At 61.5% G+C, this 115,343-nt stretch carries 90 protein-coding genes, 1 tRNA gene, 3 pseudogenes and 2 riboswitches (1 of these 96 running past the window's edge); of the genes and pseudogenes, 52 read left to right on the top strand and 42 right to left on the bottom strand.

Annotated elements, in window-relative coordinates; all coding sequences use genetic code 11:
• On the top strand, nucleotides 1–1,306 hold the 3' portion of the coding sequence (locus tag C266_RS13515; RefSeq protein WP_010805907.1) for a nucleobase:cation symporter-2 family protein. The gene continues 65 nt to the left of window position 1, outside the view; 1,306 of the gene's 1,371 nt are visible here — the last part of the coding sequence; the start codon falls outside the window, past its left edge; the stop codon is at nucleotides 1,304–1,306.
• 83 nt (nucleotides 1,307–1,389) lie between these two features.
• Here C266_RS13515 and C266_RS13510 read toward each other — a convergent pair whose 3' ends face one another.
• The 3 genes from C266_RS13510 to imuA are packed head-to-tail and all read right to left on the bottom strand — an operon-like array spanning nucleotide 1,390 to nucleotide 7,035.
• Nucleotides 1,390–4,674, bottom strand: a complete 3,285-nt coding sequence (locus tag C266_RS13510; RefSeq protein WP_010805906.1) for an error-prone DNA polymerase — start codon at nucleotides 4,672–4,674, stop codon at nucleotides 1,390–1,392.
• A gap of 20 nt (nucleotides 4,675–4,694) precedes the next feature.
• On the bottom strand, nucleotides 4,695–6,236 hold the full coding sequence (locus C266_RS13505) for a DNA polymerase Y family protein (protein ID WP_010805905.1): 1,542 nt from the start codon (nucleotides 6,234–6,236) through the stop codon (nucleotides 4,695–4,697).
• Complete coding sequence (gene imuA / locus C266_RS13500) at nucleotides 6,166–7,035, bottom strand: translesion DNA synthesis-associated protein ImuA (protein WP_010805904.1); 870 nt, start codon at nucleotides 7,033–7,035, stop codon at nucleotides 6,166–6,168. Before imuA ends, C266_RS13505 begins: the two co-directional genes overlap by 71 nt.
• 147 nt (nucleotides 7,036–7,182) lie before the next feature.
• Between imuA and C266_RS13495 the strand changes: the two genes are divergently transcribed.
• Nucleotides 7,183–8,493, top strand: a complete 1,311-nt coding sequence (locus tag C266_RS13495) for an Nramp family divalent metal transporter (RefSeq protein WP_010805903.1) — start codon at nucleotides 7,183–7,185, stop codon at nucleotides 8,491–8,493.
• Between the two features lie 72 nt (nucleotides 8,494–8,565).
• Here C266_RS13495 and C266_RS13490 read toward each other — a convergent pair whose 3' ends face one another.
• Nucleotides 8,566–9,042 (bottom strand): nuclear transport factor 2 family protein, encoded by a 477-nt coding sequence (locus C266_RS13490; protein WP_010805902.1) that lies wholly within the window; start codon nucleotides 9,040–9,042, stop codon nucleotides 8,566–8,568.
• Between the two features lie 295 nt (nucleotides 9,043–9,337).
• On the opposite strand from C266_RS13490, the gene C266_RS13485 reads away from it, so the two are divergent.
• The 4 genes from C266_RS13485 (at nucleotide 9,338) to C266_RS13470 (ending at nucleotide 11,812) form a co-directional block, all read left to right on the top strand.
• Nucleotides 9,338–9,979, top strand: coding sequence for a CsgG/HfaB family protein (locus C266_RS13485; protein WP_051126317.1), 642 nt, complete (start codon nucleotides 9,338–9,340; stop codon nucleotides 9,977–9,979).
• Between the two features lie 120 nt (nucleotides 9,980–10,099).
• The gene (locus C266_RS13480; RefSeq protein ID WP_010805900.1) at nucleotides 10,100–10,471 is read left to right on the top strand and encodes a DUF4810 domain-containing protein; all 372 of its coding nucleotides are present in this window, start codon (nucleotides 10,100–10,102) and stop codon (nucleotides 10,469–10,471) included.
• Nucleotides 10,468–11,133 (top strand): DUF799 domain-containing protein, encoded by a 666-nt coding sequence (locus C266_RS13475; RefSeq protein WP_010805899.1) that lies wholly within the window; start codon nucleotides 10,468–10,470, stop codon nucleotides 11,131–11,133. Before C266_RS13480 ends, C266_RS13475 begins: the two co-directional genes overlap by 4 nt.
• 214 nt (nucleotides 11,134–11,347) lie before the next feature.
• The gene (locus C266_RS13470; RefSeq protein ID WP_010805898.1) at nucleotides 11,348–11,812 is read left to right on the top strand and encodes a DUF995 domain-containing protein; all 465 of its coding nucleotides are present in this window, start codon (nucleotides 11,348–11,350) and stop codon (nucleotides 11,810–11,812) included.
• Nucleotides 11,813–12,133: 321 nt separating this feature from the next.
• On the opposite strand, the gene C266_RS26865 is transcribed toward C266_RS13470, so the two are convergent.
• From C266_RS26865 to C266_RS13455, 4 genes and pseudogenes are all read right to left on the bottom strand, one after another.
• A complete protein-coding gene (locus C266_RS26865; RefSeq protein ID WP_010805897.1) occupies nucleotides 12,134–12,274 on the bottom strand; it encodes a DUF3563 family protein in 141 nt (46 codons plus the stop codon).
• Nucleotides 12,275–12,755: 481 nt separating this feature from the next.
• Nucleotides 12,756–13,142, bottom strand: a pseudogene (cueR, locus tag C266_RS13465) (Cu(I)-responsive transcriptional regulator); the annotation flags it as partial.
• A 7-nt stretch (nucleotides 13,143–13,149) separates the two neighbouring features.
• The gene (locus tag C266_RS13460) at nucleotides 13,150–13,956 is read right to left on the bottom strand and encodes an endonuclease/exonuclease/phosphatase family protein (RefSeq protein ID WP_081636286.1); all 807 of its coding nucleotides are present in this window, start codon (nucleotides 13,954–13,956) and stop codon (nucleotides 13,150–13,152) included.
• A gap of 175 nt (nucleotides 13,957–14,131) precedes the next feature.
• On the bottom strand, nucleotides 14,132–16,654 hold the full coding sequence (locus tag C266_RS13455; protein WP_010805894.1) for a heavy metal translocating P-type ATPase: 2,523 nt from the start codon (nucleotides 16,652–16,654) through the stop codon (nucleotides 14,132–14,134).
• Nucleotides 16,655–16,925: 271 nt separating this feature from the next.
• Here C266_RS13455 and C266_RS13450 point away from each other — a divergent pair, with 271 nt between their 5' ends.
• The 3 genes from C266_RS13450 to C266_RS13440 all read left to right on the top strand — a co-directional run bounded on the left by C266_RS13450 (nucleotide 16,926) and on the right by C266_RS13440 (nucleotide 19,059).
• On the top strand, nucleotides 16,926–17,126 hold the full coding sequence (locus C266_RS13450; RefSeq protein ID WP_010805893.1) for a heavy-metal-associated domain-containing protein: 201 nt from the start codon (nucleotides 16,926–16,928) through the stop codon (nucleotides 17,124–17,126).
• A 219-nt stretch (nucleotides 17,127–17,345) separates the two neighbouring features.
• A riboswitch (FMN riboswitch) is annotated at nucleotides 17,346–17,525 on the top strand.
• Nucleotides 17,526–17,622: 97 nt separating this feature from the next.
• Complete coding sequence (gene ribB / locus C266_RS13445) at nucleotides 17,623–18,354, top strand: 3,4-dihydroxy-2-butanone-4-phosphate synthase (RefSeq protein WP_010805892.1); 732 nt, start codon at nucleotides 17,623–17,625, stop codon at nucleotides 18,352–18,354.
• Nucleotides 18,355–18,492: 138 nt separating this feature from the next.
• Nucleotides 18,493–19,059, top strand: a complete 567-nt coding sequence (locus tag C266_RS13440; RefSeq protein WP_010805891.1) for a PaaI family thioesterase — start codon at nucleotides 18,493–18,495, stop codon at nucleotides 19,057–19,059.
• A gap of 120 nt (nucleotides 19,060–19,179) precedes the next feature.
• On the opposite strand, the gene C266_RS13435 is transcribed toward C266_RS13440, so the two are convergent.
• Complete coding sequence (locus C266_RS13435; RefSeq protein WP_010805890.1) at nucleotides 19,180–20,967, bottom strand: cation:proton antiporter; 1,788 nt, start codon at nucleotides 20,965–20,967, stop codon at nucleotides 19,180–19,182.
• Nucleotides 20,968–21,080: 113 nt separating this feature from the next.
• Between C266_RS13435 and C266_RS27470 the strand changes: the two genes are divergently transcribed.
• From C266_RS27470 to C266_RS13420, 4 genes are all read left to right on the top strand, one after another.
• Nucleotides 21,081–21,461 carry a hypothetical protein gene (locus C266_RS27470; protein WP_144265822.1) on the top strand — a complete coding sequence of 127 codons (381 nt, stop codon included), beginning with the start codon at nucleotides 21,081–21,083 and terminating at the stop codon, nucleotides 21,459–21,461.
• A 69-nt stretch (nucleotides 21,462–21,530) separates the two neighbouring features.
• The gene (locus C266_RS13430; protein WP_010805889.1) at nucleotides 21,531–22,241 is read left to right on the top strand and encodes a GntR family transcriptional regulator; all 711 of its coding nucleotides are present in this window, start codon (nucleotides 21,531–21,533) and stop codon (nucleotides 22,239–22,241) included.
• Nucleotides 22,242–22,243: 2 nt separating this feature from the next.
• Complete coding sequence (locus C266_RS13425) at nucleotides 22,244–23,629, top strand: amidase (protein ID WP_010805888.1); 1,386 nt, start codon at nucleotides 22,244–22,246, stop codon at nucleotides 23,627–23,629.
• 250 nt (nucleotides 23,630–23,879) lie between these two features.
• On the top strand, nucleotides 23,880–24,392 hold the full coding sequence (locus C266_RS13420) for a disulfide bond formation protein B (protein WP_010805887.1): 513 nt from the start codon (nucleotides 23,880–23,882) through the stop codon (nucleotides 24,390–24,392).
• A gap of 89 nt (nucleotides 24,393–24,481) precedes the next feature.
• Here C266_RS13420 and C266_RS13415 read toward each other — a convergent pair whose 3' ends face one another.
• The gene (locus tag C266_RS13415) at nucleotides 24,482–25,447 is read right to left on the bottom strand and encodes a LysR substrate-binding domain-containing protein (protein ID WP_010805886.1); all 966 of its coding nucleotides are present in this window, start codon (nucleotides 25,445–25,447) and stop codon (nucleotides 24,482–24,484) included.
• A 207-nt stretch (nucleotides 25,448–25,654) separates the two neighbouring features.
• On the opposite strand from C266_RS13415, the gene xdhA reads away from it, so the two are divergent.
• From xdhA to C266_RS13380, 7 genes are all read left to right on the top strand, one after another.
• Nucleotides 25,655–27,127, top strand: a complete 1,473-nt coding sequence (gene xdhA / locus C266_RS13410; protein WP_010805885.1) for a xanthine dehydrogenase small subunit — start codon at nucleotides 25,655–25,657, stop codon at nucleotides 27,125–27,127.
• Between the two features lie 12 nt (nucleotides 27,128–27,139).
• Nucleotides 27,140–29,488, top strand: coding sequence for a xanthine dehydrogenase molybdopterin binding subunit (xdhB, locus tag C266_RS13405; protein WP_010805884.1), 2,349 nt, complete (start codon nucleotides 27,140–27,142; stop codon nucleotides 29,486–29,488).
• The gene (gene xdhC, locus C266_RS13400; protein WP_010805883.1) at nucleotides 29,488–30,567 is read left to right on the top strand and encodes a xanthine dehydrogenase accessory protein XdhC; all 1,080 of its coding nucleotides are present in this window, start codon (nucleotides 29,488–29,490) and stop codon (nucleotides 30,565–30,567) included. The genes xdhB and xdhC overlap by 1 nt, the downstream gene beginning before the upstream one ends.
• Before the next feature lie 95 nt (nucleotides 30,568–30,662).
• Nucleotides 30,663–31,703, top strand: coding sequence for an adenosine deaminase (locus C266_RS13395; RefSeq protein WP_010805882.1), 1,041 nt, complete (start codon nucleotides 30,663–30,665; stop codon nucleotides 31,701–31,703).
• Nucleotides 31,704–31,994: 291 nt separating this feature from the next.
• Nucleotides 31,995–33,419: an NCS2 family permease gene (locus tag C266_RS13390; protein WP_010805881.1), complete on the top strand. Its 1,425-nt coding sequence runs from the start codon at nucleotides 31,995–31,997 to the stop codon at nucleotides 33,417–33,419.
• Between the two features lie 19 nt (nucleotides 33,420–33,438).
• The gene (gene guaD / locus C266_RS13385) at nucleotides 33,439–34,767 is read left to right on the top strand and encodes a guanine deaminase (RefSeq protein ID WP_010805880.1); all 1,329 of its coding nucleotides are present in this window, start codon (nucleotides 33,439–33,441) and stop codon (nucleotides 34,765–34,767) included.
• 226 nt (nucleotides 34,768–34,993) lie between these two features.
• A riboswitch (yybP-ykoY riboswitch) is annotated at nucleotides 34,994–35,177 on the top strand.
• Nucleotides 35,178–35,192: 15 nt separating this feature from the next.
• The gene (locus C266_RS13380) at nucleotides 35,193–35,750 is read left to right on the top strand and encodes a TMEM165/GDT1 family protein (RefSeq protein ID WP_010805879.1); all 558 of its coding nucleotides are present in this window, start codon (nucleotides 35,193–35,195) and stop codon (nucleotides 35,748–35,750) included.
• A 90-nt stretch (nucleotides 35,751–35,840) separates the two neighbouring features.
• On the opposite strand, the gene C266_RS13375 is transcribed toward C266_RS13380, so the two are convergent.
• Complete coding sequence (locus C266_RS13375; RefSeq protein WP_036662939.1) at nucleotides 35,841–36,449, bottom strand: DUF4136 domain-containing protein; 609 nt, start codon at nucleotides 36,447–36,449, stop codon at nucleotides 35,841–35,843.
• 200 nt (nucleotides 36,450–36,649) lie between these two features.
• Here C266_RS13375 and pepN point away from each other — a divergent pair, with 200 nt between their 5' ends.
• Complete coding sequence (gene pepN / locus C266_RS13370) at nucleotides 36,650–39,361, top strand: aminopeptidase N (RefSeq protein WP_010805877.1); 2,712 nt, start codon at nucleotides 36,650–36,652, stop codon at nucleotides 39,359–39,361.
• Nucleotides 39,362–39,467: 106 nt separating this feature from the next.
• On the opposite strand, the gene metE is transcribed toward pepN, so the two are convergent.
• Nucleotides 39,468–41,780 carry a 5-methyltetrahydropteroyltriglutamate--homocysteine S-methyltransferase gene (gene metE / locus C266_RS13365; RefSeq protein WP_010805876.1) on the bottom strand — a complete coding sequence of 771 codons (2,313 nt, stop codon included), beginning with the start codon at nucleotides 41,778–41,780 and terminating at the stop codon, nucleotides 39,468–39,470.
• A 135-nt stretch (nucleotides 41,781–41,915) separates the two neighbouring features.
• On the opposite strand from metE, the gene C266_RS13360 reads away from it, so the two are divergent.
• Nucleotides 41,916–42,839 carry a LysR family transcriptional regulator gene (locus tag C266_RS13360; protein WP_010805875.1) on the top strand — a complete coding sequence of 308 codons (924 nt, stop codon included), beginning with the start codon at nucleotides 41,916–41,918 and terminating at the stop codon, nucleotides 42,837–42,839.
• 56 nt (nucleotides 42,840–42,895) lie between these two features.
• Here C266_RS13360 and C266_RS13355 read toward each other — a convergent pair whose 3' ends face one another.
• The 3 genes from C266_RS13355 to C266_RS13345 form a co-directional block, all read right to left on the bottom strand.
• Nucleotides 42,896–43,489 carry a bifunctional 2-polyprenyl-6-hydroxyphenol methylase/3-demethylubiquinol 3-O-methyltransferase UbiG gene (locus tag C266_RS13355; RefSeq protein WP_010805874.1) on the bottom strand — a complete coding sequence of 198 codons (594 nt, stop codon included), beginning with the start codon at nucleotides 43,487–43,489 and terminating at the stop codon, nucleotides 42,896–42,898.
• Nucleotides 43,490–43,546: 57 nt separating this feature from the next.
• Nucleotides 43,547–44,965 (bottom strand): MFS transporter, encoded by a 1,419-nt coding sequence (locus tag C266_RS13350; protein WP_010805873.1) that lies wholly within the window; start codon nucleotides 44,963–44,965, stop codon nucleotides 43,547–43,549.
• A gap of 363 nt (nucleotides 44,966–45,328) precedes the next feature.
• A complete protein-coding gene (locus C266_RS13345) occupies nucleotides 45,329–47,293 on the bottom strand; it encodes an aconitase family protein (protein WP_010805872.1) in 1,965 nt (654 codons plus the stop codon).
• 425 nt (nucleotides 47,294–47,718) lie between these two features.
• On the opposite strand from C266_RS13345, the gene C266_RS13340 reads away from it, so the two are divergent.
• Both C266_RS13340 and C266_RS13335 read left to right on the top strand, forming a co-directional pair.
• Nucleotides 47,719–47,982 carry a hypothetical protein gene (locus tag C266_RS13340; RefSeq protein ID WP_010805871.1) on the top strand — a complete coding sequence of 88 codons (264 nt, stop codon included), beginning with the start codon at nucleotides 47,719–47,721 and terminating at the stop codon, nucleotides 47,980–47,982.
• A gap of 2 nt (nucleotides 47,983–47,984) precedes the next feature.
• Nucleotides 47,985–48,182 carry a hypothetical protein gene (locus tag C266_RS13335; protein WP_036662935.1) on the top strand — a complete coding sequence of 66 codons (198 nt, stop codon included), beginning with the start codon at nucleotides 47,985–47,987 and terminating at the stop codon, nucleotides 48,180–48,182.
• 104 nt (nucleotides 48,183–48,286) lie between these two features.
• Here the strand turns inward: C266_RS13335 and C266_RS13330 are convergent, their stop codons facing one another.
• Nucleotides 48,287–49,192 (bottom strand): LysR substrate-binding domain-containing protein, encoded by a 906-nt coding sequence (locus tag C266_RS13330; RefSeq protein WP_036662930.1) that lies wholly within the window; start codon nucleotides 49,190–49,192, stop codon nucleotides 48,287–48,289.
• Between the two features lie 135 nt (nucleotides 49,193–49,327).
• Between C266_RS13330 and C266_RS13325 the strand changes: the two genes are divergently transcribed.
• The 4 genes from C266_RS13325 to C266_RS28410 all read left to right on the top strand — a co-directional run bounded on the left by C266_RS13325 (nucleotide 49,328) and on the right by C266_RS28410 (nucleotide 52,584).
• On the top strand, nucleotides 49,328–50,611 hold the full coding sequence (locus C266_RS13325; protein WP_036662967.1) for an aspartate carbamoyltransferase: 1,284 nt from the start codon (nucleotides 49,328–49,330) through the stop codon (nucleotides 50,609–50,611).
• Nucleotides 50,612–50,763: 152 nt separating this feature from the next.
• Complete coding sequence (locus C266_RS13320) at nucleotides 50,764–51,777, top strand: class 1 fructose-bisphosphatase (RefSeq protein WP_010805867.1); 1,014 nt, start codon at nucleotides 50,764–50,766, stop codon at nucleotides 51,775–51,777.
• A 165-nt stretch (nucleotides 51,778–51,942) separates the two neighbouring features.
• Nucleotides 51,943–52,018 (top strand) — tRNA-Thr (locus C266_RS13315).
• Nucleotides 52,019–52,353: 335 nt separating this feature from the next.
• Nucleotides 52,354–52,584: a hypothetical protein gene (locus tag C266_RS28410; RefSeq protein WP_370855840.1), complete on the top strand. Its 231-nt coding sequence runs from the start codon at nucleotides 52,354–52,356 to the stop codon at nucleotides 52,582–52,584.
• 272 nt (nucleotides 52,585–52,856) lie between these two features.
• Here the strand turns inward: C266_RS28410 and C266_RS13310 are convergent, their stop codons facing one another.
• A complete protein-coding gene (locus C266_RS13310; protein ID WP_036662965.1) occupies nucleotides 52,857–53,636 on the bottom strand; it encodes a sulfite exporter TauE/SafE family protein in 780 nt (259 codons plus the stop codon).
• Between the two features lie 821 nt (nucleotides 53,637–54,457).
• Here C266_RS13310 and cysD point away from each other — a divergent pair.
• Both cysD and cysN read left to right on the top strand, forming a co-directional pair.
• Nucleotides 54,458–55,396 carry a sulfate adenylyltransferase subunit CysD gene (gene cysD / locus C266_RS13305; protein ID WP_210400013.1) on the top strand — a complete coding sequence of 313 codons (939 nt, stop codon included), beginning with the start codon at nucleotides 54,458–54,460 and terminating at the stop codon, nucleotides 55,394–55,396.
• An 8-nt stretch (nucleotides 55,397–55,404) separates the two neighbouring features.
• Entirely contained in the window at nucleotides 55,405–57,321 is a 1,917-nt protein-coding gene (gene cysN, locus C266_RS13300) for a sulfate adenylyltransferase subunit CysN (protein ID WP_051126312.1), read from the top strand.
• Nucleotides 57,322–57,562: 241 nt separating this feature from the next.
• On the opposite strand, the gene rffA is transcribed toward cysN, so the two are convergent.
• From rffA to C266_RS13265, 8 genes are all read right to left on the bottom strand, one after another.
• A complete protein-coding gene (rffA, locus tag C266_RS13295; protein WP_010805863.1) occupies nucleotides 57,563–58,744 on the bottom strand; it encodes a dTDP-4-amino-4,6-dideoxygalactose transaminase in 1,182 nt (393 codons plus the stop codon).
• Nucleotides 58,741–60,375: a GMC oxidoreductase gene (locus C266_RS13290; protein WP_010805862.1), complete on the bottom strand. Its 1,635-nt coding sequence runs from the start codon at nucleotides 60,373–60,375 to the stop codon at nucleotides 58,741–58,743. The genes rffA and C266_RS13290 overlap by 4 nt, the downstream gene beginning before the upstream one ends.
• A complete protein-coding gene (locus C266_RS13285; protein ID WP_168162921.1) occupies nucleotides 60,359–61,636 on the bottom strand; it encodes a DegT/DnrJ/EryC1/StrS family aminotransferase in 1,278 nt (425 codons plus the stop codon). The genes C266_RS13290 and C266_RS13285 overlap by 17 nt, the downstream gene beginning before the upstream one ends.
• Nucleotides 61,623–62,162: a hypothetical protein gene (locus tag C266_RS13280; protein WP_010805860.1), complete on the bottom strand. Its 540-nt coding sequence runs from the start codon at nucleotides 62,160–62,162 to the stop codon at nucleotides 61,623–61,625. The genes C266_RS13285 and C266_RS13280 overlap by 14 nt, the downstream gene beginning before the upstream one ends.
• A 68-nt stretch (nucleotides 62,163–62,230) precedes the next feature.
• Nucleotides 62,231–63,229 carry a lysylphosphatidylglycerol synthase transmembrane domain-containing protein gene (locus C266_RS13275; RefSeq protein ID WP_010805859.1) on the bottom strand — a complete coding sequence of 333 codons (999 nt, stop codon included), beginning with the start codon at nucleotides 63,227–63,229 and terminating at the stop codon, nucleotides 62,231–62,233.
• The gene (locus tag C266_RS13270; RefSeq protein ID WP_010805858.1) at nucleotides 63,226–64,002 is read right to left on the bottom strand and encodes a sulfotransferase; all 777 of its coding nucleotides are present in this window, start codon (nucleotides 64,000–64,002) and stop codon (nucleotides 63,226–63,228) included. The genes C266_RS13275 and C266_RS13270 overlap by 4 nt, the downstream gene beginning before the upstream one ends.
• Nucleotides 63,999–64,925 carry a glycosyltransferase family 2 protein gene (locus tag C266_RS26860; protein ID WP_010805857.1) on the bottom strand — a complete coding sequence of 309 codons (927 nt, stop codon included), beginning with the start codon at nucleotides 64,923–64,925 and terminating at the stop codon, nucleotides 63,999–64,001. Before C266_RS26860 ends, C266_RS13270 begins: the two co-directional genes overlap by 4 nt.
• Before the next feature lie 859 nt (nucleotides 64,926–65,784).
• Nucleotides 65,785–67,995, bottom strand: coding sequence for a YfhO family protein (locus tag C266_RS13265; RefSeq protein ID WP_144265821.1), 2,211 nt, complete (start codon nucleotides 67,993–67,995; stop codon nucleotides 65,785–65,787).
• A gap of 256 nt (nucleotides 67,996–68,251) precedes the next feature.
• Between C266_RS13265 and C266_RS28085 the strand changes: the two are divergent.
• A pseudogene (locus C266_RS28085) lies at nucleotides 68,252–68,902 on the top strand (transposase); the annotation flags it as partial.
• Nucleotides 68,903–69,330: 428 nt separating this feature from the next.
• On the opposite strand, the gene C266_RS13255 reads toward C266_RS28085, so the two are convergent.
• Nucleotides 69,331–69,996 carry a DUF1415 domain-containing protein gene (locus C266_RS13255; protein ID WP_051126301.1) on the bottom strand — a complete coding sequence of 222 codons (666 nt, stop codon included), beginning with the start codon at nucleotides 69,994–69,996 and terminating at the stop codon, nucleotides 69,331–69,333.
• Between the two features lie 289 nt (nucleotides 69,997–70,285).
• On the opposite strand from C266_RS13255, the gene C266_RS13250 reads away from it, so the two are divergent.
• The 3 genes from C266_RS13250 (at nucleotide 70,286) to hmpA (ending at nucleotide 74,683) form a co-directional block, all read left to right on the top strand.
• Complete coding sequence (locus C266_RS13250; protein ID WP_010805853.1) at nucleotides 70,286–71,371, top strand: ankyrin repeat domain-containing protein; 1,086 nt, start codon at nucleotides 70,286–70,288, stop codon at nucleotides 71,369–71,371.
• Between the two features lie 269 nt (nucleotides 71,372–71,640).
• A complete protein-coding gene (locus tag C266_RS13240) occupies nucleotides 71,641–73,278 on the top strand; it encodes an ankyrin repeat domain-containing protein (RefSeq protein ID WP_144265820.1) in 1,638 nt (545 codons plus the stop codon).
• A 202-nt stretch (nucleotides 73,279–73,480) separates the two neighbouring features.
• Entirely contained in the window at nucleotides 73,481–74,683 is a 1,203-nt protein-coding gene (gene hmpA, locus C266_RS13235) for an NO-inducible flavohemoprotein (RefSeq protein WP_010805851.1), read from the top strand.
• A 105-nt stretch (nucleotides 74,684–74,788) separates the two neighbouring features.
• On the opposite strand, the gene C266_RS13230 is transcribed toward hmpA, so the two are convergent.
• The 6 genes from C266_RS13230 to C266_RS13205 all read right to left on the bottom strand — a co-directional run bounded on the left by C266_RS13230 (nucleotide 74,789) and on the right by C266_RS13205 (nucleotide 80,673).
• A complete protein-coding gene (locus C266_RS13230) occupies nucleotides 74,789–75,616 on the bottom strand; it encodes a phosphodiesterase (protein ID WP_010805850.1) in 828 nt (275 codons plus the stop codon).
• Between the two features lie 7 nt (nucleotides 75,617–75,623).
• On the bottom strand, nucleotides 75,624–76,667 hold the full coding sequence (locus C266_RS13225; RefSeq protein WP_010805849.1) for an ABC transporter ATP-binding protein: 1,044 nt from the start codon (nucleotides 76,665–76,667) through the stop codon (nucleotides 75,624–75,626).
• A gap of 45 nt (nucleotides 76,668–76,712) precedes the next feature.
• Complete coding sequence (locus C266_RS13220) at nucleotides 76,713–77,516, bottom strand: ABC transporter permease (protein ID WP_010805848.1); 804 nt, start codon at nucleotides 77,514–77,516, stop codon at nucleotides 76,713–76,715.
• A gap of 5 nt (nucleotides 77,517–77,521) precedes the next feature.
• On the bottom strand, nucleotides 77,522–78,346 hold the full coding sequence (locus C266_RS13215) for an ABC transporter permease (protein ID WP_010805847.1): 825 nt from the start codon (nucleotides 78,344–78,346) through the stop codon (nucleotides 77,522–77,524).
• Between the two features lie 40 nt (nucleotides 78,347–78,386).
• A complete protein-coding gene (locus tag C266_RS13210; protein WP_010805846.1) occupies nucleotides 78,387–79,400 on the bottom strand; it encodes an extracellular solute-binding protein in 1,014 nt (337 codons plus the stop codon).
• A gap of 211 nt (nucleotides 79,401–79,611) precedes the next feature.
• Nucleotides 79,612–80,673 (bottom strand): LacI family DNA-binding transcriptional regulator, encoded by a 1,062-nt coding sequence (locus C266_RS13205; protein WP_010805845.1) that lies wholly within the window; start codon nucleotides 80,671–80,673, stop codon nucleotides 79,612–79,614.
• A 299-nt stretch (nucleotides 80,674–80,972) separates the two neighbouring features.
• Between C266_RS13205 and C266_RS13200 the strand changes: the two genes are divergently transcribed.
• The 12 genes from C266_RS13200 (at nucleotide 80,973) to C266_RS26220 (ending at nucleotide 91,789) form a co-directional block, all read left to right on the top strand.
• Nucleotides 80,973–81,539: an SRPBCC family protein gene (locus tag C266_RS13200; protein WP_010805844.1), complete on the top strand. Its 567-nt coding sequence runs from the start codon at nucleotides 80,973–80,975 to the stop codon at nucleotides 81,537–81,539.
• Nucleotides 81,540–81,694: 155 nt separating this feature from the next.
• A complete protein-coding gene (locus tag C266_RS13195; protein ID WP_010805843.1) occupies nucleotides 81,695–83,167 on the top strand; it encodes a 2-hydroxymuconic semialdehyde dehydrogenase in 1,473 nt (490 codons plus the stop codon).
• Between the two features lie 86 nt (nucleotides 83,168–83,253).
• On the top strand, nucleotides 83,254–83,688 hold the full coding sequence (locus C266_RS13190; RefSeq protein WP_010805842.1) for a RidA family protein: 435 nt from the start codon (nucleotides 83,254–83,256) through the stop codon (nucleotides 83,686–83,688).
• 51 nt (nucleotides 83,689–83,739) lie between these two features.
• A complete protein-coding gene (locus C266_RS13185; RefSeq protein WP_010805841.1) occupies nucleotides 83,740–84,294 on the top strand; it encodes a 3-hydroxyanthranilate 3,4-dioxygenase in 555 nt (184 codons plus the stop codon).
• A 37-nt stretch (nucleotides 84,295–84,331) separates the two neighbouring features.
• Nucleotides 84,332–85,327, top strand: coding sequence for an amidohydrolase family protein (locus C266_RS13180; protein WP_010805840.1), 996 nt, complete (start codon nucleotides 84,332–84,334; stop codon nucleotides 85,325–85,327).
• Nucleotides 85,328–85,548: 221 nt separating this feature from the next.
• Nucleotides 85,549–86,742, top strand: a complete 1,194-nt coding sequence (locus C266_RS13175) for an ABC transporter substrate-binding protein (protein WP_010805839.1) — start codon at nucleotides 85,549–85,551, stop codon at nucleotides 86,740–86,742.
• A 232-nt stretch (nucleotides 86,743–86,974) separates the two neighbouring features.
• Nucleotides 86,975–87,847 (top strand): alpha/beta hydrolase, encoded by an 873-nt coding sequence (locus C266_RS13170; protein WP_010805838.1) that lies wholly within the window; start codon nucleotides 86,975–86,977, stop codon nucleotides 87,845–87,847.
• Complete coding sequence (locus tag C266_RS13165) at nucleotides 87,844–88,764, top strand: branched-chain amino acid ABC transporter permease (RefSeq protein ID WP_010805837.1); 921 nt, start codon at nucleotides 87,844–87,846, stop codon at nucleotides 88,762–88,764. The genes C266_RS13170 and C266_RS13165 overlap by 4 nt, the downstream gene beginning before the upstream one ends.
• An 8-nt stretch (nucleotides 88,765–88,772) precedes the next feature.
• The gene (locus C266_RS13160) at nucleotides 88,773–89,747 is read left to right on the top strand and encodes a branched-chain amino acid ABC transporter permease (protein WP_036662957.1); all 975 of its coding nucleotides are present in this window, start codon (nucleotides 88,773–88,775) and stop codon (nucleotides 89,745–89,747) included.
• Complete coding sequence (locus tag C266_RS13155; protein ID WP_010805835.1) at nucleotides 89,744–90,514, top strand: ABC transporter ATP-binding protein; 771 nt, start codon at nucleotides 89,744–89,746, stop codon at nucleotides 90,512–90,514. The genes C266_RS13160 and C266_RS13155 overlap by 4 nt, the downstream gene beginning before the upstream one ends.
• A complete protein-coding gene (locus C266_RS13150) occupies nucleotides 90,511–91,221 on the top strand; it encodes an ABC transporter ATP-binding protein (protein ID WP_010805834.1) in 711 nt (236 codons plus the stop codon). The genes C266_RS13155 and C266_RS13150 overlap by 4 nt, the downstream gene beginning before the upstream one ends.
• 208 nt (nucleotides 91,222–91,429) lie before the next feature.
• Nucleotides 91,430–91,789, top strand: coding sequence for a DNA-binding transcriptional regulator (locus C266_RS26220; protein WP_010805833.1), 360 nt, complete (start codon nucleotides 91,430–91,432; stop codon nucleotides 91,787–91,789).
• An 84-nt stretch (nucleotides 91,790–91,873) separates the two neighbouring features.
• Here the strand turns inward: C266_RS26220 and C266_RS13140 are convergent, their stop codons facing one another.
• Nucleotides 91,874–92,830: a LysR family transcriptional regulator gene (locus tag C266_RS13140; protein WP_010805832.1), complete on the bottom strand. Its 957-nt coding sequence runs from the start codon at nucleotides 92,828–92,830 to the stop codon at nucleotides 91,874–91,876.
• An 11-nt stretch (nucleotides 92,831–92,841) separates the two neighbouring features.
• Entirely contained in the window at nucleotides 92,842–93,489 is a 648-nt protein-coding gene (locus C266_RS26215; RefSeq protein ID WP_010805831.1) for a TetR/AcrR family transcriptional regulator, read from the bottom strand.
• A 629-nt stretch (nucleotides 93,490–94,118) separates the two neighbouring features.
• Between C266_RS26215 and C266_RS13130 the strand changes: the two genes are divergently transcribed.
• The 3 genes from C266_RS13130 to C266_RS26210 all read left to right on the top strand — a co-directional run bounded on the left by C266_RS13130 (nucleotide 94,119) and on the right by C266_RS26210 (nucleotide 95,651).
• Nucleotides 94,119–94,550, top strand: coding sequence for a hypothetical protein (locus C266_RS13130; RefSeq protein ID WP_010805830.1), 432 nt, complete (start codon nucleotides 94,119–94,121; stop codon nucleotides 94,548–94,550).
• 148 nt (nucleotides 94,551–94,698) lie between these two features.
• The gene (locus C266_RS13125; protein ID WP_010805829.1) at nucleotides 94,699–94,968 is read left to right on the top strand and encodes a glycine zipper 2TM domain-containing protein; all 270 of its coding nucleotides are present in this window, start codon (nucleotides 94,699–94,701) and stop codon (nucleotides 94,966–94,968) included.
• A gap of 119 nt (nucleotides 94,969–95,087) precedes the next feature.
• A complete protein-coding gene (locus C266_RS26210; RefSeq protein WP_010805828.1) occupies nucleotides 95,088–95,651 on the top strand; it encodes an EF-hand domain-containing protein in 564 nt (187 codons plus the stop codon).
• Nucleotides 95,652–95,755: 104 nt separating this feature from the next.
• Here the strand turns inward: C266_RS26210 and C266_RS13115 are convergent, their stop codons facing one another.
• From C266_RS13115 to C266_RS13100, 4 genes and pseudogenes are all read right to left on the bottom strand, one after another.
• A complete protein-coding gene (locus C266_RS13115; protein ID WP_010805827.1) occupies nucleotides 95,756–97,123 on the bottom strand; it encodes a DUF3100 domain-containing protein in 1,368 nt (455 codons plus the stop codon).
• A 396-nt stretch (nucleotides 97,124–97,519) separates the two neighbouring features.
• Nucleotides 97,520–99,034: an aldehyde dehydrogenase family protein gene (locus tag C266_RS13110; RefSeq protein ID WP_010805826.1), complete on the bottom strand. Its 1,515-nt coding sequence runs from the start codon at nucleotides 99,032–99,034 to the stop codon at nucleotides 97,520–97,522.
• A 102-nt stretch (nucleotides 99,035–99,136) separates the two neighbouring features.
• Nucleotides 99,137–100,060, bottom strand: a pseudogene (locus C266_RS13105) (NAD(P)-dependent oxidoreductase); the annotation flags it as partial.
• Between the two features lie 63 nt (nucleotides 100,061–100,123).
• Nucleotides 100,124–101,029 (bottom strand): VOC family protein, encoded by a 906-nt coding sequence (locus C266_RS13100; RefSeq protein ID WP_010805824.1) that lies wholly within the window; start codon nucleotides 101,027–101,029, stop codon nucleotides 100,124–100,126.
• A 241-nt stretch (nucleotides 101,030–101,270) separates the two neighbouring features.
• On the opposite strand from C266_RS13100, the gene C266_RS13095 reads away from it, so the two are divergent.
• Nucleotides 101,271–102,200: a LysR family transcriptional regulator gene (locus C266_RS13095; RefSeq protein ID WP_010805823.1), complete on the top strand. Its 930-nt coding sequence runs from the start codon at nucleotides 101,271–101,273 to the stop codon at nucleotides 102,198–102,200.
• Nucleotides 102,201–102,715: 515 nt separating this feature from the next.
• A complete protein-coding gene (locus C266_RS13090; protein WP_010805822.1) occupies nucleotides 102,716–103,780 on the top strand; it encodes a porin in 1,065 nt (354 codons plus the stop codon).
• Nucleotides 103,781–103,922: 142 nt separating this feature from the next.
• Here C266_RS13090 and C266_RS13085 read toward each other — a convergent pair whose 3' ends face one another.
• Nucleotides 103,923–105,737, bottom strand: coding sequence for an autotransporter outer membrane beta-barrel domain-containing protein (locus tag C266_RS13085; RefSeq protein WP_010805821.1), 1,815 nt, complete (start codon nucleotides 105,735–105,737; stop codon nucleotides 103,923–103,925).
• Nucleotides 105,738–106,299: 562 nt separating this feature from the next.
• Complete coding sequence (locus tag C266_RS13080; protein WP_168162920.1) at nucleotides 106,300–108,939, bottom strand: autotransporter outer membrane beta-barrel domain-containing protein; 2,640 nt, start codon at nucleotides 108,937–108,939, stop codon at nucleotides 106,300–106,302.
• Between C266_RS13080 and C266_RS27775 the strand changes: the two genes are divergently transcribed.
• Nucleotides 108,922–109,749, top strand: coding sequence for a hypothetical protein (locus tag C266_RS27775; RefSeq protein ID WP_168162919.1), 828 nt, complete (start codon nucleotides 108,922–108,924; stop codon nucleotides 109,747–109,749). The genes C266_RS13080 and C266_RS27775 overlap by 18 nt on opposite strands.
• 969 nt (nucleotides 109,750–110,718) lie before the next feature.
• Here the strand turns inward: C266_RS27775 and C266_RS13075 are convergent.
• Both C266_RS13075 and C266_RS13070 read right to left on the bottom strand, forming a co-directional pair.
• Nucleotides 110,719–114,057 (bottom strand): autotransporter outer membrane beta-barrel domain-containing protein, encoded by a 3,339-nt coding sequence (locus C266_RS13075; RefSeq protein ID WP_168162918.1) that lies wholly within the window; start codon nucleotides 114,055–114,057, stop codon nucleotides 110,719–110,721.
• Nucleotides 114,058–114,515: 458 nt separating this feature from the next.
• On the bottom strand, nucleotides 114,516–115,343 hold an 828-nt coding region (locus C266_RS13070), incomplete at its 5' end, for an autotransporter outer membrane beta-barrel domain-containing protein (protein ID WP_010805817.1).

Raw genomic sequence — 115,343 nt, 5'->3', positions numbered from 1 at the left:
CACGCTGGGATTGCAGCACGTGCTGGTGATGTATGCGGGGGCGGTAGCCGTACCGCTGATCGTCGGGGGCGCGCTCAAGATGTCGGTCGATCAGATCGCCTTTCTGATCAACGCCGATCTGTTTGCCTGCGGTATTGCCACCCTGATCCAGACGCTCGGCCTCTGGATCTTCGGCCTGCGTCTGCCGATCATGATGGGGGTGACGTTCACGGCCGTCACGCCGATGATCGCCATCGGCACGAACCCCGATCTCGGGCTGCTCGATATCTATGGCGCGACCATCGCGGCCGGTCTGATCGGCATTCTGATCGCCCCATTCATCGGGAAGCTGCTCCGGCTCTTCCCGCCGGTGGTCACCGGCACCGTCATCACGGTGATCGGCATCTCGCTCATGGGCGTGGGGATCAACTGGGCGGCAGGCGGCTTCGGCAATCCCGACTACGGCAACCCGCTTTATCTGGGCGTGTCGTTCGCGGTACTGCTGTGCATTCTGTTCGTCACCAAGTACGTGCGCGGCTTCTTCTCCAACATCGCGGTGCTGCTGGGCATTCTGTTCGGGACGATCGTGGCGATTGCGCTGGGCAAAGTGTCGTTTGCGAGCGTGTCGGAAGCGCCGTGGTTCGGCCTCATCATGCCGTTCCATTTCGGCATGCCGCGCTTCGATCCGATTGCCATTGCGACGATGACGCTGGTGATGCTCGTGACGTTCATCGAGTCGACCGGCATGTTCCTCGCGGTGGGCGACATCGTCGGCCGTCCTGTGGATCAGAAGACACTGGTGCGCGGCTTGCGCGTCGACGGGCTGGGCACGATGATCGGCGGCATCTTCAATACGTTCCCGTACACGTCGTTCTCGCAGAACGTGGGACTGGTCGGCGTGACCGGCGTCAAGAGCCGCTGGGTGTGTGCGATGGGCGGTTTGATCCTGATCGTGCTGGGCATGTTTCCGAAAGTGGCCCACGTGGTGGCGTCGGTACCGCAGTTCGTGCTGGGCGGCGCGGGCATCGTGATGTTCGGTATGGTCACGGCCACCGGGGTGAAAATTCTCTCGACGGTGGATCTCTCGAAGAATCGCTACAACCTTTACATCATCGCGATCAGCATTGGCGTGGGGATGATTCCGGTGGCGTCGGACAAGTTCTTCATGAAGCTGCCGCACGCCCTGGCGCCGTTCTTCCACAGTGGCATTCTGCTCGCCTCGATCAGCGCGGTGCTGCTCAACGCCCACTTCAACGGCTTGCGTAGCGAGGAAGAAGCGAGCGCACTGGCGCAGGAAGCGGGTAAGCAGGCAGACGCCGCGCATTGATGCCGCGGCGGCACGTCGGCCGGGGGCAATGGCCCGGCTGACGTGCTGTGCGCCCGCGATCACGCCATCCTATCGACATCCCTTCAGTGAAAGTTCCGACTCGAGATGGCGAGTTCGCCTAGCATCGACGAGAGATCGACCAGGCGATGGGCGACCAGATGGGTCACACGCTCCTCGCGTTGCCAGACACCTTCCACGCCCAACAAGGACGACGCCAGCAACGCCTTGCGTTGCGTCTCGACCAGATCGGGCCAGACGATCACGTTGATGACGCCCGTCTCGTCTTCCAGCGATACGAAGACCGTGCCATTGGCCGTGCCCGGCCGCTGCCGTCCCGTCACGATGCCTACCGTGCGTACCCGGTGTCCGTTCACGCCCTCGGCCTGCAATTCCCTTGCCGTTCGTACCCGCATCCTCGTGAGCTTCTCCCGCAACAACAGCAGTGGGTGACGGCGCAGCGTCAGTCCCGTACTCGCGTAATCGGCCACGATGTCCTGCCCCTCGGGCATCGGCGGCAATGTCACCTGCTCATCGCGACTGCCCGGCACTGCGTCGCGCAGTGCCGTCGCCCCCAGCAGCGGCGTGGGCGGCTGCCATGCCGCAACCGTCCATCGCGCCTGACGCCGCCCGCCCAGCAATGCCGACAGCGCATCGGCGGCAGCGAGCGCGTCGAGATCCCGCCGCGACAATGCCGCCCGTGCCGTCAGATCGTCGATGTCGGTGAACGGCTGCTGCCGGCGCGCGCGCTCGATTGCCTTCGCGCCTTCGTCAGACAAGCCCCTGACCAACGACAGCCCCAGTCGCACCGCCGGCCTGCGGGCATCGCCGTACCGTCCGATGCGCGCCTCGGGACGCGACTCCACATCGCTCACGCAAACGTCGATTGCACGCACCTCGACGCGATGCCGCCGCGCATCCTGCACCAATTGCGACGCCGAATAGAACCCCATCGGCAAACTGTTGAGCAACCCGCACAGGAACATCTCCGGCGCATGGCATTTGAGCCATGCACTCGCGTAGGCGAGCAACGCGAAGCTCGCCGCATGACTCTCGGGAAAGCCGTACTCGCCAAAGCCCTCGATCTGCCGGCAGATCGCCTCGGCAAACTCACGCGGATAACCGTTCTTCAGCATCCCGCTGATGATGCGAGTCTGGAATTTCTCCAGCCCGCCCTTGCGCTTCCATGCGGCCATCGACCGGCGCAACTGATCGGCATCGCCCGGCGTGAAATCGGCGGCGATCATCGCGATCTGCATCACCTGCTCCTGAAAGATCGGCACGCCCAGCGTGCGCTCAAGCGCCTCCTTGATTTCCTCACGCGGATAAATCACATCCTCTTTGCCCTGCTTGCGACGCAGATACGGGTGCACCATGCCCCCCTGAATCGGCCCCGGCCGCACAATCGCCACTTCGATCACCAGATCGTAGAACTTGTCCGGCTTCAGGCGCGGCAACATGCTCATCTGCGCACGCGACTCGATCTGGAACACACCCACCGTGTCGGCGCGACGAATCATTCCGTACGTCGCCGGATCGTCTCGCGGAATGTCGGCCAGTTCCATCGGCACACCGCGCCATTCGCCAAGCAGATCGAGCGTACGGCGCAAGGCGCTCAGCATGCCGAGCGCCAGCACATCGACCTTGAGCAGCTTGAGCGTCTCGATATCGTCCTTGTCCCATTGAATGACGTAACGATCCTGCATCGCCGCCGGGGCGATCGGCACGAGCCGCGAGAGCCTGTCGCGCGAGATCACGAAGCCACCGACGTGCTGCGACAAATGCCGGGGAAAACCGATCAGCCGCGCCACCAGATCGGCCCATAACCGGGTAGTCGGCGCGTCGGGCGACAATCCCTGCGCCGCCATGCGCGCGAGCAGATTCTCACGGCCATCCCACCACTGCTGGCTCTGCGCAACCTGCTCGACGATCGACAGATCGATGCCCAGCGCTCTGCCCGTGTCGCGCACCGCACTGCGCATGCGGTACGAGATCACCGTCGCGGCAAGCGCCGCCCGGTCGGTGCCGTACTTCTTGTAGATGTACTGAATCACCTCTTCGCGCCGCTGATGCTCGAAGTCGACGTCGATATCGGGCGGCTCGTTGCGCTCCTTCGACAGGAAACGTCCGAACAGCAACTGCACTTCGTCGGGGTTGACCGCCGTAATGCCCAGGCAATAGCACACCGCTGAATTCGCCGCCGACCCGCGCCCCTGGCACAGAATGTTCTGGCTGCGCGCGTAACGCACAATATCGTAGACCGTCAGGAAATACGGCTCGTACTCGAGATCGCCAATGAGTGTGAGTTCGTCCTCGATGAGATTGCGCACCTTCAGCGGCAACCCATTCGGATAGCGTCGCTTCGCCCCCGCCTCGACTTCCTGACGCAGATACGTCACCGGTGTATGACCGGCAGGCACCAACTCCTCCGGATACTCGTAACGCAGACTGCGCAGCTCGAAATGGCACCGCGAGGCGATGGCCACCGTCTCGGCCAGCGTATCGGGGGGATACAACCACGCGAGCCGCAGCCGCGTGCGCAGATGCTGCTCGGCATTGGCCGCAAGCGAAAGCCCGCAAGCCTGCACCGGTCTGCCCAGCCCGATGGCGGTCAGCGTGTCCTGCAACGGTTTGCGCGAGCGCACATGCATGAGGACATGGCCGGTGGCGACAAGCGGCACACCGCACTCGGCGGAGATCGCGCGCAGACGCGCCAGATGCGCGTCTTCGTCGGCACGGTGACGGCGCTCCAGCGCCAGCCATACCCGTCCTTCGCCAAAGGTTTGCGCCGCCCAACGGGCCTGCGCCAGCGTGCGCTCGGGACTCGCATCGGCGTCCGGCACCAGAATCATCAGACACCCCGGCAGCCCCTGCAGGTGCGCTTGCCCGGTCGCCGGCGCGCTGAAGTCTCGTGCATGCAGACGATAACTGCGCTTCGGGCCGCGCATGCGACCGAGCGTAATCATCTCGGAGAGATTACCGTAGCCTTCGCGATGCTGCGCCAGCGCGACCAGATGGACAGTGCCGAGGGCATCCGGCGTGCTCTCCGGCGTCAGACGAAACTCACTGCCCACGATCAACGACACCGAGGGATGCTTCATCACCTCAGCCAGTGCGCGAACCACGCCGGCAAGCGAGCACTCGTCGGTAATCGCCAGCGCGGTGTAGCCCAGGTGCGCCGCGCGCGCGACCAACTCCTCCGCGTGCGACGCGCCGCGTTGAAACGAGAAATTCGACAGACAGTGCAGTTCGGCATACGCGGGCAGGCTGCCGTCGTCGGCCGCGCGCGAGTCCGCCGCATCGGCACTGTCGTCGTTGGCGGCCAGCCCTTCGGTCGGGCCTTGCCATGGCAGGAAATCGTCGGCATTCATAAGACAGGGGCTCCGTGGACTCAGCCGAACAAACCATGCAAATACCACGCGGCATCCGCCCCTTTCACGGGACGCTCACGAAACACCCACAGCAATGCCCCCTGGGTATCGGCCGCAATGAAGTAGTCGCGCGTAACAGTGCCCGGCTCCCACCAGCCCGCTTCGATACGCTCCGGGCCGCTCACCAGTTGCAACGGCCCCTGCCGCCACGGACGCTCCTGCTGCACGCTGAGCCGCTGCGGCGCATCGAGCAGCCACGCCGGACGCGGTGGCAACGGCCTCTCGCCATCCGGCAGATGACGGCTCGTACCGGACGTCGCACCATCGGCAGCAGGCGCCGCACGTACCGGCGCCCCGTACGGCACACTGACGAACGCCGCCTCGGGCCGATGATCGCCGCGCACCTGCAAACGCCTCACATGCTCGTCGCCTAGACGGGCCGCCACGCGTTCCATCAGTTGCACAAAATCCTGCCGGGCACGTCCTGGCTCGGGCAATAACGAGCCGCTTTGCGGCACATGCGGCGCCGTTTGCGTGATGTCGAGCCGCAAGGTCAGCACCGGGGCGATCAATGGCGAGCGGGCGAGCCGCTCCTTGCACAATGACAACAAATGCGCAGGCGCGGCACTCGCTTCGGCGAGACGGATATCGAAACGCGTCGGCGCCAGCGTTTGCCGCCCTAGCGGCTCATGCTCGAGCACCAATGTGAGTGCGCGCGTGGCCAGTTGTCCGGCGCAAAGCCACCCCGTGAGTTGCGCCAGCAGTCGGCGCAGGCCGAAGAGCAGCACGTCGATGTCATGGGTCAGCGATGGCAGCGGCAGCACCGCCTCGAAATGGGGCGGCGCGCGATACCAGTTCGGCGACTCCGGCGTTTCGCCATAGGCCCGGCAAAGCGCGGCAGGCAGATCGGCGCCACAACGGCGGCGCACGCCCGCCGAGGGCAACGCGCGTAATTCGCCCAACGTCGCACAACCGATTTGCGCGAGCCAGTCGAGCCACGGCTGCGCCTCGGCCAGTAACGTCACCGAAAGCGAATCGAGTTGTTGCGGGAGATCCGTCGAGGCAGGGGGCAACATCTGCCTCAGCAGCATTGGCATGACCGGCTCGCCGGACAACGCAAGAAGCGCCGCCGCGCTGGCCGTAGCGGCAATCCCCATCGACGCACGATGACCCAGCGCCTCGGCACTCTCGAGCACCTGCGCCGCCAGCGATGGCAAACCGCCGAACAAACGCAGACTTGGCGCCACGTCGATCAGCACGCATTGCGGCGAAGCGATGGCGACATCCGGACCGAAACGCAGCAATGCCAGCGCCAACGCTTCGAGCGCCACGGTCTCGGCCGCCTCGTCGCGATCGTGAAACCGCGCTTGCGGCAACAGCGCCAACACGCCCCCACGGCGCATGCCGGGTTGTACCCCCGCAGCCTGCGCCGCTTCACTCGCCTGCCAGACACGCGACTGTGCGAGCACGACCGTCGTGTCGGCCTGCGCGTCAGCCCGTGTGAGCAGAGAGGCGATCTCGAGCGCCAGACAGGGCAGATGCAGGGCGATCCAGCAAGCCATGCGAGACTCCGGAAGCAGAAACCAAAGACACCGTAGACGGTGCAAGCGAAGGGGCCCGATCGGGCCTGACGGGCATCGGCCTGTCGTCGTCGGCGCCCCCCGTGACCGGTTGCGGGGCACGGGTATAAGGTGCAGGCAACGTCAGCCAGAGCGGTTCGGTACGAGGCGGCCCGCGGCGCTTGTGAAACTGCACGCCGAGACGGCTCCCCTCAGCGACGGTAAGCCCCAGCCTCAGCGGTGCCGCCGAGGCCGTCGCGATGGCGGCCGGTCCGCGCATCACCCAGGCGAGCGTCTCGCCACCACCGGCCGCGACCTGAAGCCGCCGGATCTGCTCGGGCGTCGCCGCCGGAAGCCAGGTCAGCACAGCACCGCAGCACGCGCTTTTGAGCGCCTGCTCGGCGCACCAGAGCATGTCCCGATCCTCGGTCTTCATGCCTCGCCCGCCACGTGCCCCCGTCATCGGACGCGTCTGACGCGCCGGACGCATCACGACACTAAGCCAGCGCAGATCAATCCCCCACCCGGCCAGCGCCGGAGCATACGGCAGCATCGGCGGCGCAATCACCATCACCGGCTGCCCCGCCTGCGTGAGATCGCGCAACGCCGGTGCCAGCAGCCGCCATTCACCGATACCCGGACGCTCGCTCAACAATTCCGTCACCGCGCCATGCGGCCAGCCAGCGCCGGGCAATTCGGCGTCAAGCGCAGCAAAGCCAGTGGTGTGGCCAGCCCGGTGGCAACGCGCCAGCTCACTGGCACGCCACAGCCCGGCAGGCAAGGAGGAAAGCGGCAGGGTCATCTCGCACCCAAATACTGTATGAACGTACAGTATAGCAGTTCATACGCTATTTACGGGCTATCCGTGCCTCGCCTGCTGTCATGATCCGGCTTGCGATGGAGCGCCGCCCCGGCTAACGTTGACACCATTGGACGAATTCCCTCCCTCATGCCTCTGCCAACTACAGCCACTGCGCCTTTCTGTCCCTCCGAGGTCAAAGGCAGCATCGTCATCGACGCGCGCGAATCGCGCTGGATCAAACTCAAACGCTTCGCCGGCCCCGGACTACTCGTTGCGATCGGCTACATGGACCCTGGCAACTGGACGACGGATATCCAGGCCGGGTCGCAATTCGGTTACTCGTTACTCTGGGTGGTCGCACTCTCCAGCCTCTCGGCCATCTTTTTGCAGATGCTTGCCGCCCGGCTGGGGCTGGTCGCCGGACGCGACCTCGCGCAAGCCAGCTATGACCGCTACGGCCGCGCAGGACGCCTCGTGCAGTGGATCACCGCCGAGATCTCGATCATTGCCTGCGATATTGCCGAAGTCCTCGGCTGTGCGCTCGCATTCAAGTTGCTGCTGGGTGTGCCTATCGCCTGGGGCATTGTGCTCACCGCGCTCGACACGATGATCGTGCTCGGTCTGCAAGGCAAAGGCTTTCGTCAGATCGAGGCCATCGTCTTCGGGTTGATCGGCACGATGGCGTTCTGCTTCGTCGCGCAGGTGGCAATGGTGCCGCCCGACTGGCATGCCGTGGCGGCAGGCCTCGTGCCCGGCGCTCCCAGCCACGACCGGCGCGACGCCATCGTGCTCGCGCTCGGCATCGTCGGCGCCACGATCATGCCGCACAACCTGTACCTGCACTCCAGCGTCGTACAAACCCGGCGCGTGGTCGGCGGCAAACGCGGCGATGTGCGCGACACCCTCGCGATGGTCCGCATCGACACCTGGGTCTCGCTCGTGATCGCGATGGGCGTGAATGCGGCCATTCTGATGCTTGCCGGTGCGGCATTTCATGCCAGCGGCCAGACCAATGTCACCGATATCGAGCAGGCGTATCGGCTCATTACGCCGATTGCGGGCAGTGCGGCGGCGTTCCTGTTCGGCATCGCCCTGCTCGCGTCGGGGCAAAGCTCGACGCTCACCGGGACCATCGCCGGGCAGGTCATCATGGACGGTTTTCTGAAAATGAAGATCCCCTGCTATCAGCGCCGCCTGATAACCCGCGGGCTTGCGCTCGTGCCCGCGCTGATCGGCGTGCTGTGGCTTGGCGACGGCGCCGTCGGCAAGTTGCTCGTGTGGAGTCAGGTGCTGCTCAGCCTGCAACTGCCGTTCGCCATGTGGCCGCTCATCCGCTCGGTCAGCGACCCGCGCGTGATGAACGGCAACACCATCGGACGCCCCACGCAAGTGTTCGCGTGGGGCCTCTTCGCAGTCATTACCGCCACCAACCTGCTGTTGATCTTCGGACTGGATTGAGGCGACCGGTCTGGGCCGGGCGCACGGCGACACGACGTGCACGACGCCTGGCGGCCGCCGTCACGGTTCGTTCTACAAACCGAGATCGCTCAACCCCGGATGATCGTCGGGGCGGCGCCCCTGCGGCCAGAGAAACAGACGCTCGCCCTCGGTGATGCGCGAGTCGTTGATGCTAGCGTGGCGCTCGGCCATGAGTCCTTGCGCGTCGAACGCCCAGTTCTCGTTGCCATACGAACGGAACCAATTGCCCGAGTCGTCGCGCCATTCGTAAGCGAATCGCACCGCAATACGGTTCTCGGTGAACGCCCACAGTTCCTTGATGAGCCGATAGTCGAGTTCGCGTTGCCATTTGCGCGTCAGGAATTCGACGATCTGGTCGCGACCGCGCGGAAACTCGGCACGATTGCGCCAGCGGCTGTCGACGGTATAGGCCAACGCAACCCGCGCAGGATCGCGCGAATTCCAACCGTCTTCGGCCATGCGAACTTTCTGAATTGCAGTCTCACGCGTGAATGGCGGAAACGGCGGGCGAGCTTCATTGTCGGCCATGACAACTCCTGTCAAAAACATGAGGGGAACGCCGGTCGAGTGTATCGCCAAGCGCCCCGCGCTGCTTATCGCAGAGAGCGTACGCACCGTGTTTCGGTGTGCCAACACGCCAAAAACGCGTGCTAATATCAGCCCCCCTTACCCGAAATTACAAGAGCAAAGCATCGCAAATCGGTAAGGGATCAGATGCCCGCGACAAGTCGACGTCACCACGCGTCGCCTGCCGGGTCAAAACACATACAGGGGTATCACCGTGCAGAAAAGCAAGTCCAGCATTGCGCTGCTCAGCGCCGCCATGGTCGCCGTCGGCGTGCTTGGCGGTTGCGCCACCGAAAGCTCGCGCACCATGCAAGTCGCCAAGGTGGAAAGTGCCAGCCGTCCGTACGTGGGTGTACGCACGCCTATCGCTGTCGGCAAATTCGATAACCGTTCCGCTTACATGCGTGGCGTTTTTTCCGATAACGTCGACCGACTTGGCAGCCAGGCCAAAACGATCCTGATCACCCATCTGCAACAAACCAATCGCTTCAACGTGCTCGACCGCGACAACATGGCCGAGATCCGTCAGGAAGCCGATATCAAGAAGACTCAGCAGACGCTCAAGGGCGCCGACTACGTGATCACCGGCGACGTCGTCGAGTTCGGCCGCAAGGAAGTGGGCGACAAGCAACTCTTCGGCATTCTGGGCCGTGGCCGCGAGCAGATCGCTTATGCCAAGGTCAATCTGAACGTGGTCGATATCGCCACGTCGGAAGTCGTCTACTCGAGCGGTGGTGCGGGCGAGTTCGCCCTGTCGAATCGCGAAGTGATCGGCTTCGGCGGCACCGCTGGCTACGACTCGACGCTCAACGGCAAGGTCCTCGACCTCGCGATGCGCGAAGCCGTCAACAATCTGGTCGCCGGTATCGAAAGCGGTGCCTGGAAGCCGGGCAAGTAAGCCAGCCAACTCACTTTTTCAGCATGCCGCAGGTGCGTCGCGCGTAATGCGCTTTGCCTCGCACATCAGTGCAGGCTTGCGCTCGCCCGCCGCGACATGCGTGTCAGGATCTCTATCGCCATGAATCGCAAGTTCTCATCCGGCCGCGCCGCCGTGGCGGCCATCATCGGTGGTGCACTGCTCACGGGCTGCGCCACCCCGCCCAAGCCCCTGTACGACTGGGAAAGCTACCAGCCGCAAGTCTACGAATACTTCAAGGGCGAATCGAAGGAGGCCCAGATCATCGTGCTCGAGCGCGACCTCGAGAAAATCAAGGCCGCCAATAACGCCGCGCCCCCTGGCTTTCATGCTCACCTCGGTCTGCTCTACGCCTCTGTGGGCAAGTCCGACAAGATGGTCGAGGAATTCCAGACCGAGAAGCAGTTGTTCCCCGAATCGGCCGGTTACATCGACTTTCTTCTCAAGAACAAGACCCCGGAGGCCAAGCAATGATCGCGCGACTCTGTAAATGGATGACGGTAGCGGCACTGGCCGCCGTGATGACGGGTTGCGCGGTGCATCAAGCCAAACCGTACGACTACACCGCGTTCAAGGAAAGCAAGCCGAAGTCGATTCTGGTGCTGCCGCCGCTGAACGAATCGCCTGACATCGATGCGACCTACAGCGTGCTGTCGCAGGTTACGGTGCCGCTGGGCGAAGCTGGCTACTACGTGATGCCGGTAGCATTGGTCGATGAGTCGTTCCGTCAGAACGGCCTGACCGTCGCCGGCGACATCCATCAGGTGAGCCCGGCCAAGCTGCGCGAAATCTTCGGCGCCGACGCTGCGCTCTATCTCAAGATCACGCAGTACGGCACGAAGTACATGGTGCTCGACAGCGCTACGGTGGTGACCGTCTCGGCCGAACTCATCGATCTTCGCAACGGCGCCAAGTTGTGGAGCGGCGCGGCCAGCGCGTCGAACAACGAAGGCAACAACAATAGCGGTGGCGGCCTGATCGGCATGCTGGTCACGGCGGCGGTCAAGCAGATCGTCAACAGCGTGTCGAACGCCGGCTACACAGTCGCCGGCACGGCCAATGCGCGCCTGCTGTCAGCGGGTCGCGCCAACGGCCTGCTCTACGGCCCGCGCTCGCCGAAGTACGGCACCGACTGAGGTCGGTTCCCATACCCCGGACATGCGGTCGTCGCTTGATCGTGTGTCCGGGGTGCGCCGACTGTGCAGACCGCGGCACGTCGCCTATAGTGGTAACGCATCACGAAGCAAAACCCGGACCGATAGCTACACCGTGCCCCGAGCACGGGACGATAACGCCTGACGACGCATGCGCACGCGTCGGGCGTCAATCAAGCTACGTCCAGGAGTCATCATGTTTCCCCGCTTTGCTTCCCCCATCATCGCCTTCGTCGCCAGCGGCCTGCTCGCCCTGTCGACATTCGTATACGCCGACCCGATGCGTCTGTCCGACCTCAAGGACGCCAACGGCCAGCAACTCAGCGTTGACGACTTGCGTTTGCTGATGCCCGGCGCACATATCACCAACGTCATCAACAACGGCAGTACGCGCAAGTGGATCAACGAGACCAATGGCACGCTCAATGCCACGAGTGATAACAAGGGCAATCTCGGATCGGGGGGACGCCTGGTCCAGGTCGCCCACGCCACCGGCACCTGGTCGGTCAACGACAATGGATCGTATTGCGTGAACCTGGAATGGCGGGCGCTCACCGAGAATTGGTGCCGCTTCATGTTCAAGGTTGCTGACAAGTACTACGGCGTGACGTCGCTCGCCAACGGGGCCGCGATCGCCACCGAGTTCACCATTGAGAAGTAAACAGTGGCCCCGCCGATGAAAAACGCCCCGGTACGGCAGTCAGACCGGGGCGCGACCGCCGACTTCGTTTTCCGTCGTCATCGTCAAGAGGGATGCTTGGCGTTGCATTCGCCCCCATGTGCCGCGTAAACGACAAAGCCCGCCAAAATGGCGGGCTTACGCGAGCCAATCCTTGGAAACCGCAGGGATTGGCATCCGGACTTACGGTTGGGCGCCGTCGCACGTCATCACATCGATGACGGGAATCGCCCAGTGTGACGATCGACTTGCCTGATTGCGCCAGCGACGACCGTTCGTCCGGAACGACTTGCTACAGACAGCTTAGAAACCGGCGGTTTCCAGCGTGCGGATACGTTGTTCCAACTCAATGATGTCCTTCGACTCAGCCAGGAACGCTTCACGACGACGGCGTTCAGCAGTTTCGAACCAAGTATTCACGACTTCAAACAGGGCGGCAAACATGGTGTTTCTCCAATTTATTTAGTGTGCTGCATCGCAGCAGTGCTTCGCATTATATAGGGTTTTCCATTTAAGGGTTATACCCTATATAGAAAAATCACGAAAAATCTGCTAGAAGCATGTTTCGAATGCAGTTAATTCCAAATAAATTTCATAAAAATCAATAACTTAAACAACATTCAGCGCAACACAACACCTCGCTGCGGCGCACTGTCGCAGGGACAGAAAAAAATACGGAAAATAAAAAAGCGCCGCTACCGCGGCGCGTCATGCTGGATTCTGGACGCCAGTGAATGGCAGCCCATGCCATTTATCCCTGAGGAATCTGACGGGCCTGAGCGTCGCCGTCACCGACCGGGCTATCCGTTGGGGCAGCGGGTTCGACGGCCGCAGCCTTCGATGCAGTGGCTTTCTGCGCAGGACTACAGGACGTCATCGGACTAGCGGAACACTCTGTCTTGGCGCCCGGATTGCCGGGAAGCGCCGCGGCAGCAATGCCTTCCAGTATCGGGCAATCGGGGCGGTCATCGCCGTGGCAATGCATAGCGAGATGCGAAAGTGTGTCTCGCATGGCCACCAGTTCGCCAATGCGCTGGTTGAGTTCGTCGACATGAGATTGGGCAAGCGCTTTCACCTGCGCGCTGGAACGGCCGCGATCCTGCCAAAGTGCCAGCAACTGGCGGATCTGGTCAATCCCGAAACCCAATCGTCTCGACTGGCGAATGAACCGAAGCAGATGAAGATCCTGCTCGCCGTATCGCCGGTAACCTGCCTCGGAGCGAGGGCTCGGAGGCATCAGGCCGATACTCTCGTAGTACCGGATCATCTTGGCCGTCACGCCGCTGGCCTGTGCCGCTTGTCCGATGTTCATGACTGCCTCACTGGGGGGAACGAGGGTTGAACGACGGGGTGGAGGAACCGTTCATCGCCTTGTCGTCACCTGACAGCACAAGCCGGGCGCTGATAGGCGCGTGATCGGAAATCCGTGACCAGGGACGCCCGCGCAAGACCTGCGCCCCTTCGATATGAAAGCCGCGTGCATAAATGCGGTCAAGTCGCAAAAGCGGCAATCCACTCGGAAAACTACGTGCAGGACGCCCCACACTGTTCTGAAACACCTCGGTCAGCGCCAGCTTTTCCGCCAGCAACCGATCCGCCTGATTGCTCCAATCGTTGAAGTCGCCCGCGATAATCAACGGCGCATCGGCGGGAATGGCATCGGCAACGCGCTCCGCGAGCATCTCGAACTGGCGTCGGCGGCCGCGACCTGCCAGCGACAAATGCACACACAGGCAATGCAGCGGCTGCTTCAGCCCCGGCACGGCAATCTCGCAATGAAGCATGCCGCGCTTCTCAAAACTATAGGTCGTGATGTCGTGGTTGTCCGATCGGACGATCGGATAACGACTCAGAATCGCGTTGCCATGATGCCCGTGCTCGTAGACGACATTGCGTCCATAAGCGTGATCGAGCCACATACCTTGCGCCAGAAACTCGTGTTGCGGCTGTACCGGCCAATTACTGTGGCGCACGGCATGCCGCTGGTGCATACCCTGCACCTCCTGAAGAAAAACAAGATCCGGTGCAAGCCCCTCCAACCCTGCGCGCAATTCGTGAACACGCAAACGGTTGAATACGGAAAACCCCTTGTGGATGTTGTAACTCGCGATATGCAGACTATTCATATTCGGCAGCATTAACCCCGCGCCAAAAGACAGACGATATCAGCTAGATGATGTCGCTTTCGACGATTTTCAAGCCAGATGGAAATCCGGGCGAAACGCCGGCAGAACCTTCTCCGCGCCTCACCCATGATCGTTTCATTATGCGCCGTTCACCTTGTGCCGGGGCAAACCACCCTCAGGCGCCAGCGCGACGGGCCTCGCCAATACCCCTGACAGCGCTCGCATTGACCTCTTGCACCACTGGGCGCCACCGGCGCAGCAGCAGCGCATTGCTCACCACACTGAAACTGCTGAGCGCCATCGCCGCACCGGCGATCACCGGATTCAACAGACCGAAGGCCGCCAGCGGAATGCCGATCACGTTGTACGCGAAGGCCCAGAACAGGTTCTGACGGATCTTCGACCACGTACGACGGGAGACATCGATAGCATCGGCAACTCGCAGCGGATCGCCGCGCATCAGCGTGATGCCCGCCGTCTGCATCGCGACATCGGTACCAGACCCCATCGCGATTCCAACATCGGCTGCGGCGAGTGCCGGGGCGTCGTTGATGCCGTCGCCAACCATGGCTACGACCACACCGTTGCGCTTGAGTTGCGCAATCACCTCCGCTTTGCGCTCCGGCAGCACGTCTGCATGAACCTCATCGAGTCCCAACGCCTCGGCCACGGCCTTGGCACTCCCCGCGTTGTCTCCCGTGATCATCACGCAGCGCACCCCCAGGGCGTGCAATCGGTCGATGGCCGGGCGCGCCGTAACTTTGATCGTATCGCCAAACGCGAGCAGCCCGAGCAACCGCGCCGCACCGGCGTTAGTGCTCTCGTCGCCGGTCTCCACCAGCCACGAGACGGTACGCCCCTCTGCCGCCAGACGCTTGGCCTCCCCGGCCAGCGCTGCCTGCGAGATGCCCAGTTCGTCGAGCAACCGGGCATTGCCCAATTGCAGCCGATGGACACCGCGCAGTTCGCCCACCCCACTCACGTCGCCCGCGTCCTCGACACGCGCGCGCATCCCTCTGCCAGGCAACGCGGCAATCTCGGAAGCCACTGGTATTGCCGAGGTCAGCCCGGCCTCCTCTGCCGCCGTCATCACCGCCTTCGCCAGCGGATGCGAACTCCCCGACTGCACCGCAGCGGCCCAGCGCAACAACGTCTCGGCGCTCGTGCCCGGCGCAGGCAGATGGGCCACCAGTCGCGGTTTGCCTTCGGTCAGCGTCCCTGTCTTGTCGAAAGCAACGACACCGATACGGTGTGCCAGTTCGAGCGCTTCGGCATCCTTGATGAGAATGCCATGCCGCGCTGCCGCGCCCGTGCCCACCATGATCGCGGCAGGCGTTGCCAGCCCCAGCGCGCACGGGCAAGCGATGACCAGCACCGCCACCGCATTGAGTAGCGCCGCCTCGAGGCCGATACCCAGCATCCAGCCAACGACGACCGTGGCAATCGCAATAAGCACGACCACCGGTACAAAGACCGCAGCCACCCGGTCAACGGCACGTTGAATCGGTGCCTTGCCGGCCTGCGCATCTTCGACCATGCGAATGATACGGGCCAGTGCCGTATCGGCGCCGACAGCCGTCGTCTCCACCCGCAGCGTCCCGGCCCCATTGATCGAGCCACCGACAACTTTGTCACCGGCCGCTTTGTCGATGGGCAACGGCTCGCCGGTCAGCAACGATTCGTCGAGTTGGCTGGCGCCGTCACGAATCTCGCCGTCCACCGGCACACGCTCACCGGCACGCACCACGACCCAGTCACCCACTTTCACTTGCCCCAACGGCACCGTGACCTCATTCGCCGCACCGTGCGGGTCTCGCAGCACCTGCGCCGTCTCCGGACGCAACGCCGCAAGCGCGCGAATCGCTTCCACGGTACGGCGCTTTGCCCGCGCTTCGAGCCACTTGCCGAGCAGCACCAGCGTAATGACAACAGCCGCTGCTTCGAAATACAGATGCGGCATGCCGCCCGCAGGCGCGCGCCACCATTCGTACAAGCTCAGACCGTAGGCCGCAGACGTGCCCAAGGCCACCAGCAAATCCATATTGCCGCTACCCGCGCGCACCGCCTTGTAACCTGCCCGATAGAACCGCGCACCGAGCCAGAACTGCACCGGGGTGGCGAGCAGCCACTGCAGCCACGCCGGTGGCATCAGATGAATGCCGAACGGCTCGAGCAACATCGGCAACAGCAACGGCAGCGATAGCACCGCCGCCACGGCCACCGGCCACCACGCTGGGCCTTCCTTCGACGTCGCAGCCTGCGCCGGGTCCGTCACCTGCGATGCTTCGTATCCTGCCTTCTCGACGGCCGCAGTGAGCGCAGCTACGTCGACAACCCCGCGAACGCCGCGCACAGCAGCGCGTTCCGTCGCCAGATTGACGTTGGCTTCGACTACGCCCGGCACGTTCCGAAGCGCTTTTTCCACACGCCCCGCGCACGAGGCACAGGTCATGCCGCCAATCGCAAACTCGAAGGATTGCTCTGCAATTTGATACCCCGCGTCGCTCACGGCCGTCTCGACCGCACCGAGCAACGCCGCCGGGGTTACGTCGGGCGCGGCCTCCACGGCCGCCGTCTCGGTCGCAAGATTCACGTTGGCACGGGCCACGCCCGGCGCACGCCGCAACGCCTTCTCGACCCGGGTCACACACGAAGCACAGGTCATGCCCTCAATACCGACCAACCAGTTCTGATTCATCTCAGGATCTCCAGGAAGACTGTCATCATGTGTCACACCATAATCCTTGCCATGACAGGAAGGTCAAGTGGCTCGCGTCAACATGTCGCAGCCTTCACCATGACAGCCTCGCTAACCCTCACGATAGCGCGCCCGGAGCCGCCCAGGTTTGGGCAGCGTCTGAGCGATCGCCCGAATCCCCTGAAAAAAGCGCTTGAGCTTCCCGCTGTAGGAAGGTCTATCATCGATTTGTCTGATCAGTGCCACCCAAACCTCTTTCAAGGAGTCGAACATGCAAGTGCAAGTCGAAGGTATGAGCTGCGGTCATTGCGTCAAAACCGTCACGCGGGCAATCACCGAGCGCGACGCTGCGGCCAAGGTCAACGTAGATCTGAGCGCGGGTCGCGTGGACGTCGAAAGCCGCCTCTCGCCGGCTGAAGTCAGCGCCGCCATCACCGACGCAGGTTACACGGTGAAAGGCACCGCGGCCTGAGCGTCGTCCGGCAGGTCAGATGCCGCAAACCTCACTCGACGTTGCGGCATCTGGCGCCCCCACTGCCAGCGAATCGTCCGGTCCTGCCCCGTTCCACAATCCCACGCGCGCCGCGTAGTCTTCCCTGCAAACCCGCGACACCTTGTGCTACGCTCTTTCTCGCCGAATACGCTCGGACGCCACGCGATAAGTCACCGCGCGGCGCTGCGCGTGCGGCATACACGTCTTCAGGGCGGGGTGAAAATCCCCACCGGCGGTATGTGACACCGCGCAGCGGAAGCTGCGTTCGTCATGAGCCCGCGAGCGCTTGCCACCGTCGCTTTCGTGACACCGGCAGGGTCAGCAGATCTGGTGCGAAGCCAGAGCCGACGGTCATAGTCCGGATGAGAGAAGATGCGTCGATACCCGCGTGCCATGGGATGCGATTCCATGGCGACGTCCGTTCGCATGCCCCGAAAACGTTTTTCGCCCGATTGACTTACGCGAGGAGCGTTTCATGTCCGTTACCACCAGTACGACCCAAGCTGCACCGCAAGACACCGTATCGGCCCCTACGCCAGGCACAGCCGACGATCTGCATGCCTACCCGGCATTCACCCACCTGCCGCCCGTCGAAGTCCGTCTGGCCGCCTCGCTCCAGGCGATGCGCGAAGGCCGCCCAGTCATTCTGATGGACGATCTCGACCGAGAGAACGAGGCCGACCTGATCGTCGCCGCCGAGAAAATCACCCCGGCCACCATGGCCATGCTGATTCGCGAGTGCAGCGGCATCGTCTGTCTGTGTCTGCCTGACGAGACCCTGCGTCGTCTTGATCTGCCGCCAATGGTCGAGCAAAACCAGAGCCGTTACGGCACGGCGTTCACTGTGACCATCGAGGCTCGCCAAGGCGTGAGCACAGGCGTGTCCGCCGCCGACCGCGTGACCACGATTCGTGCCGCGATTGCCGATGACGCCCAGCCCTCCGACCTGTCTCGCCCAGGCCACGTCTTCCCGCTGCGTGCGCAGCCGGGCGGTGTGCTCACACGCCGGGGCCATACGGAAGGCTCAGTCGATCTGGCGATTCTCGCCGGTCTGAAACCCGCCGCCGTGCTGTGCGAGTTGATGAATCCGGACGGGACGATGACGCGTGGTGCAGACATCGAACGCTTCGCCGAGCAACACGGTCTGCCGATCCTGACCATCGACGAGTTGGCCAACTATCGCCTCAGCCACGCGCAAGCGGCCTGAGCCTGTCTGAGCCAGCGTGGAGGGCGCTCCGGCGCCCTCGCCTCGACGCTTCCCTCTAACGCGGAATGCCCCAACGCCCCCCGCGACTTCTATAATCGGGCATATCGCTAGCATTATAAAAGTAACGAGGAAGACACCATGAATACCCGAGCGGATGCTGCCACCGTACTGGCGCAGTGGGAAGCCGACGAAGCCGCCGTGCGTGAACGGATCGCCCGCAATGGCCCCTTGCGTTACGGTGTGGCAACGCCGTCCGACGTGATCGGTCTGACCGGTCAGGAAATGTTTCAGGCGATGTTCGACGGCAAGCTGCCGATGCCGCCGATCAGCGAGACGCTCGGCTTCATCGCCATTGAGGTCGCGAGCGGCCGCGCCGTCTTTCAAGGCCGCCCGGCGTTGCCGTATTACAACCCGCTCGGCTCCGTCCACGGCGGCTGGTACGCCACCCTGCTGGATTCCGCCGTCGCTTGCGCAGTGCATTCGACGCTACCCGCCGGACGCAGCTACACCACGCTCGAACTCAAAACCAACATGGTTCGCGCGCTCACGCGCGACGTCCCCTGCGTGCGTGCCGAAGGCAACATCGTTCAGGTCGGACGCCAGGTCGGTATCGCCGAAGGCCGCATCGTCGGCCCGGACGGCACACTGTACGCACACGCCACGACCACCTGTCTGATCTTCGATTTTCCGCCCCGCAAGACCTAGGCAAGCGCAGCGCGGTCAAATAAAAAAGCCCGCCGGGGGTAATCCCGGCGGGCTTTTCATTGCACTTGCCCCGCGCTTGCCCCACACCCGACACGCTATCGCGGCGAGCGTGGGCCCCAATCAATGCGACGACGGACCGCCACCTTGCTGCTCACTGTCGGGCTGGTGTTCGAGCGTCTCTTTGAGGGCGATCTGGAGCTTGGCGTGCATGCGCACGAACCAACTGCGCATCACGATGGCCAGCACCACCGTGCCCGCGACGATCAACGCGATCATTTCCGTCGACGGCAAAATGCTTGCCGACAAAGCCGCTACCAGCAGGATCACCCCAACCATGGCGGCAATCGGCAGGATCTCGGCCACCACGCGGCGCACCTGAAGCGTATACCGGCCGGTCAGGCTCGGCGGCACCGACAACTCGACGAGCAACAGCGAGAGCGACTTGAGCTTGCGGTACACCGCAATCAGGAACGGCAGCGACAGCACCAGCGCCGCCCCCCACACCACGGCACTTTGCAGGCTCGGGTCGCGCACCCAGGGCGACATCAGGTCGGCCAGCCGACGGTAGAAGAACGCGCCACCGAGGAAGATCGTGACGACCAGCGCCAGATTGATGGCAACGCTCACCACGATACGCCGCACGATCGTGACGAGCGCAGCACTGTCACCGGTCAGTTGAATGCTCTGCAGCCACTGCGTGTACTGCCCCAACACGTAGGACAGACGTCCCGGCATCGCCCGGCCAAGCCATCCCGTCACCGGATCGGCGCTCTTGATCAGATACGGCGTGAGCAGCGTCGTGATGACCGACACGGCCACGGCAATCGGATAAAGGAAGTCGCTCGTCACCTTGAGCGAAAGTCCGAGCGACGCGATGATGAACGAGAACTCTCCGATTTGCGACAGGCCCATGCCCACACGCATCGACGTACGCCCATCCTGCCCGGAGAGGTACGCTCCCAGACCGCACGACACGATCTTGCCGATCACCACCGCCAGGGTGATGACCAGAATCGGCCAAATGTATGTGACGAGGACATGCGGGTCGAGCAACAGGCCGATGGTGACGAAGAACACGGCGCTGAACATGTCGCGCAGCGGTGCAACCAGCCGCTCGATCGTATGCAGCTCACGCGCCTCGGCCATGATGGCGCCGATCAGGAACGCACCGAGCGCCACGCTGTAACCCATCTGGATGACCAGCAGGCAGAAGCCGAAGCACAGACCCAGCACGACGATCAACAGCATTTCGTCGCTCTTGAACTTCGCCACGTACGCGAGAATGCGCGGCACGAGCAGAATGCCCACGACGAGTGACACCACCATGAACAGCAGCAGCTTGCCCAGCGTAAAGGTGGCTTCACCGGCATCGACCGAGCCGCTGATGGCAATGCCCGAGAGCAGCGCGATCATGCCGATGGCGAGCACGTCTTCCACGATGAGCACGCCGAAGATGAGCTGGGCGAAACGCTCGCGCTTCATGCCGAGTTCGTCGAGCGCCTTCACGATGATGGTGGTCGACGAGACGGCGAGCATCGCGCCGAGGAAGATCGAGTCCATCGCCTTCCAGCCGAAGAATCGTCCGATCTCGTAGCCCAGCCAGAGCATCAGTACGATCTCGGTGATCGCGGCCACGAATGCCGTCACGCCAACCCGCGCGAGCTTGCGCAAGCTGAACTCCAGCCCCAGCGAGAACATCAGGAACACAACACCGAGTTCGGCCAGGATGCCGATGGTCTTCTCATCATGTATCAATGCGAACGGCGGCGTATACGGGCCGATGATCACACCCGCCACGATATAGCCGAGCACGACCGGCTGCCGGAACCGGTTGAAGATGACTGTCACGATGCCCGCCAGCAGCATGATGACGGCCAGATCCTGAATGAAGTCGATGGCGTGATGCATCCGATACGTTCTCCCCGCGGCGTTTTACGCCGATATTGCTGTTCTTGACTCCACGCCGGTCGCACGCCGCGCCCCTGCCGGGCCGCAGCGATTAACACAAGACGTGATGCTTGATGAAGGTGGGAAGCCGGCCGCTTGCAGCCGGCTTGATAGACGTTGCGTTCGTTCGCCCGGTCGCCCATGGCGAACCCGCCGCCGGGGGCGCTGGCCTGCGCATCCCCGAAAGGGCTCCGGCACGACGGCCGAATTGGCAATACCAGACGAAATACCGGCCGAAAACTGGCGCCAAATCAATATACGCGATGGGCGAACACGCGCGCAACCCAAGATTGACGGGGCTTTTCATAAAAAATTCCCGTTTTTTGCCACTTGCGACGAAATTTTTCTTCTTGCTTTTTGTCTCGTCGACCTGTGAAATATCACAACAATATCAATCGAGTGTCACGGAGATTGCCGGCTATGCGTTTTTATCCGTCCTTCAGAGGGAACCGTGACGGCATCGATACGACCGTCGATGCGGCCATCGCCACGCAGCCCATCACCGGCTGACGCCTCCCCAACAGATGCCCAACGACACGCCCTTCGAACCCGGCCACGCCACAACGGCAACGACCAGCCTCGCCGATTCGCCGGCGATCGCTGACGGGCGCAGCCTGACGCAGCGCGCTTACGAAGCCATCAAGCACGACATCATCACGTTGCGTCTGCGCCCCGGCGAAACGCTCAACGAAGCACAGTTGATGCAGTCGACGGGACTGGGGCGCACCCCTGTGCATCAGGCGATGCACCGGCTCGCGCTTGAGGGGCTACTGGTCATCCTGCCGCGCAAGGGCGCGATGGTCGCGCCCGTCTCGCTCAACGACGCACTCGAGATCATCGACGTTCGCATGATCAACGAAACGTACTGCGTGGAATTGGCTGCGCGCGCCGCCACGCCCGACGACCTGGCGACCATCGAAGCGGTGCTGGCTCGCTCGCGCGAGGCGATTGCCATGCGCGATGTCGCGGCGACGATGTGTATCGACCGCGACTTCCATCTGGCGATCTCGCGCGCTTCGCGTAATCAGACGCTCGCTGAGCTGTTACGCGGACTGCACGAGCGCTCGCTGCGCTTCTGGTTTCTCGCACTGTCGACGCCGAGCCATCTGGAAGGCGTGTACGAGGAACATCTCGAACTGTTCGAAGCACTCGCCGCGCACGACGCCGAACGCGCCCGCCGCGCGATCACCCGTCATATCGAAGAATTCCGTACCCACATCCTGAAAGCGATCTGACCATGAGCACCGACGCCATCGATCTGCAACGCCCCCTGTCCGAACTCGCCGCCGCGCTCGACGCCGGGCGCACCACCAGCCGTGCATTGACCGAGCAAGCGCTCGCCCGTATCGCCGATCCCGCCGGTCAGGGCAACGTCGTCTTCACGCAATTCGACGCCCAGGCCGCGCGTCACGCCGCCGACGGCCTCGACGCCCTGCGCCGTGCAGGCGCGCGCCTGTCGCCGTTGATGGGCATTCCCGTGTCGGTGAAGGATTTGTTCGACGTGGCCGGGCAAATCACGCGCGCGGGCTCCAAAGTCCTGTCCGGCGCCGCCCCGGCCAAGCACGACGCCCTCGCCGTGGCACGGCTGCGCCAAGCGGGTGCAGTGATCGTCGGCCGCACCAACATGACCGAATTCGCTTTCTCGGGTCTGGGCCTGAACCCGCACTACGGCACGCCGCGCTCGCCGTGGCAGCGCGAGGCGGGTCATATTGCGGGAGGTTCGTCGTCGGGGGCGGCCGCATCGGTGGCCGACGGCATGGCTGCTGTCGGACTCGGCACCGATACGGGAGGCTCGATTCGCATTCCGTCGGCATTCTGCGGTCTGACGGGATTCAAGCCGACGGCCGCGCGCACGCCACGCGACGGCGCGCTGCCTCTCTCGACGTCGCTGGACTCGGTCGGCCCCATCGGCCGCTCGGTCGACTGCTGCGCCTGGGTTGACGCCATCCTCAGCGGCAACACCATCGACGAGACCCCGGCCGCACCGCGTGACGTGCGCGGCATGCGCTTCGGCATCTTGACGAACTTCGTGCTGGATGGCGCAGAGCCCGCTGCCATCGCGATCTACCAGCGGGCACTCGCCGCGCTCGCCAAGGCAGGCGCCACGCTCGTGGAATTCAGGTTCTCGCCGTTCGACGGCCTGCCCGCAATGAACCGCTTCGGCTTTTCGCCCATCGAGGCTTATGCATGGCACCGCACGCTGCTCGCCGAACGCGCGCAGGATTACGATCCGCGCGTGCTGGTGCGTATTCGCAAAGGTGAGCCGGCCAGCGCCGCCGATTACATCGACCTGCTGAACGCGCGCGCCGCGCTCGTCGCAGCCGCAACCCCCGTTTGGCAAAGCTTCGACGCCGTGCTGTGCCCGACGGTGCCGCTCACGCCGCCGGCCATCGCGCCGCTCGAAGCGAGCGACGACACGTTCACGGCGACCAACGCCTTGGTTCTGCGTAACCCCACGGCCATCAACATGATCGACGGCTGCGCGTTTTCGCTGCCGTGTCAGGGCGCAGGCGAAGCCCCCATCGGCCTGATGGTCAGTGCAGCGGCGGGCGACGACGCGCGCCTGTTCCCGGTCGGACGCGCCATCGAGCACGCCCTGCGCTCGGCACATCTTGGCGGTTGATGCCACGCGTATCACGCGTTTAGGCACCGGCCACGCGCGCGCGCGCGGCTGCACCGCCTGCGCGCTCGCGCAGAATGGTGGTTTGCGCTTCCCCCCACCGCACGAAAGCGTCTGATTTTCGAGCAAAAAGTTCCGTAATTTTTCGACTCACGCACGAATCGGGCAGGGGTTACAATGCCAGCCCAAGTGCCTGCCGCCCAGCGTCATGCGGGTTTTGCGGGATTCGTGATCGCCCACCGCCCGAAGTGAAATGAACGCTCAAATCGACCCGGCCCTGCGCCGCGAACGCCGGCTGTACCTCCTGCTCACCGTGGTCAGCCTCGCCCTGCTGGGCGGCGCGCTGTATTTCCAGTACGTACGTCACGAAGACCCATGCCCGCTGTGCATTCTGGCGCGTTACGCACTCGTGCTGATCGCGATCTTCGGTCTGGTCGGCGCAGCCTCGCGCAGTTGGGCTGGCATTCAGTTCGCACGCGTGCTTGCTGCTTTGTCGGCCATCGGCGGCATGGCCGCTTCAGGCTACCTGATCTACGTGCAAGCCAATCCGCTGGTGAGCTGCGGATATGACGTGGTCGAAGCCTTCGTCGATGCCTTACCGACATCGCGCATGCTGCCGCAGTTATTCCAGGTGCAGGGAATGTGTCAGACGGTGTACCCGCCGATCCTCGGCCTCACGCTGCCGATGTGGTCGCTTGCCGCGTTTGTCGTGATTTTCCTGTCGCTGGCGCTGCGTCGTCCGCGTCGCGTGATTTCGTTGCGCTAAGTCGTTGCGCTAAGACTTCGCCGAGCATGACTCGTGTCACCGGCCGTCTGCCTCCGGGCGACGGTCGCGTCCCTCCCGCCTGCGTTCCCTCAGGGCCGCGCCAGTGCAGGCGCTTCCGCCCCGCCACCGTTCGCAACGTCCAGCTCCGTCGCCACATCCGCCACTCGCCTGCGCAACCACGTCACCTCCGGCGCGGCATGCGTGCGCTCGTGCCATAGCTGATAGAAGCGCATCGGCGGAAAGGCAAAAGGGGACGGCAACACACGAATCGGCAAATACCGTGCGTAGTGCTGCGCGAACTGCCGCCCCGTCGTAAACACCAGATCGGTGCGCATCAGTACATACGGCACGAGTCCGAAGTACGGCATCGTCATCTGGATATTGCGACGCAGCCCCTGCTCCGCCAGACATCCGTCGATAAAGCTCTGACGCTCGGCCACGTAAGGCGTGGGCGCCAGATGCGGCAATTCCAGATAATGCTTAAGCGAAATGCCCTTGCTCGCGAGGGGATGCTGCGCGCCGAGCATGCAGACCACTTCATCGTCGAACAGACGCGACATGTGCAGTTGCGGCGGCGGCTCCAGCCAGTTACCGATGACCACGTCGAGCGAGCCGTTTTCCAGTGCGCCGGCATAGTCGAAGCCCGCGTTGATCGGCTGCACGTGCAGCCGTGCCGAGGGCGCGTCGCGACGCAGCACTTCAGCGATGTTGGGCAGGAAGACGGCGTCGAGATAGTCGGGCGCGCCAAGGCGAAACGCCCGCGTGGTGGTCTGTGGCGCGAATTCCGTGGTGGGATGCGTAATGCGTTCGATGGCGGCCAGCGCATCGGTCGCGTAGCCCAGCAGCTCCCGGCCGCGCTCGGTGGCCACCATACCGCTCTTGCCACGCACCAGAATGGCGTCGCCGGTGATCTCGCGCAGGCGGCGCAGCGAATTGCTGATGGCTGGCTGCGACTGGCCGAGCTTGAGCGCCGCACGTGAAACGCTTTGTTCGGTCAGCAGCGTATGAAGTACCCGCAGCAAGTAGGCGTCGATCTGTTCGCGGGGTCTTTGCATGGGTTGGGACGCTCTGGAGGCATGTTGAACGCCAGATGACGGCGGATTGAGCCGTAGTTTATGACAATGCCGGGTCATCGGGGCGCCCGAATAGGCATCATCATGGCCCCGAAATATTTACCTCCCCGGCCGGTGCTATCTTCGGCTCATCCCCACGCCGGCCAAGACCCGGCGCGCCTGCAATCCCACTGCACTACACTGAGAACCATGGAGACACAAGCCATCCGCTTCTATTACCGCGGCAAGGTGCACGAGGTCACTGGCGAGGCCACGACCCGCACCGTGCTTCAGTACACGCGCGAAGACCTGCATTGCACCGGTACCAAGGAAGGGTGCGCCGAAGGCGATTGCGGCGCCTGTACGGTCGTGATCGGCGAGTTGGCCGACGATGGCAACGTGGCCCTGCGGGCAGTCAACGCCTGCATCCAGTTCCTTCCCACGCTCGACGGTAAAGCCCTTTTCACCGTCGAAGACCTGCGTGCGCAGGATGGCACCCTGCATCCGGTGCAACAGGCGCTCGTGGACTGTCACGCCTCGCAATGCGGCTTCTGCACGCCGGGTTTCGTGATGTCGCTGTGGGCCATGTATCTGAATCGTCCGGCAAATACCGGCTGCCCGAGCCGCCGTGAGATCGACGACGTACTGTCCGGCAACCTGTGCCGCTGCACGGGCTATCGGCCTATCGTCGACGCTGCCCAGAAAATGTTCGACCTGCCGCGCCAGGCATTCGACCGCGCGTCGCTGGCGAAGCAGCTTCAGGCGTTGCAGCGCGGCGACACTCTGACGTACGAGCACGACGGCCACGTTTTCCATGCCCCGCGCACGCTGGCCGAAATGGGCCGCCTGCGCGCCGCCTACCCAGACGCGCGCATCCTTGCCGGCAGCACCGACGTCGGCCTGTGGGTCACCAAGCAGTTCCGCGAACTGAAGCACCTGATCTATCTCGGACAGGTGGCGGAACTACGCGAGATTTCCGAAGGTCCGAACGGCATCGATATCGGTGCGGGCGCCCTGCTGGGCGATGCTTTCGATGCGCTCGTCAAACACTATCCGGAACTGGCGGAGATGCGTCAGCGCTTTGCCTCGTTCCCGATCCGCAACGCCGGAACGCTTGGCGGCAACGTTGCGAACGGCTCGCCCATCGGCGACTCGATGCCGGGGCTGATCGTGCTCGGCGCCCGCATCGTGCTGCATCGCGAAGGCGTTGTCCGCGACATGCCACTGGAGGACTTCTACCTGGCGTATCAGAAGACAGCGCTCCAGGCAGGCGAATTCGTTCAAGGCATCCGCGTGCCGCTGCCGGGGGCAGCACAGCGTTTTCGCACATATAAGCTGGCCAAGCGCTTCGATCAGGACATCTCGGCAGTGTGCGCCGCGTTCGCGGTCGAACTCGATGGCGATACCGTGCGTTCGGCCCGCGTGGCCTTCGGCGGTATGGCCGCCACGCCGAAGCGCGGTAGCGCCGTCGAAGCGGCGCTAGTCGGACAGCCCTGGACCGAAGCCACCGTGCGTGCAGCGATGGCAGCGTTGCCCGCCGACTATCAACCGCTCTCGGACATGCGCGCGACCAGCGCCTACCGGCTCGCGGGCGCGCAGAATCTGCTGTATCGTTTTTTCCTGGAAACGCGCACCGATGCGCCGCTGGCGGCACACGAAGTCAACGCGTTCGCCAACGTCTAACCGGAGTTGCCCATGAACAAGCAAGTTGAAGACTTCATGACGCAGACCGGTGCCGCGAGCACGGCCGGTGCTCAGGTTGGCCGCTCGCGTCCGCACGAGTCGGCCGAACTCCACGTGGCCGGCGAAGCCACCTACACCGACGACATCCCCGAACTGCAAGGCACGCTGCACTGCGCCCTCGGGGCTTCGCCCAAGGCGCACGCCCGCATCCTCTCACTCGATCTCGACGCCGTGCGTCGCGCACCGGGCGTGGTCGCCGTGCTGACTGCGGCCGACATTCCCGGTGTCAACGATTGCGGTCCGGTCGTTCACGACGACCCGATTCTCGCCGATGGCGTTGTCCAGTACATCGGTCAACCGATGTTCGCCGTGGTGGCCGAGTCGCATGACGCAGCGCGGCGCGCGGCGCGTCTGGCCAAGGGCGAGTACGAGGACCTGCCCGCGATCCTCACGCCGCAAGCGGCCAAGGCCGCAGGGGCCGGCGTGCTGCCGCCGTATCACCTGCACCGCGGCGACGCCGATGCCGCACTGCAAGCCTCACCGCACCGGTTGACCGGCACGTTCGAATGCAACGGGCAGGAGCAGTTCTATCTCGAGGGGCAGATCTCATACGCGATTCCGAAGGAAAACGACGGCATCCACGTCTATTGCTCGACGCAGCACCCAACCGAAATGCAGGCCTTGGTCTCGCACGCACTCGGCTGGCACAGCCATCAGGTGCTGGTCGAATGCCGTCGCATGGGCGGTGGCTTCGGTGGCAAAGAATCGCAATCGGGCTTGTTCGCCTGCGTTGCGGCGCTGTGCGCGACACGTCTGAAGCGTCCGGTGAAGCTGCGTCTCGATCGCGACGACGACTTCATGATGACCGGCAAGCGTCACGGTTTTTACTTCGAGTACGACATCGGCTTCGACGACGATGGCCGAATTCAGGGCGCGAAGGTCGACATGACGCTGCGCGCAGGTTTCTCGGCCGACCTGTCGGGGCCGGTTGCCACGCGTGCCATCTGCCACTTCGATAACGCCTACTTCGTACCCGACGTCGACCTGCGTGCGCTGTGCGGCAAGACGAACACACAGTCGAACACGGCGTTTCGCGGCTTTGGCGGCCCGCAGGGCGCCCTCATCATGGAAGTCGTGCAAGACGCCATTGCCCGTCGTCTGGGCAAGGACGCCCTCGATGTACGCCGCGCGAATTTCTACGGCAAAACCGAGCGCAACGTCACGCCGTACGGGCAAGTGGTCAAGGACAACGTAATCCACGAACTCGTTGCCGAGCTGGAACAGTCGAGCGACTACCGTGCCCGGCGCGAGGCCGTAAAGGCGTTCAACCGCATGAGTCCGGTGTTGCGCCGCGGCCTGGCGCTCACGCCGCTCAAGTTCGGCATTTCGTTCAACGTGCAAGCCTTCAATCAGGCGGGTGCGCTGGTACACATCTATCGCGACGGTTCGATGCTCGTGAATCACGGCGGCACGGAGATGGGTCAGGGTCTGAACACGAAGGTCGCGCAGGTGGTGGCGCACGAGTTGGGCGTCGATCTCTCGCATGTGCGCGTGACGGCGACCGACACCAGCAAGGTGGCGAACACATCGGCCACGGCGGCATCGACCGGTGCCGACCTGAACGGCAAAGCGGCGCAAAACGCCGCCTGGCAGATTCGCCAGCGTTTGGCCGCGTTCGCCGCGCAGAAGTACGGCGGCTCGGCCGACGATGTGCGCTTCGCCAACGACATCGTCAGCGCGAACGGCCATGACATCGCCTTCCCCGATCTGGTGGAAGCGGCCTACTGGGCGCGCGTGCAACTATGGTCTGACGGCTTCTACGCCACGCCGGGCCTGTCGTGGGATGCCGCGACGATGAAAGGCAATCCGTTCTACTACTTCGCTTATGGCGCTGCCGTCTCGGAAGTGGTGCTCGACACGCTCACCGGCGAATGGCGCCTGCTGCGCGCCGACGTGCTTCACGATGCTGGCAAATCGATCAACCCCGCGCTGGACATCGGGCAGGTCGAAGGCGCCTTCATCCAGGGGATGGGCTGGCTGACGACGGAAGAGTTGTGGTGGAACAAGGACGGCAAGCTCATGACGCACGCCCCTTCCACGTACAAGATCCCTGCCATCAGCGATTGTCCGGCGGACTTCCGCGTGGCGCTGTTCGAGAATGCGAACGTCTCGGACTCGATCCATCGCTCGAAGGCCGTGGGCGAGCCGCCGTTGCTGCTGCCATTCTCGGTGTTCAATGCCTTGCGCGACGCGGTGGCGAGCGTGAACGACTATCGCGACGAGCCGGTGCTCAATGCACCGGCAACCTCCGAAGCGCTGCTCATGGCGATCACCGAACTGCGCACACGGAGCGCCACCTGATGCATCGCTGGGTCGACGCCGCCCACAAGCTGCTGGTCCGCGGCGAGGCCGCGGTATTGGTGACGATCGCACGCGTGGAAGGCTCTGCGCCGCGCGAAGCTGGCACGCATTTGCTCGTGACGCGTGAGCATGTGTGGGAGACCATCGGCGGCGGGCATCTCGAATGGCGGGCGATGGACGTCGCCCGCCAGTTGCTGCGCCAGTATGGGCAGCAAGGCGCACGGCACGTCGAGCGTTTCGCGCTGGGCCCGAGTCTCGGCCAGTGCTGCGGCGGCGTGGTGACCCTCGCCTTCGAAGTGCTCACGCTGACCGATCTCGCGTGGGTGAGCGCACTGCACAAGCGGCTCGCGGCAGGCGAAGCGAGTCTGCGCAGCGTGGCATTCGGGGCGCCGGGAGCCGACGCGGCAGCCAGTCAGCACCAGGGCGGCCCCGTCCTGCTGACCGAACTCGGCCCGAACGAAGCGCTGGCGCACCCGCACACCCTGACCCGCGATGCCGACGACGCCGCCTGCTCGTTCTGGCAAGGCGGCGATGGCTGGCTCTGGCTCAGTGAGCGCCTGGCACCCAGCGACTTCCATATCGTGTTGTTCGGCGCCGGACACGTCGGGCAAGCCCTCATACAAGTGCTGGCCACGCTGCCGTGCCGTGTGACGTGGGCTGACGAGCGCACCGAGACCTTCCCGGAAACCGTGCCGCCGAACACGATGGTGGAATCGACGGACACGCCCGAGGCCATCGTCGCCGAAGCACCGCCGAGTACGTATTTCCTTGTCATGACGCATAACCACGCGCTGGATCAGCGGCTATGCGAAGCCATCTTCAAACGCGACGACTTCGCATACTTCGGCCTGATCGGGTCGATGACGAAACGCCGTCAGTTCGAGCACCGCTTACGTGATCGCGGGGTGCCGCCCGAACGTTTCGAACAGATGATCTGCCCCATCGGGGTCGCAGGTATCACCGGCAAGGCGCCTGCCACGATCGCCATTGCGGTCGCGGCGCAACTGCTGCGCGTGCGCGAGCAGCAGGTGCGCCAAAGCGCACCGGTATCGCCGCAGGCCACCGGTCTACCCGTCTGAAAACGGCGCGGCGGGCGGGCGCATGCGCTCGCGCGTGACCGGCATTCGCTCACAACGGTAGAATCCCGCCCATTCCCCCACGACAAGACCTATCCATGCCACTCACGCCCGAACTCGCCAAGACCCTTTGCGCCATGCCCAAGGCCGAGTTGCATCTGCACATCGAAGGCACGCTGGAGCCCGAACTGATCTTCCGGCTCGCGCAGCGAAATCGCGTCACGCTGCCGTATCCGAGCGTGGAAGCGCTGCGCGACGCCTACGCCTTCACCGATCTACAGTCGTTCCTGGATATTTATTACGCGGGCGCGAGCGTATTGCTCACGGAAGACGACTTCTACGACATGACGCGTGCCTATCTCGAGCGCGCGGCGGCCGACAACATCCGTCACACCGAGATCTTCTTCGATCCGCAGACGCACACGGTGCGCGGCGTATCGATGGAGACCGTCGTCAACGGCATCGAGCGAGCGCTGGCCGAAGCCGAGGCGCAACATGGCATCACCAGTCGCCTGATTCTGTGCTTCCTGCGTCACTTGCCCGAAGAAGACGCCCTGCTGACACTGGAAACCGCCCTGCCGTATTTCAACAGCCACGGACACCGCCTCGTGGGCGTGGGGCTCGACTCCTCCGAACAAGGGCACCCGCCCGCCAAATTCGCACGCGTGTTCGAGCGATGCCGGGCGCTGGGGCTGCGCATCGTGGCGCACGCCGGCGAAGAAGGTCCGCCCGAGTACATTCACGAAGCGTTGGACATGCTGCACGTCGAGCGTGTGGATCACGGCGTGCGGGCGATTGAAGACGAAGCGCTGCTGGAACGTCTGGCCCGCGAGAAGATCGCGTTGACGGTGTGCCCGCTATCGAACGTGCGTCTCAAGGTGTTCGACGACATGGGGCAGCACACCCTGCACCAGTTGCTCAAACGCGGCCTCGCCGTGACGATCAATTCGGACGACCCGGCCTATTTCGGCGGCTATCTGAACGAGAACTTCCTCGCAACGTTCGATGCGCTGGATATGACGCTCGACGACGCTTACACCCTGGCGCGGAACAGTTTCGAAGCCTCGTTCATCGACGACAGTGAGAAACGCCGTCTGGTCGGCGAACTGGAGCGTTTTCGCGCTGCGCAAGCGGCGTAGCCCCCCGTAATTCCTGCAAATACCGGCAAGCCCCGCCTTCGCCCGGCAACACGCAAAACGCCCGAGATCTTTCGGGCGTTTTTTCAGCGAACGGCCGCCGACGAGAACGGGGCGAACATCCCCCCATCGCGCCACATTACCTCGCGATGATGTGGAACATTCCGCATGGGGAATATTTTCACCGGGACCCGATGCTATTTTTTGTGCGTGCCCGAATAGGCGTCATGTGGTGCCCCCACACCTGCGGCGGCGAGCGCACAAAACACCTTAGAACATCGGAGACAACACCCCATGGACTCATCGCTCAGCCCCCCGGCGGGTACTGCCGCACCCGACGCGGCTCACGACAGCACGCGCGTGGCGGGCGCGCAACCTGTCTCGACGCTCGACCGGTATTTCGGCATCACGGCGCTCGGATCGACGTTCCGTACGGAAGTCATTGCGGGTATCACGACATTCCTCGCGGCGATGTACATCATCGTCGTCAACCCGGCCATCTTGTCGAAGACCGGCATGGCGTTCCCGGCGGCACTCACCGCCACGGTGCTCATCAGCTTCTTCGGCAGTTGTGCGATGGGGCTCTACGCCCGCAATCCGGTGCTGGTCGCGCCGGGCATGGGGCTCAACGCGCTGTTCGCGTTCACGATGGTGCATGGCGTCGGCATGCCGTGGCAAACGGCATTGGGCTGCGTGTTCTGGTCGGGCATTCTCTTCGCGTTGCTCGCCGCACTCAACGTCCGGCGCTTCGTCGTCGAGGCTATTCCGGCGAACCTGCGTTATGCCATCTCATGCGGCATCGGCCTGTTCATCACGGTGATCGGCCTGGTCAATGCCAAACTGGTGATCGGCGATCCGGTCACCGTCGTGCGTCTGGCGCACTTGTCGCCGCCGACCGTCACGTTCCTCATCGGTCTGGCGCTCACGACCGTGCTTGTCGCACGCCGCGTGAACGGTGCGTTGATGATCGGCATCGTGCTCACCACGCTCATGGCCATCCCCATCGGCCGCTTGTGGGGCGACGGCACGGCGTATTTCCCCAAGGAGATCGCCACCGCTACGCTGGTGAACTTCCACGGCTTCTTCGCCGCGCCCGATTTCTCGGGTATCGGCCAGCTCGACCTGCTGGGCGCGCTGAAGGTGGCTTACCTGCCGTTCATCTTCGTGATGCTCTTCACGGCGTTCTTTGATACGCTCTCGACCTTCATGAGCATTGCCGAAGCCGGTAACATGAAGGATCGCGACGGTAATCCGCGCAACATGCGTCAGGCCATGATCGTCGATTCGTTCTCGGTGCTGATTTCCGGCCCGCTCGGCACGAGCCCGGCGAACGCCTATATCGAATCGGCCGCCGGCATCGCACAAGGCGGACGCACCGGACTGACCGCACTGGTCTGCGCACTGTTGTTCCTGCCGTTCCTGTTTCTGTCGCCGATGCTCTCGCTGGTACCTGCCATCGCGACGGCCCCGGCGCTGATTCTGGTCGGTGTGTTTATGATGGAATCCGTAGCGCGTATCGAATGGCACCGCCTGGACGAAGCCATCCCGAGCTTCATTGCAGTGGTGATGATTCCGATTTCGTACTCGATCACCGACGGTATCGCCTACAGCTTCCTCGCGTTCGTCGTGCTCAAGCTGTTCACCGGGCGTGTGAAAGAGATCAAGCCCGCGATGTGGATCGTCGCCGCGCTGGCAGTGCTGCTGCTCACGCAAATGTAACGATAGAAGGCCCCTGCACATGTCCATCACAAACCAAGCCCTGCGTGCCGTACGCGCGCAACTGGTCTACTTCACGCACGATCCCGCGCGGGCCTATCTCGACGGCGCGCCCGGCACCGTGCACCATACCGACGGCATTGTCGCCTTCGAGAACGGCCGCATCGCCGCCGTGGGCGACTACGCCAAGGTAGCCCCCACGCTGCCCGCCGGCACGCCTATCGAAGACTTACGCGACAAGCTCGTCACGCCCGGCTTCATCGACACGCACATCCACTATCCGCAGACGGACATGATCGCGTCGCCCGCTCCGGGGCTGCTGCCATGGCTCGAGAAGTACACCTTCCCGACCGAGCGGCGTTTCGAGAATCCGGAGTACGCGGCCGATGTCGCCCAGTTCTTCCTCGACGAACTGCTGCGCAGCGGCACCACGAGCGCGCTGGTGTACTGCACGGTGCATCCGGGCTCGGTCGACGCCTTCTTCAAGGCGAGCGACGCGCGCGACCTGCGCATGATCGCGGGCAAGGTGATGATGGATCGCAACTGCCCGGCATTCCTGCGCGACACGGCCGAGAGCGGTGCGCGCGACAGCGAGGCGCTGATTCAGCGCTGGCACAACAAGGGGCGCCAGCTCTACGCGCTCACGCCGCGTTTCGCGCCGACATCGACCGAAGCGCAACTGGGCGTATGCGGCGAACTCGCCGGGCAATATCAGGACGTGTTCATTCAAAGCCACGTGGCCGAGAACACCGACGAAGTCGAATGGGTGCGCTCGCTGTTCCCAGGCCATCGCAGCTATCTCGATGTGTACGACCACTACAAGCTGCTGCGCAAGCGTGCCGTGTATGGCCACTGCATCTGGCTCGACGAGCATGACCGCCGCCGCATGTTCGAAACGGGCAGCGTCGCCGCGCACTGCCCGACGTCGAATCAATTCCTGGGCAGCGGCCTGTTCGACTTTGCCGCCGCCGAAGCGAGCCGCATGCCGGTCACGCTCGCGACCGACGTCGGTGGCGGCTCGACCTTCTCAATGTTGCAAACGATGAACGAAGCGCACAAGGTCGCGCGTCTGTCGGGCTATCACCTCTCGGCCGAACGCATGTTCTATCTGGCCACCGAAGGCGCTGCACACGCCCTCGATCTGCACGGCACCATCGGCACGCTGGCCGTGGGAGCCGAGGCCGATTTCGTGGTGCTCGACCCGAAGGCCACGCCGCTGCTCGCACGCCGCACGGCACTGGCCGAATCGCTCGAAGAACTCTTGTTCGCGTTCGCCATGCTTGGCGATGATCGCGCCATCGCCACCACTTACGCCGCAGGCAAGCCGGTGCATCGCCGCGCGGCACACTAAGTGATCAGCACATTGACCTGCTGTCTCAGCGCGGCAACGTGAGGCATTGCTTTCGCGGGGAAATGGGTGCCGTCGCTCCGGCACGGCGCACATTCTCTCGCGGTCACCGGCCGTGCGCAAGGGACATGCGGCCGGAGATCTCCTTGGGCGGCCTGCCGGCTGCCCTTTTTTGCCAGACCGCCCCCACGAGCCCACTTCATTTCCAAACGGCGAATATGCTATGATCCGTTTCCTCATTGGGGAGTAGCCGCCCTGTCATAGACATCAGTCTTCGGCAGGGGCGTACGTCAACAGACTTGGCCGGTTCCGGCTATGGCGTGCGCAGCCTTCAGGCCTGGCGAGACCGATGACGATGCTTCCGCCAACCGGGCCGGGATGCATTGTCATTGGTTCGCATCGACACGGCCCGGCGGAGAAATCACAAGGTGTCCCCATTCCTCATCTCGACCGGCGTCGTCGGTCTTGCCGAAATCGGCGACAAAACCCAACTGCTGGCCCTCGTACTCGCTGCGCGCTTCAAGAAGCCCGTGCCGATCATTCTTGGCATTCTCGTCGCCACGCTGGTCAATCATGGCTTTGCCGGGGCACTCGGTGAATGGCTGTCCACTGCCATCAGCCCGGCAATCATGAAGTGGGCCATCGTCACGTCGTTCCTCGGCATGGCGATCTGGATTCTGATCCCCGACAAGGTCGACGACGAAGACACCACCACGAAGCGCAAACTTGGCGTGTTCGCCACCACGGTGCTCACGTTCTTCATTGCCGAGATGGGCGACAAGACGCAGATCGCCACGGTCATGCTCGCCGCGCGCTATCAGGACTTGTTCGGTGTGGTGGCAGGCACAACGCTCGGCATGATGCTCGCCAACGTGCCGGCCGTGCTCGTGGGCCACAAGTTCGCCGGCCGTCTGCCGACGAAGGCCGTGCATGCGGCCGCCGCCATCATCTTCGCCATCCTCGGCATCGTCACGCTGATGCAGTAAACGAAAAACGCCGGAGCGAAGCGCGCGTCCCGTTGACGCACCGCTTCGCTCCGGCGTGGCGCGACGGCCGGCCGCGACTTGCCGTCCGCCCTACTGTCCGACCTTCTGTTGCACGTTGACCGTGCGTCCGCTCGGGAACGGCAACTGCTTGAGCGCGGCGTCGATCAGGAACGGCATGGCCGAGGCGAGCGACGTGCCGCCGTCACTGGTATTGGCCTGCACGCGGTATACCTCCTTGCCGCTCGCGCGGTCCGTGAAGCGCAACTGCAAGCCGGCGAGCGCATACGGATAATCGCGCTCGATGTAGGCCGGCGGCGCGCCGTACGGATAACCGTACCAGCCCCACGGCCGTCCCCACGGCCCCCATGGGCCCGGTGCGAACATCGGGTCATACGCCGGTTCCGCCACCCGCATCATCTGCTGGGTGATGCCGTAACTCATGCCGATCAGGTAGTGCGCGCTCGACGGGCTCTGCTCGCTGAAACCGTCTCCGGCCAGACGCGTGCGCAGCCATCGCTCGTAAGTCGCGTGTTCCTGATTGTTCTGCTGCTCGGCAGTGCGCGTGAGCGCATAGGTTCGCGGGCCTTCAAAGCCCGGCGAATCTCCGAACGCGGTCACCTGACTCGTAACCGTGCTGGCACAACCTGCCAGCAAGACGCTGGCGACGGCCAACGTCGCCATTGCCCATCGTTTCCACATGATTGACTGCTCCCGAGAAAGGCTCGGCGCGCCGATGCGCACCGCTCGCGCCGATTTAAGCATAGGAGGGTGCTTCGCGCACCTCCAACAGATTTGACGGACGCGTTGAGGCAAAATTCAGCAAATTTCTCGCAAGAACGCGAAGGTGCCGCCACTCCGTTACAATTTAGAGATTCTTGGCCGTCCGCAAAATACCGTCCATGCTCAGAACCGACCTCGCAGGTGTCATCCAACGCTCCGACTATACGCCTCCGGCGTATCTGATCGACACCGTCCAACTCGACTTCGACCTCGCCCCCGATGTCACCACGGTCACCAGCCGGTTGCGTGTACGCCGCAACCCGGCCGGCCCCGGCGGCGACCTCGAACTGGTGGGTCAGGGTCTGCAACTGGTGAGCCTCGAACTCGACGGCAAACCCTGGGCCGGCTACCGCACGGGCGAGGAATCGCTCACCGTCGAAGCCCCGCCCGACGCCTTCGAACTCACGCTCGTCACCCGCTGTCGTCCGCAGGAGAACACGTCGCTCATGGGGCTATACGTCTCGGGTGGCAACTTCTTCACGCAGTGCGAAGCCGAGGGGTTTCGCAAGATCACCTACTTCCTCGACCGTCCGGACGTGATGGCCACATACACCGTTACGCTGCGCGCCGACCGCGAAGCGTATCCGGTGCTGCTGGCCAACGGCAACCTGATCGACAAGGGCAACCTGCCCGATGGCCGTCACTTCGCCATCTGGGACGACCCGTTCAAGAAGCCCAGCTATCTGTTCGCGCTGGTCGCCGGCCGTCTGGTGTGCCGTGAGGAACGCCTCGTTGCCGGCGACGGCCGCGAGAAACTCCTTCAGGTCTGGGTACAGCCCCAGGATCTGGACAAGACCGAACACGCCATGCACTCGCTCGTCAACTCGATCCGCTGGGACGAGGAGCGCTTCGGACGCGTGCTCGATCTCGACCGTTTCATGATCGTGGCCGTGAGCGACTTCAACATGGGCGCCATGGAGAACAAGGGCCTGAACATCTTCAACACGAAGTATGTGCTGGCCGACGCCGCCACTGCCACCGACGACGACTTCGGCAACATCGAAGCCGTAGTGGGCCACGAGTACTTCCACAACTGGACGGGCAATCGCGTGACCTGCCGCGACTGGTTCCAGTTGAGTCTGAAGGAAGGCCTGACCGTGTTCCGCGATCAGGAATTCTCTGCCGACATGATGGGCTCCGAGTCGGGCCGTGCGGTCAAACGCATCGACGACGTGCGCGTGCTGCGTCAGGCGCAGTTCCCCGAAGACGCCGGCCCGATGGCGCATCCGGTGCGCCCCGAGAGCTACGTCGAAATCAACAACTTCTACACGGTCACCGTCTACGAGAAAGGCGCCGAAGTCGTGCGCATGTATCAGACGCTGCTTGGGCGCGAGGGCTTCCGCCGCGGCATGGACCTGTACTTCGAGCGCCACGACGGTCAGGCAGTGACGTGCGACGACTTCCGTGCCGCCATGGCCGATGCCAATCGTCGCGACCTGACGCAGTTCGGCCGCTGGTACAGCCAGGCCGGCACGCCGCGCGTGACGGTCGACGCCGCCTACGACGAAGCCGCACGCACCTACACCCTGACGCTCACGCAGCGCTGCCCGAAGGTCGGCGTCGAGTTGCAGGACAACCAACTCGTCAAACAACCGTTCCATATCCCGTTCGCCGTCGGCCTGCTCGATCGCGACGGCCGCGATCTGGCGCTGCATCTGGCGGGGGAAGCCAGCGATGCGCCCGGCGCCACCACGCGGGTACTCGACTTCACGCAAGAACGTCAGCGCTTCACGTTCGTGGACGTGCCGCACAACCCGATGCCGTCGCTGTTGCGCGGTTTCTCGGCACCGGTAATCGTCGAGCACGAGTACACCATCGACGAACTCGCCTTCCTGATGGCGCACGACAGCGACCCGTTCAACCGCTGGGAAGCCGGTCAGCGTCTGGCCACGCGCCAGTTGCTCGCGCTCGTCGAGTCCATTCAGATGGGCCAGTTGCCGAGCGTGGACAGCTACGTGCTCGAAGCCTTCCGGCAAGTGCTGCGTGACGAAACGCTCGACCCGGCATTCCGCGCGCAAGCGCTCACGTTGCCGGCCGAATCGTATCTCGGCGAGCAGATGGCGGAAATCGATCCGGCGGCCATCCACGCCGCGCGTCAGTATCTGCGCCAGCGTCTGGCAGCCGCGTTGCATACCGAGTGGCTTGCGGCGTATCACAATCATCGCGTGCCGGGTGCGTACCGCCCGGACGCCGCCTCCGCAGGCGAGCGCGCGCTGAAAAACCTTGCGCTGTCGTATCTCATGGAACTGTCGGACGCCGGCGCGGCGCAAACCGCCCGCACGCAGTACGACGCGGCCGACAACATGACGGATCGTTTCGCCGCGCTCACCGCGCTCGTGCAACGCGGCGGCGCCGCCCGCGAGGGCGACACGGCGCACGGGCAGAACCACGCGGCCGAAGCGCTTGAGGACTTCTATCAACGCTTCGAGCACGAGCCGCTGGCCATCGACAAGTGGTTCGCGCTGCAAGCCATGCAACGCGGCGACGGCAGCCATTGCGTGATCGACGCCGTGCGTGCGCTCATGCGTCATCCCGCCTTCACGCTGAAGAACCCGAACCGCGCGCGCTCGCTGATTTTCAGCTTCTGTGGCGGCAACCCTGCGCAGTTCCACGCAACCGATGGCTCCGGCTACCGGTTCTGGGCCGAACAGGTGCTCGCGCTCGACGCGCTCAACCCGCAGGTCGCCGCGCGTCTGGCTCGCGTGCTCGATCGCTGGCGCAAGTACACGCCGTCCTTGCGTGAGCACATGCACAGCGCTTTGCAGAGCGTGGCGGAACACAAGGCGCTGTCGAAGGACGTTCGCGAGATCGTCGAAAAAGCACTCGCCTGAGCGATCTTTCGCCGACCCGCGAAAACAAAACGCCGCCGATGCACAAAAGCATCGGCGGCGTTTTTCCGTGGGCGCCTATGTACGCCGACGCACCCGCATGCGGATGTCAGGCAGCCCGCGCCTGCACTCGCACGTGAGTGCCCGCGAGACGCTCACGCACGGCATTGGCGGCAGCGACCATGTTGGTCAACGCGCCGTCGACCTGCGCCCAGTCGCGCGTCTTCAACCCGCAGTCCGGGTTGACCCACAAACGCTCGGCCGGAATGCGCGCGAGCGCGGCCTCGATCAGATGTTCCATCTCTGCCTGCGACGGCACGCGCGGCGAATGAATGTCGTACACCCCCGGGCCGATCTCGTTCGGATACTCGAAGGCTTCGAAGGCGCCCAGCAATTCCATGTCGGAGCGCGTGGTCTCGATCGAGATCACGTCGGCGTCGAGTGCGGCAATCGACGGCAGAATGTCGTGGAACGCCGAATAGCACATATGCGTGTGGATCTGCGTATCGTCTGCCACCCCCGATGAGCACACACGGAACGCGTGCACCGCCCAATCGAGATACGACGGCCAATCGCCCTCGCGCAACGGCAGCCCCTCACGCAGCGCAGGTTCGTCGATCTGAATCACCCGCACGCCCGCCTTCTCCAGCGCCGCCACTTCCTCGCGCAACGCCAGCGCAATCTGCAACGCCGTGCGTTCGCGCGGCTGATCGTCGCGCACGAACGACCATTGCAGCATCGTCACCGGGCCGGTCAGCATGCCCTTGACCGGCTTGTCGGTCAGTTGCTGCGCGTAGGCGCTCCATGTGACGGTCATCGGCTCGGGCAGATACACGTCGCCATAAATCACGGGCGGCTTCACGCAACGCGAGCCGTAGCTCTGCACCCAGCCATGCTCGGTAATCATGAAGCCCCAGAGCAGATCGCCGAAGTACTCGACCATATCATTGCGCTCGGCCTCGCCATGCACCAGCACGTCGAGCCCATAGGCTTCCTGCTTTTCGATAGCCAGACGTATCTGTGCACGCATCGTCTCCAGATAGTCCAGATGCGACATGGTGCGGCGCTTGAAGTCGGCGCGTGCCGTGCGAATGGCCGCCGTCTGGGGGAACGATCCGATGGTCGTGGTCGGCAGCGCAGGCAGCTTGAGCCACGCACGCTGGGCGCTGGCACGCGCCGGATACTCGGACGCACGGCGTGCGTCGGCTTCGGTGAGCGCCGCCAGACGCTTCTGCACTACGCGGTTATGAATGCGCGGCGACGCACGGCGCGCGGCTTGTGCAGCGCCATCGGCAGCGAAGGCGGCCTGCACGTCGGCCGTGGCGAACGCGGCGGCGTCGAGCGAACGGCGAAGCAGCGCCACCTCGCCCAGCTTTTGCACGGCAAACGCGAGCCAGGTGCGCACTTCCTTGTCCGGCCGCGCCTCACTTGCGAGATCGACCGGGCAATGCATCAGCGAGCAGCTCGACGCCACCCACAGCCGGTCGCCAAGCGTCTGCGCCAGCGGCATGAGCAACGCGCGGGCGCGCGTCAGGTCGCAGCGCCAGACGTTGCGCCCATCGACTACGCCGGCAGACAGCACCTTGTCCTGCGGCCATTGCGCCGCGAACGCGTCGAGTTGCTGCGGCGCACGCACACCGTCGACATGCACCCCGGCCACGGGCAACGCCGCCAACAGGGCCGCGTGCTCGCTGACGTCGCCAAAGTACGTGGCCAGCAGCACCGACGGTGCAACGGGCGCGAGACGCCGGTAGACAGGCGTGAAGGCGTCGCGCCACCGCTCGGGCAGGTCGAGCGCGAGAATCGGTTCGTCGATCTGCACCCACGTCACGCCCTGCGCCCTCAGCCGCGCCAGCACGCGCTCATATTGGGCGAGCAGTTCGGGCAGCAACGAGAGACGGTCGGCGAGCCCCCCCTTCTCCTTGCCGAGATACAGCAGCGAGAGCGGCCCGAGCAACACCGGCTTGACCTTCACGCCCTCTGCCAGCGCTTGCGCAACGTCTTCGAACAACCATTGCGTGCCCGTGCCGAAGCGCGTCTGCGGCGAGTATTCCGGCACGAGATAGTGGTAGTTCGTGTCGAACCACTTCGTCATTTCCATCGCGCCTTGCTGCGCATTGCCACGCGCGGCGGCAAAGTAGTCCGCGAGCGTGAGTGCAGCGGGCGCCGCGCAGAAGCGTTCCGGCAGCGCCCCCACAAGTGCCAGCGTGGAAAGCACTTGATCGTACCAATGGAAGTCACCGACGGTGATCCAGTCGAGCCCTGCCTCGCGCTGAGCGAGGCGGTTGGCCGCACGAATGCGCTGGCCAGTGTCCTGTAATGCCTGCTCGCTCATTTCACCGCGCCAGAAGGCCTCGACGGCGAATTTGAGTTCACGTTGCGCGCCAATGCGCGGCAATCCGAGTACGTGGGCCTGAGCCATGAGCGTTGTCCTTTCGGGAGCTTGCGTAACTGCAAAGTCGGTGTCTGCGGACAATGTCCGCCCAGGCTGGCAGTATCCCGGCCGCACGTGTATTATTCAAACGAAAGTTTTTGCTAATTATTATTAATTTTATTCATGCAACGCACGCCTATCGAACTCCGCCATCTGCAAACGTTGCTCGCGCTGCGCGACACCGGCAGCGTTTCGCGCGCGGCGTTGTGGCTGCATTTGACGCAGTCCGCTCTGTCGCATCAGATCAAGGCGCTGGAAGATTTCTATGGCCTGCCGTTGTTCGTGCGCAAGTCGTCGCCGCTGGTCTTCACTCCTGCGGGCAAGCGTTTGCTCGCGTTAGCCGAGGAAGTCGTGCCGGCGGTCGACGAAGCCGGCCGCGACCTCACACGGCTCGCGCAAGGCACGCAGGGCACGCTGCGCATCGCGGTGGAATGTCACACGTGCTTCGACTGGCTGATGCCGGCGATGGACGCCTTTCGCATCCGTTGGCCGGAAGTCGAACTCGATATCGTGTCGGGCTTTCACGCCGACCCCATCGGGCTATTGCATCAGGACCGTGCCGATCTGGCGATCATTTCCGAACATGAGGAAGGCGAAGCGGTCGACTTCCATCCGCTGTTCCGCTTCCAGATGATGGCGCTCATGGCCAACGATCATCCGCTCGCCGGCAAGCCTTATCTCGACGCCGAGGACTTCCGTGACGAAACGCTCATCACCTATCCCGTGCCCGACGACATGCTCGATATCGTGCGTCAGGTGCTGCGCCCCGCCGGGATCGAACCGACGCGCCGCACCACCGAGTTGACGGTGGCGATTCTGCAACTGGTCGCCAGCCGCCGCGGGCTGGCTGCCCTGCCGCTGTGGGCCGTCACGGGGTATCTCGAGCGACGCTATGTGAGCGCGCGCCCGATCACGCCGCAGGGGCTCACCGCCGAACTCTGGGCGGCGACGTTGCCGGCGATCACGGCGCGTCCCTATATCGGCGAATTCGTCTCGCTCATGCGCGAGACGAGCCTGCTCACGCTACCGGAAATCGAATTGCTCTGAGACCCGGCTGCCCCGGCTGACCCGGGGCATTGGGCGGTCAACGGCCACGCCCGGTGTCAGGCCGGGCGGCGCACGATCAGGCGGCACACTCGCTTACCGGAACTGGCGCTGGTCACGTCCTCCTCGTGCAGGACAACGCCATCGTGAAGCGCAGCGCGCACCACATCGGGCGAGAAAGCGCTGTAGAGGCGCCCGTCCTTATGGCGAAGATCGTCACCCTCGGTGACACGCCACGAGACGTAAAGCACGCCCCCCGGACGCACGAGCGTCCAGAGCCGGTCGGCCGCCTGCGGCACTTCGTCTGCGGGCAGATGCATCAGCACGGTCTCGCAAACCACGTTATCGAACTGCGCCGTCACGCCTTCCAGTGCCGGGAGGCGGCCGACGTGAAACGTCACCCACGGGAACGATTGACGCGCCAGTTCGACAAGTGCGGGCGAACTGTCGTAGCCGATCACATCGAAACCTTGCTGCGCGAGCCAGGCGGCATCGCGTCCGTTGCCGCAGCCCACATCGATCGTGCGCCCGCCGGTGACGAAATGGCGCATCAGCAGTGCGTACATGTCGTCCGGCGGCGGCTGGTTGCGCCAGTCCTCGTTGTAGCGAACGGCGTTGGCCTCGTAGGCCGCTTCGGTTTGCAGATCCGTCATGATCAGAGTCTCCGGAAGAACGCGGGGAATGACCGCGCCGGCGCGCGGCCCTATGCCTTACTGCGAGATCTTCTCCAGCGCGATGTCACGCGTGCGCGGGCCCATCAGGCCAATGGCGAGCATGACGACCAGCATGGCGCACGAGATGAATGCGAACACGCCGGTCACCCCGAAATTGCGCAGCACCGACGCGATCAGGAACGCCGTGAAGATCGCCGAGAAACGACTCCACGAATAGACGAAACCGACGGCGCGTGCCCGAATGCCGGTGGGGAACAGCTCTGTCTGATACGCGTGATAGCTGTACGACATGATGTTGTTCGCAAGGGTGAGGCCAATGCCCATGGCGACGAGCAGGAACGACGACGTGACCTGCGAGAACACCAGCCCGCACACGATACCGACACCGGCCGTCCACACGATAGCGTGCTTGCGCTCAACCTTGTCGGCCATCCACAGACCGATGAGCGGGCCGACGGGCGCCGCGAGCGCGATCACACTGGAGTAGGCGAGGCTCGTGGTCACGGTAACGCCCTGCTTGATGAGCAGCGTCGGCACCCAGTTGGCGAAGCCATAGAAGCCGACCGTCTGGAAGACGTTGAACAGAATCATCATGATCGCGCGCTTGCGATATGGCGGCACCCACATCTCGCGAAACGCACGCTTCGGCACCAACGGCTCCGGCTCACCCGGCGGCGGCAGCGGTTTGCCGTATTCGCGCGCAACCTTCGCCTCCAGTTCGCGCAGCACACGATCCGCCTCGTCGAGACGCCCCTTCTGGGCGAGCCAGCGCGGACTCTCAGGGAGTGCACGGCGAATCCACCAGACGAACACTGCGCCATGCGCGCCAATGAGCACCACCCAGCGCCAGCCCTCCAGACCGAGGAATTCGCGCGGCACAAGCCAGTAGGCAAGCAATGCGACGACCGGCACGGCGGTGAAACCGACCGCCTGCTCACACGCGAACGCCCGGCCGCGAATCTGTTTGGGCACGAGTTCGGCGATATAGGTGCCGATCGTCACCAGCTCCACGCCGATGCCGAGCCCCACCACGAAGCGCCAGAAGTTCACGCCCGTGGCCGTCTCCTGAAACGCCATGATGACGTTCGCCACCGTGTACCAGAGCAACGAGCCGGTGAACACGGCACGGCGGCCGAACCGGTCGGCAAGAAAGCCGCAAGCGATGGTGCCGACGAACAGCCCGGCGAACAACGCTGCAATGAAGCTCGCCACACCGGTCGTGCCGAACAGGCCCGGCGTCGTTGGCGTCAGAATGCCGCTCTTCACCAGCCCCGGTGCGATATATCCCGTGTAGAGCAGATCGTAGAGTTCGAAGAAGAAGCCGAGACTAAGGAGTACGACCAGTTTCCAGACAGTGCGGGTTGGCGGCAATCGGTCGAGACGGGCGGAAATGTCGCCGGCGCTCAGGCGGGTTGCCGTAGCGCGGGCCTGGGTGGCCTGACTTGGGGAAGGCATGGAAGGCATTGAAACGTCGGGGGATGGCATGGAAATCGTCTCCGGGCCGGTTCGGTCATGGCCGAACTGGTCATTTGCCGACGTCTCTCAAACCACCTGCCAGCATTTGCCATGCATTTGCCAGCGGTGGCGGGATACGCCGGGTACACCATGAATCGACAGGCTCGGGGCCGAAATTGTGCCACGAATGGCGCCGCACCTGCCACCTTTGCCACGCACTACGAGAAATTGCGATATTCATCAATGACGGCACGGCGCCACTGCGAAACGTGTGCACCACAGCATGACGCGCCGCACAGCTTGCGCCTGCCGGCATCTCCATTTCCCGCGAACATTGCCCGCCAACCCCGGCGAGTCCGCGAATTACCGCCCCCCGGCCGCGACAGACGCGCGTAACTCGTCAAAGCCGGCGATGCGCCCCGCCAGTGCGCTCGCGGCCACTGTGTACGGACTCGCGAGCCACACGCTGCCCGGCCCGGAACGTCCGGGGAAATTGCGGTTGATCGCACTGATCGTGACCTGTTCGGCTGACGTCGACTGGCCCGGCCCGCAGTTCGCGCACGCGCCGCAGCCCGGCATGACGAGTGTCGCGCCCGCCGCTTCGAACGTCTCGAGATAACCCTTCTCTTCGCAATAGGCACGCACATCCATCGTGCCGAACTGCAAGAACAGCGAGCGGCCCTGCGCGACGCGCAGGCCGTGCGCAACGCCCCAGGCAAGCACGTCGTGATAGGCGTCGAAGTCATCGCGTTTGCCCGCGGTGCATGAGCCGCCATAGGCGATATCGATGGCGACGGGACACGCCAGGTCCGCAAGCGCCACGCCGTTGCCAGGGTCGCCGGGGCGCGCCAGCATCGGTGTGAGCAAGCCCGCATCGATGCGGATCACGTCGCGATAATGCGCCCCCCCGTCGCTCGTCATCCAGGGTTCGACGACGAAGTCGACACCGCGGCGCGTCTTCAGGAACGCCACGGTTTTCTCGTCCGGCGCCACGATGCCGGTGAAGCCACCGAGTTCGGCGACCATGTTGGTGAGCGTTGCGCGTTCGTCGACCGACATCGCCCGCACCGCGCTGCCCGCATATTCGAAGACGAGACCGATGGCGTCGCCCCGGCGAATCGTGTCGAGCCGCAGCAGGTGGAGCACGACGTCCTTGGCCGTCACGCCGGGGGCGAGCGCCCCCTCGATCTCGATGCGCAGCGTCTGCGGCACCTTGCAGCGGACATAGCCGGTCACCCAACTGTTTGCGATGTCGGTCGCGCCTGCGCCGAACGCCAGGCAACCGAGTGCGCCCGCGTGCGGCGTGTGCGAGTCGGTGCCGATCACGATTTGCCCTGGCAACGCGTAACGTTCGGCCATCAGCGCGTGGCAGATGCCGTCCGCACCCTCGTCGTCCGTCGCCAGTTCGCCGTGGGCGAGCACAGGATAACGCGACACGAAATCGCGATGTCCGGTCGTCAGATGAGCCACACCGGGCAGCAGCCCCTGCAAGACGTGCGGGTGGCTCTGCGCGGCGAGCACCAGATGATCCTGAAACGCGATGATGCGCGCCGGGTCGTACAGCGCCGCCGGTTCGCCAAACGCGCGATGCATCAGATGCGCGCACATGCCCGTGAAGTAATCGTGCGAGAAGCGCCAGTCGACGCGCACGAACACGCCATCGCCGTGCTCGACGCCGGGCGTCGCCGGATGCAGGCGCCGCGCCATGATCTTCTCGACCAGCGTGCGCGGCGGCGTGCCGGTGGCATTCGACACGCCGGCTTGCGCCACGGGCACCGGCCAATCGGCGAACTTGCTGAACGCGAGCAGACCGCCGCTGCGGATGATTTGCTGCGTGAGGGCGTCGCGTCCCTTGAGGAATTCCGTGATCGGGATGGCTTCCCCGGCTTGAATGCGCCCGAGCACGCCGAAGTCGGTGGTCGTCAGAATGCCGATGTTGTCGCAGTTCTGCTGATAGATGCGCTCGAAGCTCTCGGCGACGATCAGGCGGATGCCGGCAGAGAGTTCCGCGAGCGGGCTCGACTCGCGCGACGACCCTTTGCCGTAGCGCTTGCCTGCCACCGTGATCTGAAAACCGCCACGCCGCACGTCGTGCTCGCCGATAGGCGTTTCGTTTCCCGCTTTGAAACCGACGTAGGGATAGCGCCCGAGCCGCTCGTCGTAGGTGAGCATGACGGTGACGGGCGTGATTTCGTCAGTCGAAACGTTATCGCGCAACGCGCCGGCCTCGGCGCGGGTGACGGGCTCGCCTGCCAACTGACGGCGCACGATGGCCGGGTCTTCGGACAGGAACAACATGCGGCCGTCGAAGCGAATGGTGTCTTCCATGCGAGGGAACCTCCTCGCGAAAAGCATAGCCGTGGACACCCCGCCCCGTCGTGCCGTCTGAGCAAGGTCGCCGTGACAGATTGCGATGTCTGCGGCGACCTGATCCACGCCCGCCTGTTGTGCGCCCCGATCTAACGCACCCAACGTACTTTGGGAAAATTCCGAAATATCAGTGTTACAAATCGCGCGGATGCGTATGCCACCGGGAGACGGCCATACGCTCCGCAACAGGGCACGTTGGGACAACTAAATTGCAAGGACGTCACTGGTGAGGGCAATTGCATACCGATGACGTACGTGCGACATGCGGACCACCCACCGACCACGGGGGTCACAGGTTCGTATTGCGTGCGTGGTTGCTTCCATCTTGGCGCGTACGCGGCCCGCTAGCAGCGATTGCGCGTCATTTTCAGAGGAGAAGTGCCATGGCGTTCAACAATGTAGGACCGCTGACCTTCCTAAACCCCAACCAGTCTGCCTACTGGTGGTATGTCCGCAGCGGCGGTGAAGACTTCGGCACGCAATTTGCAAGCGCCGATGTCAAAACGCCGAATTCCGGGGGTGTTCATCGCGCCGACAATCAGCGCAAGGAGAAGGACAACAACGGCCATACGACGTACTACGTCACTATCACGAATCTTGGGCCGGGCGGTGCCTGGCATAACTTGCAAGGTGGGGGGGTGGTATGAAAATGATCGTCATCGTCAACAAGCAAGGTGAGCTTGTCGCCGCGCAGCAAAGTGACGGCGGCATACGCGGGCAAATGGCCGGGATCGCTGCCGGCCCCGATCAGCAGGCACACATCGTCGACGTACCGGATGACGTGATCAAACTGGCCGATCCCGAGGCGTTCGCTGCACGCATCAGATCGCTCGTGCCACGCGTTTGAAGCGGTGCCGCTAACGGCAACGCCTTGCCGCTCCTCGAGTATCGGGCAGCTTTTTCGGGGAGCGGCAGGTCGCAGGTAGGCGAACCGGGCATTTCATCGCCGGATCATTCCTTCTGCGCGAGGAAATTCACGACGGCCGACGCCGTGGCGCTCAATTGCTCACGTGACGGGAACACGAGCCAGAGCTGGCGATGCGCCCATTCGTCCGTCAGCGGGCGCACAACCACGTCCAGCTTGCCCACATATAACTGGCCGACTTGCTCGGGCGCGATGGCAATGCCGAGGCCCGCGTGCGCCATGCGGCACAACGCGTCGAGACTGGACACGCGAATCTTGATCCGCAGCGACGCCCCCACCGCACTCGCCTGCTGGCGCAGCAACTGCGTAAGCGCGCTGTTCCCCTGAAGGCCCACCAGCGTCTCGCCGGCACATGCCGAGAACGGAATCTCGCCCGTGCGCGCCGCCAGCGGATGACCGACGGGCAGAATTACGGCGAGCCGGTCGCGCCGGTACGGCACCATTGTGAAGGCCTCGATCCCCTCGACGGCGTTACAGATCCCCACATCCACCGCTCGCTCGCTCACGCGCTGCAGCACTTCGTTGCTGTGCTGTTCGTCGAGTTCAACGTCCACGGCGGAAAACACGCGGCCAAAGGCGGCGAGATCCTCCGGCAGGAACTGGACAATGGCCGACAGGTTCGCCGCGATGCGCACGCTGCCGCGCGCGCCTTCGTGGAACTGAGACAGCTCTGCGCCCAACGATTCGATGGTGCCGAGAATGCGCTCGGCATAGCGACGCACCGTCTCGCCGACCGGCGTAACGGTAATACCGCGCTGATGACGCTGAATGAGGGGGAGTCCGACGATCGCCTCGATGTCGGCAATGCGCCGGCTGATGGCCGAGGGCGCGATGAATTCACGCTCGGCGGCACGCGCCATGCTCCGCTCCTGGCACACGGCCACGAAAAGGCGCAAAGACGTGAGATCTAGCTTGCGGAGAAGGTTTTCCATACCCGTACGGCAATACACCGGAAATGCCGGAAACGCCCGGCTGGCGCGGCCCCACGCGGGGCACGTCTTTTGCTGGACAAACAGCGAATCGACGCCTATTATACGCATCGCGTACACAGCCCTGCCGACCCGACCATGAGTGCACAGCAGACATTCCTGCGCGACGCGATGCGCCGCCTGAACATGACCCGCGACAGCTTCGCCGAGCGCATCGGCGTTCGCCGGCGCGCCCTTGACACCTGGCTGTTGCCTGAGGATTCGAGCGAATATCGCACGATGCCGAGCATCGTGGAGAAATTCGTCGGCGAAATCCTCGGCCGCGAAGCACCGTCCGCAGAATCTACGCAAAGCGCACACAAACCCTTGCGTGAACGCATGGGCCTCGACGGCAAGCCGCACCTGATCTCGGTCGACCAGTTCTCGCGCGACTCGCTCGAAGAGCTGTTCCACGTCGCCGATATCATGCAACCGATTGCGCGCCGCCAGAAGATCTCGCGCGTGCTCGAAGGTGCCGTGCTCGGCAATCTGTTCTTCGAAGCCAGTACCCGAACCCGTGTGAGCTTCGGCGCCGCCTTCTGCCGTCTTGGCGGCTCGGTGTGCGACACCACTGGCTTCACGTTCTCGTCGATGGCCAAGGGCGAATCGATCTACGACACGAGCCGTGTCATGAGCGGTTACGTCGACGCGCTCGTCGTGCGTCACCCGGAAAAGGGCTCTGTCGCGGAATTCGCGCGCGCCACGAACATTCCCGTCATCAACGGCGGCGACGGTCCGGGCGAGCACCCGAGCCAGGCAATTCTCGACCTGTACACCATCGGCCGCGAGTTCTCCCGGCTGGGCAAACTGGTCGACGGCGCCCACGTCGCGATGGTCGGCGATCTGCGCTACGGCCGCACGGTGCACTCGCTCATCAAGTTGCTGGCGCTGTATCGCGGCCTGAAGTTCACGCTGATCTCGCCGCCGTCGCTGGAAATGCCGACGTACATTCTCGACCAGATCTCGCAGAACGGTCATGTGATCGTGCAGAGCAACTCGCTCGCCGATCTGGCCGGTGCGGATGTGGTCTACGCCACGCGCATCCAAAAAGAGCGCTTTGCCGACGAAGCCATCGAAGGTTATACGCCGGACTTCCAGATCAACGAAGCGCTCATCAACCAGTATTGCGACGCGCGCACGATCATCATGCATCCGCTGCCGCGAGACAGCCGGCCGGGCGCCAACGATCTGTCGACGGATCTGAACCACGACCCGCGACTGGCCATCTTCCGCCAGACGGACAATGGCATTCCGGTGCGCATGGCGATCTTCTCGATTCTGCTGGGCGTGGACAAGCAGGTGCAGCACAGTATGCGCGACGCCACCTGGCGCGCACCGTCGCACATCGGTCCGGATGACGCGCTGTTCGACGGCCTCGACTGACCGGCTGTGTCTCGGAAAACACCGAGACCTACCTCAGCCACCCCTGAAATTGCGCTGCCCCCAAGGATTTTTCGCGGGGGCAGCGTGCCTTTACGAGTAAAATTGCGACCAAATCGAATCGGTACGCTTTTTTTGCTTTCCCGGAGGCCCACATGCGGCGCAAGACCCTTACCCAATATCTCATCGAACAGCAGCGGGAGTTCAACAACATTCCTGCCGAGCTGCGACTGCTGATCGAAGTTGTTGCGCGCGCGTGCAAGACGATCAGCCATGCTGTGTCCAAGGGGGCGCTGGGTGGCGTGCTGGGCAGCGCGGGCAGTGAAAACGTGCAAGGGGAAGTCCAGAAGAAGCTAGACGTGATCTCCAACGAGATCATGCTCGAAGCGAACGAATGGGGCGGCCATCTGGCGGCCATGGCGTCGGAAGAAATGGAAGACGTCTTCCACATTCCGAACCGCTATCCGCAGGGCGAATATCTGTTGATGTTCGATCCGCTCGACGGCTCGTCGAACATTGACGTGAATGTGTCGATCGGCACGATCTTCTCGGTACTGCGTTGCCCGGAAGGCGTAACGGACCCCACGGAGAAGGACTTCCTGCAACCGGGCACGCAACAGGTCGCGGCCGGTTATGCGGTGTATGGTCCGCAAACGGTGCTGGTGCTCACGACGGGGCATGGCGTGAACTGCTTCACGCTCGATCGCGAAATGGGTTCGTGGGTGCTCACGCAGGAAGGCATGCGCATCCCGGAGGACACGAAGGAGTTCGCGATCAACATGTCGAATGAGCGGCATTGGTATCCGCCGGTGCAGCGCTACGTCAGCGAACTGCTGCAAGGCAAGGAAGGCGTGCGCGGCAAGGACTTCAACATGCGCTGGATCGCCTCGATGGTGGCGGACGTGCATCGCATTCTCACGCGCGGCGGCGTGTTCATGTACCCGGCCGACAAGCGCGATCCGGACAAGCCGGGCAAGCTGCGCATCATGTATGAAGCCAACCCGATGAGCCTTCTGGTGGAACAGGCGGGCGGCGCGGCAACGAACGGCATGCAGCGCATTCTGGATGTCCAGCCGCAGAAGCTGCACGAGCGGGTGGCCGTGTTCCTCGGCTCGAAGAACGAAGTCGACCGTGTGACGGCCTATCACAAAGAAGACAGCGCGAAGTAAGGTCACAAGAACGTCGTCGCGCCAGTGAATACGTCGCGACGACGAAAGCGCAGGATTTCTGCAATTTCAAGGATTTACGCGTAACTTACGCAGAGACAGCAAAAAATCTTTGAAAAAAGTCGTGACAAACGTAGAAAATCTGCTATTATCTCACTTCTTCGCAGCGCCGGAGTAGCTCAGTCGGTAGAGCAGCTCATTCGTAATGAGAAGGTCGGGGGTTCGATTCCTCTCTCCGGCACCAGCGACTTAAATCGTTGGGTATGACGAAGTCCTAAAAACCCGCATAAGCATTAGCTTTGCGGGTTTTTTGTTTTCTCGCGAGGTACCATGCAATGCCCCCTAATCTCGACCAATCTGGGGCATTTTGGGGGGGCATAACTGAGCCTCCCGCGACCGATAACCCCAACAGCATGGCGTCGCAATCATGGCACTTACAGACGCCGAAGCTCGCACAGCAAAACCAGCACATAAAACGTATCGACTTGCCGATGGCATTGATCCGGGTGAAGCAAGGAAAGCGGAGAAACGCACTGCCTGCCGGAACTCCGGGAATTGCTTCGAAGTCGTGGCGCGTGAATGCATGCAAGATTCGCGTCGAACTGGACAGACGGCTACGCGCAAAAAATCCCACGCCACTTGTCGCCTTATGCTTTCCCGCGGATTGGTGGCCAGCCGATCGCCGAGCTGGAAGGGTTGGAGGTGTTGGATGCTTTGCGCCGCGTAGAGAGGCAAGCTGGAAACCGCGCATTGACTTCGCGTCAACATCGGTCAGGTGATGCGCTACCCCGTCGCTACAGCACGAGCTAAGCGGGCCGTTACCGTAGACCTACGCGGCGCTTTGTCACCAATCAAGACAAAGCACTTCGCCGCCATCACGGATCGGACTGAGCTTGGCCACCTGCTCCGAGCCATATACGCCCCCCTCGTCCTGACGACCGCGCGCCGGGCAGATCGCACTATTTTTCGCGCTGACCGCTCGCCACAACGCGCATTTGCAACAATCCCACTGCGGAGTCGAATTACGGAGATCAGGAGAAAGCAGCGCCGACGCACGCCAAATCCCAATAGACGACTCAGACTCAGATCAGCACTTTGAGCCCCGTGGATAGCAACACCAATGCAAGGGCCACCTGCAGCCATCGGCCCGACACCCTTCCCGCCAACTGACTGCCAATAATAACCGCCGGAATCGAGCCAACCAGCAGACTGGCGAGCATCTGCCAATCCACAGCACCGGCAAACAAATATCCCATTCCGGCGACGACCGCCAGTGGAATGGCATGAACGAGGTCCGTGGCGACCAAACGATGCGGCGTCATGCGGAGCGGATATAGATTCATCATCATGACGGTGCCCAAAGCACCAGCTCCGACGGAAGTAAGCGCAACGCACACACCCAGCGTCGCGCCGACCAGCACCGTCAGACCGGGCTGCATCGCCTTGAACCGATCAGGATTGCTCAGTCGTCGACCACGCGCGGCCGCGGATAGGCGAGGTGCGAAAATCAGGCCAAAGGCAGTCAGCATCACCACCCCAACAACAATGTTGGTGAGCCATTCCGCCTTGGCAACCACACCACCTGCGCTCACCAGCAAGACCACGCCAAGGGAAACGGGCAAACTGCCTGCCCACAATCGCCTCACCACCTGCCAATCAACCTGACCCGCACGGTAATGAATCCGGGCACCAAACAACTTTGTGATGGCCGCGAACCAAAGGTCTGTCGCAATTGCCGTGGTCGGAGCGATGCCAAAGACGAAGAGCAGGATGGGAGTCATGAGCGCCCCGCCACCAACCCCGGTCAGCCCCACAACGAAGCCTGTAACTGCCCCCGCCAGGACGAAAGTCGAGTCGATCACAGGCACCTCAAATCCGAGAGCGGGACGGAAGCCGCAACCGGCGAGATGAAACGGGGGGGCAACTCAAACATCGTCGGAGGATACGCATCTGCATTTGGCTCCATGAGCTCATGACTCAGACGAGCAGCTTCGTCAATCGAGAGCGCAGAAGACCCCGACGGCACTCCTGCCCCAGCCAACCTGACAATTTGAATCAGACGTCCCGCCATGATCTGGGTTGCTCGTCGCATTATGTTCAATCGATGGATTATACTCACCAAGAAGTACTGAATAAGAAAAAAACACCGTGAAATTCCATCAATTTGAATATTGAGACAACGCGCATGACGACTTCTGTCATCTTTGGCCTTGATGCAGACCGGGTCTGGGACACCGAAACAGCCTTCCAGCATCTGCAATCACTGGGCGAGGTCAGTACCAAGCGCACAGCGGAACGACGCCTGCGTGACTTGCGTGTTCTCGCCGGGGAGCTTGGGGAGGATTCGTTGGAAGACGAACTGGGGCGGCCGGCAAACAACCTCGTGCTTGCCTGGGCGTTGGACAAATCCCGAAGCAAGCGCAAGCTCCCCCTCTTCGCGCAACTGCACGAAATGCCTAACGGCGTCACCAGCCTGCAAGCCAATGACGCACGTGGCGCCGTTTACTGGCTTCCTATCGATGCGCCCCTCGGCACCGCGATATTGCTTGCTGCCTTACAACGCATTCAGCAGCACGTGGGCAAAGAGATTGCAGTTTTCCCTCACGGCGAACTTGTCCGCTGGCTTCGCGAAGCGACCTCTACGCAATTGGTCACGCTCACGCCCAACGCATACCCGCCGATTGTGGCACCACTCCAGAGCGCAGTAGCGCCAAGGCGCTTCGCAGCAACACCGCACCTTAAGCGCCTGGAGGCTGAGAGCATTCATATTATTCGCGAGGCTGTCGCAGAAGCAGACAACCCCGCGATGCTTTACTCCATCGGCAAAGACAGCTCGGTTATGCTGCATCTTGCTCGCAAGGCCTTCTTTCCGGCGCCGCCGCCATTTCCGCTCCTGCATGTCGACACGAGATGGAAATTCCAGGAAATGTACTTGTTCCGTGATCGTCTGGCCGAAGTCAGTCGTCAGGATCTGCTGGTATATGTCAACCCCGAGGCCATCGCCAAAGACATTAATCCATTTGATCACGGGTCTGCACTTCACACGAATGTCACAAAGACAGAAGGGCTTAAACAAGCGTTGGACAAATACAAGTTCGATGTTGTTTTCGGCGGCGCACGACGCGACGAGGAAAAGTCTCGAGCCAAAGAGCGCATTTTTTCGTTTCGTACACAAACGCATCGTTGGGACCCAAAGCACCAACGCCCCGAGCTATGGAATTTGTACAACACCCAAAAGAGCCGAGGCGAAAGCATCCGTGCCTTCCCGCTGTCAAATTGGACTGAGCTCGATATCTGGCAATACATCCTCCAGGAAGATATCCCAATCGTGCCGCTGTATTTCGCGAAAGTACGCCCCGTGGTGGTGCGCGACGCCGCCATCCTTCTCGTCGACGACAATCGCTTCCGCCTGCTGCCCGGCGAAGAGATTTCAGAGAAAATGGTCCGCTTCCGCACACTCGGCTGCTATCCACTCACCGGGGCGATCGAATCGGATGCCACGTCGGTACCTGAAATCATTCTGGAACTAATTAATACACGCACTTCCGAGCGGCAAGGTCGGGCGATCGACAGTGACGGTAACGCCAGCATGGAAAAGAAAAAGCAAGAGGGGTACTTCTGATGAGCCGCATGCCAAACAAAACTCAGGACAAGTTGCGCCGGCCAAGGCAAGCCGAACAAGTCGGCACCATCGAAGCCTTTCTTGAAAAACAGCGCGACCAGGATCTGCTTCGGTTTATAACCTGCGGCAGTGTAGACGACGGGAAGAGTACGCTGATCGGCCGACTGCTATGGGAGGCACAGCAACTCTTCGACGACCAGATCGTCACATTGCGCTCAGAATCCAAGAAATATGGAACACAAGGTGACGAGGTCGATTTTGCCTTACTGGTCGACGGCTTGGCGGCCGAACGGGAACAGGGAATCACAATCGATGTGGCCTACCGCTTCTTTGCCACCAGCAAGCGAAAATTTATCGTGGCCGACACCCCTGGGCACGAGCAATATACTCGCAATATGGTCACCGGCGCATCCAATGCCGATGTAGCAATATTATTGGTGGATGCAAGAAGCGGCCTGCTCACACAGACACGACGTCACGCGTTCCTCGCATCTTTATTGGGGATCCGCCACGTGGCCTTGGCCATCAATAAAATGGACCTGGTCGGATTCAAGGCGGAAACCTTCCATGAGATCCGAGAAGCCTTCGATGCCTTCGCCAACCCGCTTGGCTTTGCGTCGATTTCTGCAATCCCCCTGAGCGCGCTGAGGGGCGACAACATCACCGAGCGGTCCTCGCAAACACCTTGGTACAATGGCCCCACCTTGCTGGGATATCTGGAAAGCATCACGGTATTACCGCGGCATTCGGATCGTTTCGCATTTCCGGTGCAGTGGGTCAACCGGCCAGATTCAAATTTCAGAGGCTTTTGCGGCACGATCGCCGGAGGGAGCGTGCGGGTCGGTGAAGAAATTCGCGTGACCGCATCCGGGCATAAGGCAATCGTCTCCGAAATCTTATCCATGGATGGCTCGCTTGACGCGGCGACAAGCGGCGACGCGGTGACACTTCGACTCGATCGGGAAATCGACGCTTCGCGTGGCGACGTGATCTCATCGAGCCAGTCGCCCTTGGAGACCACAGACCAATTCGAAGCCACGCTGGTCTGGATGCATGAGGATGCAGGCCTCACCGGTCGCAGTTACGATATTAAATTGTCTACCCAATCGGCATCGGCATCGATTACGACAATCAAGCATCGCATCGACATCAATACCGCATCCCACCAAGCCAGCAAGACGCTTGCGCTCAACGATATCTCGACGTGCAATATCGCAACGAGCAAACCACTGGTCTTTGACACCTACGATAACTGCCCCACTCTCGGCAGCTTCATTCTCATCGACCGCTTTAGTCACACCACCGTCGCAGCAGGGATGATTCGTCATAGCCTGCGCCGGGCGGAAAACGTCCATAGGCAACCGCTTTCGATTACGCGCGTTGATCGAGAGAGACTCAATGGACACGAAGGCAGGGTCATCTGGTTTACCGGCCTGTCCGGTTCCGGCAAATCAACGCTCGCTAACGCGCTGGAAATTGCACTCCATCAACGAGGGATGCGGACATACCTCCTGGACGGGGACAACATTCGGCAAGGGCTGAACAAGGACCTGGGCTTCACGCAAGGTGACCGCGTAGAGAACATTCGACGTATTGCCGAAGTCGCAAAGTTAATGATGGACGCCGGCATGATCGTGATGACCGCGTTCATCTCGCCGTTTAAACGCGAACGTGAAATGGCTCGCGACCTAATTGGCGCGGAGAATTTTCTTGAGGTATACGTAAACACTCCGCTCTCGGTATGCGAAGCGAGAGATCCGAAGGGTTTGTACAAGAAGGCTCGTGCGGGTCAAATCCCCAACATGACCGGGATCAATAGCCCCTATGAACCTCCGGAGCACCCGCAGCTCATCGTGGAAGGTCAGGATCACCCCACCGAATACGCGGTCGAAACGATTATAAAAACGCTCCTCGAACCCGCCTAATTGCAGGCCGTCTTCGTGTCTCAGGCATTCCCCCCCCGAGTCGACTCACTCAGTGCAAATGCCGGCACAATCAAGACCGCCAGCAGTTGTCATCGGTGAGCGCAGTGCCGTTCGGGTTCGCCTCGAAAAGCTGGAACACTCAAGTCGCGTGATCGCCGACCAAGTCCATCCCAGCAACCCTCTTCGGCGCCCCCGAACGCCGAAGAGCCCCCCCCGGCCAAGGCATTCGCCTTTAGCCGTGTTATTTCTGGCAAGCGCCAGAAACGGGGAAATGTCCGCGTGAGTTGGATGTCATCAGGAGTGCAAGCGTCTTTTCCGCAATCTCAACGACCTCCGATTCGCGCAGATCGGGGTAAAGAGGCAATCGCACCAATCTTGCTGACAGACTATCGGTAACTTGCATGCCCGAACCCAAGCGCCCGAACCGCCTTCCGGCGTCAGACGAGTGAAGCGGAACATAGTGAAAGACGGCGCTAATCCCGCTCGCTTTTAGACCTGCAAGTACCCGCTCCTGCTCATCAGGATCGCGTGTTATGAGGTGGAACAAGTGAGCGTTATGGGTAATGCCCTCGGCAACAGAGGGGAGTCTGATCGATTCATCAAGCCCCAAACCCTCACGAAACATCTCATGGTATCGATTCCAGATCGCCATACGACGATTGTTTATCTCATCAACGCTCTGGAGTTGAGCATACAAAAAGGCGGCCACGAGTTCGCTGGGCAGGTATGACGAGCCAATATCGACCCAAGTGTACTTATCAACTTCGCCGCGAAAGAACCGGGAGCGGTTCGTGCCTTTTTCACGGATGATTTCCGCGCGCTCCATGAATCTTGGATTATTGATGACAAGCGCACCACCTTCCCCAGAGACGATATTCTTGGTCTCGTGAAAACTGAATGCAGCCAAATCGCCAATCGTTCCGAGTTTCCGTCCATGGTAATCGCTGCCCAAGGCTTGCGCCGAATCCTCGATAACCATCAAACCATGGCGCTTCGCAATGTCCATGATCACGCCCATCTCACAAGCGACACCCGCGTAATGCACGGGAACGATAGCCTTGGTCCTCGGCGTAATCGCAGACTCGATCAAATTTTCATCGATATTAAGCGTATCCTCGCGAATATCAACGAAAACCGGAATCCCACCACGCAAAACGAAGGCATTCGCGGTCGAAACGAAGGTGTACGAGGGCATGATGACCTCGTCACCGGGCTGGATATCCGCAAGCAACGCGGCCATTTCCAATGCCGCAGTGCAGGAATGGGTTAGCAGAACTCCGGCAGCCCCCCCCAGGTAATTGAGGAGAAATTCAGAGCATCTCTTCGTGTACTCCCCATCTCCGGCAAGACGCCCCCGCTCAAGCACATCCTGCAAATACTTCAGTTCCGAACCTGCCAGGCAAGGAAAATTGAAACGAATCATTCTGACGCCCCGATATCCTTGGACCACTGAATATTATCGACAATCCGGTAAGCATTCGCCATCGCGAGCAAGCCTATCGTCGTCCCAGGTAAAGACGGGAACACCGACGTATCTACTATATGAACGCGCTTCCAAGCGTGAATCCTACCCAACGTATCAGTCTCCAAGCTGTCAACCGCCTCCGATCTCATAGGAAGCGTACCCCCGACATGATAGGCACCGCTATTCAGTTTTGCGAACGGAAATAGCGGCAAGCAACCAATTCGCCCAAACACCTTTAGCAGGCTAATGGCAGATGCCCACATCACCTTCGCCTGCGGGAATGATTTCCGCTGAACCGAATAAAGCGGGTTGGCAATCTCCGGATCTGCAGCGGCCGCAACGCTCAACTCGTAAGTCCCCGCATGGTCTGAATGATAGTTTACCAACAGCAGAAAAGTGTGTTCCGCGATAAAGCGCTTGACGCGGCTGACGAAGCCTTTCGTCTCCGCCGACACACCGAGCTTCTGCATCAGCAGTTCATTCTCAGTTGAGATTTGCACGTGCGCCCAGTGCTCAAGCCCCTTGCCTTTTAGTTCGAGGAAAAGACCTGGCTGAGTATTACAGTGTGGCCAGTTTATCGGCAATCGTCGCAAGCTAAACACCGGCAGTACAAAGCCGCCGCGGCTCTTGAGTTGCACTTTCCTATTGAACTCGCCCAACGAGTTGAGGACAATCCTGGCGCTGTTCACAGCCCCCGCCGCGACAAACACGCGATCGAACGCTTGCCTACGCAGTTCCCCGTTCCCATCGAAATAGCACACCGAAACATGCTCCCCCTCCTCGGCAAGCCCGTCGACCAGACACCCCGGGACGTAATCGATCTCCCCCCTATCACGCAGAGCCAGGATGTCGTGTGCAGCCTTGTAAATGGAACCGTAGACGCAACCAGACATACATTGACCACAATACCTGCAGCCCGCCCCTGCGCTGCCAGTTCCGGCGTCCACCAGTAGCCTAGCCTGCCCAAAGATAGTCTCCCCCTCCTTGAGCACCTTGGCCTTATGTAGCGCCGTCAGCAGTTTCTCTGAAGCCCGGCTAAGTTGAAGCGGTACGGCACTGCGCGATGACAGCGGGAAATTCAAACTCAGAGCGTCATCCGCAGCGGAATATGGCAGGTCCGCAAGGACTATTTCACAGTACCTTTGCAACTCATCCGCGCCTACCGGCCAGTCAGACAGGTCGCAGGACTGAGGAGGAAGCGCTGCAGCCCCCCATCCGCTACTGAGTCCTCCGAGCGCGTAACTGAACGGAGGCACGTTCCCTGTCGCCTTGACAGGGGCTTCAACTCGCGACGCCCCATAAAAATAGTCTGAACCGAATACGAGCTTTTTAGGGATCGAAGAGCCATCCCTCAGGGTATGGTTCTGATTCAGCCACTTCCTATCCGATGGAGTCCACGCCACGGGGGACGTAGCCGCCAATGCCTCGACCTTCTTTTCGCTGTCCTGATCCAGCCCTTCGCCCCAATCGAACACAGTCGGCCGAATACCCAGATTCCTCAATGCCTTTATCGCACCGACCGCCGCAAGGCCGCTGCCGATGATCGCGACACTCATGGTGTCAAGATCGCGGTTAGCCTTCTTTTGCATGCCCACGCTCTTGAAAATAGCCGTTTACAGCCATAACAATCCGCTGCATATCCGACTGACTGAGGTGTGGGAAACATGGGATGAATATCCCATTTCTATAAATACGTTGCGCTGTTTGCAAGTCGGCGCGGTTCGGATAGTCTTTCAACGCGCAAACCAATTCCAAGCTTGAAGTCGCGCTGTCAATACCTCGCTTTGCAAAGTAAGCTTGGGCTTCAAGCGCATTGGAAACTGGAAGAATCAACTGCCAGTAAACATTACGCGACTCCTGAGTAGTCTTTGGGAAATCATCAATTTCGCAATACGTTTTCAGGAACTCGACGTTTGCCACTCTCGCGGCGTCTTGAGCGATAACGCCCTTGATCTGCTCAATGCCGATCTGCGCTTGTACCGATGTATACCGACAAAACCATAGAAGCGGAAGCGTCGCAAGCCGTCCTTTGTCGCGATGCCCGGTCTGCTTGAGAGCAGCCTCCGGATCTCGCTGGCGAACGAGTTGCAGTGCCGGAAATGTCAGCAAGGAGAACACCGGCTCGCTTGTGGCGACATTACGCACGAGATTGACCCAGGCCTTCTTGATCAACGCCGTCCTGCGTGCAGGCATCAATCCAGCCTGCGCGTTCCTCAGTCTGTCGTGAATTACTTGGTCATCCGTGATCGCAAGCCCGCCTCCCAGTGTATCCAGGGTCTTGATCGACGAAGCGCTGTAAATCCCAACATCACCAAAAGTCCCAACGCGCCTGTTGTCGTATCGACCGTTCAAGCATTGCGAAAAATCCTCGATAACGAAAACACCATTCGCCTTGAGCAGAGCCACCATAGCGGATACGTCGGGCACCAAGCCGAACAGCGGCGTGATGATGGCTACCTTGACGTTTGGATTGAGCTTCTCGCGCAGTTGATCCAGTCGGAAATTGATCGTGTCAGCATCCAAATCCACATATACGGGCGTGAGACCGAGATCCACGACAACATCGACAATTCCCTTGATCGTGATCGGAGGAAGAATAACTTCAGCTCCCTTCGGCAAATCCAGGGCCTTCAGAACAAAATAAATTGCAGTTCTTGCAAACGGAAACGCAATGCAGTGCTTACGCTCACAATAACTGGCAAAGATGTTCTCAAACTCTATGACTTTCTCCTTCTTGTGAAGTGGAGCAAGCATAGAAGCAAGCAGATAACGAACGCTATCCGTTACCTTGTGATAAATAACACCTCTGGGAATTTTCTTTAAGAATGATTTCATTTCATCTTTTTTCATCAAAAGATTCTGGTTTTTTTTCATTCAAGACCAACAGAAAAACATCCGTGAGTCCAAAGATACTCTTTTTTCGGACAATCGAACCATATCTCATCAGCAATCCGATTTCGGCCTGCGGGGAAATTTTCGTTGCCGAATGCGCATTTGGTCGACCAAGAAGATATTTTCCTATTTTATTCATCCACCCCTGCCGGCTTATCCCAACAACCATTTTTATCTTTCTATTTAGATTGATTAATTCAATCAATAGATTCTCGAGACTCACCTCATCAAAACTATAAAATACCTGATTCGCCACAAGCACATCAAACTCAACACCCCGCCAATCGGAGACGTCGCTTAAATCTGGAATGATGTCGTAGCCCACCACCCCATCCTTCAGCAAGCGCTTCAACTCTCCGTTCCCGCAGCCGAAATCCAATATTACCAGACCTGGCTGCCTTAACTCGCCGATGCGGACGATCTGGTTTAACAAGTAACGAAAATAGAATCCGGCGACTCCGGAGTAACTTGTCACCCCTTTCATCTCACACCTCTTTTTACAATTAATAATTTTCCGGGCTTCATAAGATCCGATTCATCGACAATCTGAAATTACCGTCGACCATCTTCTTCAGTTCGCCCCCTGACGATTTTGCGTAGAAACGCACTCACGCGCTCCGTACTTGCTGCATCAATTGCGTAACTTATCGGCCCGCAAAGCACAATCGATACACTTAAAGCCAAGTACGCCATCATCGCGATCACATAGGAATTTTCGTGGCTATATCCCCAATACCCCAATAGATACGCAAACACCCCTTCGCGCAGGCCGACCCCTTGAACGGTAACGGGTATGAGACGGATCAGTTCCACCAACGTGGCTACCGCGGCCAACTGAGCCCACGAAACGGAAAAGCCGAATCCGTGGGCAATCACTTGGATGGTAGCTATCCATGAGAATATGCCAAGAAAGGTAATCCCCAGCATTGGCAACGCGCCTGTTGTGGTCAGCAGACCAAAGACAACCGAAATCCACCGCTCGAAGGCAATGAATCGCCGCCCGCCTTTAAAACTATGCAAAATAGTGATCGTACAATGCAACAAAGGCTTGGCAACAATGGGCAGTCCGAGAGCAACGATTGCGATCATGGCTCCATAAACGTACGGATTCTCGACCCACGCTGTACGAAATCCGGATTGGACCAGCAAGTAGGTATAGGCGATCGAAAAAACCAATATGTATCCGTAGAATCCAATAATCCGTTCGCGCAATAACAGTTTCACCAAATCCGCACTCGAAAGAGAAGGCCGCCTCAATTTCACCAGGCGATAAGCATCTCCTCCGAGGTTAGCGGGCGTGAATGTGTTCAAAAAATTGGCCCTGAAATAGATGGCGAGTTGCGACTGGAATGAAAGGCGCACCTGGGCAACTGACAATCTATGCCAACGGAACCCAAGAATAACGACGGTAAAAATATTGATGCAAATCGCGATCACGAAGCTCGCCAACGACCCTTCTTTGAGAGTTCGAAGCATCGAGTGAAAATCCAAAAGCGACACAGCAAAAACGACAAGTGCGACGCTAACTAAAAATTTCAGCGCCTGCTTCATATCGACTCGTTACACTCAATTCTTTTGTGATGCTCTCGCCAAACATCTATATCTCGCTGAAGAAACTTCTCCAATCGCAAGATGCTATCCTGATAGCCCGTCACCAAATCCCGAAAAGCCCGACCTTCATTTCCCTTCGGCACAGTGGCCGAATTGAATACTCTATGCAGCGCCTCGGGTACAACCGTGTCGTCCAATTCGAGCCAACGGTACAGCAACTGCACCTCCTGTAGATTACCTACGATCTCTTCGAAAATGACGACGCGAATCTGCTTGGCGTCAAACACCTTCAGATAGCTCTCGATATAATCAATATAATTTCCGCGCCGGCGGTAGGCGAACGGCGTCACTGAGGTGGAGAACTTTGCGCCCCTCAACCGCTCGGGCTCGGCAGCTAGAGCAGCACTGAAAGAAAGATCTTCTATTTTGTGCTCGACACTAAATCGATAATTCGAATAAGCCCTCGACACGGGATCACGCAAAATCATCAAAATTCTGGCGTCAGAATAAAACTGTTTTATCTTTCTTGCGACGTCATCTCTCTCGATATACGAGGTACTTTTTTCGCCCAGATAAATTGTTCTTGCATCACGATCCTTGAAGTATTCGCGCTCGTAATACTCCCGCCCCTTCAATACCAACTCGTCATTCAGGAAGAATTTTGGTTCTGGGCGAACCGGATGCGCCATACTCACACCCGGATGTTCGTCCAACAACTGATACAAGTAGGTAGATCCCGAACGCTGTGCGCCGACGATAAACAGATTTTTCATTGACGCACGGTCTCCCTGACCTCATAGCTACGCTGCGCGCCTAATTCACGCAGAATCCGGCCAAGATACTCTCCCATAACACTCAACAGGAGAATTAAAATTCCATTAAAGAAAGAAAGCAGAACTGCTAACGAGGCCCACCCCGGAGCTCTTGTCCCGTTAGCTATTGCCTGGATCAGAAAATAAAAACCAAGCGCGAAACCAACGGCGGAAATAACAAACCCCAATGCAGCGCAACAACGCAACGGGAGCACCGAATGATTAAATAGGATCGACGCAACCAATCGCAAAATTCGTCTCACCGTATAGTTGCTTTTACCTTCGGCTCTTGGTTGATGGCGAACCAATACATTACACCGACGTCCAGAGTACTTGAGAACGAGCCCAGGAATGTACGGTGCATATGAATTGTCTCGACAAACACGGTCGACCACGTCCCTTCTAATGATTCTGAAATTTGTCAAAATCAAATCATCGCTTACGTCGAACACCTTTCGATTAAGCCACCCGACGAACTGACTACCTATTCGGCGCACAATCGAATGCCGTTTGGCCTCAAACTTCCCAATTACGAGGTCATATTCGTCGCGCGCGGCATCGATGAGTTTCCCGATTTCACCCGGCGGATTCTGCAGGTCATCGTCCATCGTAATGACGTAATCCCCCTTTGATTCTCGAAAACCACACAGATTCGCGCTATGTTGCCCGTAATTCTTCAGCAAGTTTATTGAAACAATTTCGCTATATTTACGAGCGAGGTCACATATTACAGGCCAACTATTGTCCTTACTACCGTCGTTCACAAGAATGATCTCGAACGACCTTCCCGCAGTCAAAAAATACTCACGGACTTGCCTTACGGTTTCGGCGACAATGCCGGAACTGTTATAAACCGGTATGACAACGCTATATAACTCACTCATATTTCATCATCATTCATTATTGTAAAAACTGATGAATCCAACCTCCCGACCCACCGCAGCAACGCACTACAAATCAATTAAAAAATAGCGCCATTGCCAACAGAATTTTCCACAAACGGATATCCAGATAAATCACCAAATCGAATTCAATTCGCAAAGTTTCAGCGTCCCGCACAAACCCGGTCGTCGCGCGACACGACGATGTTCGCGCGCAATGATTGTGGATAGGGTGCGTTTGAATCTTTACGGCGAAGGCAAATGGAAGGCGCCGGCGACATGCTTGACGCCGGGCGTATCTGGAAAGGACGTGAAATCGGCTCGGGCGTGAGCGGCACTGAATGACACATCAAGACGTAGGCAGTGTCGACGGTGTGTACGGCACGAAATAGCACAGTACAACGATTACCGTGCGTCACACCCAACCGGCAATTCAGCCGCGCAAAGGGGCGGTGCCGTGACCTGACGAGACGCCCGGCGCGAGTTGGCGCTACGGGACCATCACCATCGTTGCTCGAAGCGGCCGACGGGGAAAGAAGGAGCGTAGCGACTGCTGTCGGCACTCGCTGGGCAGGAGTCTCACGTATCGGCTCACCGGCAACCGAGCGGCGATCCGCACCAGGGAACTGACCCACCTGACGACTCCCGCACGGCCCCTGCCCGTCCGTATCGCTCGAATCACAGATCACAAGCCCCCCCCTATCGTCAAACTCGATTTATGCAGCAATGTGCGGCCATTGTATCAAGCCTCATTTCGTTACGACACAACGAGGCCAACAAATGGCCGCAGCCGCTTAGGCGCGCCGCAGCTGGCGGCTTCCTCATTTCCCCCCCCCGGACGCCCCACAAGCGCTACGCTGATTCAGGCTCCCACGCCAACTCTACTCAGACGCACGTCCAGCACACGCCGCCTCAAAAAAAACAACGCGCACAGGAACAGCACAAAATAAGGCGAGGCCAACATGAAAATCGTGAAATAAGGCCTAAAAACAAACTCAACCGTATGCGTACCTCCCTCGGGAATCCGGACCCCCTGGAAAATCAAATTCGCCGAAATCAATTCTGCTGGCTTTCCATCTAAGTAAGCGCGCCACCCTGCGTAACTTACATTATTAAACACCAGCAACGCCGGGGAGCTCGTCACCACGGTAATTTTTGCCGAATTAGGAAAAATGCTGATTCTATCTATTCTCCCGGACACGGCATCGGCATATGCAGCGCCCTGGTAATTCTCGGGCCCCACAATCGGATGAAGCGGGGAATCCGATATCTGTCGAGCGAGCGCTTCCGCGTATGCGTTATCGCTCGAAAAATCGCGTCGACTTAATATTTTATCGACCCGCTCACCTTGCGCCAAAAACGCAATCTTAGCCAAAAACGCGTCATTCTTTACGTACCAGTAAATCGGATTACTCAGGTGATTATAACCATGCGCAAACGGCACTTTATTCAGCAACCAGTCCTCATCATCAAAGACATAGTCGTGCGCGGTTGAAAGTTTACGGAAATTTTCAGTAATTTCAACATTCACCTTTCGCCCCCCCATTTTCTCGAAATATCCAGATAAATCCGGAATTTTCGAGTACTTATAGTTCGGCATCGATTTAGGAATCTCGTGAAACGAAAATGCACTCACGCAAACCAAGCTCATCAGCAATACGTTTCTTAACAAACGATCGGACACTACGTTTAGCAGCCAGAAAAGCAAAGCAATTTCAGCCACAACGTGGTACTGCTCAATCGGCGTGTCGAGCGCAATGAAAATGAAAGCAACTGGAACCAACACCAGGCAAATCCGCGAGGTCGCTTGGCGGAGAGTAATACTTGATGACAGCGCATTCAACTTCAAAACTGCAAGCATGCAGAGTGCTATCGAACAGTAGTACCCACCCGCAAACCACCAGCGATTTGCTTTAAGTACAGGAATGTGCTCGATAATTTTATTAATGCCGTATCGATTACCGGTTGAATAAAGCAATGCAACGAAAAGCAAAATCAACCAAAAACTCTGACTTGAGAACACCTTCTTTTTCCAAGGCGTCGCCAACACGACAATCCACAAGACCCAGCCGGCACCATAGGGCCAGGCGGCCCGCATATCGGCCGACCAAATCGGATCATTCGCTGCAATGCGGGGATCGATCGCAGCCGCCACTGCATGAAAAATTGAGTTATATGAAAAATTCTCTGCGGGCAACAGACTGCGCAACCTCGGATCAGGCGAAACAAAATCGCCGTAGAATTTTCCATAATAACTACTAAGATTGATAATGCCAGGCAATATCAATCCAGCATACAGAACTCCAATTACTAAAAAGAACAATCCGAGGGTCAATGCCACCCTCCGCAAAACCATCCGCTGCTCGATGCTCGCCGCCCTCATGCGCGATAGATACATGCCCCCCGAAAACAAAAACGCGATAATCAAGTTGACAACGTTCAGCCACAGATATCCCGAAGCGATATACAAAACAAAAAACGCCGCCTGACAAACAACAACGTATGGGCGACGCGAGTTTCCGCGAATAATATTCAAACAAACGAGCAACAACCAGGGCAACGAACTGAATGAAAAAACGAAGACCATTTGCCCGGTAATGGGCAACTGAACGGCGAGATCGAACGCGACAGCGCCGAATAACGCCACCATTCGCCCTGCACCTTGCGCTCGAAACAAAGAATATGCCCCCAGGACACCGACAAGCATTGCGGCCTGGATCATGAACTCGTAGGATTGCAGGGGATTAATCACCCACGCAAGCACTATAAATATCAACTGAAACGGCGTATATAAACCCACATTATTGAAGCTTGGGAAAAAATTCCCAGATTGAATAAAATGAGTCCATAGCGGAACACTTCCACTCCTGAGCGCATCACTAAAATACGTGAAATTCACGAAGCTCCAGTCGTGCGTATCCCATCCCGTATAACTTTTTCCAAATAAATTCTCATAGAAAAATGAGAAATGCAAAAGCAAGAAAAATATTGCGATCGCAATATTTTTATAGCCCGAAGAATTGCAACTTTTCCAGTTGCAAGAGCTCTGGTATTTAGAAATTTTCATCTCCATATTTAAGCGAATCTTGTAAATCTAGCGTGAAGATCGTTTTTTATCTGCGATTAGCAGCGATACTTATGAACTGCGCCTTGGCGAGAGTCGTCATGCGTCCCGGCACCCTGACGGGGTTCGCCACTCGGTTGCCTGTGAGCCGATAGGTGAGATTCTCGCCCAGCGAGCGCCGAAAGTAGCCGCTACGCCTCCTCCATTCCCGTTGGCCGCTTGAAGCAATGGTGACTGCGGTCTCATTGCGCCCAATCGCGCTGAGCAAGCGTGGGCAGGACACGAGCGTCTCGCGCCCAAAGCCAAGTCGGACGGCGAAACGCCACCTGACAAACCGGAGACGCCCAACGAGGACTCGCGCGGCCAGAAACGCAGCAACGCCACGCAAGAATCGACGACCGATGACCGGGCGCGTCTGTTTCGCAAGCGCAAGGGGACCGGCGCCGTACTTTGCAATACGGGCGATGTGCTGAGCGATAACCGGCAAGAACCGGTGGCCAATGCGCAGGTCACATTGGCGGCGCACGGGACCGCTGAGCGCGATGCGGCGATCGAGACGCTTGCCGATGCCGCCCCCGCAGTATCGACGCCCATCGTGGTCGGCGCCGGCAAGAACCATGGCAAGACAGGCTTCGTGGCGGCCGGTCGCGCCCACCGTATAACGCCGCATGAGGCGCGGAACCACGCGCGTCGGGGCGCCTCGGCCATTGATGGCCGGACGACACGTTGGCCCGGCTAGGAGATAAACCAACGGAAACGCAAACGCATCGAATAAGTGTTTGGATAGCGCAGAACGGACGGTCGCATTCGGCAGGCGATGCATCGCGGCCACAAGCGGGTCGAACAGCGGTTTCCGCTTGCGCAGGCGGCGTACAACTTGACGCGCATGCGAACGCTGGCCTGCGCTACTGCGTAGCGGCAGAATCCAGGTCGACGGTGACATTACCTTTTGTCTCCGAATGAAAAGAATGGAGCGTCCATCGCTCGCGAAACCTCGACGAACGTCAGTCACGTTCGAAAGACGGCGCTATGACGACGCCTAATATGTCACTGGCCTGGTAGGCGACGTATAGTGTCCTTCAACCACGCTTCACACGCCCGCGCATCGCCATTGCGAGTCCTCCGCAGCGTGTTAGCGGCCGGGCTGGCGAGCTAAGCTCGCAATTGTACTTTCAATTCGCGAGGCGTCGCCCCGCCGCGCCTCGCCGCCGACCGCGAGGTGCTGCGTCATCAAGTATCCGCGCTCGGATCGCGTGGAAATGTGTTCGCCCCCAAAGGTTAGACGGGTGTCCGACTTTTTGGGTGCAGTTCACGCGACACCGCGCCCGCGGGTACCCCCGCCGTTCAGCGCTTCTCTTGGGCGCCATCAATCGCGCCGCCGATCGCATTATCGTTCGCCCCGTCTTCGTCCTCCGCCGTCTGCGCCATCCACGCGTGATAGCCCTTCACGCCCATCTGCCGCATCAGCGCTTCGTTGCGCGCAAAGATCGTCTCGGCCTCCGGAAACGCCTCCACCGCGCGATCGATACTCGACTCACGCAGCAAATGCAGAATCGGGTAGGGCGAGCGGTTCGTGTAGTTCTCCACGTCGTCTGGCGCCGTGCCTTCAAATTGATATTCCGGGTGAAAGCTCGCAATCTGCAACTCACCCTCGAGATGCAACTGCTTGAGCATGCGCTCTGCGAAAAACAGGGCGTCGTTGTACTCGTGAAAATCGAGCAACGCATGCGGCAAGATCAGCAATGTGGTGTCGACGGCTTGCGGGTCGGCCTCGGCCAGCCGCTGCAACTCGTGCTCCAGATCAAGCAGCGCGCCTTCCCTATCGCGGGCCGGGCTCACGGCATAGCGAATCTGATCCTTGACGTGCACCGCCTTCGCGAACGGGCAGAGATTCAGCCCGATCACCGCGCGCGTGAGCCAATGGCGCGTCGCCGCAATCACGGCCTCATGCTCCTGACGCGTCAACGATTGAGGCGTGGCATCGGTCACTGGGAAGGTTTTCTCCGGCATACGAAATGGGGCGGTAACTCATGAATACTGCATTGTAATTCCCCCTCGGCCCGCACCGGCATGCCCGCCATCGATAGCCTCGATGTGCGAATGCCAAAACCGGCTCGAAGTATCTGGGTAACCATGCGCCTTCCCTACCGCAATGCACCCGACACCACCAACGCCTATGCTCGGCTCAACCCCCGCCCTGTCTCCCGTAGCAAGTACCTCCGAGCGCCTCTCGCCCTCCCCCTCCGGGGCGGACCTGGGTCGCCGCGCCTACCGCACGCACCCCCCACCTTTGGACGCGATGTCGCGGCCCCAATTGCTCGATGCCCAGAGTTCCCGCCGCTATCGCCCGCAAGATATCTGGCATGCACTGGTCAATGCGCAGACCTATGCCAGCCGCGAGCTGCGAGCGATCTGCGAGCGCGCCTCGCCAAACGGGCCGCTGTTCGGTGAAATGGTGACGCTGCTCACGACAAGGGAAGAAGATCGTTCGTTGGACCGGTTGGCCGATGCCGGCATCTTTCTGGCCTCAACGCGCGCCCATCCGTTGCCCGCCGAAGACGCCGCGCTATTGCGAAGCAACGAAGGGCTGAAACTCTGGCTAGAGTACGCGGCAGCACCCGCGAGCTATCTGAACGTGTTCGACGGATCGGATGTGTTCAGCGAAACCGTCGCGGAAGACCGTTCACGCATCGACAGAATCCTCCGCGTGCTGGTCGCGTGCGGCCGCGACCGAACGGACGCGTCACCATTGCATCCCAGCGACACGATGCCCCGAAATCCACTGGCGCATCTGTGCAGTCAGATCGCACCGCAATGGCTGCGCCGATTGCTCGAACTCGGCGCCAAACCGGAGCAGACCAATAGCCGTGGCATGCCATTGACGGTCGTCGCCATGAGAGCGCAAGCGCTTCGCCTTTACATAGCCGGTCACGATCCGCTGGCCCCGCACGACTCGCTACGTCAGCTCGCGCAACTGCTCAAGCGGCGAGGCGCAGACCTGATGCAACCGGACCGAGAAGGCATGCCGTCCGTCACCTTGCTCACGCTTCACGGTCTTTGTGGCGCGGCCGAAGCCCTGCTGGCGACAGGGGCCGACCCGAACACGCCCGATCGGGGCGGCAACACACTCATGCACCACCTCGCCTACATCGTGCATTTGCGCAACGCCCCGGCAAAGGCCGATCGCGCCCACCTCGCGTACCTCGCCCATTACGTTCTCATCATTGCTTCACGCTATGGCGGCGACGTGACCCGGGTCAACCATGCAGGGCAATCCCCTCGCGCATGGCTGCCAGAGCCCTTCACCCTGGCCCCGCAAATCAGTCAGGCGTTCCTCGACACGGTTCGCAAGACGGCACTTCGGCGAATTCGATCACTCGTGTGACGGCAAGGTTGCATGGCACACGCCACCGGCCAGTGGGGCGCATACCGCTCGCTATCGCTCGATATATGACCCGACAGCGATCATACCGTCCGCCTGCGCCATTTCACACGCACACGTGAATTTCCCTTTCTCGCTTCCCCATGCTCCACTCCCCTATCACTGCACAACCCGCGCGCTCAAGCGCCGCCTCCCCGGTCCAGTCCGCGCCGGCCTCCGGGCCGGAGATCCCTCCCCACGCGTCTGCCGCCAGTCTGCCCCCTCTGTCCGGCATGACGATCAGCCAGTTGCTCCTGGCAAAACGAGACGGGCAATGCGCTTCGAAAGACGTCTGGGAAATGCTGATAAGCCTGAACACAACGGCAGGCCGCGAGCTACTCGACAGTTGCCGGATGGCGGCCGAAACCCATCACGAAGCCATGGCGTTTACCATGGCCACCCTGTTCTGCTCACCGGCGCAAGAGAGAACCCTCGCCGGACTGGACGAGGCAGGCATCTTCATCGACCCGGCGCGAAGGGAACATCTGCGCCCGTCAGACGCCGCCCTCCTCATGAGCGACGAAGGATTGCAGCTTTGGCTTCGCTTCGCGGCCTCACCCTCGGCCTATCGCAGCGTCTTTGTCGACTCGATTCTGAACGAGACGTCTTCCGCAGAACCGGAAGACTCGCTCGCGTCAGCCCTCAAGGTGCTGGTCATCAGCGGTCGCGACAAGACCAACGATGTGGCCGTATCGGAAATCCCGGGGAATTTTCATCTCCCGCTTTCTCATTTGTGCTGCCGGGTCGCGCCACAATGGCTGCCTTCACTGCTCGAATTCGGCACTGACCCCAACCAACTCACCGCAAACGGTGTTCCGCTGGTGGCAACCGCAATGGCCGCGCAAGCCGAACGTCTGCGTTTGACCGGCCACGATTTGCTGACCCCGCACGCGTCGCTCTATCAACTCGCCTCAATGCTCCGATCCCATGGCGCCCGCCTCTCACTACGCAGTCGCACAGGGGCACCGCCGGTCATGTTACTCGCGCTCAATGGCTATTGTGCGGCAGCAGAAGCGCTTCTCTCGGCCGGTGCCGACTGTAATGCCACGGCAGACAACGTGAACGGCAACACACTCATGCACTCTCTCGCCGCAGCGACGCATCTCGGGCCTCACTCCTTCTCCGCGTTCTTCCTGCTCACGCTGGCGCTGCGCTACGGCGGTGATTTCGACCAGCCGAACCACGATGGTGTCGCCGCACGCGCACTGGTCTCCGAAAGTCTCGCGCAGTACCTACGGGTCAGCCAAACGATGGTCGCGTCGACGCGCGAACGGGCGCGATGCTGCATATCCACCGCGCCGACACGCCATTCACGCAACGCCGGCAGCCACGTCCCCTCTTTCATCACCACCTTTGCAGCGGAAGCCAGCCGGCTGTGCGCGCGCGGCCACGACCCGCTGCTTCCCCACGAATCGCTGTTTCGATTGGGGATATCGCTCCAACGCAACGGTGCGGATCTCGGGCAACGGCATGCAGACGGCACGCCTCCGGTGTTGTGGCTGACCCGACGCGGATATTGCGGGGCCGCTGAGGTCCTGCTGGCGCTATGTCCGAATGCCAATGTCCCCGGACGAGAAGGCCATACGCTGATGCACGCGCTTGCCGCCGCGACGCGCGCGCCGGACGGTGCCACGCTCGCCGACTACATGCTGACAACCGCACTACGCTACGGCGGCGACCCAACCCTGACCAATCGGTCCGGGATAACCGCCCTGTCGTTCTTGTCCGCCGATCAAAGCCGCTTTGTGCGTGCGGGCTTCGCTCTGATCACCGCCACCCGCAAAAGCGCGCACGAAACCGTCTCCCGCCGCCACCCGCCCATCGTCCAGCCAGCCGACGAACCCATGCGACATTCCGCCGCATCCCTATAATATGCATTTAATTTACATCTTATAATCACCTCGCCGGTTCCCCGAAGTTGTAGTCGTGTTGTGAGCCCCATGGGGAACCGGCGACCGAATGCCACACCGCGAACCTCCGTACACGGAGATCACGCGGTGTCCACGAAATACCCAACAAGTGCGCCCAAAAAGATGCATTTAATTTGCATCTTATAAATTCAGGAGTCTTGCCATGCTTTCCGCCGCTTCCCGCCCCTACATCGACGCGAGCGTTCCTGTTCTGCGCGAACACGGTCTTGCGATCACGCGTCACTTCTACGCGAGCATGTTCGAAGCGCATCCTGAGTTGCGCAATCTCTTCAATATGGGGAACCAGGCCAGCGGTGCCCAGCAACAATCGCTCGCTTCGGCCGTGTTCGCGTATGCCGCGAACATCGACAACGCTGCGGCGCTCGGGCCGGTGCTCGAGCGTATCGTGCACAAGCACGTCTCGGTCGGCATCACGCCGTCGCACTATCCGATCGTCGGCCGCCATCTGTTGCGCGCCATCAAGGACGTGCTGGGCGACGCCGCCACGCCTGAACTGATCGCGGCATGGGATGAAGCGTATTGGTTGCTCGCCGGCGAACTGATTGCCGCAGAAGCGCGTCTGTCCGAACGCACGCACGCGCCGCTGGGGTCGCTGCGTGAACTGATCGTGGCCGACGTCGACCGCGAAACCGAGCACATCGTCTCGTACTACCTGCGCACGCCCGAGGGCGGGTCGCCCGGTGAATTCGCGCCCGGACAATACGTGAGCGTGTCGGTCACGCTGCCCGACGGTCTGGAACAACGCCGTCAATACAGCTTGTCCGACGCGCCCGACGCACCGCACTGGCGCATTACGGTCAAGCGTGAAGACGCGGCCGATGCCAAGCCCGCCGGTCAGATCTCGAACTGGCTGCATGCCAACCTGAAGGCCGGCGATCGCATTCTCGTGAGCCCGCCCTACGGTGAGTTCACGACCACGCTCGATGCAGCACGCCCACTCGTGCTGCTTAGCGCAGGCGTCGGCATCACACCGATGATGTCGATGCTCGCCGCGCTGGCCGCCAAGGGCTCGCGCCGCGAGATCCTGTTCGCGCACGCTGCCCGCGACGGCTCACACGTCGCGCTACGCCGCCATCTGGCTCATGCCACCACGCAGTTGCCGCACCTGCGTGTGGCGACATTCCTCGAAACGCCGAAAGGCACCGAACGCGAAGGCACCGGCGACACGTTCGCCGGCCGGATGGATATTTCGCGTCTGACACTGCCTGCCGACGCCGATTACCTGCTGTGCGGCCCCGTGCCGTTCATGCAGACCCAATGGCGTGCCCTGCGCGACGCCGGTGTGCCCGCCGAGCGCCTGCACCGTGAAGTCTTCGGCCCGGACGCGCTCGATCACCTGCTCTAATCTACCGCCCGAGCGGTAAACAACACGAGGCCCCCAATTGGGGGCCTCGTCGCTTCTCGATGTCTGGATGTCTTGATGCGGCACCAGCGCCGCAACACGAACGCCTCAGTCGATCAAGGTGCCCGCAGCGTCATAGAACGGGTGAGCGCCACCTGCATCGTCCACGAACGCGAGATGCGAGACGAGGCCTGTCTTCGGCGTGAACCGGTGCAGTTGAAACGACGGCGGATCGAGCACCCATGCCGACGGTCCGCCCTCACGCAAATCCAGGGCCACCTGATGCGCCGGTGACGGACACACGCTCGCGACAGTACCGGCAAAGCGCGTATGAATGGGCCGGTGCACATGCCCGCAAATCACTCGCTCGATGTTCTCGAAACGACGCACGACGGCCGCGAGCTTCGCAGCATCGTTGGCGTCGAGCGCCTGAATGTCCATGTGCTCGATACCGCAGGCAAACGGCGGATGATGCATGGCGATGACGGTCGGCGTCGCAGTATCGCTCGCGAGCGTCGCCTCCAGCCATTCGAGACGTTCGTCGCACAGCTTGCCGCCGCCATTGGGGGGGTCTTGCGTATCGAGCGCCACGAGCCGCAGCGCGCCGAACATTGCTGTGTACTGCACGAATCCGCCCGGTTTGCCGAGATACGTGTGCTCCGGAAACACGTCGCGCAGTGCATCGCGCCCGTCGTGATTGCCGATCACGAGGTAGTACGGCATTTGCAGCGGCGTGAGCAACCGGCGCAGGTGTTCATATTCCTCGCGTGCGCCGAAGTCGACGAGATCGCCCGTCAGGACAACGAAGTCGGGACGCGGCACCAGCGTATTCAGACGCGCCACGCAGCGCTCGAGATAGGCGGCGGTATCCACGCGCCGATAGGCCAGCTTGCCGGGCCGTTTGATGTGAAGGTCGCTGATTTGCGCGAACAGCATGAGCGAATTATCCGTGAAGCGAAAAGATATGGGCGGCGGGCAGCGACAGACCCACCTGATCGCCGACGCGACACTCGCGACGGCTGGAGACTTCGACCAGCACCGGGCCTGCGACGGACACGCCGCTGAGCGTCAGGCGCGTGCGGTCGCCGAGAAACTGCACTTCGTCGACACGGCCGACGAGCGGCGCGTCGCCTGCGGGCACCACGATGGCATCTTCCGGGCGGAAGTACAGCTCTTGCACGTCGGCACGCACCTCCGGGCAGGCAACGCGACCGCCCTCGAGATGGAAATGACCGTCGCGCCACACGCCTGCCAGGCGATTGAGCGTGCCGACGAAATTCGCTACATGGCGCGAAGCCGGTTGGTAGTAGATGTCGCGCGGCGCACCGATCTGCTCGATGCGGCCCGCGCTCATCACCACGATGCGGTCGCCCAGTGCCATCGCTTCGTCCTGATCGTGGGTGACGTACACCGTCGTCACCCCGAGCCCGCGCAGCAGACGATCCATATCTGCGCGCACCGTCTCGCGCAGCTTGGCGTCGAGCGCGGTGAGCGGCTCGTCGAGCAACAACACACGCGGCTCCGGCGCGAGCGCGCGTGCCAATGCCACGCGCTGCTTCTGACCGCCCGAGAGTTGTGCAATGGCACGATCGGCGAAAGGCGTGAGTTGCACGAGATCGAGCAGTTCGTTCACGCGCTTGTCGATCTGCGCCGATGGCAGTCCACGCAGCTTCAGGCCGTACGCGACGTTGCCGCGCACGGTGAAGTTCGGAAACAGGGCGTAGTTCTGGAACACCATGCCCACACGGCGCTTTTCGATGGGCAGGCGCGTGACGTCCTCGTCGCCGAAGTGCACACGCCCCCCCGCGTCGGGGCGTTCGAGGCCTGCGATCATGCGCAGGGTTGTGGTTTTGCCGCAACCGGACGGGCCGAGCAGCACTAGCGTCTCGCCCGCACCGATCGTCAGATCGAGCGGTTGCAGTACGGTGTTGCCGTGAAACGTCTTGGCACAGCGTTCGAGATGAATCGGGATGGAAGTCAGTTTCATCGTCATATCCTTGGCATTCGGTAGGCGTGCAATGCAGCCACTTGATCAGGTACGGCCTTTGGCATTGCGCACCTTCGCCCGCTGGGCCGTCATCTGCATGACGATGAGCAGCGGCACGATCAACACGAAAAACACCGCCGTGTACGCGCTGCCGATCTCCAGACGCAGCGACGCGTAGGCGTCCGCCAGCCCCACGGGCAGCGTCTTGGTATCGGGCGTGTGCAACATCCACGTCAGGTTGAATTCGCCGAGCGAGAGCGTTACCACGATGAGCGCGGCCGCCACGATCTCGCTGCGGATGTTGGGCAGCACCACGGTCGTGAAGCGTCGCAGGAAGCTCGCGCCGAGGCTCGCAGCGCCCTCTTCCATCAGCTTGATACGCGAGTCGGCGCACGCGGCCGCGACGGCACGCACCATGAACGGCAGCGTGAAAATCACATGCCCGACCACGATGAACGCCAAGCTTTCGCGAAAGCCGCGCATGCCCCCGTACACGCTGATCAGCGCGAGCGCACTCGCCAGCCCCGGCAGCGCGATGGGCAACGTCAGCAGCTCTTCGATCCAGCGCGCCATGCGGCTCTGCCAGCGCGCGAGCACGTAACCGGCCGGCACGCCGAGCAGCGTGACCACCACCAGCGTGGCACCGCCGACATACAGCGAATTCAGAATGGCGTCGTGATAGTCCTGCCAGACCTGAATCACCCACTTGAAGGTGAGGCCGGCCGACGGACCACGGAAATAGTTCACCGACAACCCCGCGAGAACCGACATGCCCACGGGGATCAGCATGAACGCACACATCAGCAGCGTAAGCAGCAGTTGCAGCGTGAATAGGGTTTTCTTGAGCATGCGAATCAACCTCCGGCAGCGACGCCCTGCCCCGTGAAATTGCGGGCGAGCATGAGCACCGCCCACGTCACGATGCCGAGAATCACCGAGAGGGCCGCCGCCGTCGCCACATTGGCGTTGAGCGTGAACTCGGTGTAGATGGTCATCGGCAAAACATCGATGTCGGTAGCCAGCGTGAAGGCCGTGCCGAACGCACCGACCGAGGTCGCGAAACACATCGCGCCCGAAGCGATCAGCGCGGGAGCCAGCGCCGGCAACGTCACGTCACGGGCAATGGCGAACGGCCCCGCGCCGAGCGACGCCGCCGCTTCCGTGAGCGAATGATCGAGCGATTCCGCTGCCGCCATCACGGCGAGGATCACACGCGGAATCGAGAAATACAGGTAGCCGAGGAACAGGCCCGCGAGCGAATACGCGAACACGAGCTTGTGGCCAATGAGCTTGGTCGACAAGTCGCCAATCAGGCCCTGACGTCCCGCGAGCATGATGACCATGAAACCGACCACCACGCCGGGGAACGCCAGCGGCAGGGTGAGCATCGACACGAGGATCGATTTACCCGGAAAGTCGTGACGGGTGAGGAAGAGGCCCGCCACAAGCGACAACGCCAGGGTGGCAAGGGTGACCAGCGCCGAGAGCACGACGGTCTGCCACAGGCTATCGAGATAACGTGCATTGGTGAGAATGGCGCGATAGGTCTCGAACGCGTGACCGTCGCCGCTCACTTGCACAAGGGCGGCCATCGGCAATAGCCAGAACGCCAGAAAAACCGCCAGCGCCGGTAGCAGAAGTGCCACGCGCCAGCCGCGCGGCAGGGTCAGGTCACGCATCGCTTGCTTTGCTCCTCTTCCTCGTTGGACATGACCGTGCTTAGCGCACGTTCTTCAGATACTGCTGACCGAACGCGTCCTGCTGTGCGGCCAGCTTCTGCAGATCGACCGGCTTCACACGGGCATAGTCGGACGCGGGCAGGAATTTGGCTGCCACGTCGGCCGGCATCGTGCTCGCACGCACCGGACGCAGGAAGGCTTGCGCCCAATGCGCCTGGCCCTTGTCGGACAGCGTGTAGTCGATCACCTTCTTGCCGTTGTCGGCGTGCGGCGCGTTCTTCACGAGCGCGATCACGTACGGCAGCGACACCGAGCCTTCCATCGGGATCACGAACTGCACGTTTGCGCGGTCCTTGTAGATGGCGCGGTACGCATTGAAGTCGAAGTCGATCAGGATGGGAATCTCACCCGAGAGCACGCGGGCATACGCCGTTTGCTTGGGCACGATCGGCGCGTTGGCCTTGAGCTTCTGGAAGTAGCCGATGGCCGGGCCGAAGTTGTCCATCGAACCGCCGAGGGCCTGATTGGCGGCAATCGCGGCGGCATAGCCGGCGAACGCGCTGCTCGGGTCCAGATACCCCACCATGCCGCGGTATTCCGGCTTGAGCAGATCGGCCCACGAACGCGGCACCGGCTTGCCTTCCAGGGCGTCGCGGTTCACGAAGAAGCCGACCGTGCCCGAGTGGATCGTCGTCCACATGCCGTTCGGATCCTTCATGGTGGCCGGCACCTGGTCCCAGTTCGCCGGTTTGTACGGGGCGAGCAGGCCCTTCTTGGCGGCTTCGATGGCCGAGGTAATGCCGAGATACACGATGTCGGCCACCGGCGCCTTCTGTTCCGCGATCATCTGCGCGACAGCCTGGCCGGAGTTCTTGTTATCGAGCGGCACGCGAATGCCGGTGTCCTGTGCAATGGCCTTGACCTGACCGGCCCAGTCCGCCCATTCCGGCGGGCAGTTGTAACAGATGGCGGTCTGCTGGGCGTGCGCGGCGCCAGCGCCGAGCAAGGTGAAAAGCGCCAGCGTGCGGGCGGCGCGGGTGATCCAAAGCTTCATTTCTGTGGGCTCCTGAATGTCTGAGCATTGGCGGCACGATGTGCTGCCGGATAAGTGCGGGCCTCGCGCCCGGATGCCTGATTGCCTCGGCCGACGCTGCACTCTCTTTTTCGGAGCCAGTCGTCAGCCAGTTTCCTTGCTATTGCTATTGCTATTGCTATTGCTATTGCTATTGCTACTGCTTTTCCTTCAAATTCGTTTCGATACCGCGTCAATGCCGATCTTTCTTTCGCGGCGGTGCCGCCACCGTGCCACCGCGACGAATCTCGTGCGGCAGGATCAAGGCATGGCCGAGCGATGCGTCGGCCGGCGCGGTCGCAGCACCGGTACGCCCATCGCGACCATCGATCTGTGCAAGCAGACGCTGCGCCGCGTGCCGGCCGATCTCCACGCTAGGCTGTACGACAGTGGCGAGCGTCGGCGAGAGCAACTCGCCCACGGCCAGCCCGTCGAAGCCGAGCACCGACATGTCGTCCGGCACGCGCAAACCGGCTTCGCGCAGCGCGCGCATCACGCCAAGGGCCAGCAGATCGTTGGAGCAGAACAGGGCCGTGGGACGTGCGCCGTCGCGCTCGCGCTGCGCCAGCCATTCACGCACTCGCTCGCCGCGTGCCCCGCTGTTGAAGTCGATTTCGAAAGCCGGCAGTGGCGTCAGGCCGGCCGCCTGCATGGCGTCGCAATAGCCGAGATAGCGGCGCTTGGCGCGGTCGGACGCGTGTAGCGCCCCGGTCACCATGACGATGTCCCGGTGCCCCGCCTCGATCAGCATCGCCACGCCCTGCGCGGCGGCAGCCCGGTTGTCCACCGACACGCAGGGACGCTGCGGCGCATCGTTATAGACAAGCTGGCACGCCACTCCCTCGGCCGCGAGATCGTCGACGAGCGCACTGTGCTCGGCGTCGGCCAGTGTCAGCAGCAGGCCGTCCACACGCTGTTGCAGCAAGGTCTCGATGGCGTTGCGCTCACGCTCCGGGTCGTACTGTGTGGTGACAAGCAGCAGGCGGCGTCCCGTGCCGTCGATGGCGGCTTCGATCCCCTCGAGACAATCGGCAAAGACCGGGTTGCCCAGCGTCGGCAGCATCACGCCGATCAGACCCGTGCGCTCTCCGCGCAACTGACGGCCCAGCGCATTGGGACGGAATTTCAGCTCGGCGGCGGCCGCCTGCACGCGAGCAAGCGTCTCGGGGCGCACCAGTTGCGGCGAATTGAGTGCGCGCGACACCGTCGCAATCGAGCACCCCGCGCGCTGTGCCACGTCCCGTATGTCTGCCACGCCCCTCTCCTTGTTATGAGCCGTCAAAATTCGAAGTTGACGGATTTTACGCAAATGTAAACGTTTACGAAAACGTTTTCACTCCGGGATTCTATGGAGGCATTGTGATGAATTCATGACAGCGCAGAAAGTCCGGCCAATTCGCTATCCGATTCATCGGCAGCGTTAGCGAAAGTCGCCGCACCGTGCCCAGGTGTTCGGTGAGCGCCGAAGGCCGGTATGCCGCCTATACTGGAATTCCCCCTCGCGCCGGGGCATGACGGCACCCCTTCCTCGACTACCGACAACCGGGATCGGCCATGAACGAATATCACTTCCTCACCTTGTGGCGGCTCACTGCACCGCTGGACGAAGTCTGGGACACGATTCGCGACGTCGACCATTGGGCACGCTGGTGGCCATGCGTGCGCAACGTGCGCACCCTGGAACCGGGCAACGCCGATGGCGTGGGCACCGTGCGCGAACTGACCTGGCATGGTGCGTTGCCCTACTCGCTCACGTTCGAGACGCGCATCACGCACATCGATCCGATGCGTGAGGTGCGCGGCGTGGCGACGGGCGAGGTGGAGGGCACCGGCGTTTGGTGCTTCGACACGGAAGGCTCGATCACCGTCGTGCGCTACGCCTGGGATGTGCACATGAAGCGCGGCTGGATGAACAAACTCTCCCCCATCGCCGAACCGCTGTTCCGCTGGAATCACAACTACGTCATGCGACGCGGCGGCGAAGGCCTGGCGGCAGTGCTCAACGCCCATCTGGTCGAGTGCCTCGATACCGACCTGCCGCCAGCAGCCATCGGTGAGGAGCGCAATCCGCGCGACCTGCGCGAAGCCCGCTCGCGCATGAGTCACCACTCCCATCACTGACCGCCCCAGCTATTCCATTCGGGAATAGATAACCCAATAAATTTCATTATTTTTTATGAAGCCGGATGCCTAGACTCGAAGGCATCCGGTGGTAGGCCCGTGGCTTTCCAACGACCGCCGCCACCCCGCAGAACATACTGCTCCAGGAGACCCTCTTGAGCCTTGCGACTCCGCCGCTGTTGCGGCACTACGTGGACGGTGCATTCGTCGCCACCGATCGCCAGTTCGATAACGTGAGCCCCGTCGACGGACGGCTTGTCGCAAAAGTCTGCGAAGCCGACGCGGCGACGGTCGACCGGGCGGTGAGCGCCGCCCGTCGCGCCCTGCGCGATGGCCCGTGGGGCAAGACCACGCCCGCCGAGCGCGCCGCGGTGTTGCACCGCATTGCCGATGACATTCAGGCGCGCTTCGACGAGTTCGTCGCCGCCGAAGTCGCCGACACCGGTCGTCCCACCGAGCAGGCCCGCACGCTGGACATTGCGCGCGGCATCGCCAACTTCCGCATGTTCGCCGACCTCATCAAGACGGCGGGCAGCGAAATGTACGAAATGCGCGCGGCCGACGGCGGCGACGTGATGAACTACGTGACGCGCAAACCCCTCGGGGTGATCGGCATCATCTCGCCGTGGAACCTGCCGTTGCTGTTGTTCACGTGGAAGGTGGCGCCCGCGCTGGCCATGGGCAACTGCGTGGTCGCCAAGCCATCGGAAGAAACGCCCTCGTCCGCGACGCTGCTCGCCGACGTGATGGACGCCGCCGGCGTGCCGCCTGGCGTCTTCAACCTGATACACGGCTTCGGCCCCGACTCGGCGGGGGAATTCCTGACGAAGCATCCTGACGTGGCCGCGGTCACCTTTACGGGCGAGTCGCGCACCGGCAGCGCCATCATGAAAGCCGTGGCCGACGGCGTGAAGGAAATCTCGTTCGAACTTGGCGGCAAGAATGCCGCCGTGGTGTTCGCCGACGCCGACTTCGACAAGGCGCTCGACGGCGTGGTGCGCTCGTCGTTCACCAACGCCGGTCAAGTGTGCCTGTGCTCGGAGCGTGTCTACGTCGAGCGGCCGATTTTCGAGCGCTTCGTCGCCGCACTGGCCGAACGCGCCGCCGCGCTGCGCATCGACGCCCCCGACGCTCCCGGCGTACAGATGGGTCCGCTCGTGTCGCGCAAGCATCGCGAGAAGGTGCTCTCGTACTATCGGCTGGCGGTCGAAGAAGGCGCGACGGTTGTCACCGGCGGTGGTGTGCCCGCCTTCGGCGACGCGCGTGACGATGGGGCCTTCGTGCAACCGACGGTCTGGACCGGCCTGCCCGACACGGCACGCTGCGTGCGCGAGGAAATCTTCGGCCCGGTGTGTCACGTCGCCCCGTTCGACGGCGAAGACGAAGTGATCCGCCGCGTGAACGATAGCGACTATGGCCTCGCCGGCTGTGTCTGGACGACGAACCTGTCGCGCGCGCATCGCGTCGCACGTCAGTTCCAGACCGGGCTCGTATGGGTGAACACCTGGTTCCTGAGAGACCTGCGCACACCGTTCGGCGGCGTGAAACTCTCCGGGCTGGGCCGCGAAGGCGGACGCCATTCGCTCGACTTCTATTCCGAAATCACCAACATCTGCATCAAACTGTGAGGCGGCGGTGCGGCAATATCGATGGGGGTCGAGACGGCCGCACCCGTGCGCCATCCCATCAAAATAACAACGGAGACTGACGACACATGAGCGCATCGCAAGACACGCAGGCCCGCGTGGTGGCCGGCAAGGCCAAACCGCGCGGCAAGTTCCCGCACATCAAACGCGCCGGCGACTTCCTGTTCGTCTCGGGCACCAGTTCGCGCCGTCCGGACAACACGTACGCGGGTGCGCAAGCCGATGCGCTGGGCGTGACGCAACTCGACATTCGCGAACAGACGCGCGCCGTCATCGAGAATATCCGCGACATTCTCGCGAGCGAGGGCGCCACGCTGGCCGACTTGGTCGAAGTCGGCACGTTCCTCGTGAACATGAACGACTTCGGCGGCTACAACGAGGTGTACGGCGAGTACTTCGACGAGAACGGTCCGACACGCACGACGGTGGCAGTGCACCAGTTGCCGCATCCGCTGTTGCTTATCGAAATCAAGTGTGTGGCCTACGCGCCGCGTTCGCGCTGAAGACCGAGACCTCACCTGACGCGGCTGACGCTGCATGCCCCGGGAGACAGCATGTTGACATATGGCAAGCCTTTCAATTTCCAGCGCTGGACCGACGATCACGCGCATCTGCTCAAGCCGCCTGTCGGCAACCAGCAGATCTGGCAGGACAGCGATTTCATCGTGACGGTCGTGGGCGGACCGAACCACCGCACCGACTATCACGACGATCCGCTCGAGGAGTTCTTCTATCAGTTCAAGGGCAACGCGTGGATCAATCTCTGGATCGACGGCCGCGCCGAGCGCATCGACCTCAGGGAAGGCGACATCTTTCTGCTGCCGCCCCACGTACGTCACTCGCCGCAGCGGCCCGAAGCCGGGAGCCTGTGTCTCGTCGTCGAACGCCAGCGCCCGCCCGGTCTGCTCGACGGCTTCGAGTGGTATTGCCTCAAATGCGGCTCGCAGGTGCACCGCGTGGAAGTGCAACTCAAGAGCATCGTGACGGACCTGCCGCCGCTGTTCGAGGCGTTTTACGGTGCCGAATCGCTGCGCCGGTGTCCGAGTTGCGGCGAGATCCACCCGGGCCGCGCGGCGCAAGTCAAGACCACCGCATCGGCGTCTGCCTGACCCGCGACACCGCCCCCAGAACATCACACGTCACGCCATGAAGAAAATCGACATGCACGCCCACTTCTTCCCGCGCATCTCGCAGGAGGAAGCGGCCCGTCTCGACCCCGCCACCGCGCCGTGGCTGCGCATCGACGCAGGCGGCGAGACCGGCAACATCATGCTCGACAACCGCGCCTTCCGTCCCGTCTACCGCGCGCTGTGGGACCCCGTGCTGCGTGTCGAAGAACTCGACCGTCATGGCATCGACCTGCAAGTGGTTTGCGCCACGCCGATCATGTTCGGCTACCGCTACGACGGGCATGCGGTCATGGACTGGGTCCGGCGCATGAACGATCTGGCACTGGCGCATTGCGCCTACGCCCCGACCCGGCTCAAGCCCATGGCGCAGGTACCGCTGCAGGACCTCGATCTGGCCTGTGCGGAAGCGTCGCGCGCCAGGGCCAGCGGTCATATCGGCGTGCAGATCGGCAATCACCTCGGCGACAAGGATCTGGACGACGAACAGCTCGTGGCGTTTTTGCGGCACTGCGGCAACGAACATATCCCCGTGCTCGTGCATCCGTGGGACATGATGACCGACGGCCGCATGAAGAAGTGGATGATGCCGTGGCTCGTGGCCATGCCCGCCGAGACGCAGCTCTCGATTCTCTCGCTGATCCTCTCGGGCGCATTCGAGCGCCTGCCCCGCTCGCTCAAGCTGTGCTTCGCGCACGGCGGCGGCGCCTTTCCGTATCTGCTGGGCCGCGCCGAGAACGCGTGGCATTGCCGCGACATCGTGCGCGCCGATAGCCCGCACCCGCCGTCCCATTATCTGGACCGTTTCTACGTGGACAGCGCCGTGTTCGACCCGCGCGCCTTGCGCCTGCTGGTCGACACCATGGGCGTAGAGCGCGTCATGCTCGGCTCGGACCACCCGTTCCCGCTCGGCGAGCAGGACATCGGCCGTCTGGTGGCCGAACAACCGGGGCTGGACGACGCCGCCCGGCACCGCATTCTGGCAGCGAACGCCCTCAGGTTCTTCGGCCTCTGACTGGTGCTTTCCCGAGGTGTTTTTGAAATTGCTTGCCTACGCAAAAGGCGTCGTTTAGGCTGGGCACTGAAATATTTGACGCTTAAACAATTTAACTAGCCTGACGCGTCTGGCCTGCCTTTGCTGCCTGCGGACGACTTGAAAGAGCGGTCAAGTATTCCGGCGCGAGTCCTTCGGCTGACAACGCTTACCAGTACCGCCAACCTAGTTTGGAGACCATGATGACGGGAACGAAGACCATGCAACGTAAAGCCATCGCTGTGCTGGGCGCCGTCGCTGCGGCGGCGGCGATGTTCGCATCGGGCGGTGCGCACGCCCAGGTGAAGATCGGCTTCATCGGCACACTCTCTGGCCCCGGCGGCGCGCTCGGCCAGGATCAGTACGACGCCTTCATGCTCGCCATCGAGCAAAAGGGCGGCAAGCTGGGCGGCGTGCCCGTGCAGGTCATCAAGGAGGACGATCAGCTCAAGCCCGACGTGGGCGTGCAGGCTGCCCAAAAGCTGGTGGAGCGCGACAAGGTGTCGCTCATCACCGGCGTGACGTTCTCGAACGTGATGATGGCCATCCACAAGAACGTGACCAACGCCGGGGTGGTAATGGTCGGCTCGAACGCCGGTCCGACCCCGATTGCCGGGGCGCAGTGCTCGCCGAACTTCTTCTCCACTTCGTGGGATAACGACGAACTGCACGAAGCCGGCGGTCAGCTCTCGACCGATCTGGGCTACAAGAAGATGTATGTCATGGCCCCGAACTATCAGGCCGGGCGCGACGCCGTGAACGGTTTCAAGCGCGACTACAAAGGCCAGATCGTCGACGAGGTCTACACGCAGGTCAACCAGCCCGATTACTCGGCTGAAATCGCCCAGTTGCAGGCCGCCAAACCCGATGCCGTCTACGTCTTCTATCCGGGCGGCATGGGCGTGAACTTCGTCAAGCAATACCGTCAGGCCGGGCTGCTCGGCAAGATTCCGCTGATCTCCGTGTCGACCATCGACGGCTCGACCCTGCCCGCGCTCAAGGAGTTGGCCGTCGGCGCCATCACCAGCGCGCCGTACTCGCCGGATCTCGACAACGCACAGAACAAGCAATTCGTCGCGGCCTTCCAGAAGAAATACAACCGTATGCCGTCGATGTATGCCGCCCAGTCGTACGACGCCGCCAACCTGATCGACTCGGCGCTCACGAAGACCAAGGGCAGCGTGGCGGATCGTGAAGCCCTGCGCGCCGCCCTCAAGGCCGCCGACTTCTCGTCCGTGCGCGGGCCGTTCAAGTTCGCCAGCAACCAGTTTCCCGTGGCGCAGTTCTATCGCGTGGATGTCGTGAAAGACGCCAACGGCGCGGCGTTCGCGACCAAGGGGAAAATTCAGATCAAGACGCGTGCCGATCTGGCCGCGCAGTGCAAGATCAAATCGTAACCTGACGCGCATTACGCCCATACGCCCATAAAGCCCGTAATTCGCGTAATGCATGTCATGCCCCGGCATCGCGGCGCTCCCGCGATGCCGATGGACCGATTTGCTGCACGCCGCACACGCGCGCGAGGTCTCGCGTGTGCGCTGCCCGCTGTTGCTGACGTGCGCCGGTGTCCCGCACCGGCGGCACTGCCATTGCACGACCCGAGCCGTACCTGAGCACTATCGAGGGTTTATGAAGCGCTACCGCAATTTCGACGAAGCCGAGCTGGACGTTCAGTACAACGCTCGCGCCACCACACCCAATGTTCTCGACATCCTGACGCAGTACGCCGCCGAGAGCGCGCACGCTCGCGCGACCACGCCCTGCGTGCTCGATGTCGCCTACGGGGACCACCCCGACGAAACGCTGGACATCTTCCCCGCCGCCGCGCCCGGCGCGCCCGTTTTCTTCTTCGTGCACGGCGGCTACTGGCGTGCGCTCAGCAAGAACGATTCGAGCAACATGGCGCCCGCCTTCACGCGCGCCGGCGCCACGGTCGTCACTATTAACTATTCGCTCGCGCCCGGCGCCTCGCTCGATACCATCGTCGATCAAACACGCCGCGCGCTGGCCTGGGTGCATCGCCACATCGGCGAGCACCAGGGCGACGCGCGCCGCATTCATGTGTGCGGAAGCTCCGCCGGCGGCCACCTCGTGGGCATGCTGCTGGCGCAGGGCTGGCACGCCCGATACGGTGTGCCGGAAGACGTCGTCGCCGGCGCCGCGCCGCTCTCCGGCCTGTTCGATCTCACGCCGATTCCATTCACACACATCAACGAATGGATGAAGCTGTCCGAGGACGACGCGCGCCGCAACAGTCCTCAATTCCATCTGCCCGCGCGCGGCTGCCCGATCGTGGCGTCGTACGGCGAGACCGAGACGGCCGAGTTCAAGCGGCAGACCGACGACTACCTCGCCGCGTGGCGCGCGCGGGGCTTCGCGGGTGAGTACGTGCCGATGCCCGGCACCAATCACTTCGACATCGTGCTCACGCTCAACGACGCCACCAGCCCGCTCACGCAAGCCATCTTCCGCCAGATGGGTCTGGCCCGGGAGGCCGCATGAGCCTGACGCTCTTCATCATGCAGTGCCTGAACGGGCTGCAACTCGGGGTGCTGTTGTTCCTGATGGCGGCCGGCCTCACGCTGGTGTTCGGCATCATGAACTTCGTCAACCTCGCCCACGGCTCGCTCTACATGATGGGGGCGTTCATCGCCGCCACCGTGTACAACCACACGGGATCGTTCGCCCTCGCGGCGATTGCCATCGTTCCCGCGATGCTGCTGCTCGGTCTGATCGTCGAGTTCGTCGCGCTCAAGACGCTCTACGACCGCGACCACCTCGATCAGGTACTGGCGACCTTCGGTCTGATCCTGTTCTTCAACGAACTGGCGCGCATGATCTGGGGGCCCTCGCCGTACTACATGGAAGTCCCCGAGTGGCTTTCCGGCACAGTGGACCTGTTCGGGCTGGCGTACCCCGCCTATCGCTTCCTCATCATCGTGGTGGGGCTCGCGGTGGCGCTAGGCTGCTACCTGCTCATCCACCGCACGCGCATCGGCATGTTGATTCGCGCCGGGGCGACACACCGTCAGATGGTCGGCGCGCTCGGCGTGAATATCGTGCTGCTCAACTCGCTGCTGTTCGGTCTCGGCGCGATTCTCGCGGGGATTGCCGGGCTCATGGCCGGCCCCATCCTCTCGGTGCAGCCGGGCATGGGGGAACCGATCCTGATTCTGACGATGGTCGTGATCGTGATCGGCGGTATCGGCTCGGTGCGCGGCGCATTTCTCGCCGCACTGATCGTCGGTGTGGTCGACACGGTGGGACGCACCGCGTTGCCCACGCTGCTGCGCAGTCTGCTCGAGCGCAGCACCGCCGACACCGCCGGGCCTGCCCTCGCGTCGATGCTTATCTACCTTGTCATGGCCGCAGTGCTTGCTGTGCGCCCGCAAGGCCTCTTCCCGGTCAAACACGGTTGACGATGGAAATGAAACTCAATCTTCGCACCGCCGTGCCGTTGCTGGTGCTGGCCGCGCTGGCTCTGGTGCCCCTTTACGCGACGTTTGCCCAGCAACCGTTCTTTCTCACCCTGTTCGGACGCATCGTGGTGTTCGCCATCGCGGCCGTCTCGCTCGATCTGATTCTCGGCTACGGCGGCATGGTCAGCTTCGGCCACGCGCTGTATCTGGGTCTCGGCGCGTATGTCGTCGGCATTCTCAGCTATCACGGCGTGGATAACGGCTTCGTGCATCTGGGCGCGACACTGCTGCTGTGCGCCATCGTCGGCGCCGTCACCGGCCTGCTCTCGCTGCGCACGACAGGTATCGCCTTCATCATGATTACGCTGGCGTTCGCCCAGATGTTCTACTTCCTCGCCGTCAGTCTGAAGCAATACGGCGGCGACGACGGCCTGCCGGTGTCTGCCGGCAGCCGTTTCGGCAGCGTAACGCTCGACGACCCGGCCGTGCTGTACTACGCGGCGTTCGCAGTGCTGTGCCTGTGCGTATGGGCAGGCCGCCGGCTGGTCGACGCCCGCTTCGGCATGGTGATTCGCGGCGCGCGTCAGAACGACCGCCGCATGCGCGCGCTCGGCTACCCGACACTGCGCTACAAGCTCGTGGCCTACATCATCAGCGCCATGACCTGCGGCGTAGCGGGCATGCTCTATGCCAATCTCACGCACTTCGTCTCTCCGGCGTATATGGCGTGGACGGCTTCGGGCGAACTGATCGTGATGGTCGTGCTCGGCGGGCTGGGATCGTTCTTCGGCCCGGTGCTGGGCAGCGCCGCCATGCTGCTGATCGAGGAATGGCTCAAGGGCATGACTGAGCACTGGATGATCATCTTCGGGCCGCTCGTCGTCGTTGCGGTTCTCGTCTCCCGCCGCGGCCTGTACGGCCTGCTCGGCGACCTGCAAGTGCGGCTCTCCCGCCGCGCCCGCACCGCGGAGGGCAAAGCATGAGCCTGCTCCTGGTCGACCAACTGGTCAAACGCTATGGCGGCCTGACCGCCACCGATCACTTCTGTCTCGATGTCGCGCCCGGCGAGCTGCATGCCATCATCGGCCCGAACGGCGCGGGCAAGAGCACGCTCATCGGTCAACTGGCAGGCGAGCTGCGTGCCGACGAGGGCAGCATTCATTTCGACGGCCGCGACATCACGGCCGTACCGATCGAACAGCGCGCCCGCGCAGGGCTCGCACGCTCTTACCAGATCACATCCGTGTTCCGCGAATTCACCGCGCTGGAAAACGTGCTCGTGGCCGTGCAGGCGATGCAGGGGCATAGCTTCGGCTTCTGGCGGCCGGCCATTCGCGAGGCGGCGCTGGTCGAACCGGCACGCGAAATTCTGGCACGCACCGGTCTGGCCGCACGCATGAACGTGCCCGCCAGCGCTCTCGCCCACGGCGAACACCGTCAGCTCGAACTGGCCATGGCGCTCGCGGGCCGTCCGAAGCTGCTGCTGCTCGACGAACCGATGGCCGGCATGTCGCAAGCCGAGTCCGAACAAATGACGCATCTGCTCGCCGACCTCAAGGGCGACTACGCCATCGTGCTCGTGGAACATGACATGGACGCCGTCTTTGCACTCGCCGACCGCATTACCGTGTTGGTCTATGGGCGCGCCATCGCCTGTGGCGACGCCGACACCATCCGAAACGACGCGGGGGTGCGCGAAGCCTATCTCGGGGACGAAACCCGCAACGAAATGCTGGGAGCCACCGCATGAGCCCCTTGTTGTCTTTGTCTGGTGTCGAGTCGTACTACGGCGCGAGCCAGGCGCTGTTCGGGATGCAGATGGAGATCGAGCGCGGTGCGTTCGTCACGCTGCTCGGCCGCAACGGCATGGGCAAGTCGACCACCGTCAAGTCGATGACCGGTCTCATGCACCCGGCGCGCGGTGAGATCGTGTTCGACGGACAACCGGTGCATGCCAGTCCGTCACATCGCATTGCACGCGCCGGCATGGGACTTGTTCCCGAGGGACGTCAGATATTTCCCACGCTGACGGTGCGCGAGAACCTCGTGGCCACCGCAAGCAACCGTCATGGCGCCCGTTCACCGTGGACGCTCGAGCGCATCTACGAACTGTTTCCGCGTTTGCGTGAACGGGAGAAAAATCTCGGAAGTCACCTCTCCGGCGGCGAACAACAGATGCTTGCGATCGGCCGCGCACTGATGACGAATCCGAAATTACTCATTCTTGACGAAGCGACCGAGGGGTTGGCGCCACTCATTCGCGGTGAAATCTGGCGGTGCCTGAAGCAACTCAAAGGCAGCGGTTTGTCGATCCTCTGCATCGACAAGAACCTGGCCCCGATGCTCGAACTCGGCGACCGTCACTACATCGTCGATAAAGGCCGTGTGGCTTGGCAGGGCGACTCGCCGAGCCTGCGCCGGGCGCTGCCGGAATTGCAGACTTATCTGGGCGTTTAAGGCGTACGGCACACTGCGTACCTCACGTTGCTGCGTACACTCTACGGCACCTCTGACCATGAGGTGCGTAGTACTCGATAGGTGTCAGACGCGAAAATCCGGTGTGTTTTGTGAAAGCACCCAGTGGAACTATGTGGTGCAATCGATTCCGCTTGATCGACTTCGCAAGCGCCTTCTTCTCACCACTTATCGACACCCGGGTAGGACTATGGCTTACTCCAATACGCCTTCGAATCCCTTCCGCTGGCTGCTATCGCAGGACACCGGTGCGCCGCAGCCCACCGAGCCGGCACACGTCAAGAACGGCCTTCCCGCGGATCTTCCGCTCAACATCAAGGAGCTACCTCGCACGCCGCTCCCCAAACTGGAAATATTTCCTGATGAGTTGCTGGCGTTGCGCAAGCATCTGGGCATGTCGCGCAACGTCTTTGCGCATTACCTTCGTACCAATCCGCGTACGCTCGAGAACTGGGAACAGGGACGCGCGCGTCCCAACGCTCAGGCTGCCTGCCTGATTCGGCTCGTGCAACAGAACCCAGGGCTCGTCTCATCACTCGCCCGCCTCTGAAACCCACAACAAAGGGCGGCTTGCCAATACATCGGCATGCCGCCCTGATTGCATTCCGGATCGCGTGAAAGCGTGGATAGCGGGTTACGGCTTGAGGCCGCAGACCTCGCGAAGACAGGCAACGAAACGCTCACACGCCGGACTCGGTTGCTTGTCGGTACGCAGTGAATACCCAACGTCGCCAAAGCTGCCCGGCATGGTATCGGCCAACACTCGCAGCAGTCCTGCCTCCACAAACGGCGTAGCAGCGACACGCGGCATCAGCGCAACACGCGGCGTTTCCAGCATCAGCCCGATATTGGTGAGTACGGAGAGCGATTCGACCACGTCTTCGGGCAACGCGAGCCCCGCGTCGTGGAACAGACGCTCGGCAGCCAGCCGCGACGGCGACTCGGGCACCGGCAGAATCCATGACCCCTCACGTAACTCCGCAAGCGGCACGCGCTCGGGGAGCTGCGTCCAGTGACGCCTGCCGCCGACCACGCACAGCGATTCGTTGAAGAGAATTTCGTGAGTCAGCGCAAAGGCCTTGGCGACTGGCAGCGCACGCTCGGGCAAACGGCCCACGACGATATCCAGGTCTCCGCTGGCCAGCGCCGGAAAGAGTTGCGCAGTGGTCGCTTCTCGCACCGTGACAAGCACACCAGGGGCTTGTGCCTTCAGCAACGCAATCGTGCGAGGCAGCAGATCAGCCGCAGCCGAAATGAGCGTGCCCACAATCACGTGTCCGCTGGTGCCTGCGCTGAACGCATTCACTTCGTCCGTCAGATAACGCAACTCCGCCATCAGCGATTTCACGCGATGGCCAAGCAGTTCGCCCAGCTCCGTGGGCTGCACACCGCGATTGCTGCGCACGAAGAGCGGCCCTTCAAAGCAGGCTTCCATCTCATGCACGATCTTGCTCACGGCCGGTTGCGTGAGGCCGGTCTCGTTGGCGGCGCGCACGAGCGAACCCGTCTCGAGCACGCGATCAAACACCTGAAGTTGATGGAACTTGAGCTTTCGCCCGAGATTGAGGGCTGTCCAGGGAAGTGAGCGCATCGGCGTCCTGTTCAGGCCGCCGCCGCAGAGCCGGACGGTATGGCCGGCTCCGCTCCCTGCGGCATGACTGCCGAGTCCGCCGGTTCCCCCGAGAGGAAGGCCGCAACGTATTCTTCGAGCATGGCGGCATCCGGCAGCGACGCCGGATTGACATGGTGATTGACGAGGCACCCGTCGAACGTCAGCACGAGGATGTCCACCAGACGCGCGCGCCGCACGCCGTCACGCGCGAGGCTGGGCGCACAGGCCGCCAGCATGCTCGAGAGGCGTTCGCGAAACCACTGCAGCAGTGACGAATCGTAAGGATCGCCAGGGGCAACGGTGGCCAGCGCCTGCACCAGATTGTGCGAAAAGCCGTTGTCGAGTCTCGGCGTCTGAACCCAAAGACCGCCAAGCAGCGTGCGCATGCGCTCATGCGCACCATGGGCTGCCATCACCTCGGATTCCAGCACCGTAATGCGCGCCTTGAACCACTTCTCGTAGACGCAAAAGAAGACCTGCAGCTTCGCGGTGAAGTAGCTGTAGATGTTCGCATGCGAAATACCTGCGCGCTTGGCGATCTGCACCATCGTCGTGTCGACGTAGCCCTTTTCCAGAAACAGGGCGTGCGACGCTTCGAGGATGGCCAGACGAATGTCTTCTTTCTTAACTTGTGGCATGTGTAAGCCTGCGCGGATAGGCCGAGCACCTCAATCGAATTTTCTCAACGTCCGCTGAATCCAATACCGAACATCAGCGGGCACAGTATGCCAGCGCAAACGCAGCTTGCGGCGAAAACTAAGCGCAAACACTCCCCCGGACTTTCCCGATATTTCAACGCATTCAACGTGGATTGCGATGACAGACATCGCGTAATGCGCCGCGTTGTCGCGCAATAGGCGCACAAGTCTCCGAACGATGTGACGCCGTGCATGACGCGCCGGATATTTCAAAAATGAACAATTTCGATGTCATGTTTTCAAGGCGCGGGATGTGACAGGCGTTGCAGATGAAGTCATATATGAACGCGAATACGAGAACGCATACGAATGCCGTCAGGAGATGACGCATTTTGCGTACACAATGTCAGCGCATTCCTACATTGCTTTGGACTACGTTATATACGTGTTCATTGATGTGCACCGCTGATGTGCGCCGCAATAGCCACGTGAGATCCCCACCAGCACGCGCTGCCTTGGCGGATTACAAAGTCTTACAAGATCCGGCGATCCAATTCCCACAATTTGCGTCGAACCTAAGTCGAGCCATGACGACGAGCGGGGGTAAACACCGCTCTCACAAGGAGGTCATGTTGAGAACGAATGCTACGGACCGTACATCGGCAAGTCTCGTGAAGGCGCACACCGCCAGGGCAGCCGCTGCAACCGGCTTGGCCGCCGCGCTGCTGACGCTGGCCGGATGTGCCTATGAGGCGCCGCCGCAACCGCGTCTGCCGTACCGAGGCGACGAAACGACGAATCCAGCCTATCAGCCGAACTGCGGGCCGCCGCCCTATGCGGCCGGTACGCCATGCAGTCCGTACGCGGCGCCGCCGTCTCCGGCACCGGCGACAGATGCCTATGGGCGCCCCTACCCGCCAACTGACGGCTACGGGCGGCCGTACCCGTCCGACGCGCAGGGCCGGCCGTATCCGCCTGCGCCGCTTCCTCCGGCGTATCAGGAGACGTATCCGGCCAATGGCACTGGTGCACCGACACCGGGCGCCGAAACCGCCCATTAGTGCGTATGCATCGCGCCTTGCCCCGAACCGGCGGCACCGCGCGCCAGTCCCGAAAGCCGCTGCTTTTGTCGAATAGCCGGCTGAGTCTCGATGCCCGGCCTGCGCATCCCTTGGGGCTTAACGCCCCCCGTTGAAGGAGCCATACGTCATGAAAAGCACACAACGATGGATCTCGCCCATCTCACATCTCCCACGTTCGGTCGCCCCGATTCTCGTAGGCGCGGCGCTGATCGGCACGCTGGCGGGCTGCGGCGGCATGACGCCCCGCGAATCGCGTAATACGGCAGTCGGCGCCGGTGTCGGCGCGCTCGGCGGTGCCCTCATCTCCGGTGGCGACCTCGGCGCGACCGTTGGCGGCGCCGTTGTCGGCGGCGTGATCGGTAACGTCATTACCGACGACCGCGGCCGCCGCCGCTGATCGCGGCGAATCGCCCCGTCGTCCTCAGTATCGTTTTCGGGCGGCATGCGCCTCGCGTGGCATTGCGCACTCGGAACACGTGCCGCCGTCATTGCTCAAGGAATCAGGAGAAGCGCGATATGACACCCCAAGACACACTCCGCGAACGGACGCTTCGAACCCTCACGACACGACGCCTCGGACGCCAGGCTCTCGCCGCCGCCGCACTTTGTGCCGGTGCGGCTGTGTTGTCGCTCGTCGCCGCCACCGGCCATGCGCAGGGCAACCCGGCAAATGACGCCATGCGCTCCACGCCGACAGCCCCTGCATCGTCGGCAGGTCCCGACTACGGCGACGCCGCCGACCAGAACGCAGCGCTGGGCCTCTATCTGCAACGCTCGTTCGATGCCATCGACACCAATCACGACGGCAAGATCGACCGTGACGAATGGGCGGCCTATCAGCGCAGCCAGTTGCAGGCGCGCCGTGCAACGTTCGAGCGCCATTTCAAGGCGGCCGACAAGGATGGCGACGGCTATCTGAGCCGCGACGAAGTGGCCGCCGCCGAGCCGTTCCTCTATCAGCATTTCGACGAGATCGACGTCAATCACGACGGCAAGCTCTCGCCAGCCGAAATTCGCGCCTACTTCCGTCGCTACCATCAGGAACGCGCACGGGCCGACGCCGCGGCCACCAAGCCCTGATTGACGGATTCGGCCGCACAAACAAATACGCCACGGCATGCCGTGGCGTATTTGTTTTCCGAGCCAGCGCGCCGCGTGTCACCGCCACGCGCACCGGGCACGCATTACACGTGGAAGAACTCGGCGATGATCGCGGCACCGAGGAACGTACCGGCGTTCGCGAGGAACGACACGATCACAATGCGCCAGCCGAGGCGGCGGAAGGCAGGCACGTCCTTGGCGACCGACAGACCCGCGTAGGTCAGCATCGGCGTGACCAGCGCGAGGAAGTTGATCTTGCCCGTGAACTGCTCGATGACCGGTGCGAACGGGAAGGCCGGCGACGTCAGGAACATGGCGATCAGCGATACCCAGCACACCGCCGGCACCTTGCGACGCGTGACGAAGTACAGCGCTTCGCCGACGAGCACGGCGCCGATGATGATGAGCATGCCCGGTACACCGTCGAGGAACGGCGTCTTGAAGGCCAGGCTGTTACCGATAAGCGCCAACGTACCCGAGAACACCCAGGCGAACAGACGCGCGCCGAAATTCATTTCGACCGTGTGCGCCTTGCTGGCTTGCTTCAGTTCCTTGGCAGCTTCGGCATCGGCCACGGCAGCGGCTTCCGCGTTGGCGCGGCCGCGGCGGCTCATGCGGCCGAGCACCGGCTCCATCACGCGATAGCCCCACACGGCGAGCGGCAGCGAGATGAACAGCGTGAAGTACGTGCCGATAGTCGTCGTGATCAGGTTCGATGCCGCCGCGAACGTGGCGACTTCCTTGGCGACTTCCGGCGTTTGCTGTGCCGCGATGGCGCCTGCTGCCGCGGCCATCATCGAGCCCGAGCCCACGCCGGCGCCCATGGCGAGCGAATGCGGATGGAACAGGTTAAGGCTGGCGACGAAACCGGCAAACAGCGAAATGAACACCGCACCGAAGATCGTGCCCGTCAGGTACTCGGCAAGCACGCCGCGGCCTTCCGGAGAGTCGAAGCCGTACTTTTCGCCGATGATGGCGAGGCTCGGCTCACGGCCGACCGAGAAGGTCGCGCCGATGGCTTCGCGCTTGATGCCGAGCATCAGCGCTACCGGCAGACCCAGGATGATCGTGCCCACGAAGTGGCCGAATTCCTGGAACACAAGCGCCCAACCCGCAGCGACGAGCTTGGGCAGCGAGCCGCCCACGAGCAGGCCCAGCTTTGCCACGAAGAGCAGCAGCGCCGGTTGCAGAATGGCGGCAGCGCGGTGCTGCATCGGCAGGTCGATCTGCGCGAAACGCGGCAAACGCGACTGCGACAAGCCCAGCGCCGCGCCGAGCAGCAACGCCCAGACCATCGGCAACAACACGATCTTGCCGTGACCGGCCTTGATGCTGATCGCCCCGATCAGCTCCGCGATCACGAGAATCACGATCGCCCAAACATACAGGCGCACGCCATCACTGAAGGCGCCCCCTTGCGGCTTGGCCGCGTTTTGTTCCATGACTGCCATCTGGGTCTCCACTGCACTTGCTATTGAACCGGTCCGGTGCCCTCCGGTGACCCGGAAGAGACGCGAACATTTCGGTGGTTAAGGAAATTCGGCGCGTTGTCCACCCGGTCGCAAAACCCGCGGACTCCTCTCCTCGTGACGCCCGAACGAGCACCACGTTGACACGCCTCGGTGACAGCAACAGCTTTGCGCGCCGAACCACCCGAGGGCGGCATTATACGCGGTCAAAATTGCCGTTCCGGCCCCAGATCTCGCAGGCTGGAACGGTTGCCTGCCGGACGGGGTCTCACGACCTTCGTCCGGCACACAATTCACACGATTACGTCACGCTCCCGACAACAGAACGCTCGATGGCAGCACATTCGCGCGGATGGCTTCGTCCGCCTCGCCGCGCGATCAGACGTAGCCGAACGGCGTGGCCGGATTCGCTGCGGTCTCGACCCACACACTCTTCGTCTGCGTGTACTCGTAGAGCGCTTCCACGCCGCTGGAGCGGCCGTAACCGCTGTGGTTGTACCCCCCGAACGGCGACGCCACGTTAATCGTCTTGTAACCGTTGATCCAGAACGTTCCGGCGTTGACCTGCGCGGCCACACGGTGAGCGCGCGCGACATCCTGCGTCCACACGGCGCCCGCCAGACCGAATTCGCTGTCGTTGGCGATCGCCAGCGCTTCCTCTTCCGTGTCGAAGGGAATTGCCACGACGACCGGGCCGAAGATTTCGGTGCGAGCCACGCCCATCGTGTTGTTCGCGTCGGCCAGCACGGTCGGACGCACGAAGAAGCCGCCGTCGCTGCGCTGCTGCGTGCCGGCCGCCAGACGCGCGCCGCCTTGCACACCTGCGTCGATCATGTTCATCACGTGCTGATACTGCGTGCGGTTGCAGATCGGGCCGACTTCGGTGGTGTCGTCCAGCGGCGCGCCAACGCGAATCTTCTCCGCGCCGCGTGCCAGCATCTCGATCATCTGATCGTACACGCCGCGCTGAACCAGCAGACGCGAGCCCGCCACGCAGCTTTGGCCTGCGCTCGAGAAGATGGCGGCCTGGGCGCCAAGGCAGGCGCGCTTCAGATCGGCATCATTGAACACGATATTGGCGGACTTGCCGCCCAATTCGAGCACGCTCGGCAGCAGACGCTGTGCGGCGGCCGTGGCGATCTTGCTGCCCGTGGCCGGCGAGCCGACGAACACCACCTTCTTGATGACCGGATGCGAGATCGCTGCCTGACCGGTGGTGTGACCGAAGCCGGCGAGCACGTTGATGAGACCGCGCGGCACGCCCGCCTGCTCGGCAAGCGCGGCCACCACGAGCGAGCTGGCCGGCGTGAGTTCCGACGGCTTGAGCAGCACGCCGTTACCCATCGCGATGGCCGGGGCGAGTTGCCAGCCGCAGGTGAACACCGGGGCGTTCCAGGGCGTGATCTGCAACACCACGCCCATCGCTTCGCGACGCGTGTAATTCAGGTGCGTGCTCGGCACCGGGATCACGTCGCCGAAGAACTTGTCGGTCCAGCCGGCGTAGTACTCGAACATTTCCGCCACCTTGCCGACTTCACCACGGCAATCGCGGATCGGTTTGCCTGCGCCGATCGATTCGAGTTGCGCGAGCGCTTCGGCATTTTCACGGATCTTGCTGCCAACGGCCTGCATCACCCGGCCGCGCGCCGCGTGGGTCAGCGCCCACCAGGTTTTCTGCGCCGCTTGCGCGGCTTCGGCGGCCTGCGCCACGACGGCGGCACCCGCATCGCGGTAAGTCAGCACCGTCTGGCCAGTGGCCGGATTGACGATATCGATGGTCGCCTCACCCGCGCCTTCGACCAGTTCGCCATTCACGAACGAGCCGATCGTGGTGGCGTTGGGGAAGAACTTTGCGAATGCGCCGAGCAAGGCGGCGGCTTGTTGATCTGCCATGAGAAAACTCCGTGCGATGCGCCGTCCGGGGCACATCCTGTCGTCAAACAAAAAAGAAATATCGAACGCGAACGCGTGGGGCCAGCGGCCGCCCGGCAACGATTACGCGCGGCCCGGTTCGATGAACTGCACGATGCGGTTGAAATCCTCGTCGTCGCCCACCGTTGCGGCGCTCGCCGCCCACAGACGGCCAACTTCGGCCGAGAGCGGTCCCGTGGCCAGCGTGCCGGTCTGCTCCGCGAGCGCCATCGCCAGGCGCACGTCCTTGCGCATGAGCTTCATCGTGAAGCCCGAGTCGAACGCGTCGTTCAGAATCCATGTCGGGTAATTGGTCTGCGTCACGCCACTGCGGCCCGAACCGGCATTCAGGCCCTCGAGCACTTGCTCGGGCGCCACGCCGGCGGCTTTCGCCAGACGCATCGCTTCGCCCGCCACGACCAGATGGGCCGCGCACATCAGGTTGTTGATGAGCTTGGTCACGTGACCCGCGCCCACGTCGCCGATGTGCACGCGCTTGGCCGACATGGCAGCAAGCACCGGCTCGACACGGGCGATGTCGTCTGCGGAACCGCCCAGCACCATCGTGAGTGCACCGTTCAGTGCACCTTTCGGGCCGCCGGAGACCGGTGCGTCGACCAGTGCGATGCCTTTCTCGCGCAGCGTGGCTGCGAGGGCGCGCGTGCTTTCCGGGTCGGCCGTCGACGTGTCGACGACGATCAACCCCTCGCGGCCGTTCGCGGCAATGCCGTCGGCGCCGTTCACCACGGCCTCGACCACTTGCGACGTCGGCAGCGACAGCACCAGGGCGTCGGCTTCGCGGGCGAGTTCGGCGACCGAAGCCCGCAGGCCGATGCCGGCCTCGGCCAGGGCGCTACCGGCAGCCGGCGACGGATCGAACCCAAGCACTGTGAAACCGCCGCGCTGCAACGACAGCGCCATGCCGCGTCCCATATTGCCCAGTCCGACCACTCCGATGATTTTCATGTTGACTCCAGATTGACTGCGAGGATGACGCCGCCGCCACGAGCGACGCCGCGTTGCTCCGCCGGCCGGATCGTCCGGCCGCCGTTTGGAAAATTCAGGGGCACGTCAGTGCGGGTAGTTGACGAACTCCAGCACGACGTTGCCCGCAAACTCGGGCTCCACCACCAGCCCGTGCTCGTTGTAGCCGTAGGGCACGCCGTGTTCGCGCCACAGCGCCTCGACGTGAGCCAGATCCGGGGCCAGCAGCGTGATCGCCACGGCATGCGTACGCGCGGCATGCGCCATCGGCAAACCGACCGCCGCATAACGCGCTTCGGCACGCTGCGGCGAGAGCGCCCACAAGTGGCCGCAGCCGGTGTCGGCCACGGCTCCGCCGTCATAGTGATCGACGTGACGCTCGCCATATATCTGCTGCCAGCGCGTGGCGAGCGTGCGCAGGGAAAGGGGATCCGGCGTCACGTAAGTCACGCCGATGATGTTGCTCACGCCGTTCGCATGCGTCTGCCACTCGGGCACCCAGATCAGCTCGGGCCGATGTTGCTGGCAGATGAAATTCGACGCATCACCCAACGAGTCGTCGATGAACAGGCCAAGCGAGACGACGGCCTGGTCGGGCGAGCCGTCCGGTTTGCGCATCGTCCGGCGAAAATCGATGATGCCTTGTGTCTCGAGACCGGCCTGCACGAGGCGGGCGTGATCGGCGCGTGCGTCCTTGCTGTGAAGGGCAATCAGCGAAACGCCTTCTTCGCGCGCCAGAAAACTGCCGAGATAACGTCCGAAACAAAAGTCTCCGATCGCATGCGTGCCGAACTTGCGGGCGTCGTCCACGCCGATCAATTCGATGAAGTTGTCGCCGAACATCATGAGCGCGGTGACCGTGCCCCACGGGTGATACGACACCGGCGACGGGGAAAAGCCCATGCGCTCGTAGTGCGTCAGGCGCCGCGGGTGGTCATGCACCGTGACCAGCGGATGATCGACGCCAAATCGCGTGTTGCGCGGAGGAATCATCTGGTGTCTCCGATGTGACCCGGCGCCGATCCTGGCGGCCCGAGGACGCTCGCCCCCGTTATCCCTGTGCGGGCCGGCGGCTCTGAAACTGGCGCGGAATCGGACCACCTCCACCAGGCCTCGCCTGGGTTCGTTGCCCAGCAGAGGGGCCGATCCGCATGTTTCGCAGTGTGAATTGAAAAAAAACGACGCTCAATGACAACGCTTGAAGATTTTTGTTCTAAAAATTAGTCTTTAGGGTATGACACCTGCCATCACCGAAAGCCGTCTGGCGTATCTGTTCGAAGCCGTCCAATGCGGCACCGTGCGCGCCGCCGCCGACAGGCTCGACATCGCCCCCTCTGCCGTCAGCCGCCAGATCGCATTACTGGAAGCCGAACTGGCGCTGCCGCTCATCGAACGCCACAAGCGCGGCGTCCACCTGACGCAGGCCGGACGGCTGCTCATGGAGTACTACCGGGAGCAGCGCGCGCACCAGGAGGACTTGCTTGCCAAGTTGCAGGAAGTCCGCGGGCTGCGGCGCGGCCACATCCGGCTGGCTGTCGGCGAGGGATTCGTCAGCGACCTGATGGGTGCACCGTTGCAGTACTTCTGCAAGCGCTATCCCGACATCACACTAACGCTCGATCTGGCGGGCACCAACGAGGTCATGCGACTCGTGGCCGAGGACGATGCGGACATCGGGCTCGTCTACAACCCGCCGGCCGAACCCAAGATCGTGTCGCGCGCACAGATGCGTCAGCCGGTGCACGCCATCGTCGCGCCCGACTCCCCGCTGATCGCGCGAATGGACGAGACGGGAGCGCTCCGGCTCGATGCGCTCTACGACGTGCCACTCGCCCTCATGCACGGGGCTTACGGCACGCGCCAACTGATGGAACTGGCCGAGCAGTCGGAAAAGCATCGGCTCACGCCCGCGGTCACGACCAACTCGATTTCCGTCCTCAAGCATTTCGTGCGTGCGGGACTGGGCGCGACATTTCTCCCCGCGTTTGCCGTGTCGCAGGAGATCGAGGCCGGCGTGTTGCGCGCGCTGCCGGTCGATCACCCGATTCTCAATAAGGCGGAGGCGCACCTCGTCACCCGCGCCGGCCGGCGGCTGTCAGGTGCCGCCAACCGGTTGCTGACGCACCTGGCGAGCAAGATGGAAGCCTTCGGCGCACCGGACTGAAACAGCCGGCTGAAGCGGGTCGACTCGAACTTGTCTCGCCGTGCGCGCCATTTCGGTTGCGGTTAAGCAACAATCGGGCGACTAAGCCTTTCCCCGATGTTGCGTGCCGGGGAAATCGGATATAACAGAAGCCATCCGGGTGATGGGTGCCCGTTGCGTCGCACTACGACCTATGCGACGCTGCGCCGGCCCCTCACCAACCGCTCCCGGCCGCACGGCCGCGCGCAAGACAATCCGAGCTTGCGCCACGCTGTCGCAGGTCCTACGCCAGTGGACTGCCATGACAACGATCTCTGACGACCAGAGCGTGACGGCATCACTCGCAACCGCCCGCACCTCCTCATGCGGTGCCCGTTGCCCAGGCGTTCCCGCTTGCCTATTTCTCGTCACTCGTAACGAAATTTCAGGCTTTCCCGCCGACCTTTCGCATCGCCCTCGCTCGGGCGCCGCGCGACGACGACGGACATAACCACGCAAGGAAGGTGCGGGGCAAAACGCAACCTGGGGAACAGACCATGAAAAAGAAGCTCATTGCAGCAAGCCTGCTTTGCGGTATCGGCACGTTTGCGCACGCGCAATCGAGTGTGCAGCTTTATGGCCGCGTGGATGGCGGCTTTCAATTCATGAACAACCTGCAGGACGGTAAAGGCGGCACCGCATCGCGCTGGAGTGCGCAAGGTGGCGACTACGGCACCAGCCTGTTCGGCCTGCGCGGCTACGAAGACCTCGGACAGGGATTGCATGCCGTATTCAATCTGGAAGGCGGATTCCAGTTGATGAACGGCTTCAACAACAACGGCTCGGGATCGATCTTCGACCGGCGCGCACTGGTCGGTCTGAACTCCCGCTCGTGGGGGCAATTGACGCTCGGCCGCAATCTGTTCATCAGCAACGGCGTCTGGGACTTCGATCCGTTCCAACAGCAGGCGTTTTCCTCGGCGTCGCTCGTGCGAGGACGTAACTGGCCGCAGGCGAGCAATACCGTCAACTATCAAAGCCCGAACTGGTACGGCTTCGATGTCGCGGGTCAGTACGCGTTCTCCAACATCGCCGGGCAGTTCAATAACGGCCGGGGCATGGGGGCACAGTTGACGTACACGCATGACCGGTTCCAGTTGCGGGCGTTGTACGACGAAATCCGCGACACCAACGGACGCTTCACCGATGTCTTCGCCACGTCGCGCGAATACTTCGCCGGCGCGAACGTGTTCCTGAACCGTTTCACGATTTCGCTGGGCTACACCCATATGTCCGCCCCGGACGCGCCGGCCCCCGATTTCGCGACACGCGCCGATCACTATTGGGCTGGCGTGAAGTATCAGGCGACCCAGGTGTGGGCCGCGAATGCGGCGGTGTATCACGTGAATGTGCCGGGCGGCTTTGGTCACGCCACGATGTTCGAGCTGGGCACGACGTACAACCTGTCGAAGCGCACGTTCCTGTACGGCACGGTCGCTTATGTCAAGAACAGCGCAAATCAGAGCTTCTCCGTCGCGGCCATTCCGAGCGACTCGCTCGATAACCCGCCCGCAGGCAAGAGCCAGACCGGTGCTTATATCGGGGTGTCGCACTCGTTCTGATCGCGGGTGAGGTAAGCGCGAATCCGCAAGACGAAAAAAGCCGTCCGGCGTATTGCCGGACGGCTTCTCCTTTACTGCGACTGCTACTGCAACTACCTTGCGAAGTGGGCACCGGCACAAGCCGGCACCTCTCACACCAGGATTACCAGACGTACTTGAGCGAACCGGCCACGCCGGCTTGCGTTTGACCTTGGCGCACGCTGCCGTTCACGCCACCGCGAAGCGAGAGCTTCTTGCCGAGCTTCACGTCGACGCTGGTTTCCGCGCTCACGATATCGCGGCCCAACTTGTTGCCCGTGACGGTCATCTTGCCGGCATTCGCGGCGTTGGCGAGTGCCACGTCCATCGACGGCGCGGCATGCGCCAGTTCGCGCTCGTAAGAAATACGCAGCGACGGCGTGACGCTGTGCGACTCGTCGCCGAACGCCTTCCACAGACGCGCGCCAATGCCCACCCGTGCCGAGTTGAAGTTGCTGCCGTCGACCTTGAGACCGGCATCGCCGTTTTCGGTGAAGCCCTTCACCGAGGTGTTCGACACCTTGAGGGTGATGCTCGGATCGATGTTCACGGCGCGTGTGACGATGTGCTTGCCGAACTGTGCGAAGCCGCCCACGGTCGTAGCGTTCGTCTTGCCGCTCAGGCCATAGACTTCGCCATCCAGTTTCGGCGCACGCTGGCTCTTGATGCTGTGCGCGCTATACGACACACCACCGTTAGCGAACCAGCCATCGACTTCGTGGGCGCCATACAGACCGACGCTGTACGTGCTCACCTTCGACGAGGCGCTCTGACTATTCTCGCCTCTGGCGTCGGCGGTCGCATCGCCGTAGCCTACTGCCACACCGACTCGCGTGTTGTTCTTCTTAACGTCGACGCCCGTCACAATACCGGCACCGCGCATGGAGAAGCCCGCAATATCACCGCGCGCCCGTCCGGTCGTCTGAGCGCCCATGGCTTGCGCCCAGGTGGAGATGCCGCTCGCCGTCGATTCGATGTCCGTCGGCTGCATAAACGCATCGTCGCCCGACAGACGGTCTTGCATACCCCTGCGGAACAGGTCGGCATTCTGTTGCGCGGCGTTGGCCATTTGAGTCAAGACCACGCCCGAGGCCATAGCTTGTGCTACCGGGTCGACCTGCGGTTGCCCAAGGGCATCTTCTTCAGCCGGATTTTCAAGCGAATCGGCAGCGAGATCGTCAGACTCGACCGTGCCACTCTCGGGCGTCGGGGCTTCCGGCTCCCCACTGTCCTCGTTCTTCCCGCTCGTGTTTCTATCGACGATGCCAGATTCCGCTTGCTCATCGAGCTTCGGCACGTCTGTTTCTTTCTGTGCAGACGCATCGTCTCGCAACGCCTTGATTGTCTCGGCTCTGAATTCCCTCATCTCTTCTCGCTTCGCGTCAGCCGCCACCGTGCGCAACGTTGCCTTAGCTACCGCTTCGATACGTTCCTTCTTCCCTGCCTTCTCGGCCGCGAGATTGTCCTGCGCAGATTTCAAGGCGCTTTCCGCTTCACGTTTCGCATTCTCTGCGTCAATGAGCCTTTGCGGTGATCTGACGAGTCTCTCCCACACGTTCAACCCTTCTCGCACCTTATCCAACTGCTTGCTTGCGGCGTCGGAACGCATTTTCACCGTGGCGACGTCCCGATTGGCTTGCGCCACACGCGCAACCTGCTCGTCGAGCAAACGGTTCGCATGCGCACGATCCCTGCGCGATTCGAGGAAGTCCGGCGTCACAAAGCGTCGCGCGATATCAGCAAATCGCGGCCGCTTCTTTTCTTCGACCGTCATTTCACTGAGAACCTCCGCAGCCACGCCGCCGGAAGCAAGCGTACCGCCCGTCAACACCAGAGCCGCCGCGCCCGCCATCGCGGTGCGATGCAGTCGGCGCGCCATTGCGTCCGCCTTATCGTGCTGATACGTCTGTGCTGCTACGTCGATACGGTTTGCATTCATGCGCTACGTCCCTCTTCAATTCGTGATTGGCAGATATCGAACAACAACACGCAAGTTGCGTTGCATTCGATGAGTGACATGAATCGTAGGACGCAATTAACGTATTAACAGTCTTCGGGATGCCGCATTGGGAAATCCCCCATCCAAAAACCCGATCTTGGGACATATCCCATGAAATTTATGGCGCGAATCACCACTCACCACGATGATATTATTGAATTCCACCAAAGCAAGCCAATTTTCTAGCGCTTCTCCATCAAATTCACGCCCCATGACGGAATGACTCATTGAGCCGTAGATTGCACATTGAACGAATGTGGCCCGTTCATCCGATGGTGAATCATCAGTTATCCGATCTAACGTCATTTTCGATTTTTCTATTTCATCCCAAGGCGCTCGCATTCAAATGTAAAAAACCCCCGTTACCGATGAGTAACGGGGGTTTTGACCCAATGGCATTAAACGGTCGACGCATCGATCAAGACTGTCCGACGCGTCACCCAGATCCCGTTGGGAAAGATCCACGCCTTCCCCTCACGAGGAAAGCGTCCTGCCGACTGCCTTAGAAGCGATACTTCGCCGAGATACCACCGCCCAGCGCGCTCTCGCCCTTACGCACGCTGACGTTACCGCCCACGCGCACTTCCAGTTGCTTCTTGAGCTGCATGTCCAGGCCCAGGTCCGCCGTGAAGATATCCTTGCCCAGCTTCGGACCCTTCACCGTGAAGCTGCTCGGCGCGCCGTAGATCGCATTCGTCAGGCTGCTCTGCGTCTTGCCGAACTCGTGCTCGTACGACAGGCGCAGCGACGGCGCTACCTTGCCCCCTGCAATGCTTGCCACTTCGCTCCACAGACGCACACCCAACACACCGCGCGTCGACGTCTGCGACTGCGAGCCAACCTTCAGACCGTCGTTGCCCGATCCGTCACGGTTCGTCTCGTCGAACGCTTTCAAACGCGTCGACGCCACACGCACACCCACCGACGGGTCGATGTTCACACCCGACACCTCAAAGCGCTTACCCACTTCACCGAACATGCCGAACGTCTGTCCGCTCGTCTTGCCCGCCACGCGGGCCGACGCGTTACGGGCGGCCACCGTGCGATCCGTCTTCACGCTGTGATTCGTGTACGACGCACCGCCGTTGACGAACCAGTTCGAACCCGTCAGGTGCGAGCCGTACAGACCCACGCTCACGCTGTTGACCTTCGACTCGCCCGGCAGACCCTTCGCCTTCGACTCCTGATTGCCAAAGCCAATCGAGCCACCCACCAACGTGTTCTGATTCAAGCGCTTGTCAACACCGATCGCACCGTCCAGACCCTTCACGTCGAACGACATGCCGTCGCCGCGCTGGCTCGTCTTGCCTCCGTTGAACGACGCCCAACCGGCGATGCCGTTATCGGTCACCATCGCACCGTTCGCGGTCTTGTCGTCGAACATCGCCCCGCCGGCGATCATCCGCGTTTGCATGCCGCGCTGGAACGACGTCGCTGCCGCTTGCGCTGCCACAGCGTTGTTCACCAGCGACTCACCCGAGAGCATACGAGCCGAACGGCGTTGCTCTTCCGTGCCTGCCGTTTGCAGGGCCATGGCCGACAGCACCTTGCCGCCGATCTTGCCCGACGCCAGATCACCCACCATCGCGCCGTCAACCGACGCCAGTACCGCTTGCTCGTTGGCGCTGTAACCACCGTCGGCCGCCAAGAACTTCACGATGTTCTTGTCCGTGATCTTCGTGCCCGTGCCCGGCTCGATAGTTGGTGTTTCCGGTCCAACATTCGGACCATCCGGGTCCTTAATCGTCGGATCCGGTTGCTTACCGCCGGTGATGCTACCCACGGTGAATTCGACGCCGGTCACTTCTGCGTCACCTTCAGCGCTCACCACTTCAAACGTGTCCACGAGATCTTGAATTTCGATGTCGGCGGCAGCGGTAACGTCAAGCGTCGTGTTGCCGAAATCGCTGCTTTCCGAGACGTGAATCTGGCCACCGCTCAGCTTGCCTTCGACTTTCTCGATGCGCGACTTGATCTTCGCGCCCGCCTCGGACGCGTAGGTGCCCACCTCGAGCTTGTTCATTCCGAGATCCAGCGTGCCGTCGTTCTGCAGGTTATTCACGCCGCTCACATCCGTGCTCAGTGCGATCGTGCCCGCCTTGGCGACGTTCACGGCCCCCGAACCCAGCGCGTTGGGATGTGCTGCCGTCAGCTTACCGCCTTGAACACTCAGGTTCGTCACACCGCTCTGATCGCCGGACAACGTCAGGTTGCCCGTGCCGACCTTGACCACGTTCGAGCCGACCGGTTGCGAAGTCAGCACGTTCGCGTGCAAAACGTTCGGATATGACTGCGTACCCGGCTTTGCCGCTTCACGAGAGATATTGCCTTCGAAGTGGTCGTCGTTGCCCAGTTCTCCGAGCATCAGCACCGTATTGCCAGTAACCACGTCGCCCTTGCCGGTCAGCGAACCGATGGTGAGCGAGTTTTCAGGCTTGCCGGCGCCAGCGTCAATGTCGGTAATCGCAATTTCAGAAACGTCCAACGAACCGCCATGCAATGTGATCGACGCGTTGGTGGCAGTGGTTTTGCCGGTCATCTTGACGGCGCCCTCGTTGGCCAGTGCCAAACTTTGGAGCTTCGTGTCGGTGAGAGTCAGTTCGCCGTCTTGAAGGTTGGCGATGAGTGCTTTGCCGCCGTCCGACTCTGTGATAGTCGCCTTGCCGGCATTGACCAGCTTCATGTCTTGAAGTTGCGTTTCGCTGATCGCAAGATCGCCGCCCAGCCAATTTGCGAGCGTTGCCTTGCCGCCCTTCGACTTGGCAATGGTCGTCGTGCCAGCGCTTTGCAAAGCCACCTCATTGAGATTCGTGTTCTCGACAGTCAGTGTCCCTTGGTTAAAGACAAGGGCAGCACCACCGTCCGACAATTTCATCTCCTGCTTTTGTAAATTGTTTTCAGGGTCGATAACCTCGTTGCCCTGATCGTCGAAAACACCGACTTCCTTGCCTTTGATGGTGACCGTCCCGCCTGCCACATTCTTCAGCTCCGCAGTGCTCAGATCGGACGCCGTGAAAGTGAGAGCACCGGCATTGGTAATGTCGGCTTCACCCGCAGACGAGTCTTCGAACTCGAGCTTGGCGCCAAGCTGTTCGGTAAGTTCCGGGAGTGCGCTGAGATCGGCGTGGACGTTGGCCTCCATAGCAGCCTCACGTTCGACCACCCGATCGGCAACATCTTCACTCGTCACCGCACGAGCGACAGTGATCTTGCTGTTCCCGGCATCAGAACCCTTGTTGAATTCCAAGCTGGCACCGCTGTAGAGATCGATCTTAGCGTTGCCGGCGCTCGTCCCATCTCCAAATGCAATCTTGGCGCCCTCATCCGCCTTGTTAATGGCAACCGCAACGTCAGCGCTCCCAGCGACCAGCGTCACGTTATCGCCCTTGATGCCACCTCTGGCATCTTTGGCTTGGTCCTCGAAGTGCAGAACACCCTTTTTACCGAGCGTCACCGAAAGCGCTCCGTTGCCTTCGGTTTCGATGAACTGATGAATGTTCAGAGCGCCTTCCACAACCTGAACATCGTGCTTGGCGCCGTCGAGTGCGCGAAGCGTGGCGATTTCACGAGTCTTGATCCCCTGCGCTGCCGCAACACCATGAATCGCGTCGGATGCTCCGCCCGAAAAACTGCCGATTTCGAGGGTGGCGGCCTGGACAATCTTGTCGTGACCAGCAGCCAGCGCTGTTTCGTTCACGAAAGTCTGCAGATTTTTATCGTTCCAGGTCAGGACACCACTGTTCTTTTCAGCATTAGCCGCGTTCGCGTTAAGCAGGAACGTCTTTTCGGTGAGGTGCTTGTATTCCTCTTCGCTAGCGGCACCGCCCAGCGAAGCAGCCTTGTGCTTCAGGAGTTCAAGATGTTGCTGCGCTTCGACGACGGCTGTCTTTGCAGGATCGACAAGTCCGTCAACGGCGCTTTTCTCCACGTGGGCACTCAGCGCCTTGCTTGAGGCGTGGTCGGACTTGATTTCTGCGGGACTGCTGATGTCGTCCACCTTGCGCATAAACGCGGTGAGGAAACCTTCGTATTCCGCATGCCACGCCTTGTTCGCAGCGTCACTCCCCCTCACCTTAACGAGTCTACTGACTTCGACTTTAATTCTCTCTGCCACCGGCTTAAGATTCGAAAATTTCGTCGCATCGTCAACATTCTCGTCAGAGAGAATCCTCTCAACTTGCCGAGCGAATGCTTCGTATCTTTTTACGTTATCAAGCTTCGTTTGCTTTTCCAGTAACGCATTCTCTGCGACAACGGTCAGCCCGCTTTCTGCTTTTGTCAGCTCAGTGACTCTTGCTTCTCTGGTTTCTTCCCACGTCGGGGTTGCCACCGCATACCCCGGCAGCGCTGCTGCCGTCACCACAGCCGCGACGGCCATGCAAATTTTCGTCTGACGCAGAGCGTTCGACTTCGGATGGTTCTTTTGCATTCGATAATCCACAATTTAATTCGTGAAAATGATGAATTGCTTCATCGCACTCCAGACACGGCACTACGACCTGCGTCAAGGCTCACGAAGTCTAAAAGCCGGACTATCGAAATCGATGCAAAAACACTCGGATTTGATACTTAACCCAAGAGATCGTTTTTTTGTTGATTTGCGGCAAATCCCAATAAATCTGAAATTTAACTATTGATTAATCCCAATAAAACGTACTTCATCGTCAGAAATCTCCCAATCACGCAAAAAATGCGGCACGCAAACAACGGATGACGGAGCGAAGCAAGTCGTTTCCCATCGACACATTCCCTCCCCGCGTCACGTGGTCTCCAACACATTTCACTTCCGCGAGAAGGGCAGGCGCCGTTACCGAACGCCGAAAATAAAAAAACCGCCGTGCCCTTTCGGGAACGACGGGTTTCTTGTCGTCAACGCTGACGGGAAGCGTGATGCTCCGGCCGCCTACGTCAACGTTCAGGCTCAGAAGCGATACTTCGCCGAGATACCACCGCCCAGCGCGCTCTCGCCCTTACGCACGCTGACGTTACCGCCTGCGCGCACCTCCAGTTGCTTCTTGATCTGCATGTCTACGCCCAGATCCGCCGTGAAGATATCTTTGCCCAACTTCGGCCCCTTCACCGTGAAGCTGCGCGGCGCGCCATAGATCGCATTCGTCAGGCTACTCTGCGTCTTGCCGAACTCGCGCTCATAAGACAGGCGCAGCGACGGGGCCACCTTGCCACCCGCGATGCTCACCACTTCGCTCCACAGACGCACGCCCACCACACCGCGCGTCGAGGTCTGCGATTGCGAGCCCACCTTCAGGCCGTCGTTGCCTTCGCTGTAACTGTTCGTTTCGTTGAACGCATTCAGACGCGTCGACGCCACGCGCACACCCACCGACGGATCGATGTTCACACCCGACACGTCGAAGCGCTTACCGACTTCACCGAACATGCCGAACGTCCGACCGCTCGTCTTACCCGCCAGACGTGTCGCCGCAAAACGTGCCGACACCGTGCGATCTGTCTTTACACTGTGATTCGTATACGACACCGCGCCGTTGACGAACCAGTTCGCGCCAGTCAGGTGCGAGCCGTACAGACCCACGCTCACGCTGTTGACCTTCGACTCGCCCGGCAGACCCTTCGCCTTCGACTCCTGATTGCCAAAGCCAATCGAGCCACCCACCAACGTGTTCTGATTCAGGCGCTTGTCAACACCGATCGCACCGTCCAGACCCTTCACGTCGAACGACATGCCGTCGCCGCGCTGGCTCGTCTTGCCTCCGTTGAACGACGCCCAACCCGCGACGCCGTTATCGGTCACCATCGCACCGTTCGCGGTCTTGTCGTCGAACATCGCCCCGCCGGCGATCATCCGCGTTTGCATGCCGCGCTGGAAAGACGTGGTAGCGGCTTGCGCTGCCACAGCGTTGTTCACCAGCGATTCGCCTGAGAGCAAATGTGCCGAACGACGTTGTTCGGCCGTATCCGCCGTTTGCAGCGCCATCTCCGAGAGCACCTTGCCGCCGATCTTGCCGGAGGTCAGATCGCCAACGCTCACGCCATCCACCGACGCCAGTACCGCTCGCTTATTCGCGGTGTAGCGGCCGTTGGCCGCAAGGAAATTGACGGCATTCCTTGAGGTGATTTTCGTCGATTCATTCGTCTGGTCGCGGCCAGGAACGCTAACGCTACCGAACGTCGTCGTTCCGGGGGTCACCTTCGCCCCCTCGGCAGCGGTCACCACCTCGAACGTGTTTTCGACATCGGAAAGTTTGATGCCATCGTCGACGGCAACCGCCAAGGCCGTATTGCTGAAGTCGCTATCCTTCTCGACATAAATCGTGCCCCCCGCGAAGCCATCACCGACCTTGGCAACACGCGATTTGATCTTTGCGCCAGCGCTCGACGTGTAGCTCTCTACGCTGAGCCTATTCGTCCCCAGATCAATTTCGCCGGCATTCTCGATTGCCTTAACGCCCGAGACACTCGGAGCCTGAATGGCAACCGCACCTGCGGCGGCAATCGATACGCTCCCCGAACCGAGGGCGTTTTCATGCTGCGCCGTCAGCTTGCCACTTTGAACATTGATGGCATTGACTTGACTCTGGTCATTCGTGAACGTCAGGTTACCGGTGCCGACTTTCGTGACGGACGTGGTAAGCCCCCTGTTTAACGATTCCAATCTTTCGCGAAGGGCTTTGTCAAGGCCACTCTCCTGCGGACCCGCCGGGGCGGTCTTCATAATCCGGCCGTTGAATACATCGTCCCGATTCAATGAGCCAAGCGTGAGGGCCGTAGTACCGGCGATGACATTGCCAACGCCGGACAGCGAACCAATCGTGACGGCCTTTTCAGTGCCCGTGTCAGTCGCCGAAAAAGTATTTGCGGACGTAGACTTACCCACGCCCGTAACATCCAGCGTGCCGCCGAGCATACTGACGACAGCCTCACTCGCAGTGGTCGTGCCCTGCAAATATGCGGTGCCAGTGTTTTTCAAAGTCATGCGTTCAAGGTCTGTATCGAAGAATTTCACCGTTCCATTCCGCATATTGTCGACCGTCGCCATTCCGCCATGTGCCCCGTCGAATTCGAGCCGCCCCGAGTTGCCGATAATTGAAGACTTGGCATTGGCCCCGACAAAGGTTGCAATACCACCATCTTTAATTGTTATCTTACTGTCACCGGCGTCGGAACCAATATCGAACGTTAGTTCTCCACGATAATTGATCTCAAGAAACGCAGATCCCGCGCTGGTGCCATCTTGGAACTCAATGAAACCCCCATCTCCGATCGCATTGGCCTTAGGATCGGTAAATATTTCCACATTGGCGGCTTTAATACCGTCGCCATTTTTCTCGAATGTCAGATTTCCGTCTCTTCCAACAAGAATCCCCAGGCGTCCCGCACCTTCAATGCCCTTGTGGATATTCAGTTGACCATTCTCGATCTTCATCACGTGATCTGCCGTCTCCAGAACATTCAATGTACCGACATCTCGCTTTGCATCGTTCGCTCCGGTGATTGGATTCGATGAACGCCCGGAACGATGCGTGATCTCAAGAGTGGTTTTCTCGTCGACAGAGCGGCTGCTGACACCGTCACTGTAGGGCAGACCATTCAAGGTATCGTTTTCCCACTTGACGGTGTTGTCTTCGCCGGCCCTCAACTCGTATCGGTTGACGGGCTTATCCTGGGGCTCGCCGGCGTCTTTCAAGGACTTTCTGACTTCGGCAATCTGCTGCGAAATCTCCCGATGGGCATTCGAGGCTTGGTCTGCCTCACTTGTGGCCCGTCCGGAGCGCTCGGTGTTAGACAGAAAATCTCTAAATTCCTGAATTCTCTCGGTTTTGTCACCAGCCTCCGCGTTCAAGACTTTATCCATGTGTGTTTTGACATTCCTCAAATCAGTCACACTCGCCCGCTGGATATGCGTCGGCTCATCCCCACCTCCTCCATTCCCCGCATTTCCTAGAGCATTAGAAATCGCAGTGGCCACCTCATTGAGCGCCGCATTTCTTTCTTCCTCAACTTCAATATTTAGGATTTTTTTGAGGGATGCTGCATCATGAATCCAGCTTGTTGCATTTAGATACGCCTCGTTATTCTCGTTACGCTGCGTCTCCAGATCTTTGAGTTGCGACTTCCAATCGCTGATTTTCTGGCTACTTCCTTGCTGCGTGGCAACGCGCGCTTTTTTCCTCTCATCCGCCTCGACTATGGTCGGAAATGATGCGGCTGCCGCCATCGTCGCCACTGCCACGTAGATCTTTGTTTGACGAAGCACGCCAACCTTTGAATTCTGTCGCTGCATTTGATACCCCCAACATTTCATTAACAAAAATCGACGACTACGTCCACCGTTACTCTGAGAGCGGCACACTGGTCACCAAAGGAGTATCGATTTTAGGATCAGAAATATCTGAAATTTCAAATTCCGCCTTGTATTGGGCGCATTCCTATAAAGTAAATCCACTAACATTAATTGGGTAAATTCCCAAAAACCAACTTAAATCCTTATAAACACTACTTAAGAGCGATAACTCTTCGTTGAAATTTCTGGGAGCGGATCACCACAAAAGACGCACATAGCGGATGCGACAGAACATATGTGCAGTCCCCCAACACCCCATCGCCACAGCATTGCCTTGAGGCAACCATTCGCGATGAGACATAAAAAAACCCGTCGCGCCCTTTCAGGCACGACGGGTTTCTTGTCTTCAACGCTGACAGCAGACGCGATGTTCCGGCCGCCTGCGTCGACGCTCTGGCTCAGAAGCGATACTTCGCCGAGATACCGCCACCCAGCGCGCTCTCGCCCTTGCGCACGCTGACGTTACCGCCCACGCGCACTTCCAGTTGCTTCTTGAGCTGCATGTCCAGGCCCAGGTCCACCGTGAAAATGTCCTTGCCCAGCTTCGGACCCTTCACCGTGAAGCTGCTCGGCGCGCCGTAGATCGTGTTCGTCAGGCTGCTCTGCGTCTTGCCGAACTCGTGCTCGTACGACAGGCGCAGCGACGGCGCTACCTTGCCCCCTGCAATGCTTGCCACTTCGCTCCACAGACGCACACCCAACACACCGCGCGTCGACGTCTGCGACTGCGAGCCCACCTTCAGACCGTCGTTGCCCGATCCGTCACGGTTCGTCTCATCGAACGCTTTCAAACGCGTCGACGCCACACGCACACCCACCGACGGATCGATGTTCACACCCGACACCTCAAAGCGCTTACCCACTTCACCGAACATGCCGAACGTCTGTCCGCTCGTCTTGCCCGACAGGCGGGCCGACGCGTTACGCGCGGCCACCGTGCGATCCGTCTTCACGCTGTGATTCGTGTACGACGCACCGCCGTTGACGAACCAGTTCGAACCCGTCAGGTGCGAGCCGTACAGACCCACGCTCACGCTGTTGACCTTCGACTCGCCCGGCAGACCCTTCGCCTTCGACTCCTGATTGCCAAAGCCAATCGAGCCACCCACCAACGTGTTCTGATTCAAGCGCTTGTCAACACCGATCGCACCGTCCAGACCCTTCACGTCGAACGACATGCCGTCGCCGCGCTGGCTCGTCTTGCCTCCGTTGAACGACGCCCAACC

It is taken from the genome of Pandoraea sp. SD6-2 (genome assembly GCF_000389825.1).
In the GTDB taxonomy this organism is placed as follows: Bacteria; Pseudomonadota; Gammaproteobacteria; order Burkholderiales; family Burkholderiaceae; genus Pandoraea; species Pandoraea communis.
The sequence above is the reverse complement of the archived record's forward strand: the minus strand, read 5'-3'. Positions and strand labels throughout refer to the sequence as shown.

Bases quoted from the DNA above. Each gene is read 5' to 3' on its own strand.
- C266_RS13320 (WP_010805867.1), top strand. From the start codon at position 50,764: ATGCGGCGCAAGACCCTTACCCAATATCTCATCGAACAGCAGCGGGAG.
- xdhA (WP_010805885.1), top strand. From the start codon at position 25,655: ATGGAGACACAAGCCATCCGCTTCTATTACCGCGGCAAGGTGCACGAG.
- C266_RS13185 (WP_010805841.1), top strand. From the start codon at position 83,740: ATGTTGACATATGGCAAGCCTTTCAATTTCCAGCGCTGGACCGACGAT.
- C266_RS13165 (WP_010805837.1), top strand. From the start codon at position 87,844: ATGAGCCTGACGCTCTTCATCATGCAGTGCCTGAACGGGCTGCAACTC.
- imuA (WP_010805904.1), bottom strand. From the start codon at position 7,035: ATGACCCTGCCGCTTTCCTCCTTGCCTGCCGGGCTGTGGCGTGCCAGT.
- C266_RS13210 (WP_010805846.1), bottom strand. From the start codon at position 79,400: ATGAAGCTTTGGATCACCCGCGCCGCCCGCACGCTGGCGCTTTTCACC.
- C266_RS26215 (WP_010805831.1), bottom strand. From the start codon at position 93,489: ATGCCACAAGTTAAGAAAGAAGACATTCGTCTGGCCATCCTCGAAGCG.
- C266_RS13250 (WP_010805853.1), top strand. From the start codon at position 70,286: ATGTCGCGGCCCCAATTGCTCGATGCCCAGAGTTCCCGCCGCTATCGC.
- C266_RS13095 (WP_010805823.1), top strand. From the start codon at position 101,271: ATGACACCTGCCATCACCGAAAGCCGTCTGGCGTATCTGTTCGAAGCC.
- C266_RS13100 (WP_010805824.1), bottom strand. From the start codon at position 101,029: ATGATTCCTCCGCGCAACACGCGATTTGGCGTCGATCATCCGCTGGTC.
- ribB (WP_010805892.1), top strand. From the start codon at position 17,623: ATGTCCGTTACCACCAGTACGACCCAAGCTGCACCGCAAGACACCGTA.
- C266_RS13130 (WP_010805830.1), top strand. From the start codon at position 94,119: ATGTTGAGAACGAATGCTACGGACCGTACATCGGCAAGTCTCGTGAAG.
- C266_RS13395 (WP_010805882.1), top strand. From the start codon at position 30,663: ATGCCACTCACGCCCGAACTCGCCAAGACCCTTTGCGCCATGCCCAAG.
- rffA (WP_010805863.1), bottom strand. From the start codon at position 58,744: ATGATTCGTTTCAATTTTCCTTGCCTGGCAGGTTCGGAACTGAAGTAT.
- C266_RS13330 (WP_036662930.1), bottom strand. From the start codon at position 49,192: ATGGAAAACCTTCTCCGCAAGCTAGATCTCACGTCTTTGCGCCTTTTC.
- C266_RS13375 (WP_036662939.1), bottom strand. From the start codon at position 36,449: ATGTGGAAACGATGGGCAATGGCGACGTTGGCCGTCGCCAGCGTCTTG.
- C266_RS13160 (WP_036662957.1), top strand. From the start codon at position 88,773: ATGAAACTCAATCTTCGCACCGCCGTGCCGTTGCTGGTGCTGGCCGCG.
- C266_RS13420 (WP_010805887.1), top strand. From the start codon at position 23,880: ATGAACGCTCAAATCGACCCGGCCCTGCGCCGCGAACGCCGGCTGTAC.
- C266_RS13430 (WP_010805889.1), top strand. From the start codon at position 21,531: ATGCCCAACGACACGCCCTTCGAACCCGGCCACGCCACAACGGCAACG.
- C266_RS13325 (WP_036662967.1), top strand. From the start codon at position 49,328: ATGAGTGCACAGCAGACATTCCTGCGCGACGCGATGCGCCGCCTGAAC.
- C266_RS13280 (WP_010805860.1), bottom strand. From the start codon at position 62,162: ATGAAAGGGGTGACAAGTTACTCCGGAGTCGCCGGATTCTATTTTCGT.
- C266_RS13335 (WP_036662935.1), top strand. From the start codon at position 47,985: ATGATCGTCATCGTCAACAAGCAAGGTGAGCTTGTCGCCGCGCAGCAA.
- C266_RS13425 (WP_010805888.1), top strand. From the start codon at position 22,244: ATGAGCACCGACGCCATCGATCTGCAACGCCCCCTGTCCGAACTCGCC.
- C266_RS13085 (WP_010805821.1), bottom strand. From the start codon at position 105,737: ATGAATGCAAACCGTATCGACGTAGCAGCACAGACGTATCAGCACGAT.
- hmpA (WP_010805851.1), top strand. From the start codon at position 73,481: ATGCTTTCCGCCGCTTCCCGCCCCTACATCGACGCGAGCGTTCCTGTT.
- C266_RS13125 (WP_010805829.1), top strand. From the start codon at position 94,699: ATGAAAAGCACACAACGATGGATCTCGCCCATCTCACATCTCCCACGT.
- C266_RS13505 (WP_010805905.1), bottom strand. From the start codon at position 6,236: ATGGCTTGCTGGATCGCCCTGCATCTGCCCTGTCTGGCGCTCGAGATC.
- C266_RS13270 (WP_010805858.1), bottom strand. From the start codon at position 64,002: ATGAAAAATCTGTTTATCGTCGGCGCACAGCGTTCGGGATCTACCTAC.
- C266_RS13155 (WP_010805835.1), top strand. From the start codon at position 89,744: ATGAGCCTGCTCCTGGTCGACCAACTGGTCAAACGCTATGGCGGCCTG.
- C266_RS13255 (WP_051126301.1), bottom strand. From the start codon at position 69,996: ATGCCGGAGAAAACCTTCCCAGTGACCGATGCCACGCCTCAATCGTTG.
- C266_RS13285 (WP_168162921.1), bottom strand. From the start codon at position 61,636: ATGAAAAAAGATGAAATGAAATCATTCTTAAAGAAAATTCCCAGAGGT.
- C266_RS13450 (WP_010805893.1), top strand. From the start codon at position 16,926: ATGCAAGTGCAAGTCGAAGGTATGAGCTGCGGTCATTGCGTCAAAACC.
- C266_RS13190 (WP_010805842.1), top strand. From the start codon at position 83,254: ATGAGCGCATCGCAAGACACGCAGGCCCGCGTGGTGGCCGGCAAGGCC.
- C266_RS13355 (WP_010805874.1), bottom strand. From the start codon at position 43,489: ATGACGGATCTGCAAACCGAAGCGGCCTACGAGGCCAACGCCGTTCGC.
- C266_RS13110 (WP_010805826.1), bottom strand. From the start codon at position 99,034: ATGGCAGATCAACAAGCCGCCGCCTTGCTCGGCGCATTCGCAAAGTTC.
- C266_RS13290 (WP_010805862.1), bottom strand. From the start codon at position 60,375: ATGCAAAAGAAGGCTAACCGCGATCTTGACACCATGAGTGTCGCGATC.
- C266_RS13360 (WP_010805875.1), top strand. From the start codon at position 41,916: ATGCAACGCACGCCTATCGAACTCCGCCATCTGCAAACGTTGCTCGCG.
- C266_RS13495 (WP_010805903.1), top strand. From the start codon at position 7,183: ATGCCTCTGCCAACTACAGCCACTGCGCCTTTCTGTCCCTCCGAGGTC.
- C266_RS13350 (WP_010805873.1), bottom strand. From the start codon at position 44,965: ATGCCTTCCCCAAGTCAGGCCACCCAGGCCCGCGCTACGGCAACCCGC.
- C266_RS26865 (WP_010805897.1), bottom strand. From the start codon at position 12,274: ATGTTTGCCGCCCTGTTTGAAGTCGTGAATACTTGGTTCGAAACTGCT.
- metE (WP_010805876.1), bottom strand. From the start codon at position 41,780: ATGGCTCAGGCCCACGTACTCGGATTGCCGCGCATTGGCGCGCAACGT.
- C266_RS13240 (WP_144265820.1), top strand. From the start codon at position 71,641: ATGACGATCAGCCAGTTGCTCCTGGCAAAACGAGACGGGCAATGCGCT.
- guaD (WP_010805880.1), top strand. From the start codon at position 33,439: ATGTCCATCACAAACCAAGCCCTGCGTGCCGTACGCGCGCAACTGGTC.
- C266_RS13390 (WP_010805881.1), top strand. From the start codon at position 31,995: ATGGACTCATCGCTCAGCCCCCCGGCGGGTACTGCCGCACCCGACGCG.
- C266_RS13140 (WP_010805832.1), bottom strand. From the start codon at position 92,830: ATGCGCTCACTTCCCTGGACAGCCCTCAATCTCGGGCGAAAGCTCAAG.
- C266_RS13475 (WP_010805899.1), top strand. From the start codon at position 10,468: ATGATCGCGCGACTCTGTAAATGGATGACGGTAGCGGCACTGGCCGCC.
- C266_RS13220 (WP_010805848.1), bottom strand. From the start codon at position 77,516: ATGCTCAAGAAAACCCTATTCACGCTGCAACTGCTGCTTACGCTGCTG.
- C266_RS13080 (WP_168162920.1), bottom strand. From the start codon at position 108,939: ATGGAGGCCAACGTCCACGCCGATCTCAGCGCACTCCCGGAACTTACC.
- C266_RS13215 (WP_010805847.1), bottom strand. From the start codon at position 78,346: ATGCGTGACCTGACCCTGCCGCGCGGCTGGCGCGTGGCACTTCTGCTA.
- C266_RS13200 (WP_010805844.1), top strand. From the start codon at position 80,973: ATGAACGAATATCACTTCCTCACCTTGTGGCGGCTCACTGCACCGCTG.
- C266_RS13485 (WP_051126317.1), top strand. From the start codon at position 9,338: ATGGTCGCCGTCGGCGTGCTTGGCGGTTGCGCCACCGAAAGCTCGCGC.
- C266_RS13225 (WP_010805849.1), bottom strand. From the start codon at position 76,667: ATGAAACTGACTTCCATCCCGATTCATCTCGAACGCTGTGCCAAGACG.
- C266_RS13460 (WP_081636286.1), bottom strand. From the start codon at position 13,956: ATGAATAGTCTGCATATCGCGAGTTACAACATCCACAAGGGGTTTTCC.
- C266_RS28410 (WP_370855840.1), top strand. From the start codon at position 52,354: ATGCATGCAAGATTCGCGTCGAACTGGACAGACGGCTACGCGCAAAAA.
- C266_RS27470 (WP_144265822.1), top strand. From the start codon at position 21,081: ATGAAGGTGGGAAGCCGGCCGCTTGCAGCCGGCTTGATAGACGTTGCG.
- C266_RS13510 (WP_010805906.1), bottom strand. From the start codon at position 4,674: ATGAATGCCGACGATTTCCTGCCATGGCAAGGCCCGACCGAAGGGCTG.
- C266_RS13115 (WP_010805827.1), bottom strand. From the start codon at position 97,123: ATGGCAGTCATGGAACAAAACGCGGCCAAGCCGCAAGGGGGCGCCTTC.
- C266_RS26860 (WP_010805857.1), bottom strand. From the start codon at position 64,925: ATGAGTGAGTTATATAGCGTTGTCATACCGGTTTATAACAGTTCCGGC.
- C266_RS13230 (WP_010805850.1), bottom strand. From the start codon at position 75,616: ATGCTGTTCGCGCAAATCAGCGACCTTCACATCAAACGGCCCGGCAAG.
- xdhC (WP_010805883.1), top strand. From the start codon at position 29,488: ATGCATCGCTGGGTCGACGCCGCCCACAAGCTGCTGGTCCGCGGCGAG.
- xdhB (WP_010805884.1), top strand. From the start codon at position 27,140: ATGAACAAGCAAGTTGAAGACTTCATGACGCAGACCGGTGCCGCGAGC.
- C266_RS13075 (WP_168162918.1), bottom strand. From the start codon at position 114,057: ATGCAGCGACAGAATTCAAAGGTTGGCGTGCTTCGTCAAACAAAGATC.
- C266_RS13180 (WP_010805840.1), top strand. From the start codon at position 84,332: ATGAAGAAAATCGACATGCACGCCCACTTCTTCCCGCGCATCTCGCAG.
- C266_RS13345 (WP_010805872.1), bottom strand. From the start codon at position 47,293: ATGGAAGACACCATTCGCTTCGACGGCCGCATGTTGTTCCTGTCCGAA.
- C266_RS13175 (WP_010805839.1), top strand. From the start codon at position 85,549: ATGACGGGAACGAAGACCATGCAACGTAAAGCCATCGCTGTGCTGGGC.
- C266_RS13275 (WP_010805859.1), bottom strand. From the start codon at position 63,229: ATGAAGCAGGCGCTGAAATTTTTAGTTAGCGTCGCACTTGTCGTTTTT.
- C266_RS13440 (WP_010805891.1), top strand. From the start codon at position 18,493: ATGAATACCCGAGCGGATGCTGCCACCGTACTGGCGCAGTGGGAAGCC.
- C266_RS13340 (WP_010805871.1), top strand. From the start codon at position 47,719: ATGGCGTTCAACAATGTAGGACCGCTGACCTTCCTAAACCCCAACCAG.
- C266_RS13090 (WP_010805822.1), top strand. From the start codon at position 102,716: ATGAAAAAGAAGCTCATTGCAGCAAGCCTGCTTTGCGGTATCGGCACG.
- C266_RS26220 (WP_010805833.1), top strand. From the start codon at position 91,430: ATGGCTTACTCCAATACGCCTTCGAATCCCTTCCGCTGGCTGCTATCG.
- C266_RS13480 (WP_010805900.1), top strand. From the start codon at position 10,100: ATGAATCGCAAGTTCTCATCCGGCCGCGCCGCCGTGGCGGCCATCATC.
- C266_RS13435 (WP_010805890.1), bottom strand. From the start codon at position 20,967: ATGCATCACGCCATCGACTTCATTCAGGATCTGGCCGTCATCATGCTG.
- C266_RS26210 (WP_010805828.1), top strand. From the start codon at position 95,088: ATGACACCCCAAGACACACTCCGCGAACGGACGCTTCGAACCCTCACG.
- C266_RS13150 (WP_010805834.1), top strand. From the start codon at position 90,511: ATGAGCCCCTTGTTGTCTTTGTCTGGTGTCGAGTCGTACTACGGCGCG.
- C266_RS13415 (WP_010805886.1), bottom strand. From the start codon at position 25,447: ATGCAAAGACCCCGCGAACAGATCGACGCCTACTTGCTGCGGGTACTT.
- C266_RS13455 (WP_010805894.1), bottom strand. From the start codon at position 16,654: ATGAATCAGAACTGGTTGGTCGGTATTGAGGGCATGACCTGTGCTTCG.
- C266_RS13470 (WP_010805898.1), top strand. From the start codon at position 11,348: ATGTTTCCCCGCTTTGCTTCCCCCATCATCGCCTTCGTCGCCAGCGGC.
- C266_RS13265 (WP_144265821.1), bottom strand. From the start codon at position 67,995: ATGGAGATGAAAATTTCTAAATACCAGAGCTCTTGCAACTGGAAAAGT.
- cysN (WP_051126312.1), top strand. From the start codon at position 55,405: ATGCCAAACAAAACTCAGGACAAGTTGCGCCGGCCAAGGCAAGCCGAA.
- C266_RS13490 (WP_010805902.1), bottom strand. From the start codon at position 9,042: ATGGCCGACAATGAAGCTCGCCCGCCGTTTCCGCCATTCACGCGTGAG.
- C266_RS13170 (WP_010805838.1), top strand. From the start codon at position 86,975: ATGAAGCGCTACCGCAATTTCGACGAAGCCGAGCTGGACGTTCAGTAC.
- pepN (WP_010805877.1), top strand. From the start codon at position 36,650: ATGCTCAGAACCGACCTCGCAGGTGTCATCCAACGCTCCGACTATACG.